The sequence below is a fragment of the Cupriavidus sp. P-10 genome (assembly GCF_003402535.2).
Taxonomy (GTDB): Bacteria; Pseudomonadota; Gammaproteobacteria; order Burkholderiales; family Burkholderiaceae; genus Cupriavidus.
In genome coordinates, this window is record NZ_AP025170.1 from 564694 (window position 1) to 677545 (window position 112852).

Here is a 112852-nt window from a genome sequence, read left to right on the forward strand (position 1 = left end):
ACCGACATGGAAATGGCGCGCCAGCTGGCCGCCGTGGCTGGCCAGCCGCATGGCCACAAGGCCCGCATGATCGCCAAGATCGAGCGCGCCGAGGCCATCCACCCGGGCGTGCTGGAAGAAATCCTGCAGGCGTCCGACGGCATCATGGTGGCGCGTGGCGACCTCGCCGTGGAAGTCGGCAACGCCGCCGTGCCCGCGCTGCAGAAGCGCATGATCAAGCTGGCGCGCGAAGCCAACAAGCTCACCATCACCGCGACGCAGATGATGGAAAGCATGATCGTCAACCCGGTGCCGACGCGCGCCGAGGTGTCGGACGTGGCCAACGCCGTGCTGGACGGTACCGACGCGGTGATGCTGTCGGCCGAGACCGCGGCCGGGCGCTACCCGGTGGAGACTGTAGAGGCCATGGCCGCGGTCTGCATCGAGGCCGAGAAGTCCGAGGTGGTGCAGCTCGACACCGACTTCCTGAATCAGACGTTCTCGCGCATTGATCAGTCGGTGGCGATGGGTGCGCTGTTCACGGCCTATCATTTGCAGGTGAAGGCGATTGCCGCGCTGACCGATTCCGGCGCCACCGCGCTGTGGATGAGCCGTCACCGCATCCATGTGCCGATCTACGCCATGACGCCCAACCTGGCCTCGCAGCGCAAGATGCAGCTGTACCGCAACGTGGTGCCGCTGCCGCTGCAGTCCAGCGCCGACCGCGACACCGCGCTGGAGCAGGCCGAAGAGCTGCTGCTGGCGCAGGGCGTGGTGCAGCGCGGCGACTTCATCGTGCTGACCATCGGCGAACCGATGGGGCAGCCGGGCGGTACCAACACCCTGAAGATCGTCAGGGTGGGGCACTGAGCGCCGACAGAAGAATACAGAGACACCCCATTTTTATTTAGGAGTTAGACATGCCACTCGTTTCGATGCGCCAGCTGCTGGACCACGCAGCCGAGAACAGCTACGGCCTGCCGGCCTTCAACGTGAACAACCTCGAGCAAGTGCAGGCCATCATGCAGGCGGCCGACGAGGTCAACGCTCCGGTGATCATGCAAGCCTCGGCCGGTGCCCGCAAATACGCCGGCGAGCATTTCCTGCGCCACCTGATCGAAGCCGCGGTCGAAGCCTACCCGCACATCCCGGTGGTGATGCACCAGGACCACGGCCAGTCGCCGGCGATCTGCCAGGGCGCGATCGACCTGGGCTTCTCGTCGGTGATGATGGACGGTTCGCTGCGCGAAGACGGCAAGACCCCGGCCGAGTACGACTACAACATCGACGTCACCCGCAAGGTGGTGGAACTGGCCCACGCCGTCGGCGTGACCGTGGAAGGCGAACTGGGCTGCCTGGGCTCGCTGGAAACCGGTGAAGCCGGCGAAGAAGACGGCATCGGCGCCGAAGGCGTGCTGGATCACTCCATGCTGCTGACCGATCCGGAGCAGGCCGCCGACTTCGTCAAGGCCACCCAGCTGGACGCGCTGGCCATCGCCATCGGCACCTCGCACGGCGCCTACAAGTTCACCCGCAAGCCCACCGGCGACATCCTGGCGATCAGCCGCATCAAGGAAATCCACGCCCGCATCCCCAACACCCACCTGGTGATGCACGGCTCGTCGGCCGTTCCGCAAGAACTGCTGGAAGAAATCCGCAAGTTCGGCGGCGACATGAAGGAAACCTACGGCGTGCCGGTCGAGGAAATCCAGGAAGCCATCAAGTACGGCGTGCGCAAGATCAACATCGATACCGACATCCGCCTGGCCATGACCGGCGCGATTCGTCGCTTCTTTGTCGAGAACCCGAGCAAGTTCGACCCGCGCGAATACCTGAAGCCGGCCCGCGAAGCCGCCAAGCAAGTGTGCAAGGCGCGCTACATTTCCTTCGGCTGCGAAGGCCAGGCCAGCAAGATCAAGCCGGTCACGCTGGTCGACGTCGCGCAGCAGTACAAGTCGGGCAAGCTGGCGCAGGTCGTGCAGTAATTGTCCCGTGTCCGCCTTCCGCGCAAGTGGAAGGCGGATCGCAGTTCCGGCCGCCGCGGCACGCATTTTGCGCCCGGCGGCTTCGCCGTTTTATCGGAACCATCATGTCCAACGCTCTCTACCAGTCCTCCATCAACTCGCTGCCGCTGCTGGGCCACGGCAAGGTGCGCGACAACTACGCCGTCGGCAATGACAAGTTGCTGATCGTCACCACCGACCGCCTGTCGGCGTTCGACGTCATCATGGGCGAGCCGATCCCCGACAAGGGCCGCGTGCTGAACCAGATGGCCGACTTCTGGTTCAGGAAGCTGGCGCACATTGTGCCGAACCATGAGACCGGCATCGCGCCCGAAACCGTGGTCGCGCCGGAGGAAGTGGAGCAGGTCAAGGGCCGCGCCGTGGTGGTCAAGCGCCTGAAGCCGATCCTGGTCGAAGCCGTGGTGCGCGGCTACCTCGCCGGCAGCGGCTGGAAGGACTACCAGGCCACCGGCAAGGTGTGCGGCATCACGCTGCCCGCCGGCCTGCAGAATGCGCAGAAGCTGCCCGAGCCGATCTTCACCCCGGCCGCCAAGGCAGAAATGGGCGAGCACGACGAGAACATCTCGTTCGCCGAGGTCGAGGCCCGCATCGGCATCGCGCTGGCGCGCCAGATGCGCGAGATCTCGATCCGCCTGTACAAGGAAGCGGCCGAGTTCGCCGCCACCCGCGGCATCATCATCGCCGACACCAAGTTCGAGTTCGGCCTGGACGACAACGGCGTGCTGACGCTGATGGACGAAGTGCTGACCGCCGACTCCTCGCGCTTCTGGCCGGCCGATTCGTACCAGGTGGGCACCAACCCGCCGTCGTTCGACAAGCAGTTCGTGCGCGACTGGCTGGAAGCCGTGCGCATCGACGGCAAGCCGTGGCCCAAGACCGCCCCGGCGCCGCAACTGCCGGATGACGTGATCGAAAAGACGGCGGCGAAGTATCGTGAGGCGCTGACGCGCCTGACGGGTGAAGAGCTGAAGTAAGCCATGGCGTCGTTCCCGCGCGTGCGGGAACGACCATCGAAGGAACAGATAAAGTGAGCAAGCAAGACAAGCCGCTGGTCGGCGTCGTGATGGGCAGCAGTTCCGACTGGGACGTGATGCAGCACGCGGTGGCCATGCTGAAGGATTTCGGCGTGCCGTTCGAAGCCCAGGTGGTGTCCGCGCACCGCATGGCCGACGACATGTTCCGCTATGCCGAGACCGCGCGCAGCCGCGGCATCCGCGCCATCATCGCCGGCGCCGGCGGTGCCGCGCACCTGCCGGGCATGATCGCGGCCAAGACCATCGTGCCGGTGTTCGGCGTGCCCGTGCCGTCGAAGTACCTGCGCGGCGAAGACTCGCTGCTGTCGATCGTGCAGATGCCCAAGGGCGTGCCGGTCGCCACCTTCGCCATCGGTGAAGCGGGCGCCGCCAATGCCGCGCTGCATGCCATCGCCACGCTGGCCACCACCGACGACGCGCTGGCCACTGCGCTGGAAGCCTTCCGCGCCAGGCAGACCGAAGCCGCGCGCGCCATGACTTTGCCGCTGTAATGCTGCCGCTGTAATCCTCCGGACCCACACGGAACCAAGCAATGCCGACCGATATCCATCCCTACCTCTCCGAAGCCCACACGCCGGAATCGCGCGCCGAGTTCGGCGTCGACCGTCCCGACGCGCCCATCCTGCCCGGCGCGTGGCTGGGCATGCTGGGCGGCGGCCAGCTCGGCCGCATGTTCACGCATGCGGCGCAGGCGATGGGCTATCGCGTGTGCGTGCTCGATCCCGACCAGGACAGCCCGGCGGGCGTGGTGGCCGACAAGCATATCTGCGCCCAGTACACCGACGAGGCCGCGCTGGCCGAGATGGCCAAGCTGTGCCAGGCGGTGAGCACCGAGTTCGAGAACGTGCCGTCGCTGTCGCTGGACCGCCTGGAGCAACTGGGTTCGTTTGTCGCGCCGCGCGGCTACTGCGTGTCGATCGCGCAGAACCGCATCGGCGAGAAGAAGTTCTTCGCCGCCTGCGCCGAGCGCACCGGCGTGCCCACGGCCCCGCACTGGGTGATCCAGCACGACGCCGACGTCGACCAGCTGCCCGACCTCGTGCTGCCCGGCATCCTCAAGACTGCGCGCATGGGCTATGACGGCAAGGGCCAGGCCCGCGTGAAGACGCGCGACGACGTGCGCGCCGCATGGAAGGCGATGCAGCACGTGCCGTGCGTGCTGGAACAGATGCTGCCGCTGGCCTATGAAGTCTCGGTGCTGGCCGCGCGCGCCGCGGACGGCTCCACCGCGACCTGGCCGCTGGCCGAGAACGTGCACCGCGACGGCATCCTGTTCTCGACGGAAATGCCGTCGACCAGCGTCTCGCCCGACATCGCCGACCGCGCCCGCGCCGCGGCTGCCGCCATCGCCACGGAAATGGGCTATGTCGGCGTGCTGTGCATCGAGTTTTTCGTGCTGACCGACGGTTCGCTGGTCGCCAACGAAATGGCGCCGCGCCCGCACAACTCGGGCCACATCACCATGGACGCGTGCGAGACCAGCCAGTTCGAGCAGCAGGTGCGCGCCATGGCCCGCCTGCCGCTGGGCAGCACGCGCCAGCATTCGGCCGGCAAGATGCTGAACCTGCTGGGCGATGTGTGGTTCGAGTTCGGGCTGGAACGTACCCCGGCCTGGGACGAGGTGGTGGCGCAGCCCGGCGCCAAGCTACATTTGTACGGCAAGAGCGATGCGCGCCCGTCGCGCAAGATGGGGCACGTCAACTGCATCGGCGAGCATGCCGAGGCGGCCGGCGCTGCCTTTGCCGCGGCCGCGCAGGCGCTGCATATCCTGCCCTGATTTCCCGCTCTGATATCCCGCTCCGATATCCCGCACTGATTCGACGCAAGGAACACGATGTCGCCGCGCACGCCAACGGCTGCTGAACTCGATGAAGCCGTCCGCCTGCTTGAGGCGGGGCAACTGGTCGCTTTCCCGACCGAGACGGTCTACGGGCTGGGTGCCGACGCCGAGAATCCCGAGGCGGTCGGCCGTATCTTCGCGCTGAAGGGACGGCCGTCCAACCATCCGGTGATCGTGCATGTGGTCGACGGCGCCGATATCAGCTACTGGACCGACGAGGTTCCGGAAGCCGCGCAGAAGCTGATCCATGCGTTCTGGCCAGGGCCGCTGACGCTGATTCTGAAGCGCGCTTCGCATATCGATGCCGCGGTGGCGGGGGGGCAGGACAGCATCGGCTTGCGTTGCCCGTCGCATCCGGTGGCGCAGGCGCTGCTGGCGCGCTTCAAGCGCGGCCGCGGCGGAGTTGCGGCGCCTTCGGCCAACAAGTTCGGGCAGGTCAGCCCTACTACCGCGCAGCATGTGCGGGATGAATTTGGCGATGCGGTTTATGTGCTGGAAGGCGATGGGGTCGAGGTCGGGATTGAATCGACCATTGTCGACCTGTCGCGCCTGGACGCTGGCGTCGGGCCGGTCTTGTTGCGTCCCGGTGCCGTCACGGTCGGGATGCTGGCCCAGGTACTGGGCGAAGCGCCCCTGCCCCCCGATGCCGCCGCGCCGCGCGCGTCAGGCACGCTGAAGGCCCATTACGCGCCGCACACGCCCTTGTTGCTGGCGGATGCGCAGGCGGCTGCCGCGCGGCTTGTCGCGCTGCCCGGCGATGCGCGCGTGGCCTGGGTAGGACGCGCGCCGCTGGCGGACCAGCGCTGCACCTGGGTGCAGGCGCCGGCGGATGCTGCTGCGTATGCGCGGGAGCTGTACCGGTTATTGCGCAAGCTCGACAAGCAGGGCTATTCGCAACTGGTGTTCGAGACGTTGCCTGAAGGGCAGGATTGGGCTGGAGTGCGGGACCGGCTGGAGCGCGCGGCGGCGGCGTTCGGGGGCTGAAGCGGATTCGGGCGAGCACTTCCAGACGCGCTAGCCCTCACCCCAACAACCGCAACGCCGTATAGACCGCCATCCCCACCGCAATCATCCCCACCATCCGCCGCGTCAGCAGGTAGAACGCGGTGGCCACCACGCCCGCTACCAGCTTGTAGTTCGACAGCGCCACGGTGAAATGCCCCTGCCACGTCATCAGGTCCGGCAGGATGATCGCCGCCAGCGCCGCTGCGGGCGCATAACGCAGCGCCCGCTGGATGCGGTCAGGCACCGAGACGTGCTCGCCAGCCATCAGGAAGAACGCGCGCGTCAGCACCGTGACCACGGCCATGCCGACCAGCGCGATCCAGATATCCGAATGGCTCATGCGCGGTCTCCCGGCGGCGCATCAGCCGCATTGCCAATCGGCGCGGACTTGCGCCGCCGACGAATGCCCCGCAGCGCAGCCCGCGCCGCCAACTCGTCACTGGCCATGCCCGCGGCAATCGCACCGACCACCGCCACCACGAGCCCAAGCCGGTACGGCAAGTCAAAGCACAACAACGCCATTACCGCCGAAATCACCACCGCCATCAGTGTCGAGCGCGAATTGATGGTGGCGATCATTACCGGGATCAGCGCCATCGTGCCCGCCAGGCCCAGCCCCCAGCTGTCCGGGAACAGGCTCGCCAGCACGATGCCCAGGATCGACGATACCTGCCACATCGCGAAGTTGGTCAGCGCCATGCCCCAGAAGTAGCCTTCCTTGCCGGGCTCATAGCCCGGCGTCGAATACTTCTGCATGAAGTAGACGAAATGCAGGTCGCCGTTGAAGAACCCCAGCACCGTGCGCCGCGCCAGCGTCAGGTAGCTGAAGTGCGGCTGCATGGCGGCGCTGAAGATGACGAAGCGCAGGTTGACCATGGCCGCGGTCAGCCAGATCGTCCACAGCGGCAGTCCGGCCGCGAACAGCGGCAGCACCGCCAGCTGCGCGGAGCCGGCATAGGCCAGCAGCGACATGCCGATGGCTTCGGGCACGGTCAGCACCGATTTGCTCATCGCCACGCCGGTCACCAGCCCCCAGGAAAATACCGCGGGAAGGGATGGGGCAAAGCGGCGCACGCCGGCCATGAAGCCGTCGCGTTCGGCGGGTGCGAAGCGATGCCAGAAGCGCAACCACACCGAGGGTTGTCGGGAAGTCATGTCAGAGGAAAGGGGCAATGCAGGTCCGGCGCCGAGGGCCGGCCCGGAAAGCTGCCGCCGCAGGACGCGGCCGGCACCCTGGCATTATAGGGTCGGAACGCGCCCTGGTAAGTGGGCACTTAACAAATTGGCGCCCGGCGTTGGCGGCAGGCCACGCACGGGTGGCCTGCCGTCAACGCCGGCGCAAATCTCAGGGCGCGCCGCGATACACCCACTGCATCAGCGCGTCGTGCGCCTCCTGCGCCTGCGAGGCGCTGGGGTGGTTGATCATGCTCACCACCACATAACGGCTGCCATCCTCGGCATCGACATAGCCTGCCAGCGCACGCACATCGGCCAGCGTGCCGGTCTTGAGGTAGCCGCTGCCGGCCGCATTGGCGCGGGTCAGCCGGTTGCGCAGCGTGCCGTCGACGCCCAGCACCGGCAGCGAATCGACCAGCACCGGGCCGACGTTGCTGGCCGCGGCCTGCTGCAGCAGGCGCGCCATGTCGTAGGCGCTGATGCGTTCCTCGCGCGACAGGCCGGAGCCGTTATCCAGCACCAGCCCGGGCATGTCCAGCCCCTGCTTTGTCAGCCAGCGCCGCACCACGCGGATCGAACGCTCGGGGCTGGCCGGGCCGCCGCGGTCCAGCTCGGCGCCGATGGTCAGGAACAGCTGGCGTGCCATCACGTTGTTGGAGAACTTGTTGATGTCGCGCACGATGTCGGACAGCGGCAGGCCATAGTGGCGCGCCAGCAGCACCGCGCCGCGCGGCACCTTGCCGCTGCGCAGCGCCGGCAGGTGGGTGAAGCGCCCGCCGGCGCGCTGCCATTCGGCGACAAAGCCGCCCCAGGTGAAATCCGCGTGTGACAGCGTGGCGATATTGAGCACGTGCTCGCCGCAGTCGCTCGAATAGTCGCCGGCGAACGATGCCAGCACGGTGCCGTCGGCCTGTGGCTGCACGCTGGGGGTGGCGCGGCTCTGCCAGTCGCCGCAGCGGCCGTTGGTCAGCGTCAGCTGGTTGTCGAGCTTGAGTTGCGCCAGCTCCGGCGTGACGCTGACCGCCACGGTCTGCGTGACGGGATCCGGCGTCAGCGTGAACGACAGCGTCTTGAAGGCATAGAGCAGGGCATCGGGGCCGACGTTGTAGGCGCGCTGCGCTTCGCCATCGATAGTGCCGTTGCCGTTGAGCCCATCGGCAAAGTAACTGCGGTCCAGCACCAGGTCGCCGTTGATCGTGGCGGCGCCGCCGGCGCGGGCGCTGGCCACCAGCTTGGCCATCTCCTCCGGCACCAGCTTGGGATCGCCGCGGCCGCGCAGGTAGACATTGCCATTGACGGTGCCGTCGAAGCCGGGCTGCGCGTCGGCGTAGAGCGCGGTCTGCCAGCGGTAGTCGGCGCCGAGCAGCTGCAGGCCGGCGAAGGTTGTGACCAGCTTCATGGTCGAGGCCGGGTTCATCGGCTGCTGCGCATTCCAGCTGGCGCGCGCACTTGGAGCGCCCAGCTTGATGACGTAGAAGCTGGCGGCCGAGGCCGGCACGCCGGCGCGGCGCAGGGCCGTGGCCACCTGCGCCGGTACGCCGGCCTGCACCAGGGTCGGATCGGCGGACGGCGTGGCTCTGGCTGCCTTGCCGGCTTTCTGGACCTTCTGGGATTTCTGTACCTTGGCTGGCGGCTTGGCCAGCGCCGGGGCGATGACCGGCCCACCGGCCATCAGCAAGGCGGCGGCAAGAAGAGGCGACAGGCGGCGCAGCAGCGCGCCGGGTCGCGATGCGGTTCGCGTGGCGGTTGTTCTTGGCATGGCGGCCATGTTAACGCATGGCTGGCGCTTGCCGGATGACAGCGGCGTGGCGCTCAGTCCGCGCGCGGCGGCGCCAGCCGGGACAGCAGCGATTTCAGCGTGGCTTGATCGCTATCGGACAGCGCGCTGCCCACATGCGCGTCATGCTCGACCACCGCGCGCGTGGCCGCGTCCAGCGTCTTGCGTCCCGACGGGGTCAGCACCAGGCTGTAGGCGCGGCGATCGCCCGGCGCCGGGCGGCGCGCGACCAGGTTCATCTCTTCCAGCGCATCGACCAGCAGCACCGCGCCCGAGCGCGCGATGCCCAGGATGCGCGCCAGCTCGGTCAGCTTCAGGTGCGGGTTGCGCGAGATGATCACCAGCGCCGAGAAGCGCGGCGGGGTGATCTGCCACTGCGACAAAGACAGTACGAAATCCTCGTAGATGCGGATCTGCGCGCGGCGGATGGCGTAGCCGATCAGGCTGTCGAGCACGCCATAGTCGACATTGGGCACATGCGGATCGAAGCCGCTGTCGGCCACCGCCGGATCCGGCGCAAGCGGTTCGCGCGGTTTGCGCCGCGCGCTGGCGGTGTGCGTGCTGCCAGTCTTGCCTGCCGCGGCGGGTGCGCCAGATGCACCGGATGCGTCGGGGATCATTGCAGTAGTTTCCAGTTGCCGTTGTCGATCGTCAGCATAACGCGGCCGCGCTGGTCAAAGCCATAGTGGTCTTGCCCACTGTAGTTGAGCACGCCGTGCGACACCACGATGTCCTTTTCGGTCTCCAGCGCCTGGCGCAGCGCCTGGCGGAAGGCCGGCGTCCCGGGTTTGGCGTTTTTCAGCGCCACCGGCACGATCCGCTCCAGCACCAGCCCGGCATCGTAGGCATGCGCGCCGAACTGCGTGCGCGACTCGGCGCCGTATTGCTTCTCGTAGCGGGTGACGTAGTCGAGTCCCGGCTTGCGTACCGGGTCGCCGGCTGGCAGCTGCTCCGGCACGATCACCGGCCCCGCCGGCAGGATCGCGCCATTGACCAGGCGTCCGCCGATGCGGATCAGGTCTTTGGTGGCGGCGCCGTGGGTCTGGTAGATGGCGCCGCCGTAGCCCCGCTCGCGCAGCGTGGTGTGCGGCAGCGCAGCACCGGTGCCGGCGCCGGCGATCAGGATGGCGTCGGGTTTGGCGGCGATCAGCTTGATGGCCTGCGCGGTCACGCTGGTATCGGCGCGGCCATAGCGCTCGGTGGCGATCAGGCGCAGGCCGTTGGCGGTGGCGGCGGCGGTGAAATCCTTCAGCCAGGTTTCACCGTACGCGTCGGCAAAGCCGATGAAGCCGATGGTCTTGACGCCCTTGGTCTTGGCGGTGGCGGCGACGGCGTTGGCCATCAGCCGCACCGGCTGCGCCAGCCGGAAGGTCCAGCCGCCGCGGCCGGGCTTGAGCTCGATCGGCGAGAAGGCGAGCTGGACGGTCTGGCTTTCCTCGGCCACCTCGGCGATGGCAATCGAAGGCGCGACCGCTGACGAGCCGAGAATGATGTCGACCTTGTCTTCGGAGACGAAGCGGCGCGCCACCCTGGCGCCCTGGGTGGGATCGGAGGCGTCATCCAGCACGATGTAGCGCACCGCCTCGCCGCCGATCTTCTGCGGCAGGTAGGGCATCGAGTTTTTCTGCGGGATGCCGAGCGAGGCGGACGGGCCGGTGGTCGACAGGCTGACGCCGACGGTGATGTCCGCCAGCGCGACGCTGGCGGTGAAGGCGAGGGCGGCGGCCAGCGCCAGGCGGGTGAGCCGGGTTGGGTCCAGGGGCGCCATGTTGTCTCCTCTTGATGGTTTTTTTTGGTTGGATCTGGCGGATCGCGGTGCTATCGCCCGCCGCCCTGCATCGACTGCCGGTCGAACCCCGCCAGTTGCTTATACCGCAGCGAAATCGCCTCCAGCTCGGCGCGCGGAATCACCTGTTCGATATCGCGGAACCCCTGCGGCGCGCGTTCCTCTGCCAGTTGCATCACCTGCTCGGGCCCGTTCATGCGGTTGCGCAGCACGATACCAGCAGTGCGCGGCAGGCGCTCCGCCTCGTATTCGCGCAGCGCGTAAGGGGTGTCCCGCGTGCCAAGCAGGCTGTCGAGCAGGTAGCGCGCATCCAGGATCGCCTGCGCGCTGCCATTCGAGCCGATCGGGTACATCGGGTGCGCGGCATCGCCGAGCAGCGTGACGCGGTCGAAGGTCCAGCGCGGCAGAGGGTCCTTGTCGACCATCGGGAATTCGTAGATCGCCCCGGCACCGTCGATCAGCGCGGGGATGTCGATCCAGTCCCATTGCCAGCCGGCAAACTGCGCCAGGAACACCGACTTGTCGACCTGCTTGTTCCAGTCGCTGCGCGGCGGTGTGTCAGACACGCTGTCGGGCACGCGCAGCTCGGCGATCCAGTTGACCAGCGAGCGGCCCTGCCGGCGCAGCGGCTCGGAGATGGGGTAGGCGACGAACTTCTGGTTCTGGTGCCCGGCCATGAACATCGAGCGCCCGTCGAGGTAGGGCGGCGCCTCGGTGACCGCGCGCCACAGCATGCGGCGCGAGAAGCGCGGCGCGTCGCCGGTGGGATAGAAGTGCTGGCGCACCGCGGAGTGGATGCCGTCGGCGCCGACCAGCACGTCGGCGCTGGCTTCCACCTCGGCACCGTCGCCGCGGCGGCGCAGGCCGAAACGCACAGGCCCGCGCGCGCCGGTATCGAGCACGGTCTCGAACGCATGTCCTGTGTGGACCGCATCGGCACCCAGCCGCTCGACCACGGTGCGATGCAGCAGCATCTGGAACTCGCCGCGATGGATCGAGAACTGCGGCCAGTCGTAGCCCGCCGCGAGCCCGCGCGGCTCATGCCAGATACGCTGGCCCAGCTTGTTGTAGTAGGAGAGCGACGAGGTCTCGATCGCGATCCCGGCCAGCGCGTCGCGCAAACCGAGCTCGGACAGGATGCGTACCGCGTGCGGCAGCAGGTTGATGCCCACGCCCAGCGGGCGCAGCGATTCGCTGGCTTCCCAGACTTCGGCGTCGATGCCGTGGCGGTGGCACAGCAGCGCCAGCGTCAGCCCGCCGATGCCGCCGCCGGCGATTGCGATCTTCATGTTGTCTCCCCGCTTGCGGCGCGCAGCGACGCGCCCGGTCGTCGAATTTTGTTATCGAGTATAACAATTCGCGTCCGCGCGGCAAGGTGGGGATACACCCCGGAGTGGCCTGTCCGGGGTCAGGTAAAACCCGGCCTCAGCCGGCCGCCGCGCCGTCGGGCCTGGCGGCATGCTTCAGCGACGGCACCGGGAAGATGATGTCGTACAGCCAGTTGTACACCAGCGCGTAGACCATGTAGAAGACGGCCACGGCGATATCCATGATCAGGGCATCGACCAGGCTGATATTCAGGTACCACGCCAGGGCCGGCAGGAACACCACCAGCAGGCCCAGTTCGAACAGGATCGCGTGCAGCACCCGCACCTTGACCGATTTGCGCACCTGCCCGGTGATGCGCAGCATGGCCTTGTCGAACAGCAGGTTGTACAGGTAGTTCCAGCCGGTCGCGATCAGCGACGCGACCGCGCCGATCAGGCCCATCTCGTGCAGCTTGTAGCCAAAGGCCCAGCTGGCCAGTGGCGCGAAGATCAGCAAGCCGACGAGCTCGAAGCCAACGGCGTGGCGGATCCGGTCCCGGGTAGTACGCATGGTTTCCTCCTGCGGAGCAACAATTCAGTCGGGCCAAGTCTATCTGCTTTGCTGGGATTGCCAAGTTGGATACTATCGTCAAATCCGATAGATCACTCGCAGGGGCGTCGTATGAGTCTCTCCTTGGACCAACTCCAGGCCTTTGTCGCCGCCGCAGAGGCCGGCTCGTTCTCCGCCGCGGCGCGCCGGCTCGGCAAGGCCCAGTCAGTGGTCAGCGCCGCCGTGTCGAATCTGGAAATCGACGTCGGCAACGCGCTGTTCGACCGCACCGGCCGCTATCCCGTGCTGACCCCGGCCGGCGAGCGGCTGCTGGCAGAGGCACGCGTGATCCTGGAGCGCTGCGAGCACTTCCGTGGCGTCGCCAAGAGCCTGGGCGAGGGCGTGGAGACACGGCTGGTGCTCGCCGTCGACGAGCTCTATCCGGAAGAAACGCTGGGACAGCTGCTCGAAGCGTTCTCCGGCCGGTTTCCGGCGGTCGAGCTGGAAGTGCTGTTCCCGCTGATGGAGGACGTCAGCCGGCTGGTGCTGGAGGGTGGCGCCGATCTCGGCATCATGTGGCGGCAGGAGGTGCTGCCGCCCGAGCTGGGCTTCCATGCACTGGGCTGGATGCCGATGCAGATCCTTTGCGCGCCCGACCATCCGCTCGCGTCGCAGCGCGTGGACTGGGAAGAGCTGAAACGCTACCGCCAGCTGATGGTCGCGACGCGTACCGACAGCGAAGAGAAGATGCGCCTGCGCGTGGCGGCGGATGTGTGGTGGGTGGAGAGCCAGTGGGTCATCGTCGAGCTGGTCAAGCGCGGGCTCGGCTGGGCTTTCGTGCCGTGGCACGTGGTGGCCAACTCGCCGGCGGCGGCGCAACTGGTGTCGCCGCCGCTGGCGTTCCAGCAGCAGGACTGGCCGGTGGCGATGGAACTGGTGTGGCACAAGCAGCGGCCGCTGGGCAAGGCCGCCACCTGGCTGCGCGAACGCATCTGCGCGCAGCCGTTGCCGAACGCGCCGCAGCGCGGCGCCTAGCGCTGGCTGACTGTCGCGCCGTTCACCGGTTGCGGATGCCAGTTGCCGCCCAGGGCCTTGATCAGCACCACTGCCGCCGTGTACTGGCGCCCGGCGATCGACAGCGCGGTGCGCTCGGCGGTGTAGGCAGCCGTCTGCGCCGTCAGCACGTCGAGCAGGCCCGCGGTGCCGGCGCGGTAGCGGTTGTTGACCAGCGCCAGCGCCTCGCGCGCGGAGCGCAGCGCGTCGTTCTGCACCACCGCTTCCTGCTCCAGCAGCCGTTGCGCGGCGAGGTTGTCCTCGACTTCCTGGAACGCCGACAGCACGGTCTGGCGGTAGTTGGCCACGGTCTGGTCATACGCGGCCACGGCCTGCGCCTTGGCCGCGCTGCGCAGGCCGCCATCGAACAGCGTGCCGGCCAGTCCGCCCCCGATCGACCAGATGCGGTCCGGCAGCGACATCCAGCGCGCCAGCGTGCTGGCGGTCAGCCCGCCGCTGGCCGACAGCGACAGCGTCGGGTAATACGCGGCCTGCGCCACGCCGATCTGCGCATTGGCGGACGCCATGCGGCGCTCGGCCGCCCCGATGTCGGGCCGGCGCTCCAGCAGTTCCGAAGGCACCGCGCCCGGCACGAGCGGCGGTGCCTTGCGGAAATCGTCCGCGGCCAGCGACAGCGCCGCGGGCGGCTTGCCGACCAGCACGGCGATGGCATGCTCCAGCTGCGCGCGCGTGATCTGGATGTCGATCTGCTGCGCCTGCGCGCTCTTGAGCTGGGTCTCTGACTGCAGCACGTCGGAGCGTTGCGCGGTGCCGGCGGCGTACTGGTTCTGCACCAGCTGCAGCGACTTCTGGTAGTCGGCGACGGTGCGGTCGAGCAACGCCTTCTGCGCATCGGCCACGCGCAGCAGGAAGAAGCTCTGCGCCAGCGTTGCCTGCGTCGACAGCAGTGTCGAGGCCAGGTCGGCCTGGCTCGCCTGCGCGCTGGCTTCGCTGCTTTCCACCTGGCGCCGCACGCGGCCCCACACATCGATCTCCCAGGTTGCGCCCAGCGTCACGCTCTGCCCGTTGAGCGTATTGCCGCTGGCGCCGCGTGCGCGCGAAGCGCCGGCCTGCGCATCGACGGTCGGGAAGAAGCCGGCACGAGCCGCCTGCAGCGCGGCCACGGCCTGGCGATACTGCGCTTCCGCCGCCTTGATGTTCTGGTTGGAAATCTGCACTTCCGACATCAGCGCATCGAGCTGCGGGTCGCCGAAGACCGTCCACCAGTCGGCACGCGCGACGGCATCCTGCGGCTCGGCGGTTTTCCAGTCGCCGCGCCAGGCATTCGCATCGGTCGTGGCATCGGCGGCTTCCTTGAAAGCTTCCGGCACCGGCGCATCGGGGCGCTTGTAGTCAGGGCCGACCGCGCAGCCGGCCAGCAGCAGCGCGCACGCCAGCGGCAGCGGCAGGGCATGGGTCAGGAATCGGCTAAACGCAGGGCGAAACACAAGGTTAAACACAGGGTTAAACACAGTCATGAGGAATCTCTGCAAATTCAGACGGCGGCCGGATGGTCAGGCGTGCCGCTATCGCCGCTATGGCCGCGGCGGCGCTGGCGCCAGGCCTTGACCTTCAGGCGCCAGCGGTCCAGCGTCAGGTAGACCACCGGCGTGGTGTACAGCGTCAGCAGCTGGCTCACCACCAGGCCGCCGACAATGGAGATGCCCAGCGGCGCGCGCAGCTCGGCACCGTCGCCGCGGCCGATCGCCAGCGGCACCGCGCCCAGCAGCGCGGCCATGGTGGTCATCAGGATCGGGCGGAAGCGCAGCAGGCAGGCGCGGTAGATGGCATCGCGCGGCGACAGCCCTTCGCGGCGCTCGGCGTCGATGGCGAAGTCGATCATCATGATCGCGTTCTTCTTCACGATGCCGATCAGCAGGATCACGCCGATCAGCGCGATGATGCTGAAGTCGGTCTTCGATGCCAGCAGCGCCAGCAGCGCGCCCACGCCGGCCGACGGCAGCGTCGACAGGATCGTCAGCGGGTGCACGTAGCTCTCGTACAGCACGCCGAGCACGATGTAGATCGTGATCAGCGCCGCCAGGATCAGGATCGGCTGGCTCTTGAGCGAATCCTGGAACGCCTTGGCGCCGCCCTGGAAGTTGGCGCGCAGCGTCTCGGGCACGCCGATGCGCGCCATCTCGCGGTTGATCGCATCCGTCGCCTGCGACAGCGAGGTACCCTCGGCGAGGTTGAACGAGATCGTCGACGCGGCAAACTGGCCCTGGTGGTTCACGCCCAGCGGCGTGCTGGTCGGCACCACGCGCGAGAACGCGGACAACGGCACACGGTTGCCATTGCCGGTGACGACGTAGATGTCCTTGAGCGCGTTCGGGCCCTGCAGGTACTCGGGGCTCAGCTCCATCACCACGCGGTACTGGTTGAGCGGATGGTAGATGGTCGACACCAGCCGCTGGCCGAACGCGTTGTTCAGCACCGCATCCACCTGCTGCGCGGTCACGCCCAGGCGTGACGCCGCATCGCGGTCGATGATCACCGAGGTCTGCAGGCCCTTGTCGTTGGTATCGGTGTCGATGTCCTCCAGCCCCTTCAGGTTGGACAGCGCCGCGCGCACCTTGGGCTCCCACGTGCGCAGCACTTCGAGGTCGTCGGACTGCAGCGTGAACTGGTACTGCGAACTGCTCTGCCGCCCGCCGATGCGGATGTCCTGCACCGGTTGCAGGAACAGGCTGGCGCCCGGCTCCTTGGCCAGCTTGCCGCGCAGCCGCGCGATGATCGCATCGGCGGATTCCTTGCGCTCGGACAGCGGCTTGAGCGTGACGAACATCTGCCCGGTATTGCGCTGCGAGCCGCCGGTAAAGCCGGTCACGTTCTCCACTGCCGGATCCGAGCGCACGATCGTGATGAAGTTGTCGAGCTTGCCGCGCATGGCCTGGAACGAGGTGGCCTGGTCGGCGCGGATAAAGCCGATCAGCCGGCCCGTGTCCTGCTGCGGGAAAAAGCCCTTCGGCACGATCACGTACAGCCACACGTTGAGCGCGATGGTGGCGATCAGCACCAGCCACACCAGCGGGCTGAAGCGCAGCGCGGTCGACAGCGAGCGCGCGTAGCCGTCATGCAGCCACTGGAACATGCGCTCGGTGGCACGGAAGAAACGCCCCTGCTGCTCCGGTTCCACAGGGCGCAGCATGCGCGCGCACATCATCGGCGTGGTGGTCAGCGACACCACCAGCGACACCAGGATCGCCACCGAGAGCGTGATCGCAAACTCCTGGAACAGCCGACCGACGATGCCGCCCATCATCAGGAGCGGGATAAATACCGCGATCAGCGACAGGCTCATCGACAGCACCGTGAAGCCCACCTCGCGCGCGCCGCGCAGCGCGGCGGCCAGCGGCTTCATGCCTTCCTCGATATGGCGCGAGATGTTTTCCAGCACCACGATGGCATCGTCGACCACGAAACCGGTGGCGATCGTCAGCGCCATCAGCGACAGGTTGTTCAACGAGAACCCGGCCAGGTACATCACCGTGAAGGTGCCGATCAGCGAGACCGGCACGGCCACGCTGGGGATCAGCGTGGCGCGCACATTGCGCAGGAACACGAACACCACCATGATCACCAGCGCCACCGCGATCATCAGCGTGTGCTCGACCTCGCGCAGCGAGGCGCGGATGGTGGGCGTGCGGTCCATCATCACGTCCATCGAGATCGCCGCCGGGATCATCTTCTGCAGGTTCGGCAGCATCTCGTTGACGCGGTCCACCGTCTCGATGATGTTGGCGCCAGGCGAGCGGTTCAGCACCAGCAGCACCGACGGCTTGCCGTTGGCCGAGCCCGCATTGCGGATGTCCTGCACCGAGTCGACCACATTGGCCACGTCGCGCAGCCGCACCGGCACCGCGAACGAATTCGGGCCGCTGGTGGCGCTGTTGCCGCCGGTGGCGCCGCTGGTGATGGTGGTGGTGCCACTGCTGGTGGTGAGCGTGGTCACGGTGACGCCGTTGACCACCTTGGTGCTGACGCCGCCGCTGGCCGTGGCATTGGCGGTGCTGGCGATCAGCGCGCCCGCCGACGCCGACGAGTACGTGCCCGGCGTGGCGTAGCGGATGATCAGCGGCATGTAGTCTTCCGCCTTCATCGCCTGGTCATTGGCGTAGACCTGCCAGTTGTTGCTGGCGTTCTCCAGCGTGCCCAGCGGGCGGTTGGCGTTGGTCGCGCTGATGGTGTTGCGCACGTCATCCAGCGAGATGCCGTAGTTGTTCAGGGCGGTGGGATTCAGTTCCACCCGCACCGCCGGCAACGACGCGCCACCGATGGTCACCTGGCCCACGCCGTCCACCTGCGACAGCTTCTGCGCCAGGATGGTCGACGCCGCGTCGTAGAGCTGGCCGCGCGTCATGGTCGGCGACGTCAGCGCGATGATCATGATCGGCGCGTCGGCCGGGTTCACCTTGCGGTAGGTCGGGTTGTTGGGCAGGCTGGTTGGCAGCGTCGCCCGCGAGGCATTGATCGCCGCCTGCACGTCGCGCGCGGCGCCGTCGATATTGCGCGACAGGTCGAACTGCAGCGTCACGCGGGTGGAGCCGAGCGAGCTGCTGGAGGTGATTTCCGTCACGCCGGCGATGGTGCCGAGCGCGCGCTCCAGCGGCGTCGCCACGGTGGCGGCCATCGTTTCCGGGCTCGCGCCCGGCAGCGACGCCGATACCGAGATGGTCGGGAAGTCCACCTGCGGCAGCGGCGACACCGGCAGCAGCCGCAGCGCCGCCAGCCCCGCCAGCAGAATGCCGAGGGTCAGCAGCGCGGTCGCGACCGGGCGATGGATAAAGGCAGCCGAGAGATTCATCGCGGGGTCGGCTCCCGTGGGGGCTCATACGGCGGCTCCTCGCCCGTACCGCCTTCCTCCGGATCACCGAAGCGGCGCTTGCGCCAGCCCTTCACGCGCCTGGCCACGCGGTCGAACGCCAGGTAGATCACCGGCGTGGTGAACAGCGTCAGCACTTGGCTGACCAGCAGGCCGCCCACCATGGTCACGCCCAGCGGCTGGCGCAGTTCGCTGCCGATGCCGGAGCCCAGCATCAGCGGCAGCGCCGCCAGCAGTGCCGCCATGGTGGTCATCAGGATCGGGCGGAAACGCAGAAGGCAGGCCTGGAAGATCGCGTCGCGCGGCGACATGCCGCCTTCGCGTTCGGCCTCGAGCGCGAAGTCGATCATCATGATCGCGTTCTTCTTGACGATGCCGATCAGCAGGATGATGCCGATGATGGCGATGATGCCCAGGTCCATCCCCGCCACCAGCAGCGCCAGCAGCGCGCCCACGCCGGCCGACGGCAGCGTCGACAGGATCGTGACCGGGTGGATGGTGCTTTCATACAGCACGCCCAGCACGATATACATCGTCACCACCGCGGCCAGGATCAGCCACAGCGTGTTCGACAGCGACGCGCGGAACGCCAGCGCCGCGCCCTGGAAGCTGGTCTGCATCGAGATCGGCAGGCCCAGCTCCTGTTCCACCTTGGTGATCTTGTCGACCGCGGCGCCGAGCGATTCGCCATGCGCCAGGTTGAAAGAGATCGTCGCCGCCGGGAACTGGCCCTGATGGTTGATCACCAGCGGCCCGGTGCGCTCCGTGATGCGCGCGAACGCGCCCAGCGGCACCTGTCCGCCGGAAGAGGAGGGCAGGCGCAGGTCGGCCAGCGACTGCGGGCTCTTGCGGAATTCCGGCATGGTCTCCAGCACCACGCGGTACTGGCTCGACTGCGTGAAGATGGTCGACACCAGCCGCTGTCCGAAGGCGCTGTACAGCGCGCTGTCGATCACCGCGGTGGTGATGCCGAAGCGCGCCGCGGCGTCGCGGTCGATATCGACATAGGCGCGCAGGCCGTTGTTCTGCTGGTCGCTGGTGACGTCGCGCAGCTCGGGCTCCTGGCGCAGGCGCTCCACCAGTTTCGGCACCCACGTGGCCAGCGTCTCGGGATCGGGGTCCTCCACCGTGAACTGGTACTGCGTGCGCGAGACCTTGTCTTCGATGGTCAGGTCCTGCACCGGCTGCGTGAACAGCGACACGCCGCCAAGGTTCTGCACCGACTGCTGCAGGCGCTGCGTGACCACGTCGATCGGGTCGCGCTCGCCCTTGGGCTTGAGGTTGATCAGCATGCGCCCGGCGTTGAGCGTGGTGTTGCTGCCATCCACGCCGATGAACGACGACAGGCTTGCGACCGCCGGATCCTGCATCACCACCTTGGCCACCGCTTCCTGCTTGCGCGCCATGGCGCTGAACGAGGTGGTCTGCGCGGCCTCGGTAATGCCCTGGATCACGCCGGTGTCCTGCACCGGGAAGAAACCCTTGGGCACCAGCAGGTACAGCAGAACGGTCAGCACCAGCGTAGCCACTGCCACGACCAGCGTTGCCTTCTGGCGATCGAGCACCCACTCCAGCCCGCGGCCGTAACGCTCGATCACGTTGTCGAAGAAGCGGCCCGTGGCACGGTGAAAGCGCGACAGCTTTTCTTCCGGCACATGGTGCAGCAGGCGCGCGCACATCATTGGCGTGAGCGTCAGCGAGACCACCGCCGAGATCAGGATCGACACCGCCAGCGTGATCGCGAATTCGCGGAACAGCCGGCCGACCACGTCGCCCATGAACAGCAGCGGGATCAGCACCGCCACCAGCGAGAAGGTCAGCGAGATGATGGTGAAGCCAATTTGCTTCGAGCCTTTGAGCGCGGCCTGCATCGGCGAATCGCCCTTCTCGATGTAACGCATGATGTTCTCGATCATCACGATCGCATCATCGACCACGAAGCCGGTGGCAATGGTCAGCGCCATCAGCGTCAGGTTGTTGATCGAGAAGCCGGCCAGGTACATCACGCCGAAGGTGCCCACCAGCGACAGCGGCACCGCAACGCCGGGGATGATGGTGGCGGGGATATTGCGCAGGAACAGGAAGATCACCAGCACCACCAGCGCGATCGCCAGCAGCAGCTCGAACTGCACGTCCTCGACCGAGGCGCGAATGGTGGTGGTACGGTCGGTCAGCAGCTGCACGTGGACCGACGCCGGCAGCGCGTTCTGCAGCTGCGGCAGCAGGGTCTTGATGCGGTCGACCACCTCGATCACGTTCGCGCCGGGCTGGCGCTGGATGTTCAGCACGATCGCGGGCTTGTCGTTGGCCCACGCGGCCAGGCGGCTGTTCTCGGGGCCGTCGACGATCTCCGCCACGTCGGTGATGCGGATCGGTGCGCCGTTCCTGTAGCCCAGGATGATCTGGCGGTATTCGTCGGCGGAGCGCAGCTGGTCGTTGGCATCGATGGTCGAGGCGCGCTGCGGGCCGTCGAAGCTGCCCTTGGCGCCGTTGACGTTGGCCGAGCCGATCGCGGTGCGCAGGTCGTCGATCGACATGCCGAGCGACGCCAGCGCGGCCGGATTGGCCTGGATGCGTACGGCGGGGCGCTGCCCGCCGCTGATGGTGACCAGGCCCACGCCCTGGATCTGCGAGATCTTCTGCGCCACGCGCGTATCCACCATGTCCTGCAGCTTGGGCAGCGGCATGGTGTCGGAGGTCATGGCGATGGTCATGATCGGCGCGTCGGCCGGGTTGACCTTGCTGTAGACCGGCGGCATCGGCAGGTCGGACGGCAGCAGGTTGCTGCCGGCGTTGATGGCGGCCTGCACCTCCTGCTCGGCCACGTCCAGCGGCAGCGTCAGCTCGAACTGCAGCGTGATCACCGAGGCGCCGCCCGACGAGGACGACGACATCTGTTTCAGGCCCGGCATCTGGCCGAACTGGCGTTCCAGCGGTGCCGTCACCGACGAGGTCATCACGTCGGGGCTCGCGCCGGGGTAGAGCGTGGTGACCTGGATGGTCGGATAGTCGACCTCCGGCAGCGCCGACAGCGGCAGCAGCCGGTAGGCCACCAGCCCTGAGAGCAGGATGGCCAGCATCAGCAGCGCCGTGGCGACCGGGCGCTCGATGAAGAGGCGTGAGGGGTTCATGCGTGGTCCTTACTGCTGCTGCTGCTGGCGGCGCGGGCCTTCCGCACTGGGCGCGCTGGCGCCGCCTTCGCGATGGCGGCGATGCTCGCCTGCCACGCCAGATGCGCCAGCCGCTGCCGCAGCGCTGGCGTCGCCATGCGCACCGCTGGCGCCACCCCCGCCGGCGCCATCGCGGTTGCGCCGGCCGCGCCCACGCGGCTGGCTCGCCGGCACCGTGGCCGCGGCGCGCGCGGCCGGGTCGACCGTCTCGACCGTCATGCCTTCCTTGAGCCGGTCGGCGCCATCCACCACCACGCGCTGGCCGGGCTCCAGGCCCTTGAGGACCGCATTGCGGCTGCCGTCGCCGGGCCCGAGGGTGACGACCTGCACCTTGACCTTGTTGGCGTCGTCCACGGTGTAGACGAACGTACCCTGCTGGCCGCGCTGGATCGCCGCCACCGGGATCACGGTGGCGTCCTTGAGCGTGTCGACGCGCGTGCGCACGTTGACGAACTGGTTCGGGAACAGCATGCCGTCTTCATTGGGGAAGACCGCCTTGAGCTTGACCGTGCCGGTGGTGGTGTCGATCTGGTTGTCGGTGGTCAGCAGCGTGCCTTCGCCCAGCTGGTTGCGCACCTGGCGGTCCCAGGCCTGCACCGGCAGCTTTTCGCCGGCATTGAGCTTCCTCAGCACCGACGGCAGGTTGTCCTCGGGGATGGTGTACATCACGGCGATCGGCTGGATCTGCGTGATCAGCGCGATGCCGTTGGTGTCGCTGGTGTTGACGATGTTGCCCGGATCGACCTGGCGCAGGCCGATGCGGCCCGACACCGGCGCCACGATCCTGGTGTAGCCCAGCTGCAGGCGCGAGTTGGCGACGTTGCCCTGATCGGTCTTGACCACGCCCTCGTACTGGCGCACCAGCGCGTCCTGGGTATCGACCTGCTGCTTGGAGATCGAATCCTGGCCCAGCAGGGTGCGGTAGCGCTGCTGGTCCAGCTTCGCGTTCTGCAGCAGCGCCTGGTCGCGCGCCAGCTGGCCCACGGCCTGGTCCAGCGCGGCCTGGAACGGGCGCGGGTCGATCTCGGCCAGCACGTCGCCGGCCTTGACCATCTGGCCTTCCTTGAACAGCACCTTCAGCAGCGGGCCGGAAACCTGCGCGCGCACGGTCACGTTCGAAACCGGGGTCACGTTGCCCAGTCCGTTCAGGACCACGTCCATGTCGCGCTGGGCCACCGTGGCGACCACCACCGGCGAGCGCGGCATGCCGGCGCGTCCGCCGGGGCCACCAGGGCCACCAGGGCCACCGGGACCGCCAGGACCTCCTGCACCAGGCCCGCTGGCGCCGCCCGGGCCGCCTGCGGTGCCTTTGGGCGCGTCGCCGCGGTGGGCATACCAGTACCAGCCGCCCCCGGCCAGCAGCAGCACCAGCAGCCCGGCATACAGCCGGCGCCGGTTCCTGCGGGGCGGGGTACCGCCGGGCGGCAGGGGCGGACGGGAAGACGGGGAGGGGTTAGGTTGGCCTTGTTCGGGGTTGGACATGTCCGCAATCCTGGGAACGGCGCGCCCGGCGCGCCGTGGTGTTCTGCTGGCAAGTGACGATGCAGCAGTATGCCGCAACGCAATGGGCACCGGCCGGCCGTGGGGGCAACGCACCCAAAGGCCGCCGGCGTGCCGGCGAGTGCCGTGCAGCGCGCATGGGACGGCGCCGACGGCAAGTCATGCGGCAAGGATAATGTGCGGGCGCGGACGCCCGTATTTCGGCGCCCGGCGCTTTTATTACAGAGGATTACCAGCGCCCCAGGTGTAACCTCCAGAAACAAAACCGCCCGGCCGATCCGGCATGTGCGCCGCCCGGGCTGACTATCATGTGCCTATGCGAACGAACCAGCCTACCCAGATCCTCGTCGTCGACGACGATCCCGAACTTCGCGACCTGCTGCGCGAGTATCTGACCCAGCAGGGCTTTGCCGTCTCGGTACTGCACGACGGCGACGGCCTGCAGGCGCGCCTGGAGCGCGAACGGCCCGCGCTGATCGTGCTCGACCTGATGATGCCCAAGGTCGACGGCCTGACCGCGCTGCGCAACCTGCGCGCCAAGAACGACGACATCCCGGTGATCCTGCTCACCGCCCGCAGCGACGAGATCGACCGCATCGTCGGCCTGGAGATCGGCGCCGACGACTATCTCGGCAAGCCCTTCTCGCCGCGCGAGCTGCTGGCGCGCATCAACGCGGTGCTGCGCCGCAAGCTGGCCCGCCCGGCCGCGGCGCCCGAGGACCGCGAATCGGTCGCCTTCGGCCCGTTCCGCGTCAATTTCCGCCAGCGCACGCTGACCCGCGCCGGCCAGACGCTGTCGATCAGCGACACCGAATTCGCGCTGCTCAAGCTGCTGCTGATGCATCCGCTCGAAGTGCTGTCGCGCGAGCGCATCGTCGAGCTGATGTACGGCAGCGCCAGCGGCATCAGCGACCGCGGCATCGACGTGCAGATCTGGCGCCTGCGCCGGCTGCTGGATGAAGACGCGCAGCGGCCACGCTATATCCAGACCGTGCGCGGCCGCGGCTACACCTTCGTGCCCGACGAAGCGGAAGAAATTCCCGCCGAGCTTTCCGACTAAAGCCCGCGGCGGCCGGCCGTTTTATCGTTTGACGTGCCGCCGCGTGCCACCCGAGCCTGCTTCCCGATGAAGTTGCGACGTATCGACACCCTGTTCGGCCGCATTGCCTTGCTGATCGCGGCCGTGCTCGTGATCAGCCACTTCTCGTGGCTGGCCATCCTGCGCATGGACCGGCGCCAGCAGCAGGTCGACTATTCCGTGGAGCAGATGCTGTTCCAGCTCGACAGCATCGAGCGCGCGCTCGATGCGCGCCCGCCGGCGAAGCTGCCCAGCCTGGTGGAGACCGCCGATACCGCCAGCGCCGACGAGCACGCCACCGCGCCCAAGGGCGGCCGCTCGCGCCGCCTGGTCGAACAGTTCATCTCGCGGTTGCCGCAGGGTACGGAGATCCGGCTGGAAGACGAGACCACGCCGCGCATCTGGATCAAGCTGCCCAGCCGCGACGACTGGATCGCCATGCCGATCCTCTGGGTCCACAATCCGCCGCCCGATAACCGCCTGGTGCCGGGCGTGATGCTGGTGGTGGGCGTGGCGATCATATTCGCGCTGCTGATCGCCTGGCAACTGCAGCGCCCTGTCCGGGACATGGCCAACGCCGCCGAGCTGCTGTCGCGGCAGCGCGAGGTGCCGCCTTTGCGCGAACGCGGGCCGCGTGAGCTAAGGCAGTTGATCGAGCGCTTCAACCGTATGGTGGCTGACCTGGCGCGCATCGATCAGGAGCGCAATACGATGCTGGCGGGCATCGCGCATGACCTGAAGACGCCGCTGGCGCGGCTGCGGCTGCGCGCGGAGATGATGTCCGACCCCAAGGCCGCGGCGGGGGTCACGCGTGATGTGGATTCGATGCAGGCGATCGTTGAGCAGTTCTTGAGCTTCGCGCAGACCAGCGAGTCGACGGCACGGCCGGTGCCGGTGGACCGGCGGGTCAACGAACTGGCGGCTTCGCTTGCCGAGCAGGAACGGCAGGTAGTGTTGTCGCTGGGTGCGGGGGACGGGTTCCGCATGATTGCCACGCAGCTGGACCGGATCATTGGCAACCTGGTTGACAATGCCTATGCCTATGGCAAGCCGCCTGTTTGCATCGCCACGACGCGTACGGCTGACGGTTACGTGCTGGTGGTCGAAGACCAGGGGGCCGGGATTCCTGAAGAGGACAAGGAGCGCGTCACATTGCCGTTCGTGCGGCTCGATCCCGCTCGGGGCGGCAATGCGCATTCCGGGTTGGGGCTGGCGATCGTGGATCGGCTGGTGCGGCAGGCTGGGGGGAAGCTCAATCTGGTCAATGCCGACGGGGGTGGGTTCAGGGTTGAGATGGTTTTTGGGGTGGTGGCTTGATGGATGTGGCTCGGTCTCGCTGCGGCTTGGCATCTGGTAGCTATTTGATATGCCCGGTTCCGCCCTGAAGGGCGGGTAACTCTTTGTCCGAGCGACAAAGAGTCACCAGAAAGCGCGTTTATTGCCCTGGGCGGGCGGCCACTTTTATCGTAGTGTGCGAGGGCTTTCGTACGGGGCTCTCCTTCCTCGCAAAGCAAGACTGCCTGCCGCAGGGGTGCACCATGGTGGCAGGGATGGACATGCTGGTTGAACGAGCCCAGAGGGTTGGTGGACCCTGCTACCGGGGGCAACGCAGGAACGCCTACGGCTGCGCTGCGCGCCGGCAGCATCTCAGGTCAGGGGCCTTGGCACGGCACGCATCGCTGCGCTCGCTTGGCGCTATCGCCGAGTGACTCGCCCCTTCAGGGGCGAAACCCGGGCATATCAAATAGCTACCAGATGCCCGCCGCAGCGATAAAGAGAACGATAGAGAGAGCGAGAGAGCGAGACCCCTCAATCCTCCGCCACGAACCCCGTAGCCTCAACAATCGGCTTCCATGCAGCCCGCTCCACCTGGATCCTGCGCTTCGCCTCCTGCCCCGGGCGTGCCACGACCTCAAGCCCCAGCGCTTCCAGCTTGGCAGCCGTAGCAGCATTGCCCGACGCGGCAATAAACATTTTCTCAACCTTGGCGACCACGTCAGGCTGCGTGCCAGCCGGCACAAACACCCCATACCAGCTGGTCGCATAGTCATACTGGCTGAACCCCTGCTCCTTCATCGTCGGCACGTCAGGCAGCGCCTTGGCCCGCCGCGTGCCGCTGACGCCCAAAAACTGCAGCTTGCCGCCCTTGTAGAGCGGCATCATGCTCGCCACCGCATCCCAGCCGATCGACACGTTGCCGCTGATCACGTCGACCAGCATCGGCGCCGCGCCACGGTAGGCGGCCGGCGTGATCGCGATGCCTGCCGCCTTGCCCAAAGCGACCGTGCCGAGGTGGCCGGCGCTGCCGATGGTCGCCAGGCCCAGGCTCGCGCCCGAAGGATTGCGCTTGGCCCACTCCAGGTATTCCTTCATGTTCCGGTAGGGCTGTTGCACCCCGGCGGCCACCACGGTCGGCACGTCGGTCAGCACCGCCGCCGGCACCAGGTCCTTGTCGGCGTCGTAACCCAGCTTCTTGTACGTCAGCGGAAAAATGGTGAACAGCGGCGATGGGCCGATAAACACGGTCTTGCCATCCGGCCTGGCGCGCTTCACATAGTCCAGCGCCAGCCGTGCCGACGCACCCGGCCGGTTCTCGACGACCACCGTGCCGTGGCCGTCCTGGCGCAATTGCTCGGCGTACAGGCGGGCCAGGCTGTCGGCCGCGCCGCCGGGGGCGTAGCCGACGATGATATGCATCGGTTCGGCATCAGCCGCAAGGGCCGGGCCCGCGACGACGAGGGCGGCCGCGGCGGCCGCGGTGGTCAGTGCGGCCAGCAGGCCGCGTGCGAAACGGGAGTCAGCAGTCATGGCAGTCAGGATCGATGGAAGTTGGCCGGGCAGGGCGGGGCTCACGGCAACGCGGGCCACCTGTTGCGAAAGTCGTGCGCGGCCTCGTACAGCGCCGCGGCACGCAGCAGGTCGGCATCGCGCCGGAACCGGCCGACCAGTTGCAGGCCGATCGGCAGGCCATCCTCGCCAAAGCCGCAAGGCAGGCTGATCGCCGGATGGCCGGTCATGTTGAACGGCATGGTCCACGGAAACCAGCACGCGCGCACATTGTCGTACTGCTGGCCGTCGATCTCGATCTGGCCGAACAGGTCCTGGTCGATCGGCAAGGCCGTGCGCGTGAGCGTGGGCATGGCCAGCAACTCGGCATCGGCCAGCAGGTCCTGCACGCGCAGGAACAGCTTCGAGCGCTCGAACATGGCCTGCTGGTATTCCATGCCGGTGAAGTGCGCGGCCGATTCAACCTGCCGCACGAAGGTGGCGCTGAGCGCATCGCGGTGTTGCGCCACGATCGGCGCGAAGCGGGTGCGCCAGACCGTATGGTTGATCGCGCGCCAGATCGGCTCGACCTCAAAGCCTTCGCCCGAGAACGGCTCCAGCACCGCGCCAAGCTCACGCAATCGCTCCAGGCTTGCCATGAACGCCGCGGCGACGTCAGCGGCCACCGTGCGGCCCGGCGGTGCCAGGCAATAGCGGATGCGCACGCCGCGCAGGTCGCCGTGCGGCTGCGCGGCGGCCACGTAGTCGGCGGCAGGCACGCCCAGCGACCAGGGATCGCACGCATGCTCTCCGGCCATCGCCTGCATCATCAGCGCGGTATCCATGACCGTGCGCGTGGTCGGCGTGACATAGGTCTGGTTGCCGAACAGGTCCTGCGCCTGGCTGTGCGGGATCACGCCCTGGCTCTGCTTGATGCCGACCACGCCGTTGCAGGCCGCCGGGATGCGCGTCGAGCCGCCGCCGTCGGTCGCCACCGCGAGCGGTGCAATGCCGCTCGCCACTGCCACCGCGGCGCCGCCGCTCGAGCCGCCGCTGGTGCGCTGCGCGTGCCAGGCATTGCGCGTGCGCCCGAACAGCGGCGAATCGGTCAGGCATTTGGAGCCGAACTCCGGCGTGGTGGTCTTGCCGACGAGGATCGCGCCATGCGCGCGCAGGCGGGCGACCGAGACCGCGTCTTCGACCGGCACGTTGTCGCGCATCGGCACTGCGCCAAAGGTCGTGCGCACGCCGCGCGTGTTGACGATGTCCTTGGCGGTGAAGGGGATGCCGTGCAGCGGACCCAGCGGCCGGCCAGCCATCACCTCCTGCTCGGCGGCGCGTGCGGCGGCCATGGCCTCGTCGGCGCATAGCGTGATGAAGCAGTTCAGCTCGGGCTGCAGCCTTGCGGCACGGGCCAGCACCGCTTCCATCAGCTCTACCGGCGAGATGTCCTTGCGGCGGATGCGGGCCTGCAGTTCAGCGGCGGAAAGAAAGCAAAGCGCTTCGCTCATCGGCGTGCGTCTCCTGGGACGGGCCGGTACGCGGCCGGCCGCGATGGGACGGGCGGGGAAGACCCGCCGGGGCAGGGCCCGGCGCGGGATCGCGCGGCGGGCGAGTGCGCTGGCAGTGTAACCCGCTCAGACCTTCTTTTTCTCGCCGATCCGGCTTTCCTTGCCGGCCAGCAGCTTGGCGATGTTCTGCCGGTGGCGCGCGATCAGCAGCACGCTGATCACGAAAATGGCGCCGGTCATCGCGTCCACGCCATTCATCAGCACGTAGAAGAACGGCGCGAAGATCGCCGCCACAAGTGCTGCCAGCGACGAGTAGCGGAAGAAGAACGCAATGATCAGCCAGGTGGCCAGCGTGCCCAGGCCCAGGATGGGATCGATCGCCAGCAGGATGCCCGCCGCGGTCGCTACGCCCTTGCCACCGGCAAAGCGGTGGTAGACCGGGAACAGGTGCCCCAGGAATACCGCCAGCGCCACCATGGCCAGGCCGGTCTCGGTCAGCCCGTAGGCCGGCCCGAAGCGCGCCGCCAGCCACACCGCCAGCCAGCCCTTGAGCGCATCGCCGATCAGCGTCAGGATCGCGGCCTTCTTGTTGCCGGTGCGCAGCACATTGGTCGCCCCCGGGTTGCCCGAGCCGTACGAATGCGGGTCCGGCAGCCCCATCAGCTTGCTGACGACAACAGCAAAGGAAATCGAGCCGATCAGGTAGGCGGCGAGGGCGAAAATCAGGTTAGGCAGGTTAGCCATGTGCAGTGGGGTGTTTTCAAGCTGGCGGGATTGTAGCGCGGCGGCGCCTTCACCACGTCCGTGACTTCCCGGATTGGCAGGTGCGGCCGCCACGCGCGTGGCGCCGGGTGGCGGCTGCTGCGCACCCGAGGCGCCCGCGCCTCAGTCAGGCAGCGCGCACTCCACCGGCTTGGCATCGACCAGACCCGGCAGCAGTTTCGGGTCCAGGCTGACGAGGTAGCCGCGCCGGCCGCCGTTGATGTAGATGCGCTCCAGCTCCAGCACGGTGGCCTCCACATACACCGGCATGCGCTTGCGCGTGCCGAACGGCGAGGTGCCGCCGACCATGTAGCCGCTGTGGCGCTGCGCCACGTCGGGCTTGCACGGCTGCACGCTCTTGCGCCCGGTCTGGCGCGCCAGGTTCTTGGTGGAGACCGAGCAGTCGCCGTGCATCAGCACCACCAGCGGCTGCGCGCGCTCGTCTTCCATGATCAGGGTCTTGACCACGTCGTGCTCGGCCACGCCGAGCTGGCGCGCCGATTCCCCGGTGCCGCCGTGCTCGACGTATTCATAGGGGTGTTCGCCGAAGGCCACGCCTTGCTTGCGCAGGAACTGGGTGGCGGGGGTTTCGGAGACGTGCTTGTTCTTGCTCATGTCTTGCTGATGGCGTGGATGCCGGTCTGGAAGGGCTCGGTATGGCTCAGCCGCGCGGATGGTGCTGCTGGTGCAGCTCGCGCAGGCGTTCGCGTGCGACGTGGGTGTAAATCTGGGTGGTGGAAATATCGGCGTGGCCGAGCAGCAGCTGCACCACGCGCAGGTCGGCGCCGTGGTTGAGCAGGTGCGTGGCGAAGGCGTGCCGCAGCGTGTGCGGCGACAGCGGCGCATGCACGCCGGCATCGCGCGCATGGCGCTTGATCAGGTGCCAGAACGCCTGGCGCGTCATGCCTTCGCCGCGCTGCGTGACGAAGAGCGCGTCGCAGGCGCGCCCGGCCAGCAGCGCGGGACGGGCGCTGGCGAGGTAGCGGCGCAGCCAGTCGGAGGCCTGCTGGCCGAACGGGACCAGCCGTTCCTTGTCGCCCTTGCCGCCGACCACGCGCGCCACGCCCTCGTTCAGGCCGATCTCGATGGTTTTCATCTGGGTCAGCTCGGACACGCGCAGGCCGCTGGCATACATCAGCTCCAGCATGGTGCGGTCGCGCAGGCCCAGCGGCGTGCCGGTGTCGGGCGCTTCCAGCAGCGCATCGACCTGCGCCTCGGTCAGTGTCTTGGGGTAGCGCGGCGGCTGCTTGGCGGGGCGCAGCAGCAGGCAGGGATCGGCCTCGACGATGTGTTCGCGCAACGCCCACTGGTAGAAGCGCCGGAACACCGCCAGCCGCCGGTTGGCCGACGACGCGCGCGTCTGTGTGTGGCGTGCGCTGAAATAGGCCGACAGCACGCTGTCGTCCACGCCCGGCAGCTCGCCGTGGCCGTCGTGGCGCAGCCAGCGGGCCAGCAAGGTCAGGTCGCGCCGGTACGCGTCGATGGTGTTCTGCGACAGGCCGTCTTCCAGCCACAGCGCGTCGCAGAAGCGGCCGACCAGCGCCGCGTCGGCATCGCTGGGAGCCGCGGCAAGATCTGGCGGTGCGGCCACCGGTGCGGCGGCACTCATATCAGCATGGCGCCTTCATGGCGCAGCAGCCAGCGTTTGACGTCGAGGTAGAAACCGTCTTCGGCATGATGGGAGAAGCCGCCGATACCGCGGGCCGAGACCACGCGATGGCAGGGGATCACGATCGGGAACGGATTCTGGCCGCAAGCCTGGCCCACCGCGCGCGGCATCGCGCCGATGGCCCCGGCAATGGTGCCGTAGGTGGTGGTGGCGCCGCGCGGCACGGCGGCGATCGCCTGCCAGACCTGCTGCTGGAAATCGCTGCCCGCCGGAGCGAGGGGCAGGTCGAAGGGGGCGTCGGGGTTGGCGTAGTACGCGTCGAGCTGGGCCTCGAGCCGGGCCACGAGCTGGCGCGTCAGCGCATCGGCCGGCGCGCGTGCCTCGACGTGCGCGGGCAGGTACACGATGGCCCGGATGCGCGTGCCGTCCGTGCGCACGCCGACCTTGCCGAACGGGGCGGAAAGGATGGCATCGTAAGTGGCAGGCATGGCGGTCGAACTGGGGCGGATGCTGGATTTTAGTGCTTTTTGCGTTGGCAAGAAAAAAGGCCGCCTGGCGGCGGCCTCAGCGGCAAGTGCTGCAGCCGGATTTATTGCTCCAGCTTGATGTTCTGCACCTTCACCAGGTTCTTCATCTTGTCGAACTCTTTCCTGATCTCGGCCGCGTGCTGCGCCGGCGTATTGCCCGATGGCTCGGCGCCGGCGGTGCGCAGGCGCTCCTGGAAGCCCTTGTCCTGCAGCGCCTTGACAGCGGCGTCGTTCAGCTTCTTGATGACGTCGTCAGGCGTGCCGGCCGGCGCTACCAGGCCGTACCAGGCCGGGTCGTTCGGCTCCTTCAGGCCCATTTCGCCGAAGGTCGGCACGTCCGGCAGCGAGTCCAGGCGCTTGTTCCAGGCCACCACCAGCGGGCGCAGCTTGCCGGCCTTGATATAGGGCATCGACGACGGCAGGTTGTCCACCATGATCGGCACCTGGCCGGCAAGCACGTCGTTCAGCGCCGGGCCCGCGCCGCGGTACGGGATATGGACCATGAAGGTCTTGGTCGATACCTTGAACTGCTCGCCCAGCATGTGGCCGAAGCCGCAGGTGCCCGACGACGCGTACGAGTACTTGCCCGGGTTGGCCTTCAGCACGGCCAGGAATTCCTTGTAGGTCTTGGCCGGGAAGTTCGGGTTCACCGCGATCACGTTGGCCACGTTGGCCAGGTTGGTGATGGGCTTGAAGTCCTTGATCGGGTCGTACGACAGCTTGGGGTTGCAGGCCGGGTTCACGGCCATGGTCGACACCGTCGAGATGCCGATGGTGTATCCGTCCGGCGCCGCCTTGGCGATCGCGTCCGCTCCGATCGAGCCGCCCCCGCCGGCGCGGTTTTCCACGACCACCGGCTGGCCCAGGATGCGGCTCATCTGGTCGGCGGCGCCGCGGCCGACGATGTCGGTGGTGCCGCCCGGTGCGAACGGAATAATCAGGCGGATCGGCTTGGTCGGAAAGCTCTGGGCGTGCGCCGTGGTGGTGGCCGCGACCAGGGCCAGGGTCAGGGCGAGTTTGCCAGCTTGCATGAGATCATGTCTCCCGTCAGAAATCCGGGCAGGGTGCTGCCCGGAAGCAAAGAAACCGTCGCGGTGCCACAGGTAAAGGCACGGCGGCGGCAGCGTAAAAGAATGCGGCCCTGTCAGCCGCCGAGCAGTCCGCGCTTGACGTCCGGGTCGACCGGGCGGTCGCCCAGGAACACCCGCAGCACGGCCTGGTAGAAGTCTTCGCCGGGGATCGGGCGGCCGCGCGGCGTGCCGTTGATGGCGACGACCGTGCCCGTCTGCGGGGTAAAGTCCAGGTTGATCACGTCGCCCTTGTGCGCGTTGCCGACCTCCCCCAGGGTGCGCTCGAACTGCACCAGCCGCGCGGACAGCCCCTGCACCTGGGATTCGCTGTGGTTGTCGCGGATGCCCTGGCGGATGGCGCGGGCAAAGGCAGGCGGTTCGGCCTCGCGCAGCATGCGCAACTGTAGCCGCTTGGCGCCGGGCGTGCCGAGTACCACGGTCGCGTTGCGGGCCTTTTCCTGCAGGTACAGCGCGGCTACGTAGCCCTTGGTCAGGAAGCGCGCGCGCAGCGCGGTGCCGTTGAGTTGCAGTTCCTTGCCGCCCACGCGCGCGGCGTCATCGAAGCGGATCCCCTCCATCTCGATCGCGCGCGCCGGCATCGCGCCGGCCGCGGTGGTGGCGCACAGCATCACCAGCAGGGCGGCCGCGCGCGAGCGCAGGCCGGTGTGAAGGCCAGCGCGTGAACGGGAGCGAAGGTGGGTGTCCGGGCCTGGCGGCGCGGAACGGGTGCGGGACAACATGGCGGCAGGACGTACAACTAGGCATGCCATGCTGACCTAAATCTGGAAAAATACCTATCCGTATCTGCCCTAGTCTGCACATTCCCGCACGTCGGCCGTATTTCCATCCCACATCCGGCCGGAATCGCGACCGGAGGCCGGGCAGCTACCACGCCGTGCCCTCGCCATTACAACAACGACAATGTCTTCTGCTCTCCTGCTGGTGCCTGACTTCAGCCTGATCCTGATCGGCTGGCTGCTGGTGCGCTATTCCCCGTTCGACCGCGCCTTCTGGGGCGGAGTGGAGCGGCTGGTCTACTTTGTGCTGTTCCCGGCGCTGCTGCTGCAGTCGACCAATGCCGCCGTCTTCGATTTCTCGTCGACCTCGGCGATGCTGGGCCTGGCGCTGCTGGCGATGGCCGTGGGCATGGCAGCCGGCTACGCCGTCAAATGGGTGCTGAAGCCCGATGCGCTGAGCTTTGCCTCGGGCCTGCAGACCGCCTTCCGCTTTAATTCCTACATCGGCCTGGCGCTGGCATCGCGCCTCGGCGGCAGCGAGGGGCTTGCGCTGATGGCGGTGATCGTCGGCTGCACCGTGCCGCTGTGCAACGTGGCGGCGGTGTGGGCGCTGGCCCGGCACGGCGAGACCGCGCTGTGGAAGGAGCTGGCGCGCAACCCGCTGATCCTGGCCACGGCCGGCGGCCTCGTGACCAACCTGCTGGGCCTGCACCCGCCCGAGGTGGTGGCGATGACGCTGAACCGGCTTGGCTCGGCCTCGACCGCGCTGGGGCTGATGACGGTGGGCGCCGGTTTGCAGATGAGCGGGGCGACCGGCACGGTCGGGCCGGTGGCATGGTGGACCGGGGTCAAGCTGCTGGCGATGCCGTGCGTGGCCTGGCTGGTGGGCCGGCACCTGCCGCTGACCGCGCTGCAGTACCAGATCGTGGTGCTCTATGCCTCGCTGCCCACCGCGTCGAGCGCCTATATCCTGGCGGTGCGGATGGGCGGCAACGGGCCGATGGTGGCGGCGACGATTTCTGTGATGACGGTGGCGGCCATCGTCACCACGCCGCTGTGGCTGGCGCTGGTCAGCTAGGTCCGGTCAGCGAGGTCCGGCCAGCCAGATTCGGTCAGCCAAATTCGGTCAGCCAGTGCGTGCCGGCTCGCCCTGCGCGAGCGCCCAGTCGATATGCTCCAGCACCAAAGGCGAAGCGGACTCGCGCGCCGCCTGCAAGGCGGCGCGGATGCGCGCGGCCAGTGCCGCGTCTTCCGCGCGCGTGCCCGACAGCGCCACGCGCAGGCTGTTACCCAGTCCCACCGCCAGGTTGCGCAGCCAGCGCTCATGGCCGATGCGCCGGATCGGGCTGCCTTCCAGGCGCTGGTTGAACTCGTCCTCGGTCCACTGGAACAGCGCCACCATGTCGGGCGCGTCCAGGCCGTTGCGCACATCGAAGTCCGGCACGCTGGCCACGTGCGCGAACTTGTTCCACGGGCAGGCCAGCTGGCAGTCGTCGCAGCCGTAGACACGGTTGCCCATCGGCGCGCGGAATTCGGCCGGGATCGGGCCCTTGTGCTCGATGGTCAGGTAGGAGATGCAGCGGCGCGCATCGAGCCGGTAGGGCGCAACGATGGCGCGCGTGGGGCAGATGTCGAGGCAGCGGTGGCAATTGCCGCAGTGGCCCGGTTCGGGCGCATCGGCCGGCAACGGGATATCTACCAGGATCTCGCCCAGGAAGAACATCGAGCCCCCGTCGCGGTCGAGCAGCAGCGTATGCTTGCCGCGCCAGCCGAGTCCGCCCTGGCTGGCCAGCGCCACTTCCATCACCGGCGCGGAATCGGTGAAGACACGGTAGCCGAATTTGCCGATTTCGGCCTCGATCCGGCTGGCCAACTGCTGGAGACGGCTGCGCAGGACCTTGTGATAGTCGCGGCCGCGCGCGTACAGCGACACCACCGCCGTGGCCGGATCGCCCAGCCGCGCCAGTTCGCGCCGGCGCCAGTCGGGCGCGCCCGGTGGGGTTTCGGCAGCAGGGACATAGGGCATGCGCGCGACGATGGCGCGTACCGTGCCCGGCACCAGTTCGGCCGGACGGGCGCGCCGCAAGCCGTGGTTCGCCATATAATCCATGTCGCCGTGATAACCCTGCTCCAGCCATGCCAGAAGCCCCGGCTCGGCGTGGCCAAGATCGACGTCGGCGATGCGCACCGACGCAAAACCCAGCGCGGCGCCCCATTCGCGGATAGATTCCGCAAGCGCCGCCAGCTCCTCGGGGTTGGCCTGGCCGGCCTGGCCGGATTGCCCTGGAGCGCTTGCGGGAACACTATGCGCGCCTGGCGCGCTGGCCGGCGGCTTGACTGCTGGGTCGATCATCCCTGAATTGTACGCAATGCCCTTGCTCGAAGAACGCACCCTGACGCTGCCCGACGAAGCCGCCACCGCGCGCCTGGGCGCCGCGCTGGCCGCCACGGTGCAGGCCATGCCGCCGCGCACGGTGCATGTGCAGTTGTCCGGCGACCTTGGCGCCGGCAAGACCACGCTGTCGCGCGCGGTGCTGCGCGCGCTCGGCCATGCGGGCAAGGTCCGCAGCCCCACCTACACGCTGTGCGAGCCCTACGAGGTGGCCCGCGCCGACGGCTCGCCGCTGACGGTCTACCACTTCGACCTGTACCGCTTCGCCGATCCGGAGGAGTGGATAGACGCAGGTTTCCGCGACTGTTTTGCCGAACCTGCCTTCAACCTGGTCGAATGGCCGGAGAAGGCGGGGCGGCTGCTCGGGGAACCCGACCTGCATGTGTTGCTCCAATCGGACATGACACCGCCGGACGACAGCGAAAACGATGCCGGGGAGCGACGAATCGCGACGTTGCGCGCCTATACTCACACTGGACTTACCTTGCTGAACGCATGCTGATCAAGCGACTTGCCACCGACCGCCCCGATGGACCCGACGGCCTGCTGCAGGCGCGCCGCAAATGGATGGCGCAGGCACTGAAGCTGGGCGCGGGCACGGCCGTGCTGACGCTCGCCGGCCCGCAGATCGCGTTCGGCGCCGGCATCGTCGCGGTGCGCGTGTGGCCGGCCGAGGACTACACCCGCGTCACCATCGAATCCGATGCGCCGCTGTCTGCGGTGCACCAGATGATTCGCGATCCGGACAGGCTGGTGGTCGACATCGATGGCCTGGACCTCTCGCCCACGCTGCGCGAGCTGGTGGCCAAGATCACCCCCAACGACCCCTATATCCAGACCGTGCGCGTCGGCCAGAACCGCCCGCGCGTGGTGCGCATGGTGTTCGACCTGAAGGAGAGCGTGGCGCCGCAGGTGTTCACGCTGTTGCCGATCGGCACCTACCGCAACCGGCTGGTGTTCGACCTGTACCCGGTCAACCCGCCCGACCCGCTGTGGAAACTGGTGCGCGACACCGAGGACAAGCAGCGCCGCTTCGCCACCTCGGACCCCGCGCCGGGTCCGGACAGCATTGCCGGTGCCCCGGCTGGCGCCGAGGAAGATGCCATCGGCGCGCTGGTGCGCAAGTTCGACGAGAAGGGCGACGTGCCGGCCACGACTGCGCCGCCACCCCCGGTGGTTGCCGCCCGGCCCAGGCCGTCGGCCCCCATGGTGCCGAAGCCGGATGCCCCCGTGGTGCCGCCGGTCGCGCGCGACAACCCGACTGCCGAGCGCCCGTTCAAGATGCGCCGCCTGCTGACGGTGGCCCTGGATCCCGGCCACGGCGGCGAAGACCCCGGCGCGATCGGCGCCGCTGGTTCGCGCGAGAAGGACGTGGTGCTGCAGATCGCGCACCGGCTGCGCGCCAAGATCGACGCCCAGCCCAATATGCGCGCGATGATGACGCGCGATGCGGATTTCTTCGTGCCATTGAACGTGCGCGTGCAGAAGGCGCGACGGGTGCAGGCCGACCTGTTCGTGTCGATCCACGCGGATGCCTTCCTGTCGCCGGAGGCCAATGGTGCGTCGGTGTTCGCATTGTCCGAGCGTGGCGCGTCCAGTTCCGCGGCGCGCTGGCTGGCCAACAAGGAAAACGCCGCTGACCTGATCGGTGGCGCCAACATGGGCAACAAGGATGCGCAGGTCGCGCGCGTGTTGCTGGACCTGTCCACCACCGCGCAGATCAATGACAGCCTGCAGGTCGGCAAGTCCGTGCTGGGCGAGATCGGCGGCATCAACCGGCTGCACAAGGGGAGTGTGGAGCAGGCCGGGTTTGCGGTGCTCAAGGCGCCGGATATCCCGTCGATCCTGATCGAGACCGCGTTTATCAGCAACCCCGCCGAGGAGCGCAAGCTCAACGACAGCGCGCACCAGGAGCAGCTGGCGAATGCCATCCTGCGTGGGATCAAGGCGTATTTTGCGAAGAATCCGCCGTTGTCGAAGAATCCGTCGGTGTGATCGGAACGGACACAAAAAAACCGGGGTTTGCCCCGGTTTTTTTACGACTGCGGCACCTTACGCCCGCGCCGCCGCGCGATCCTCCAGCAGCGCATCCCGATTGGCATAGCGCGCGGCGATCACCGAGCAGACGATCAGCTGCAACTGGTGATAAACCATCAGCGGCAGCACCAGCAGCCCCAGCGCGGGATGGCCGGCAAACAGGATCTTCGCCATCGGGATGCCGTTGGCCAGGCTCTTCTTCGAGCCGCAGAACACCGCGGTGATCTCGTCCTCGACCGAGAACCCCATCCGCCGCGCGGTCAGCGTGGTGAAGCCCAGCACCACGAACAGCAGCACCGCGGCGATCAGCATCACCGCACCGATGGTCTGCCACTGGTACTGGTGCCACAGGCCTTCGGCGGTGGCATCGCAGAACGACGAGTAGACGATCAGCACGATCACGCCACGGTCGATCTTGGTGGTGATCTGCTTCTTCTTCGCCAGCCAGTTGCCGATCAGCGGACGCAGCAGCTGGCCCAGCGCGAACGGCAGCAGCAATTGCAGCGCCACGCCGGTAAGCGCCTTGCCCAGCGGCATCGACGCGCCGCTGGCGCTGATCACCAGCCCCATCAGCAGCGGCGTGACCAGCATGCCGATCAGGCCCGAGATGGTGGCGTTGAAGATCGCGCCCGACACATTGCCACGCGCCATCGAGGTCATGGCCACCGACGACGACACCGTAGAAGGCAGCGCGCACAGGAAGAACACGCCCAGCAGCAGGTCCGGCGGCAGCGTGTTGTGCAGGGCCAGCATCAGCAGCGCGCCGACCACCGGGAACACCACGTAGGTGAACGACTGCACGAACGCATGCAGGCGCCAGTTCTTGGCGCCCGCCACCAGCTTGTCGCGCGACAGTGCCGCGCCATGCAGGAAAAAGACCAGTGCCACGCCCACGCTGGTGACCACGCCAAGGTGCAGCGGGCCCTTGCCGGTGCCGATTTCCGGGGCCGCCAGGGCGATCGCGATGGCGGTCAGCATGATGAGGACGAAGCCGTCGATCAGGTCATAGAGTTTCTTGAGCTTGGCAAAAAGACGGGACATGACTGCGGTTGGTTAGGGTTTTGCCTAGTATTGGACGCCAGCCGGGTCTAGAATGCAAATTCATTTATAGAATCTATTTATCCGGTCGTTGCATGAATTACACACTACGCCAGCTGCGCGTCTTCCTGGCGGTGGCCAGCAGCGGCGGCTTCAGCCGCGCCGCCGACCTGGTCGGCCTGACCCAGCCGGCGGTCAGCCGGGGCGTGGCAGAGCTGGAAGAGGCACTTGGCGTACGGTTGCTGGACCGGACCACGCGTGAGGTGGTGTTGACCGACGCCGGCCATGCCCTGGTGCCTGCCCTGGAGCGCCTGCTCAACCAGCTCGACGATACCCTGGAAGAGACGCGTCAGTTAGGTGAACGCTATCGGGGTCGTGTAGTCATAGCCGGAGCTCCGACCATTTCGGCGCGGTTGATGCCGATGTATGTGGCTGCCTGTGCCGCGCAATATCCCGATATCCGCCTGACGGTGCGCGACAACGTGCAGGCTGACGGCCTGGAGCAGGTGCGGGCCGGCGCGGTCGACTTCGGCGTGCTGATCGATCCGCTGGTGCGTGAAGGGCTGGTGGTGGAGCCGGTGGCGACTGACCCGTTCTGCTTTGTGTGCCGGCGCGACCACCCGCTGGCGCAGTCGCCGTCGGTGCCATGGTCGGCGCTGCACGGCATGCGGCTGGTGCTGCTGGACTTTGCCTCGGGCAGCCGGCCGCTGATCGACCGCATCTTCAGCCGCCACGGCGTGGCACCGCAGGTGGTGCAGGAGCTGGGGCACTCGGCCAGCGTATTTGGCATGGTCGAGGCCGGCATCGGCGCCTCGGTGCTGCCTTCGTTCTCGCTGCCGCTGCCGGCGGCGTCGCCCCTGGTGTGGCGGCCGCTGGTGCCGCGCGAGGAGCGCAGCATTGTCATGGTCTGCCGGGAGGACCGCTCGCTGTCGCCGGCCGCGGCGGCGGTGTGGGCGCTGGTGCGGCGCCTGACGTTGCGCGCCGAGGCGCCCGGGATGGACGCCGCAGCCTGAACGCTGGCTTCGTGGGCGGTCAGCGCGCGGTGACCATCACCGCCTCCAGTTCAAAGCTCCCGTCGGCCTGGATCCGATAGTGCTCCCGCACTTCGGCCGGCGCGACCTGCCACAGGTGGCGGATTGCCGCCACCGCCACGGGCGGCGTGCGCATGCGCTGGACCCAGCTTTCGAACTCGATGCCGATGCGCCACGGCTCGGATACGCTGACGCCCGGCGCGGCAAAGCCCGCCGCCTCGAACAGTGCGCGCCAGCCGGCCGGCGTGTAGTCGCGCACATGCGACGGATCGCGCAGCAGTTCGGCCGACTGCAGCCAGGTATCGCGCAACGGATCGTCGGACCCGGCGATATCGATCAGTACCACCTTGCCGCCCGGCTTGAGCACGCGGCGCACCTCGGCCAGCGCCGCCGGGACGTCGCGCCAGTGGTGGGCGCTCATGCGCGAGACCACAGCGCAGAAGCTGGCGTCGTCAAACGGCAGTTGCTCGGCCGCGCCCTGGCGCGTGCGAACGTTGGCCAGCCCCCGATCCCGTGCCGCGCCTTCCACCACAGCCAGCATGTCGGCCGACAGGTCGTAAGCCGTCACTTCGCCTGCAACCGCCGCCGCGGCAAAGCTGGCGTGGCCGGCGCCGCAGCCGAGGTCGAGCACGCGGCTGCGCGGCCGGTTGCCTTCGGGGATCAGCGCGGCCAGTTCGTCCTTCAGTTGCTGCAGGTCGGCGCCGCTGGCATGGACGGCGCTGGTGAGGTACGCGCTGGCGGCGGCGCCGAACTGCGCGGCGACGAGTTCCTGTTGTTGCATGGCTGGCTCCTTGGCCTTTCTTGTGGAGAGGGTTGCCCGCGAGGCGGGTTCGGCATACTGTAGGCGGCTCGTATTCCCGGTACAAGTTATCCTTTTATCCTGGTATAAGCGCCACCAGCCTGTGATGTCAGCCTCCGCTCCCATCTCCGAATTCCCCGCGCAATCTACCCGTGAAGCCGTGTTGGGTGCCTTCCTGCGCGCGCACCGCGAGCGGCTGGCGCCCGCCGACGTCGGGCTTGCGCCGGGCCGCCGCCGCCGTACGCCTGGCTTGCGGCGCGAAGAGGTGGCGCAACTGGCGGGGCTGAGCGCTACCTGGGTGACATGGCTGGAGCAGGGCCGTCCGGTTTCGCTGTCGGCGCGCGCTTTAGCCAGCCTGGCAGCGGCGCTGCGGCTGTCGCGCGCCGAACGCGCCTACCTGTTCGAACTGGCCGGACGCCGTGACCCGCAGCAGGCCGCCGACGAAACCGTGCCGGCGACCGTGCTGGCCAGCGTGGATGCGATCGCCGGCCCGGCTTACCTGCTCGACCGGCAATGGACCGCGCTGGCCTGGAACGACGCAGCGGCGCGGCTGTTCACCGGCTGGCTCGATGCCGCCAGTGGCGAGCGCAACCTGCTGCGCGCGATGTTCCTGTCGCCGGTGCTGCAGGCGCTGGTGGAAGACTGGCCGCACCGCGCCGCCCGGCTGGTGGCCGAATTCCGCGCGCACAGCATCCGCCACGCCGACGAGGCGCCGACGCGCGCATTGATCGATGGGCTGATGGGGGAGAGCGCGGCCTTCCGTGATGCCTGGCTGTCGCAGGATGTGGAAGACCGCGAGGGCGGGCGCCGGGGGTTCCGGCACCCGCAGCTGGGGGCGCTGCAGTTCGAGCAGCTGACGCTGGTGCCGGCGGCGGCGCCGGGGCTGATGCTGGTGATGCTGCTGCCGGGCTGAGCGGCCGCTGCCTGTTACTTCGGCTGCATCCGGATCGCGCCGTCGAGGCGGATCACTTCACCGTTCATCATCGTGTTCTCGATGATTGCGCGTGCCAGCTTGGCGTATTCGGCCGGGCGGCCCAGGCGCGGGGGGAACGGCACCATCCTGCCGAGGGCGTCCTGCACTTCCTGCGGCATGCCGAGCAGCATGGGCGTTTCAAAGATCCCCGGGGCAATGGTCATGCAGCGGACGCCGTCGCGGGACAGGTCGCGGGCGATGGCCAGGGTCATGGCGACTACACCGCCCTTGGAGGCCGCATAGGCGGCTTGTCCGATCTGGCCATCGAATGCGGCCACCGAGGCAGTATTGATGATCACGCCGCGCTCGCCTTCGCTGTCGGGGGTGTTCTGGACCATGGCGGCGGCGGCCAGGCGGATCATGTTGAAAGTGCCGATCAGGTTGATGCGGACGGTCTTGTCGAAGGCATCCAGCGGATGCGGGCCGTTCTTGCCGACCGTCTTGTTGGCGGTGGCGATGCCGGCGCAGTTGATGATGCCTGACAGGCGGCCCAGTGCCTGGGCGGCGGCGACCACGGCCTGGCCGTCAGCTTCGGAGGTGACGTCGCAGCGGATGAATTGGCCGTTCAGTTCGGTGGCGAGGGTTTGGCCGGCTTGCTCGTTGAGGTCGGCGATGACGACTTTGGCGCCGGCTTCGGCGAGCATGCGGGCGGTGCCGGCGCCCAGGCCGGAGGCGCCGCCGGTGATGATGAATACGTTGTCTTGGATTTGCATTGTGGGTTGTCTCCTTTGATCTTGCTGGTATTTCCGTTTACGTAAACGTCAACCATTGTACGAGGTGGGAGTTGATGTGCAAGGGTTTTGGGACTGTCGTTTGGGGGGATTTTGGGGGGGCTGGCGGTTATGGGATATGGCCGCTGCTGGCGGCATGGCGGGAATGCCTTCGGCTGCGCGGTGTGCGACCCCAGAGAAAAAGCGGCCCTTGGGCCGCTTTTTTTGTCGTGGTCTCGACTACCGATTACTTCAGCGCGTCAAACACTTGCGCGGTAATTTCGTCGACGTTGCCGACGCCGGAGATCTTCCGGTACTTCGGCGGCGCTACCTTCGCACCGGCATCGCCCTTGGCGGCCCAGTCCGAGTAGTAGTCGACCAGCGGGCGGGTTTGCTGCGAGTACACGTCCAGGCGCTTCTTGACGGTTTCTTCCTTGTCGTCGTCGCGCTGGATCAGCGCTTCGCCGGTTTCGTCGTCGATGCCGTCGGCCTTGGGCGGGTTGTACTTGACGTGGTAGGTACGGCCCGATGCCACATGGACGCGGCGGCCGCTCATGCGCTCGATGATGGCGTCGAACGGCACGTCGATTTCCAGCACGTAGTCGATCGCGACGCCGGCTTCCTTCATCGCCTCGGCTTGCGGGATGGTGCGCGGGAAGCCGTCGAACAGGTAGCCGTTCTTGCAGTCGTCCTGCTTCAGCCGGTCCTTCACCAGGCCGATGATGATGTCATCCGACACCAGCCCGCCTGCATCCATGACCTTCTTGGCTTCCACGCCCAGGGGGGTGCCCGCCTTCACCGCCGCGCGCAGCATGTCGCCGGTGGAGATTTGCGGAATGCCGAACTTCTCGCAGATGAACTTGGCTTGCGTGCCTTTGCCGGCGCCAGGCGCGCCCAACAGGATCAAACGCATTTACGGGTCCTCAGAGTTTTGAATCTGGTATGGCGGGAGATCAGAAGGAGGGTAATGCCGCAACTTGACGCAAGACTTACTGCTGTCTTGTTCGGATGATGACGGCATCTGGCGCGGGCACGGCCCACGCGGACGTCCGGCGGCGGCTGCCAGGGGGATGGCGGCGCGGCACACCAGTCGGGCTCTATCTTTATCTCCCCACCGAGCCTTGGCCGGCGGCGCGTTGGCGCACAGCCGGGGCGGCCCTGTATCGGCAAGCATTATGCCATGAGGCGGCGCGAATTCGGCCTGAAATCCGCCCCCGGGGTCAGGTTGCAGCAGATTGAACCTGAGCGGGCGGCTGGCCCCATCGGGTGGCGCCCAGGATGGCGATCAGGGTCCGTCCTGTGCCATCGACCCGGCCCAAAGGGCGCGGACGCGCTCCAGGTCGGCCGGGGTGTCGACGCCGGGCGCTGGCGCGGCGCTGGTTTCGAGCACCGCGATGCGCTCTCCATGCCACATGGCGCGCAGCTGCTCCAGCGCCTCGGTCTGCTCCAGCGGCGCGGCCGGCAGCGTCGGGAAGCGGCGCAGGAAGCCGGCGCGATAGGCGTACAGGCCGATATGGCGCAGCACCGGCATGGCCGGCAGCGGCACCTGGGCCGTGGCGGCCGGGGCGGCGGGGACGCCGGACCAGGCGTCGCGCGCCCACGGGATCGGCGCGCGCGAGAAGTACAGCGCGCGGCCGGCGGCGTCGCAGACTACCTTGACCACGTTGGGATTGAAGACCTCGGCGATCTCGTGCAGCGGGTGTGCCGCGGTGGCGATGGCGCAGTCGGCGTGGTGCGCCAGGTGCAGCGCCACCTCGTCGATCAGCGACGGCTCGATCAGCGGTTCGTCGCCCTGCACGTTGACCACGATCGCGTCGTCGGCCAGGCCAAGTTGCGCGGCGACTTCGGCCAGGCGGTCGGTGCCGGACGGGTGGTCGGCGCGGGTCAGCACGGCTTCGATACCGTGGTCGGCGCAGGCCCTGGCCACTGCCGGGGCATCGGTGGCGACCACGGTCCGCTGGGCCGACGAGGCGTGGGCGCGCTCGGCGACGCGCACGATCATCGGGCGTCCGCCGATATCGGCCAGCGGCTTGTCAGGCAGGCGGGTCGAAGCGAGCCGTGCGGGGATGACGACGGTGAAGGCCGGGACGGTCATGGTGCTGACTCAGTTGTCCTCAGTTGCCGTTCGCCGGCGTGTCCGGGTCGATGACACGCCCCGGCACCGACTGGCGCGCTTCGTCGGCCAGCATCACGGGGATGCCATCGCGGATCGGGTATGCCAGCTTGTCTGCGTGGCAGATCAGTTCCTGCGCGGCGCGGTCGTATTCCAGCTTGCCCTTGCACAGCGGGCAGACCAGGATTTCAAGCAGCCGGTTGTCCATCTCGGTGTTCCTCGTTGCGCCCGGCGCTGCCGGACGTGGCCGCCGCGGACTGCGCGGTCGGTGCCGTGTTGATATGCGCCAGCACGGCGCTGCGGATTTTGTCGATCAGGCCCGCGTCGATCACCGGCCTGGTAGGCACGACCCAGATGCGCGGGTCGTCGAAGCGCTCGCATTTTACGGCATCCTTTTCGGTGATCAGGATCACGTCCGCATCGAGCGCGTCGGCGTTGCCGGCAAAGGGGTCGTCGGCGAAGTCATAGTGGTCGGGCAGCGGCAGCGTCTTCGGCGACAGGCCCGCGCCGCGCAGGCTGGCGAAGAAGCGCTCGGGGTTGCCGATGCCCGCCGCGGCCAGCACGCGCCGGCCAGCAAAGGCGGAAACCGGCCGCGCCATGGTCGGGTCGTTCAGCTGCCACGCGTCTTCCAGCTCCAGCCGCATGCCGTACACGCCGGGGCGGTCAGGCGTGGCGCGGAAGTTGGGATCGTTGATCAGCGTGGCGTCGCGCGGGCGCGTCAGCGGCTCGCGCAGCGGGCCAGCCGGCAGCATCAGGCCGTTGCCGCCCATGCGCGTGTCGAACATCACGATTTCGAAGTCGCGCTGCAGCTTGTAGTGCTGCAGGCCGTCGTCGAGCAGCAGCACATTGACGCCGGGGTGCGACACCAGCATGGTCTGCGCGCACAGCGCGCGGTCCGGGTACACCCATACCGGCACATCGGTGGCGCGCGCGATCAGCAGCGGCTCGTCGCCGACGTCGCTGGCCTGCGAGGTCGGCTTGACCCGGCGCGGATGCTTCAGTTCGACGCCATAGCCGCGCGACACCACGCCGGGCCGCAGCCCGGCCTCGGTCAGCGCGCGCGCCAGCGCGATCACGGCCGGCGTCTTGCCGGTGCCGCCCACGGTGACGTTGCCGACCACCACCACCGGCATCGGCAGCCGCGTGGATTTGAACCAGCCGCGCTGGTAGCCGTGCCGGCGCACGCGGGCCACCAGCCCGAACAGCAGCGAGAAGGGCAGCATGACCCAGGCAAACCAGCCGCGGCGCTGCCACTGGGCGGTCACGAAGTCGGCGAGGGCATGGCGGGGAGCGGGCATGGACGCGGCGGGTCGTTCAGGACGTGGATGGGATGGGATTGTAGTGCGCCCGGGAGTTCGCGCCCGAATGGGAGGAAGAGAAGGAAGGGAGGATCGGCGAACACCGGCGGATCCGCCCATTATGGGCACTGCGCAGCGCATGGGGCAAGCCTGACCCTTGCGCTGCCCCCGAGGGAGAGCAGCGCTCAGCGCGGTTGCGAGCTCTGCGTGGCGAAAGTCAGGCGCGACAGCCCGGCCAGCCGCGCGGCCTCCATCACGTTCACGACCGCCTGGTGGCTGGCCTGCGCGTCGGCGTTGACGATCACCACCGGCGGCTGGCCGTTGCCTGCGGGCCCCGACGCGGCGCGCAGGCGGTCGGCCAGGCTGGTCACGTCCTTCTGCTCCAGCACCTGCTTGTTGACCGAGTAGACCCCGCGCGAGGACACCGACACCACGATCTCGTGCGGCCGCTGCTGGGCGCGCTCGGCGTCGGCGGTGGGCAGCTGGATCTGCAGCTCGGTAAAGCGCGAGTACGTGGTCGTGATCATCAGGAAGATCAGGATCACGAGCAGCACGTCGATCAGCGGGATCAGGTTGATCTCCGGCTCTTCGCGCCGCTGGCGGGAACGGAATCGCATGGCTTGATCCGGGATCAGCTGCGGCGTTGCGGCAGGATCGCGTCCAGGAACGCGGTGGCGCGGAATTCCAGCTCGGCCACGTAGTCGTCCACGCGGCGGCGGAAGTAGCGCCAGAAGATCAGCGCCGGGATCGCCACGATCAGGCCGAAGGCGGTGTTGTACAGCGCCACCGAGATGCCGTGCGCCAGCTGTTCCGGATTGGCGCCGGTGCCACCCTGGCTGCCGAAGATCTCGATCATGCCGATCACGGTGCCGAGCAGGCCCATCAGCGGCGCGACCGAGGCGATCGTGCCGAGCGCGTTCAGGTAGCGCTCCAGCTCGTGCGCAACCACGCGGCCGGCTTCCTCGACCACGTCCTTGGCGGCATCGCGCGAAGTGTGAGGCTGCAGCACCACATGGCGCAGGCCTGCGGCCAGCACCCGGCCGAGCGGCGAATTCTGTTCCAGCGTGTTGACCACTTCCGGCGTGGCCCGGCGCTGCTGCGCAGCGGCCAGCGCTTCTTCATAGAGCCGGGGCGGCAGCACCTTGCTGCGCTTGAGCGACAGGAAACGTTCGACGACCAGCGCCAGCGCGAGGACCGAGGCCAGCAACAGCGGCCAGATCGGCCAGCCGGCCGCTTGAATGATGGAAAACAATTGGACCCCCGGGATCGACAACCCAGTAAAGAAACCCCAACCAGCTGGTCGGCATGCCTTGAGGCGCGTCAGCAGGCAGCGCTCCGGCATTGCTCTGAAAAATCAGGCGCAACTCTACCCCGCGGCCTGCCGCGCGGCAAGCGACGGCCGGGCCGGCTGTCTCGGGCGCGCATCGGCGCTGGGTGATGTCGCCGGCGGCTTTCCACAGGGAGCAGGGACAGTGCTGTGGATCGATTGTGGAAAGCCGCCTGACAAGCGATCCAAGTCCTTGATTCGCAAGAGGAAGCCAAGCCCTGCTTAAAAATTGTGCAGGCGGGTGCGAGGATGCCCGAGGCGCATGCCGCACACCGGTGGAAAACCCAGTTTGACGCTGCCGCGTACCGCGTCCATGCGCTGCGGCGCGGATCGGTGGGGTCTTCCACACTAGTGCGGGACAGCATTGTGGAGCGGTTGTGGACAGGTATCGGAGAAGGCGCCTAAGCCTTTGATTTTTAAAGCATGGTCTGTGGTTGCTTAAAAATAAGGCAAACGCAGGCGGGCACGCCGCCGAAGTGGCCTGCGGCGCTCGGCATGGGTAAACCCCGGCTTTTCCACACAGGGCAGGGAGAGAATTGTGGATGGCCTGTGGATAAAGTCTGGAGAGGTGGGCTAACCCATTGATTTGACAGGCGGAAAAGTTTTCTGCCTGTAAATTGAGCAGGGCTGTCGATACTGCCCGTTCCACATGGTGCAGTGCCGGTTCGCAGCATGGCGCGACGGCTACGCCGCTTGGCGCGTGATGCCAGTTGCGCTTGGCGCCTTTAGCGGGCGGAAAGTCGGGTAAACACCGCGTTTTATCCAGAATTCCTGTGGATAACTTTGTGAACAAGCCCTGTCGGCGCCCGCTAAGTGGTTGATGCAAAAGAGAATTGGTTATATTGCCTAATTTTTGTTTCAATCATAAACCTCATAAAAATCAAAGGGTTGTACGAAACGATGCGGGCTGTGGGACGGGCTGGGGCCACCAACGGGACCCCCTTGACAGACCGGTTATGCTGTGGACATGTCCTATTTACGCCGCTTGCCGGACGTGATCCATGCCTGACCTGCCCACCTTTTCGCGTGACGCTTCCTCCACCGGCCAGCGCAGCGGCCGTGAGGTCATTCCTGTAGGCGAGCTAAACCACACGATCGCCCGCTTGCTGGAGCGAAGCTTTCCCCTGGCCTGGGTGCGCGGCGAAATTTCCAACTTCACCCGCGCGGCCAGCGGCCACTGGTATTTTTCGCTCAAGGATGCGCGCGCCCAGATCCGCTGCGTGATGTTCCGCGGCCGCAACCAGCATGTTGACTTCCAGCCGCGCGAGGGCGAGGCGGTCGAGGTGCGCGCCGTGGTCACGATGTACGAGGCGCGTGGCGAATTGCAGCTCGGCGTGGAGGCGATGCGCCGCGCCGGGCTGGGCAACCTGTACGAAGCTTTCCTGAGGCTGAAGGAGAAGCTGGCGCAGGCCGGCCTCTTCGACCCAGAGCGCAAGCGGCAGGTGCCGGCGCACCCGCGCACCATCGGTGTCATCACCTCGCTGCAGGCTGCCGCCTTGCGCGATGTGCTGACCACGCTGCGCCGGCGCGCGCCGCATGTGCCGGTGGTGGTCTACCCGGTACCGGTGCAGGGTGCCGGCGCGGCACAGAAGATCGCCGACATGATCGACCTGGCCGATGCGCGCGGCGAGTGCGAGGTGCTGATCCTGTGCCGCGGCGGGGGCAGCATCGAAGACCTGTGGTCGTTCAATGAAGAGGCGGTGGCGCACGCGATCGCGCGGTGCGCGCTGCCGCTGATTTCCGGCGTGGGGCACGAGACCGACTTCACCATTGCCGATTTCGTCGCCGACGTGCGCGCGCCCACGCCGACCGGCGCGGCCGAACTGGTCAGCCCCGACCGCTCGCACCTGCTGGCGCAGACCCTGCGTGGCCGCGATGCGCTGGCGCAGGCGATGCGACGCACGCTGGACTTGCGCGCCCAGCACCTGGACTGGCTGGCGCGGCGCGTGCGCAGCCCGCAGGCGCAGCTGCAGGAACGCCGCGCGCGCGTCGACAATCTGGCCCGACACTTGCGATCGGCATTGCGCGACACCGTGGTGTCGCAGCGGCATCGCCAGCAAGTGCTGGCGATGCGCTGGAGCGCCTGCCGGCCCGACACCGCCGCCGCACAGGCCGACCTGGGGCGGTTGTGGCAGCGGCTGCAGGCCGCCGCCGCGCGCCGCCACGAGCGCGCCGGCCAGCGCCTGGCGCGCGCGGCCGGTGCGCTGGAGTTGCTGGCGCCGCAGCGCACGCTCGAACGCGGCTACGCGGTGCTGCTCGACCAGCGCGGACGCGCGCTGCGCTCGCCCACTGAAATCCGCCCGGGCAGCGTGGTCGAGGCCCACCTGGCCGAGGGCGTTGCCGACCTGTCGATCGCCGGCGTGCAGCCGAAGCTGCCTGAATTCTGAGCGCGCGCATGTCCGCAACGAGTCCGATCCGCGCCCCGGGGAACGCTTGGGAAGCGCTTGGGAAGCGCTTGGGAAGCGCTTGGGGAAGGGCGCGGAAAACCCCCGGAAACCCGCGCCCGGACAAACTAACATCGAAGCAGGGGGCATAGGCCCGCGGTTTGCGTGGGTATTCCAAGTCCCCTACAATCGACAGTTCCGGACCCCACAACCCCAACCCACAGAGACAGAACAATGGAACACAAGCTCCCCCCGCTTCCGTACGCGCATGATGCCCTGGCTCCGCACATCTCCAAGGAGACGCTGGAGTTCCATCATGACAAGCACCACCAGACCTACGTCACCAACCTGAACAACCTCATCAAGGGCACCGAGTTCGAGAACGCGACCCTGGAAGAGATCGTCAAGAAGTCGTCGGGCGGCATCTTCAACAACGCTGCCCAGGTGTGGAACCACACCTTCTACTGGGATTCGCTGAAGCCCAACGGCGGCGGCCAGCCGACCGGCGCGCTGGCTGATGCCATCAACGCCAAGTGGGGCTCGTTCGACAAGTTCAAGGAAGAGTTCACCAAGACCGCCGTCGGCACCTTCGGTTCGGGCTGGGCCTGGCTGGTGAAGAAGGCCGATGGCTCGCTGGACCTGGTGTCCACTTCCAACGCCGCCACCCCGCTGACCACCGACGCCAAGCCGCTGCTGACCTGCGACGTGTGGGAACACGCTTACTACATCGACTACCGCAATGCCCGTCCGAAGTACGTCGAGGCATTCTGGAACGTCGTGAACTGGGACTTCGCCGGCTCGAATTTCGCTGGCTGATCCACGGATCACCGTCTCATGAAAAAGGGCCGCAAGGCCCTTTTTTCTTGCACGCTCGCCTCCGCTTCAATCCTGCTTCGGCTGTCCGTTCGACGCCATCAGTCCGCCATCCACCGGCAAATTGACGCCAGTGACAAAGCGCGCCCCGAGACCGTCGACACATTGACGATGCAGCTGCGCGCCTCGAGCAGCGCGGGCATGGCGGCACGGCCGGGCCACCCGCCGTGGCAGCGCGTGCGTGGCACCGGCAGCAGGCGCAATGGCGCGCTTTCTACAAGGCGTGGAGTTTCTTACAAGCGTCATGCGTGCTGTGCCTCCCGATTCGCCCCGCCCACACGGGGAGCCGTTCCTGAGGGGCTGCCTAGCCTCCACCGCGCGCCAGCCTCGCGGCGGCGCGCAGGCTGCGCACGATGCGGTCGAACGCGGCAGCGCGCGCGTCGTCGGAGCGCTGGCGCAGCGCGAACGACGGGTGGTAAGTGGCGATGACGAGCCGGCCCTCATGCTCGACCGGTGTGTCCATCATCGTGCCGAGTGTCACGCTCTTGCGACCGAGCACCGCGCGCGCGGCGGTCGCGCCCAGCGCGACGATGATCGTGGGATCCACCTGCTTCAACTCGCGCTCGAGCCACAGGTGGCAGGCCTCGATCTCCAGCTGCCCGGGCGACTTGTGCAGGCGCCGCTTGCCGCGCAATTCGAACTTGAAATGCTTGACCGCGTTGGTCATGAACAGTTTGTCGCGGTCCAGTCCGGCCTGGTCCAGCGCCTCGTCCAGCAGGTGTCCCGCGGGACCCACGAAGGGCGAGCCTTGCAGGTCTTCCTGCGATCCCGGCTGTTCGCCCACCAGCATGATGCGCGCGCGCGGCGCGCCCGCACCCGGCACCCCCTGCGTGGCGTTGCGCCATAGCGGGCAACGCCGGCATTCATTCAGTTCGGCATGGCTGACCGGGGGTTTCTTGCGCTCGGGCATGGCATCGATGGCAGGGCGGTGCGGGACGCATAGCCCGCTAGCGGGTGCGCAGCAGGTTCCGCGCCATGCAAGGCATCGTCAGCAGGCATTCAATATCGGGGAACAGAAAGGGGGGGCGGTGCTTCAGCCTTGTGTGGGGCCTGCGGCAGACAGCGACCAGTAACGCTCTGGCGCGCACAGGTCGCACAGCTGCGCTTCGCCGAACATCTGCAGCTGGCTCTGGTACGCATTGATCGCGTAGCTCTTCTGCGCGAGGTACTGTCCGACCGGCAGGTTGACCGGTGTCGCTTGCAGCCCGGCACGCAGGCATTCGGCCAGCCGCTCCTGCAATACCCCTGGCCGCCGGCGGTGGATCGCGTCCTCGTAGTAGAGCCACTGCACCTGCGGGTTGGGTGCCGCGTGCGGAGACGAAGGTTCCAGCAGCGCGCTCCAGGCACCCGCGCGTGCCTGGGCCGCCTGCATCAGCAGCCGGCAGGCGTCGTGCACCAGCACGTGGTCGGTGTGGAACAGGCCAAGCGGCGCGATCACCAGGCCTTCGGTCTGCGCAAGCAAGACGCGCTGCAGGCCGTCGGCGAGCTCGCGCGGCGTGTGGCGGCGGCCGTACTGGCCGTCCCAGAACTCAAGCCAGACCGGATGCGCGTCCAGCATGCCGAGCGCGCGGCTATCCTCGCGCCGGCGCGCGAGCACTGCCTGCTCGGCGCTGTCGAAGCCCGCGTTGCGGTCCCAGTCCGGCGCCGCCATGCCCGCGGGCGGGACGCCGGCCAGGACAGTCACCACGCGCGTGCCGCGTACCGCGGCGATCAGGCCGCCGCAGCTGAACACCGCGTCGTCCAGGTGCGGAGCGATCACCGTTACCGGGCCGGCTATGTCAGTCACCATCGAATCACCATTGCCGCCGCCACGTCGTTTCGTCGCCTTTCGTCGCCGAATGGCACAAGACGCTGCGCATGGTGGCCGGCCAGGCCGGCGGCCGCGCTCCTGGGCGAATCAGGCCTGCCCGTGACCGCCGGAGGGCGCGCCCGTATGTGCGCGCGCGCGCGTGCCGGCCGAGACGGTGCAGCAGACCAGAAAGTAGGCGCGCTTGAGCGCCATCGCGGCCTGCGCCTTCTTGCCTTCCTCGGCGAAGGCAAAGGCTTCGCGCAGGCACTGGCTGATCCCGTCGGCGGTGCCGTGCTGCTCGAACAATCCGTCGGGCCGGTTCCCCCACAGACCCAGCAGTACGGCCTGCCGTTGCGCGAGCGTTTGCGGCGGCCATGCGCGCTCGCGGCTCAGCAATTCCAGGCGGGTGGCAAGCAGCGTCTCCAGGAACAGTGTAGGACGCGCAGGATGCGGGGCGCCGGCAGCCGGTTGCAGCACAGCGGCTGGGGCCAACGGCGCGTCAGCGGCGCCGCCCGCGGCTATAGCCGTTTCGCCTTGCAGGAAAGTGGTCATGGCATTGGGGGAGACCGCGCCGTCCCTGCATGGGCAGGCATGGCGGGGCGCGATCCCCGGGTCTGGTTGCGCTCGCGCGCTCATTGAATGCGCTGCAAGTTGCGTTCCAGGCGCGGGCCAGCGCGGCAGGCCCGGCACGGCGCAGGGGCGGCACCGCGCTGGCGGGGAATATTGCAACGATGCGCGTAAATCCGCGGGGTACGGCTGGTACTTGCCGCCCGTGCCATGCCCGTGCAACGATCCCTGCCCACCGTACGGCGGCTGTGGGCCTTGTTCCGGGACCTTACACCGCGCGCAGGTCCCGGATGGCGTCAAGCAGCGCCTGGAGCGACACCGGCTTGGTCAGGTGTGCGTCAAAGCCTGCCTGCATCGACTGCCGGACATCGTCCGGGCGCCCATAGCCGCTCAGCGCGATCGCCGTCAGCGCGTTCAGGTGCGGCTGCAGGCGGATGGCGCGGATGACGTCCAGGCCCGACATGCCCGGCATGCCGATGTCGGAGAGCAGCAGATCCGCCGGATGGTGTGCCAGCCAGTCCAGCGCCTCCTGCCCGCTGGTGGCCACCGTTACGCTGGCGCCCTCCATTTCGAGCAGCAGCTTGAACGTCTCGACCGTGCCGGGATCGTCGTCGACCAGCAGGATCCCGGTGCCGCCCAGCGGCAGTGACGGTGCGGGCGCTGGTACGGCATTGGCGGCGATATCCTCGCGCAGCGGGAAGGTGACCGTGAAGACCGCACCATGTCCGAGGCCGGCGGATGCCGCACGCACCGTACCGCCCTGCATCGAGACCAGTTCGCGCACCAGCGACAGCCCGATGCCAAGGCCACCCTGGCGCGCGGTGGGAGAGGTGCCCTGGCGGAACATGTCGAAGATATGCGGCAGGCTCTGCGGCTCGATGCCCACGCCGGTATCGCGCACCGCCAGCACCGCATCACCGTCGGCACGGTCCAGCGTCACAGTGATGATGCCGCCGTCACCGGTGTACTTGAGCGCATTGCTGACCAGGTTCCACACGATCTGCTCGACGCGCGTCAGGTCTGCATCGATCACCAGCCGCTGTGGCGGCAGCGAGCGCTCCAGTTTGATGCCCTTGCGCGCGGCATCTTCCTCGATGGCGTTGCAGACCCGGTCGACCACTTCGGCCCAGTCCACCGGCGCGCGCGCGATCGACAGCTTGCCGGTGCGCAGGCGCGACATGTCGAGCAGGTCGTCGATGATATGCGCCTGGCCAATCACGGTCCGCCGGATCGTGGCGGCGGCGCGCTGGATCACGGCGTTGCCGCGCGCGTCGGGCGAGCGGCTGATCAACTCGGCGCTGGCGCTGATCAGGTTGAGCGGATGCTTCAGCTCGTGCGACACCACCGCCAGGAAGTCGTCGCGCCCGCGTTCGGCGCGCTGGCCGGCGCGGGCCTCGTCGGGATCGGTTGCGCCGGGCCGGGCAGTGAGCGAGGCCAACCGCGTCAGCGCCGCTTCCTTGCCGGCTTCCAGCTCTGCGGTGGCCGAGCGCAGCTCTTCGTTGATCGCCTGCAGCTCCTCGTTGGAAGCCTTCAATTCCTCGTTCGAGGTCTCGGCCTGCTCGATGGTGGCCTGCAGCCGCTCCTTGACGCGGCGCAGCTCGCTTTCCAGCCGCGCGATCGTCGGGTCGCGCCCGTCGCCGGTTTTGCCCACGGGCACCGTGCTCATGCTGTCATCTACCTCGTCGAACAGGATCAGCACGAAGTCGCCGTTGGACTCGGCATCGTGGACCGGCCGCGCGGTCATGTTGACAAAGAAGCTGCGCCCGTCCCGCTCCAGTTGCACGCGCCTGGCCTCGACGCTGTGATTGGTCTGCAACGCCTGGTAGATCGCGGTGCGCAGTTCCAGCCGCAGTTCCTGGCGCACGGCGGCGATGATGTTATGCGAGGGCTCGCCGCCGGCGTATTGCAGGAAGCGGCCGGTACGGTCCGACAGATGCACGATTTCGGAGTCGCGGCTGACCAGCACGCTGGGGGGCGCGTGCTGCTCGAGCAGGCGCTGGTGCAGGTCGCCGAAGGAGAACTTGCGCTTGCCTGACGGCTGCAGCACCGCCACGGGCGTGCGCCCGTTGGCGGCACCGGCCGGCAGTGGCAACGGCGCGTCTGCGCGCGCCGCGACATTGGCGCGGTACAGGCGCGACTTCTTGTCGACCACCGAGAACAGGTTGCTGGCGCTTTCGGCCGCTTCGGAACTGCCCAGGAACAGGTAGCCGCCGGGCCGCAGTGCGAAGTGGAAGGTGCGCAGGATATCGGCCTGTGCGTCGCGGTCGAGGTAGATCAGCAGGTTGCGGCAGCAGATCAGGTCAAGGCGCGCGAACGGCGGGTCGCTGAGCACGTTGTGCAGCGCGAACAGCACGCGCTCGCGCAGCTCCTTGCGCACGCGGAAATGGGCGCCATCCTTGTTGAAGAACTGCCGCACGCGCGCCGGCTCGACGTCGGCGACGATGGACTCCGGATACATCCCGTTGCGGGCGATCGCTACCGCGCGCTCGTCGATATCGGTGGCGAACACCTGGAACGGCAACGGCTGCGGCGTCTGCGAAGACGCCTCCTGCAGCAGCATGGCCAGCGAATACGCTTCTTCGCCGGTGGCGCAGCCGGGCGCCCAGACCCGGACCGGGTCGTGCCCGGCGCGGTTCTGGAACAGGGGCGTCAGGACTTCGGCGCGCAGCGCCTCGAAGGCGTCTGTGTCACGGAAGAAATTCGTCACGCTGATCAGCATGTCCTGCAGCAGCGCCGGCGTTTCATCCGGATGGAGGTGGAGGTAGTCGCGGTACTGCTGCAGGTCGGTCAGCCCGTTGACCTGCAGCCGGCGCTCGATGCGCCGCAGCACCGTGGCGCGCTTGTAATGGCGGAAATCGTGCGAGGTGCGGGAGCGCAAGGTCACCATGATCTCGCGCAGTGCGCGTTCCTGGCTTTCCGGCTGCTGCCCGGGCTTGCCTTCATCCGGCGTCTGCGGCAGGTGGATATGGCTGGCGGTGTTCCACAGGTCCAGCAACCGCTGCGGGATATCGTTGGCCGGCAGCACGAAATCCACCAGGCCGGTGCTGATGGCCGAGCGCGGCATGCTCGGATATTCGGCGTCTTCCGGATCCTGCGCGATGGCGATGCCGCCCAGCTCCTTCACGCGGGTCAGCCCGACTGAACCGTTGGCGCCGGCGCCGGACAAGACCACGCTGATTGCGCGCTGGCGATGCGCTTCGGCCAGCGAGCGAAAGAACAGGTCGATCGCCGCGCCGCGGCCTCCCTGCGCGCCAGGGCCTTCCTGCTGCGTCACGTGCAGGCAGCCGTCGACCATGGCCAGGCTGCAGTCCGGCGCGATGACGTAGACCTTGTTGGCCTCGATGCGGGCGGTGTTGCTGACCTGCTGCACGGGCATGGCGGTGCGCGCCTGGAGCAGCGGCGCCAGTTGGCTGGCGTGGTCCGGGGACAGGTGCGCGACGAGGACGAAGGCAGCCCCGGTACTGGCTGGCAGGGCTTCGAAAAACTGGTTCAAGGCAGCTATGCCGCCAGCGGATGCGCCGAGACCGACCACGGGGAAGGCAAGCGGGCTTGGCAGGGGTTCGTCACGATTTCTGGACATTACTGCATGGGTAAGTGGAATTGCGCCGGCCGGAAGTGGCGCAATCCGCGTGCAAGGCGCCCGCCGCTCGTGCGGGGAACGCAGGGCATTGGCATCGTTGTTTGCCCGGGTGCGTCATGCCACGTCCTCTCTTGAACCGGCTTGCCGACGCCACCCGGCTATTCCGCGGTGGACACTTCCGCGTCGGCTTCGGCTTCGGTGCTGTCGCCGACCGGGGGCAGCAGGATCGTTGCCGGTGCCGCCGCGCGGATGCGCAGCACCGTCTGGCGCGAGGTATTGAAACGTCGCGCGGTCTCGCTGACCGACTGGCCCTCCGCCAGCGCGCGCAGGATCGCGTCGCGTTCTTCGGGCTTGTGCTTGGGCGGGCGTCCGACCGCGCGCCCCATGGCCTTGGCCGCGGCCAGGCTGTCGCGCACGCGCGCACTGCGCGTGCTGCCCTCCAGCGCGGCAACGGTGCGCAGAACCATGACCGCCTCCGGCGGTGCGGCGCTGGCCAGGTTGGCGCGGCTGAGCTGCACGCAATGCAGTGCCACGCCGAGCAGGCGGAACTTGCGGATCGTACCCAGCACTTCCTGCACGCTCCAGCCCAGGCAGCACAACTGCATGGTCACCACGATGTCGCCGGCGCGCACCCGTTGCAGCAGCGACAGCAGCCGCGGCCGTTCGCCCGCGGGTACTGAAGCCGGCTCGCTTTCCCAGAAGGCACAGCGCAGGTCGACGGTATAGCCGGCACGGTCGGCGATGCGCAGTTCGTCTTCCATCGCGTCGAGATCACCGGCGCGGTTCGAGTAGATGAAGGTAGACGGCATGAGGATTCCTCTTTGTGATCTTTCGTCTCCGGTCGCTGGCCGGACGCACCTCCAGGCATGTCCGCAAGCGACCTGTTTCTTCTGATTAGCAAAACTCGTCCCAGCAGCAGGGGGCGGCAAGATAGTGACGGTTATCGTGCCGATGTGTGCATTTCTGTCATGTACGTAACGCGAGTCTTACGTACTCGCGCGAAGCGCTCTGCGACGCGCACGCCTCGGCTAGCATGCGGATAAGGCGCGACATCAGGCCGTGCCGGTGAACGGGCATGCCGGTGCGCGCAAGCTTTTCAATGTGAGGCGGTACCCATGACAAAGGTGATCCACGTCGTCATCACCGCAGTGTGCGGGCGCTGGTATGCCACGCCGGTCCATGACGATCACAGTGCCGGGGGGTCGACGGGTTTCGATTCGCGGCAGGCAGCGCAACGGTTCTGCGCCCGCGTTTTCCCGGGCGTGCCGATCTCGCAGGGCGGCATGCGCGCCGCTCGCCGCATCGTCGCCTGTCCTTTGGTAGCCGGGTTTGGCGTCAAGCCTCAGGGCTGAACGGCAAGCTCGCGAGATATCAATTCGGCAGCCGCAAGCGCCGGCGCGTGGCCGAGCGCATGCGTCGGGCCGCGTTGTCGGGCGGAAGGCGCCTTGGCGGGCACAAATAACAACCCTTCGCGCAGGAATTGCAACGATTGCCGTGTGCGCATGGCGGATACGGGGCTCCGTTGTCGCGGCCGCGCGGTGCGTGGGCCGGGCACAGAACCTGCCTTCACGGTGGCGAAGCCGGGCCAGACCGGTTCCCCCACTCAAGCTCCCAGGAGGCAATCGTGGACAAGTCTAAGATCCCCGCAGACCAGGCCGAAGCCATCGGCGCACTGATGGACGACCACCGCGCAGTCAAGAAACTGTTCAAGGCATTCAAGGACACCGAAGCCCGCGAGGAGAAGGAATCGATCGCGATCGAGGTCTGCCATCAGCTGACCGTGCATGCCACCATCGAGGAAGAGATCTTCTACCCGGCCCTGCGCGGCGTCAGCGAGGAAATCGACGACATGCTGGACGAAGCCCAGGTCGAGCACCAGGTGGCCAAGGACCTGATCGCGGCGATCGAGGACGACCCGGCCGGCGATATGCTCGAAGCCAGTTTCACGGTGCTGACCGAATACGTCTCCCACCATATCGAGGAAGAGGAAGGCGAGCTGTTCAAGAACGCGATCAAGGAGAAGGTCAACCTGCGCGACGTGGCTCAGGCCCTGGCGGCGCGCAAGGAAGAGCTGATGCAGGAAACCGCCTGATTTGCGAGCGGTTCTTCTGTAACCGCTCTCACCCCCCTCTCACCCCCCTCTCACCCTCTACTTCCACTGAGGCGGAACAGAAGCGGAGCGGGGCGGACGTCAGGCGATTTGAAGGAGTCGCACAAGGCGGCCCGTCCCGCGCCGCTTGCCAGGGGGCTACGATGACGCGTCTTTACCGTCGTACTGCGTTTGCCCCATGACCTTTGTCGTGACGGATGCCTGCATCCAGTGCCGCCATACCGATTGCGTCGAAGTCTGCCCGATGACGTGCTTCCACGAAGGGCCCAACTTCCTCGCCATCGACCCCGACCAGTGCATCGACTGCTCGATGTGCGTGCCGATGTGCCCCGTGGGCGCCATCTACTCCGAGCATGACCTGCCCGAAGACAAGCGCCATTTCATCGCGCTGAACGCCGAGCTGTCGCGCCGGCCGGACTGGCCGCCGCTGTTTGCGGCCAAGGGGCCGCTCGAAGGCCATGAGCAATGGGCGGATCATCCTGACCGCCTGGCGCTGCTGGTGCGCTAGCGCGTGCCGGCGTAGTCGGGGAACGCGTCTTCCAGCGTCAGCACGCTGCCGGTCAGCGCGCCGTCATAGCCCGGCAGCGCATTGACGCGCTGGCGGAACGCCTCGCTGGTCAGCGCGCCCACCGCGCCGGACAGCGCCGCGCTGCGCAGCATCGATTTTTCGATGGCGAAGAAGTAGCGCTCCTTGATCACCGGCTCGAAACCCAGGCCAAAGCGCCGCGCCGCGGTTTCCACGCCGAAGCCCACATCCGCCATGCCGCTGCCGATATATGCCGCCACCGCGGCGTGGGTGAACTCACCGTTGCTGTAGCCCTCGATCCGTGCCGGGTCGATGTTGCGCGCGGCCAGCATCAGGTCGAGCAGCAGCCGGGTGCCCGAGCCCACCTGCCGGTTGACGAAGCGCACCTCGCGCCGGGTCAGGTCTTCCAGCGTGCGGATCCCGAGCGGGTTGCCCGGCCGCACGAACAAGCCCTGGCTGCGCACCGCCAGATGCACCAGGCAGTGCGTGTCGGGCTTGAGCCACCTGGTGAAGTGGCGCCACATGCCATGCTCGAACTCGCCGACCGGCACGTGGAAGCCGGCGATATCGCACGCGCCCTCGGCCAGCGCCGCCACCGCCTCGACGCTGCCGCAGTATTTCAGGTCGTGCCGCACATGTTGCTCGTCGAGGAAGTCGCGCAGCGCGGCCACCGCAAAGCCGTGGCTGGCATGCAGCCGCACCGCCGCCTCGGACTGCTCCATCAGCTTCTTCAGTTCGATTTCCAGCTCTGATGCCAGGCTGTCCAGCGTCGGCGACAGCCGCGCGCCGATGCGCTTGCTGGCCCACACCAGCTGCTGCGCCAGCGGCGTCAGCGCGCTGCCGCGCCCGCGGGTCTTGTCGATCAGTGGACCGCCGAACAGCGCCTCGGCATCGCGCAGGATGCCCCAGGCGTAGCGGTACGACAGCGACACCGCCTGTGCCGAGTGACTGATGCTGCCCGATTCCTCGATATGGCCGAGCAGGGCAACCAGCCGGGATACGTCAAGGGCTTCGGTGCCGGGCGTGGCATCGTCGCGGATTTGCAGGTGAGGATGGATCGAGATACGGAGCATATGAAAAAAATAGCTTATTGCTGGACCGCTGTCACTCTCATATATTGCATTCCACGGCCTTAACAGCGTAGCTGGAGGGTCGGAAATAGGAAAAAAATAGCATATAAGGGGTCCGGACGGCAGCGGCTGCCAGCCCCAGCGACCCCCACAGGAGACGCCATGCCAGACATCGCTCCCAACGCCCAGGCCTCCGCCGACGCGATCGACGCCATCGTGGCCGCGCGGCAGGACATGCCGGGCGCCTTGCTGCCGATCCTGCACGAGATCCAGGACACGCAGGGCCATATCCCGGACACGGCCGTGCCCGTGATCGCCCGGGCACTGAACCTGTCGCGCGCCGAGGTGCATGGCGTGATCACCTTCTATCACCACTTCCGCCAGGAGCCGGCCGGACGCCATGTGATCCAGGTGTGCCGGGCCGAAGCCTGCCAGGCCGTCGGCGCCGAGGCGCTGGCCGACCATGCCAGGCGCGCGCTGGGCTGCGGCTTCCATGAAACCACCGCCGACGGCGCGGTCACGCTGGAGCCGGTCTACTGCCTGGGCCAGTGCGCGTGCGGCCCGGCCGTGATGGTCGGCGAGCAGTTGCACGGCTATGTCGATGCGAAGCGCTTCGATGCGCTGGTCCGGTCGCTGCGCGAAGCGCAGGCCGCCAACGAAACCGCGGAGGTCCAGGCATGAGCGCCGCCATCACGACTATCTTCGTGCCGCGCGATTCCACCGCGCTGGCGCTGGGCGCCGATGACGTGGCCCGTGCGATCGAACGCGAAGCCGCCAGCCGCGGCGAGGCGGTGCGCATCGTCCGCAACGGCTCGCGTGGCATGTTCTGGCTGGAGCCGCTGGTCGAGGTGCAGACCGAAGCGGGGCGCGTGGCCTATGGCCCGGTCAGCGCGGCAGACGTGCCGGCGCTGTTCGACGCCGGCCTGCTGCAGGGCGGCGCGCATGCGCTGGCGCACGGCCTGACCGAAGAGATCCCGTTCCTGAAGAAGCAGGAGCGCCTGACCTTTGCCCGCGTCGGTATCACCGACCCGCTGTCGCTGGATGACTACCGCGCGCATGAAGGTTTTGCCGGCCTGGAGCGCGCGCTGTCGATGGCCCCCGCCGAGATCGTGCAGGAAGTCACCGACTCCGGCCTGCGCGGCCGCGGCGGCGCGGCGTTCCCCACCGGCATCAAGTGGAAGACCGTGCTGGGCGCGCAATCGGCCATCAAGTACATCGTCTGCAATGCCGACGAAGGCGACTCGGGCACGTTCTCCGACCGCATGGTGATGGAAGACGACCCGTTCACGCTGATCGAAGGCATGACCATCGCCGGCCTCGCCGTCGGCGCCGAGCATGGCTACATCTACTGCCGCTCGGAGTACCCGCACGCGATTGCCGTGCTGGAAAGCGCGATCGGCATCGCCAACGCTGCCGGCTGGCTCGGCGACGATATCCGCGGCAGTGGCAAGCGCTTCCAGCTGGAAGTGCGCAAGGGCGCCGGCGCCTATGTCTGCGGCGAGGAAACCGCGCTGCTGGAAAGCCTGGAAGGCAAGCGCGGCGTGGTGCGCGCCAAGCCGCCGCTGCCGGCGCTGGAGGGTTTGTTCGGCAAGCCCACCGTCATCAACAACGTGATCTCGCTGGCCACCGTGCCGGTGATCCTGGCGCGCGGCGCGCAGTACTACCGTGACTACGGCATGGGCCGTTCGCGCGGCACGCTGCCGTTCCAGCTGGCCGGCAATATCAGGCAGGGCGGGCTGGTGGAAAAGGCGTTCGGCGTCACGCTGCGCGAGCTGCTGGTCGACTACGGCGGCGGCACCCGCAGCGGCCGCGCCATCCGCGCGGTGCAGGTGGGCGGGCCGCTGGGCGCCTACCTGCCGGAGTCGCGCTTCGACGTGCCGCTGGACTATGAGGCTTACGCCGCGTTTGGCGGCGTGGTCGGCCACGGCGGCATCGTGGTGTTCGACGAGACCGTCGACATGGCAAGGCAGGCGCGCTACGCAATGGAGTTCTGCGCGGTCGAATCGTGCGGCAAGTGCACGCCGTGCCGGATCGGCTCGACCCGCGGCGTCGAGGTGATGGACAAGATCATCGCCGGCGAGCAGCCAGTGAAGCACGTCAAGCTGGTGCGCGACCTGTGCGACACCATGCTGTACGGCTCGCTCTGCGCCATGGGCGGCATGACGCCGTACCCGGTGCTGTCCGCGCTGAATGAATTCCCCGAGGACTTCGGCCTCGCCCCTAATCGGACCACTGTGCCGGCCAAGGCGGCTTAAGCCGACATTGTCTGACGCCAGAACAGAACACGGGAGACAAAGATGGACTGCCGCGATGTAATTGACTTCGGTACCCCCGCCAGCGAATCGACCGAGATGGTCACCCTTGAAGTCGACGGCGTCAGCGTCACCGTGCCGGCCGGCACGTCGGTGATGCGCGCCGCGATGGAAGCCGAGATCGCCGTGCCCAAGCTGTGCGCGACCGACAGCCTCAAGGCCTTCGGCTCGTGCCGCCTGTGCCTGGTCGAGATCGAAGGGCGCCGCGGCTATCCGGCCTCGTGCACCACGCCGGTGGAAGCCGGCATGAAGGTGAAGACGCAGAGCGACAAGCTTGCCGACCTGCGCCGCGGCGTGATGGAGCTGTATATCTCCGACCACCCGCTCGACTGCCTGACCTGCCCGACCAACGGCAACTGCGAGCTGCAGGACATGGCCGGCGTGGTCGGCCTGCGTGAAGTGCGCTACAACGACGGCGGACCGGAGGCTGGTACCAGCGCCAAGCCCATCGCCACGCACACCGCGCTGAAGAAGGACGAGTCCAATCCGTACTTCACCTATGACGCCTCGAAGTGCATCGTCTGCAACCGCTGCGTGCGCGCCTGCGAAGAAACGCAAGGCACCTTCGCGCTGACCATCAGCGGCCGCGGGTTTGAGTCGCGCGTGTCGCCCGGCACCAGCCAGTCCTTCATGGACTCTGACTGCGTGTCGTGCGGCGCCTGCGTGCAGGCCTGCCCGACCGCAACGCTGACTGAGACTTCGGTCATCAAGCTGGGCCAGGCTTCGCACAGCACCGTCACCACTTGCGCCTATTGTGGCGTGGGTTGCTCGTTCAAGGCCGAGATGAAGGGCAACGAGGTGGTGCGCATGGTGCCGTACAAGGACGGCAAGGCCAACGAGGGCCACGCCTGCGTCAAGGGCCGCTTTGCCTGGGGCTACGCCACGCACAAGGACCGCATCCTCAAGCCGATGATCCGCGCGAAGATCACCGACCCATGGCGCGAAGTGTCATGGGAAGAGGCGATCGGCTACGCCGCATCGGAGTTCAAGCGCATCCAGGGCAAGCACGGCAAGGATTCGATCGGCGGCATCGTGTCGTCGCGCTGCACCAACGAAGAAGGGTACCTGGTCCAGAAGCTGGTGCGCGCCGCCTTCGGCAACAACAACGTCGACACCTGCGCCCGCGTGTGCCACTCGCCCACGGGCTATGGCCTGAAGCAGACGCTGGGCGAATCGGCCGGCACGCAGACCTTCAAGTCGGTGGAGAAGGCCGACGTGATCATGGTGATCGGCGCCAACCCGACCGACGGCCACCCGGTGTTTGCCTCGCGCATGAAGAAGCGACTGCGCGCCGGCGCCAAGCTGATCGTGGTCGACCCGCGCCGTATCGACCTGGTCGATTCGCCGCACATCCGCGCCGACTACCACCTGCAACTGCGTCCGGGCACCAACGTGGCGCTGGTGACGTCGCTGGCCCACGTGATCGTCACCGAAGGCCTGCTCAACGAAGCCTTTATCGCCGAGCGCTGCGAGGATCGTGCCTTCGGCCAATGGCGTGACTTTGTCGCGCTGCCGGAGAACTCGCCCGAGGCGATGGAATCGGTCACCGGCATCCCCGCCGACCAGCTGCGCGGCGCCGCGCGCCTGTACGCCACCGGCGGCAACGCCGCGATCTACTACGGCCTGGGCGTGACCGAGCATGCGCAGGGTTCGACCACCGTGATGGGCATCGCCAACCTGGCCATGGCCACCGGCAACATCGGCCGCGAAGGCGTGGGCGTGAACCCGCTGCGCGGGCAGAACAACGTGCAGGGCTCGTGCGACATCGGCTCCTTCCCGCATGAGCTGCCGGGCTACCGCCACGTGTCGGACTCGACCGTGCGCGGCCTGTTCGAATCCGCGTGGAATGTCGAGATCAGCCCGGAGCCGGGCCTGCGCATTCCCAACATGTTCGAAGCCGCGCTGGCGGGCAGCTTCAAGGGCCTGTACTGCCAGGGCGAGGACATCGTCCAGTCCGACCCGAACACGCAGCACGTGTCCGAGGCGCTGTCGTCGATGGAATGCATCGTGGTGCAGGACATCTTCCTGAACGAGACCGCCAAGTACGCGCACGTGTTCCTGCCGGGTTCGTCGTTCCTGGAGAAGGACGGCACCTTCACCAACGCCGAGCGCCGCATCTCGCGCGTGCGCAAGGTGATGCCGCCCAAGGCCGGCTACGCCGACTGGGAAACCACCATCCTGCTGGCCAATGCACTCGGCTACCCGATGGACTACACGCATCCGTCGCAGATCATGGACGAGATCGCGCGCCTGACGCCGACGTTCTCCGGCGTCAGCTACAAGCGGCTGGACGAGCTGGGCAGCATCCAGTGGCCGTGCAACGCCGACGCGCCGGAAGGCACGCCGACCATGCATATCGACGCCTTCGTGCGCGGCAAGGGCAAGTTCATCATCACCAAGTACGTGCCGACCACCGAGAAGATCACGCGCGCCTTCCCGCTGATCCTGACCACCGGGCGCATCCTGTCGCAGTACAACGTGGGCGCGCAGACGCGGCGCACCGACAACGTCTACTGGCACGCGGAGGACCGCCTGGAAATCCATCCGCACGATGCGGAAGAACGCGGCATCAAGGACGGCGACTGGGTCGGGGTGCAGAGCCGGGCAGGGGATACGGTGCTGCGCGCGATCGTCAGCGAGCGCATGCAGCCGGGCGTGGTCTACACCACCTTCCACTTCCCGGAATCCGGCGCCAACGTGATCACCACCGACAACTCGGACTGGGCCACCAACTGCCCGGAATACAAGGTCACCGCGGTGCAGGTGATGCCGGTGGCGCAGCCGTCGGCGTGGCAGCAGCAGTACCAGGACTTCAACACGCAACAGCTGCAGTTGCTGGAAGCCGCCAGCGCGGATCCGACACAAACCGCGGCGCAGGCCGCGAACTGAGCGGAGGGCCACATCATGATGCGCTGCATGCAGTCACCGCAGGCCGAGCCGTCGGCGCTGGACGAGATGCCTACCCACAGCACCTTCGCCGTCAGCCGCTGGCGGCAGGGCGAGATCTCGCTCAGTCCCGACGAGATCGCCGAAGAAGTGCCGGTCGCGCTGGAATACAACGGCATCTCGCACGCGGTGATGCTGGCCACGCCGGCCGACCTGGAGGACTTCGCGCTGGGCTTCAGCCTGAGCGAGGGCATCGTGTCGACGGCGCGCGATGTCTATGACATCGAGATCGACATGCGCGAGCACGGCATCGCGGTGCGGCTGGAAATCGCTTCCGAAGCATTCATGCTGCTGAAGGACCGGCGCCGCTCGCTGGCGGGGCGCACCGGCTGCGGGCTGTGTGGGACCGAGTCGCTGGAACAGGTGATGCGCACGCCGGCACCGGTGCGCAGCGAGGCCAGTTTCCATACCGACCTGATCCAGGCCGCGTTTGTGCAACTCCAGTTGCGGCAGGCACTGCAGCGCCACACCGGCGCTACACACGCCGCCGCGTGGCTGCGTGCCGATGGCCATGTCTCACTCGTGCGTGAAGACGTGGGGCGCCACAATGCGCTCGACAAGCTGGCCGGCGCGCTGGCGCGCAGCGGGGAGGACATCTCCACGGGCGCCGTGCTGGTGACCAGCCGGGCGAGTTATGAAATGGTGCTGAAGACCGCCGCCATCGGGGCCGGCGTGCTGGCGGCAGTGTCGGCGCCGACGGCGCTGGCGGTGCGGCTGGCCGAGCAGACCAATATGACGCTGGCCGGGTTCGTGCGCGCCGGCGCGCACGTGGTCTACGTCCATCCCCAACGGCTGCAACACGGCCTGCAACACGACCTGCAACACGAAGCGAGCCTCGTATGAACGTCGAGAACCTGATCACCATGGCCAACCAGATCGGCTGCTTCTTCGAGGCGATGCCTGATCGCGAGGAGGCGGTTTCCGATATCGCCGGGCATATCAAGCGCTTCTGGGAGCCGCGCATGCGCAGGGCTTTGCTGGGGCACGTCGACGGCGAATCCGGCGTCGGGCTGGATGCGATCGTGCAGGAGGCGCTGGCGCGGCACCGGAGCGTGCTGGAATAAGTTCCGCACGAACGCCGCGCTGATCTTCGCCGCTACCGCTTTCCATACTCCAGCTGCGGATACCAGTCGCCGCCGCGGCCTTCCGGCGTGGTATCCAGCAGCGTCCAGAGCGGGTCCAGGTCCGGCGCGCCGCGCGGATCCTGTCCGGGGTCGGCCGTGAGGGCATACATTTCGCCGCTCCAGAAGTGCCGGATCTTGCCGTCGCGCCGCGTGAAGACCGAGTAGCCTGGCACGTCGCCGTCTTCCGGGCTGACATAGTCGCGCGTGAATGCGCCGTCGAGGTCCGCATAGACCTTCAGCTTCGTCCAGCCCCGTTCCTGCTTCGCCTGCAGCAGGCGTTCGACCGGTGAGCGGGCGATCATGGCCAGCGCCACGCGTTGCTCGATATCCGGCACCTTGTGGTCCCACGAACCCATCAGCGAAGTGCACATCGGGCAAGGCCGTTCGCGCTGCGGCCCGAACATATAGCTGTAGATAACGAGGGTGTCCTTGTCCCCGAACAGCGCTTCCAGCGTCATGGGTCCGTGTTCGCCCTGGAAGGTGTAGCGTTTGGTGACTTCGCCGCCGGGCGGCAGCCTGCGGCGTTGCGCGGCGACGCGTTCGATGTGCCGTCGCAGTTCGATCTCTTCCGCCAGCAGCGTATTGCGCGCCTTGCGGTACTCGGCACTTTCGTTGGGGAAATGCACGGGATTGCGTTGCGCAAGTTCCATGGCTGGGGTAAGTGTTGCCTTGGCATCCATGTCAGCCCTCCTTGTCAGGCTAGCGTCCCGGAACAGCCATGCAAGGTGCGCTACCCACCACCGGGTGGGATCGCGGATAACATGGCCCGTCAAGGTTGGTACCCGCCCGGAAGGGAATCGTTCCCACGCCGCGCGTTTCCGGGCCCTCACTTCCGCATCAATACCGCATCACTTCCGCATCACTTCAGCCGCAAAGGCTCCAGCAGCGCCCCGTCATACTCGGGATGCGAAATCCTGCCCAGCTCCAGCATGCGGCGCAGGATATAGACTTGCCGCTGCCGGGCGCGGCGGGGATTGGCGACGGGGTTGTTCGCCGAGGGGGCCTTGGGCAGGCCGGCGAGCATCGCGCTCTCGGCCAGCGACAGCTGCGCCAGCGGCCTGCCGAAGTAAGTCTGCGCCGCATCGGCGAAGCCATACGCGCCCTGGCCCAGGTAGATCTTGTTCATGTACAGCTCAAGGATCTCGTCCTTGCCCAGTGCGTCTTCGATCCGGTACGACAGCAGCACCTCATACAGCTTGCGCGTATAGGTCTTGTCGCGCGACAGGTAGAAATTGCGCGCCACCTGCATGGTGATGGTCGACGCGCCCTGCGACAGGTCGTCCGACAGGTTGGCGACGCCGGCGCGGATCACGCCGACGTAGTCGATGCCGTCATGCACGTAGAAGCGCTCGTCCTCGATCGCCACCACGGCGTCGATCAGGTCGCGCGGATAGCGCGACAGCGGGACGTAGTCAGCGGTGCGGCGGAAATCCGTCAGCGCGTCGAGCGACGGCAGTTGCCGCTGGACGGCGAGGATGGCAACGGTGGCAAGCAGCGCGCCGCCGATCACGGCGAGCACCAGCAGCCTGACAAAGGCGGACCAGAGACTTTTCATGCCGCGTATTGTGCCAGCCGCGGGCGGCGGGGTGCGAGTCCCTGCTGTCCCGCTCGCCCATGGCTGGTGGCGCCGCGGCGGTCAGCCCTGCGGCACCGGTACGCCTACTGCCTGCGCCAGCTGCTCCAGGTTGCGCCAGATCGCGGGGTTGATGTCGAGGGCATCCGCGGCACGCTCGCGGTTGGCCGCTTCGAACTCGCCGGGATACTGCACGCGGTCGAAGCCGGGCGCCGTCGGGGTGTCGTGCAGGTATTTGACGAACGCCTCCACCTCGGCGCTTTCCCAGCTCAGGCCGAGGTCCAGCTCGGGATTGACCAGCACCGCGAACAGGTTGTTGGTGGCCACGCCGCCGCGCGGGTTTTCCGGCTGGATGGTGCCGCCGCCCGACAGCACCCCCGCCAGCAGTTCCGCCACCACGCCGAGCGCATAGCCCTTGTGCAGGCCGAACGGCAGCAGCGCGCCGGGTTCTTCGCCGAACATGGTCGAGGCGTCGGTGGTGGGGTTGCCTTCGGCGTCGATGATGCTGTTCTCGGGCGCGGCCTCGCCTTTCTCGGCCAGCACGCGCGCCTTGTTGATGGCGATCGCGCTGGTGGCCATGTCGACCACGATGGGCGGGCGGCCGTTCGGCATGGGGCCGGCGAAACACAGCGGGTTGGTGGTCAGGCGCGCGACGCGGCCGCCATACGGTGCCACTACCGGCGGCCGGTTGGTCACGTTGGTGAAGCTCAGCAGCACGAAACCCGCCGCCGCCACCAGCTCGCCGTAGTGCCCCATGCGGCCCAGGTGGTGCGAATGGCGCAGCGTGACGATGCAATGGCCGTGCTCGCGCACGCGCTCGATGGCGGCCTGCATCACGGTCTTGCCCACGTGCTGGCCGAAGCCGCGGTGGCCGTCGAACACCATCAGCGAGCCCCGGTCCAGCGCGCAGGTGGCGCGGCCTTCGCGGTTGACGTTGTTGGTCTCGATCGCCTTGCGGTAGTTGGGCAGGATCGAGATGCCGTGGCTGGCGTAGCCGCAGCGGTCGGCTTCGACCAGGTGCTCGGCGACGTCGTCGGCGATGTCCTCGGGTACCGACTGTGCCACCAGCAGGTCGCGGGCAAAACGGCGGGCGGAATCCAGGGAGATTTTCATCATGGCCTCCTTAACGGCTGTCTTATACCCAGCCCAGCCAGCGCCAGTAAGTCGCCGCGAACAGCAGCATCAGGCCGTAGCCGATGATGGTGACCGGGATGCCGATGCGCGCGAACTGGCGGCCGTTGAAGGTATCGGTGCCCAGGCACACCATGTTCTGCGGCGCGTTGATCGGCAGGATAAAGCCGAAGCTGACGGTAAAGCCCAGCAGCATGGTGATGCCGACGCGGTTGATGTCGCCGGGCAGGGTCTGCAGTACCGAGATCAGGATCGGCAGCAGCGCCGCGGTGAGCGCGGTGGCGCTGGCAAAGCCCAGGTGGATCAGGATCAGGAACGCCGCCAGGATGGCGAACACCATCACCGCACCCTGCGTGGCCAGGCCCGAGTGCGTGACCACGAATTCGCCCAGCCACTGGCCGGCCTTGGTCGACAACAACGCGGTGCCCAAGCTGATGCCGACGCCGAACACGATCAGCGTGCCCCACGGCGTGCGCTGCTGCATGGTCTTCCAGTCCATCACGCCGATGCGCGGCAGCATCAGGATCACCAGGCCGACAAAGGTCACCGTGGCGGTATCGAAGCTGTGCAGCTTGCCCTCGGTGGCCCAGAACAGCAGCAGGCCGATCGACACCGCGGCCAGGCGCTTCTGCGGGCCGGTCATCGGGCCCAGTTCGGACAGCTCGCGCTGCACCGCTTCCTTGCCGCCGGGGATGGCTTCGGTCTCGGGCGGCAGCAGCCAGCGCACCAGGAAGTACAGCACCACCGACATGACGATGGCCCACGGCGCGCCGGCGATCAGCCACTGCAGCCAGGTGATCCGCTCACCGAGCAGCTTGTCCATGAAGCCCACGGTCAGCAGGTTCTGCGCGGCGGCGGTCTGGATGCCGACGTTCCAGATGCTGGTGGCCTGCGCCACCGTGATCATGATGCCGGCGGCGATATTCGACTTCTTGTCGACACCGAACGCGGCGATCACGCCCATCATGATCGGCACCACGCACGCGCTGCGCGCGGTGGCGCTCGGCACCACCAGGCTCAGCGCGATGGTGACGGCGACCGTGCCGATCAGGATGCGGCGCGTGCTGGTGCCGATGGCCGACAGCGTCACCAGCGCGATGCGCCGGTCCAGCCCGGTCACGGTCATCGCCGCGGAGATGAACAGCGCGGCGGCCACCAGCGCGAGCGCCGTGTTGGAGAAGCCGGCCAGCGCCATGCCCAGCGCCCGGGAGGTGCCGTACTGCACGCTGGGGTCGCTGACCGTCGGCGCAAAGCCGATCAGCCCGGCCATCAGCGAGGTGATCATGATCGCGCTGGCCTCGTACGAGACCGCCTCGGTGATCCACACCACGATGGCGAAGGCGAGGATGGCCAGCATGCGCTGGCCGGCTATGGTCAGTCCTTCCGGCTGCGGGATCGCGAGTACGCCAAGCAGCACGGCGACGGCGAGGAACAGGCCCCAGTGCAGCGCCATCCTGGGCGCGGCGGCGCTGGCGGTTGCCGCGGTCGCGGGCGCCGTGGGGGGAGCCGGGGAGGCAGGTGAAGCCGGGGAGGCAGGTGAAGCGTGAGAGGTATCGGGCATCGCCGTCATCCTTGTGTTGATGATCCTCGTCGGATACCTCGACGCGGCGTGCTGGCGATCGGTGCGGCAGGCCGGCAACTTTGCCGGCGGGGCATTGTCGGTCGCGAGGCTGCATCCGCGTCGGGCTTGCTCTAGCGGCCCGGCTTCTGGCCTGGCCGCCGCGTTCGACATGATAGGAATTGTCCGGGCCGGCGGTGGGCGATGTCGAGGCTCCGACTCGCTTCATTGCGCCGACAATGATTCAGATCAAGTTTAGTTTCGAGCGACGGATTTTTGCGGCGGCTTCGCTATCCCATCTATAAAGGCCGGCGCTACAAGGCGTGGCGGGCGTGGCGTGGCGATGAGGGCGCACGCGCCACCGCGCCCGGCCAGCCGGGTGATGCATGCGCCGGTGTGATCTGAAATAATTGGAGCCGATGATGAAGGTTTTAGTACGCGGGCTGAAGGCAGGACTCAGCGCAGCGGCGCTGCGCAAGGCATTGGCACAATACGCCAGCATCCGCTCGGTCGAGCTGGTCGAGGCCGGCGACCCGAAGCGCCCGTGGGCCTGGGTCGATATCGACGCCGGCGCACTGGCGGTGTGGAAGCTGGTGGCGCGGCTGGACCGGCGCTATATCGCCGGCAGCCACCTGCGCTGGTATGTGCCGGCCTATCGCGGCCGCTGACGCTGCCAGGTGCGACGCCCGCATCGACAAGAACATTCAGGGAGCAACAATGAACAAGTGGTTCCGATGGGCGTTTCCGCAGGCCCAGGCAATCGTGTCGCCAGGACCGGCGGCAGTGGAGAGCATGAACGGCAACGCCGCACTGGCATTCGACACCATCAGCAATGCGCGCGACCTTGGCGGGCTGCGCGGCGCCGCCGGACGGCGCGTGCGCAACGGCCGGCTGTACCGCAGCGGCAACCCGGCGCTGGCCAGCACGGCCGACCTGGACCGGCTGCATGCGCTCGATCTCGACACGGTGGTCGACTTCCGTTCGTCCGGCGAGAAGTCGCCGGACGAAGCCGCCTTCGGCGCGCGCTTCAACTGGGTGGCGGTGCCGGTGCTCGATGGCAGCATGGCGATGGACGTGCTGATGCCGCGCCTGCGCACCAGCACGCCGGCGCAGATCGACGGCTTCATGCTTGACGTCTACCGCGATTTCCCGGTGCGCTACCGCGACGCCTTCGCCGGCTTCATGCAGACCGCGCAGCAGGGCAAGACGCTGCTGTTCCACTGCACCGCGGGCAAGGACCGCACCGGTTTTGCCTCGCTGTTGCTGCTGTCGGCGCTGGGCGTGGCGCAGGACGATATCCTCGCCAACTACCTGGAATCGAACCAGCGCAATGCCCGCTTCAACGAGACCGCGCTGGCGCGCATGGCGCAGCTGGGCGTGAGCGCCGAGGCCATGATGCCGCTGCTCGAAGTCCGCGCCAGCTATCTGGATGCCTCGCTGCAGGCGATCGAGCAGGGTTGGGGCAGCGTCGACAACTACCTGGGCGACGCGCTTGCCGTCGACGTCGCGCAGCTGCGCGCGCACTACCTGGAAGACTGACGCGCCGCCTCGCTCAAAGTCCGAATGCCCTGAAGCCCTGAAGCATTAAAGCCGCCCGCATTCGCGCAGGATGCGGGCGGTACTCAGCGCGATCATCCCTTCTTCATCGGTCGGCAGCACCAGCACCGGCACGCGGCTTCAGCCCGGATTCGCCATAGAGCATCGACTGGATCTCGGCCGGCTTATACCGAGACCTCACCGCCGGTGCCTTGCACCGCGCCACGTCGGCTGCTAGGCTTTATTTTAGTTGCAGTGCAACATGCGCCACTCCGGCCTGCGCCACCAGCGTGCACACCCGCAACAGGCGCGAACAGGCGCCAACAGGGGAAGTGGAATGACCGCTCGCATACCCGCCGGTCCGTCTCAGCGCGGCACCGGCCCCTCCACGCGCCCGTCCGCCGACGGCGCCAACCCCTACCTGGGGCAGCCGGCTCTGGAGTACTTCGCCGATGCCTGGCAACGCTCGGTGCTGTTGCTGGATATCCTGCGCCAGCGCGGCAACGAGTCCTCCGAACATGAGCGCGAAGGCATGCCTGCGGTGCTGGTGTTCGAGCACGAACTGCTGGCCGACGGACGTGAACTGTCCGAGCCCGTCAACTACGCGCTGCTGCGCATCATCCCGCCTGCCGCCAGTCCCACCGACCCAACCAAGCGCGCCTTCGTGGTGATCGACCCGCGTGCGGGCCACGGCCCGGGCATCGGCGGTTTCAAGGCTGACAGCGAGATCGGCATCGCGCTGCGCACCGGCCACCCTTGCTACTTCATCACCTTCTACCAGGAGCCGTGCCCTGGGCAGACCATTGAATCGGTCGCGCGCGCCGAGGCGCATTTCCTGCGGCTCGTCAGCGAGCGCCACCCCGACGCGCCGGGCAAGCCCTTTATCGTCGGCAACTGCCAGGCCGGCTGGGCCCTGATGATCCTGGCTGCGGTGGCGCCCGAGCGCTGCGGGCCGCTGCTGGTCGCCGGCGCGCCGCTGGCGTATTGGTCAGGCGTGCGCGGGCGCAATCCGATGCGCTACAGCGGCGGGCTGCTGGGCGGCTCGTGGCTCGCGTCGCTGACCGCCGACATGGGCAACGGGCGCTTCGACGGCGCCTGGCTGGTGCAGAACTTCGAGAAGCTCAATCCCGCCAACACGCTGTGGTCAAAGCTCTACGACGTCTACGCCAGGGCCGATACCGAAGGCCCGCGCTTCCTGGAATTCGAGCGCTGGTGGGGCGGCCACTTCCTGATGAACCGGGAAGAGATCGACTGGATCGTGCAGAACCTGTTCGTCGGAAACCGCCTGACCGCGGGGCAGGTGCGCAGCAGTGACGGCAAGACCGAGGTCGACCTGCGCAACGTGCGCTCGCCGGTGATCGTGTTCGCATCGTGGGGGGACAACATCACGCCGCCGCAGCAGGCGCTGAACTGGATCCCCGATCTCTACGCCACCGATGAAGAGCTGGTGGCCAACGACCAGGTCATTGTCTATTGCCTGCATCCGACCGTCGGCCACCTCGGCATCTTTGTCTCGGCCGGTGTCGCCAACCGCGAGCACAGCGAACTGTTCTGCGCGCTTGACCTGATCGACGTGCTGCCGCCGGGCCTGTACGAGGCCAGGATCGAGGACGTCGCGCCGGACATGCCGCACCGCGACCTGGTCGAAGGGCGCTACCTGGTGCGCTTCGAGCGCCGCAGCGTGACCGACATCCTGGCGCTGGACGACGGACGCGAGGACGAGCGCGCCTTCGAGGTGGTGCGCCGCGTCGCCGAAGTCAACCAGCACCTCTACGACACCTTTGTCTCGCCGTGGGTGCGCGGGATGTCGAGCGAACTCAGCGCGCAATGGATGCGCAATATGCATCCGGCCCGGCTGGAGCGTTCGCTGGCCACCGACATGAACCCGTGGATGGCGTGGATCGGCGCCCTCGCGCCGATGGTGCGCGCGCACCGCACGCCGGTATCGCCGGACAACCCGTTCCTGACGATGGAGAAGGCGGCGTCGGCGCAGATCGTCAGCGCGCTGGACCAGTTCCGCGACGTGCGCGACGCCTGGTACGAGCAGGCCTTCGAGGCCATCTACAACTCGCCGGCGATGGCCGCGCTGGTGGGGCTGCAGGCGCAGCCGCCGGTCAATACCGAATCGCCGGTCACGCAGGCATTGCGCAAGGAACTGGCTGAACGCCGGCTGCACGACGCCGAGGCCGCGATCGAGCAGGGCGGCAAGCTGGAGGCCTTCGTGCGCGTGCTGGCCTACGTGGCCGACCGGCCCAGTTCGATCGAGGAACGGCCCTTCAACCTGCTGCGCCGGTTCGCGCGCGAGCAGCCCGAGACCGCGGGGCAGGTAAGCCTGGCCAGGTTCAAGCAGGTGGTGCGCCAGCAGACCTTCATCGTGCAGCGCTATCCGCAGCATGCGGTGCAGGCGCTGCCGGCATTGGTGCAGGACCGCGAAATGCGACGCCGGCTGATGATCGCGGTGCACCAGGTCATGACGCTGGACCACCCGCTCGAAGGCGAGCGGCTGGCGCGCTACCGCGAAGTGAGCGAGGTGCTGGGCACGCGCCACCCGCTGCGTTCCGCCAAAGACGACGGCGAGGCCGTGGCCGGCAGCGAGGTGTCCGAAGTGCGCGAGGTGCCCGAGGTGCCCGAGGTGCCCGAGGCACCCGAAGCGGCCAGCAAGCCGCAGGCATCGCGCGCGGTGCAGCGCAAGGCGGCGCCGCGGCCGGGTAGCTGAGTGGTGCCAGGTGGAGCGCCAGGTGGTCCGCCAGGTGGTGCCCTCAGCAGTCCTGCGTGAAGTCTTCCCCCGGAGGCATCGATGGTCAACGTTTCCAACCCGCCGCTCGCCGGCGCCCGCGTGCTGGTGGCGGGCGTCGCCTGGCCGATGCTGCAGGGCGCGCGCCGCTGGGCGAGGTGGTCGACATCATGGACGTCGGCTTTGCCACTGCCTACCTGGCCACGCCGTACGCGCGGCGCATCTCGGGCAATACGGTGTACGTCGATGGCGGCGTGCACATCATGGCGTAGCGGGTCATGCAGATACTGATCCGCGGCTTGCCCCGCGACGTCACCGAAGCCATGCTGCAGGACAAGCTCTGCATCTATGCGCCGGTCAGGTCCGTGGAGATCCTGCGCGACGGCGATCCCGAGCGCCCGTGGGCATGGGTCGACCTTGACATCGACCGGATCGCTGCCTTGCGCCTGCTGCGCCAGTTCGACCGCCAGTCCTTCAAAGGCGGCGTGATGCGCTGGTATATCCCCATGCACCAGGAATGAATGCCCGGGAAAGGGATTACCATAGCCGCGTCTGCCACTCTGTCACGGCACCGGCCCACGGTGCCTCTCCTCCATGCTTGAACTCCAGGGAGCCATCTGGTTCCGCTCCGGCTCGCAAGACTGGGGCGGCAAGGACCGCATCGCGCTGCTGGCCGCCATCGGCGAGCACGGCTCGATCACCGCGGCCGCGCGCGCGGTCGGCATCAGCTACAAGGCCGCGTGGGACGCCATCGACCTGATGAACAACAGCGCCGGCGAAGCGCTGGTGGTGCGCGCCGCCGGCGGCAAGGGCGGTGGCGGCACGCGCCTGACCGCGCGCGGCGAGCAGCTGATCCGCACCTACCGCGCGCTCGAGGACGAGCACCGGCGCTTTGTCGCGCAGCTGTCGCGGCTGGGAGAGGGCGCGGCTGACGATATCCACCTGATGAGGCGAATGATGATCAAGACCAGTGCGCGCAACAAGCTGTTCGGGCGCGTGGCCAGTGTGCGCGGCGGCGCGGTCAACGACGAGGTGGTGCTGGCGCTGCCGGGCGGCCAGCAGATCGTGTCGACGATCACGCATGAAAGCGTCGAGGCGCTGGAGCTGGCCGAAGGCGTGGAGGCATTTGCGCTGATCAAGGCGTCATCGGTGCTGGTGGGCCTGCCCGATCCGGGCGTGCGGCTGTCTGCGCGCAACCAGCTGCCGGGTGTGGTGTCGCGCGTGATGCCGGGCGCGGTCAATGCGGAGGTGGTGATCGAGCTGGATGGCGGCGGCACCATCGCGGCGATCGTCACCAATGGCAGTGTCGAGACGCTGGAGCTTGCCGTGGGTGTGCCGGCGGTGGCGGTGTTCAAGGCGTCTAGCGTGATCCTGGGGGTGGTGGGGTGAGGGTGGCATGCTGACGCCGCGCCGGCGCTCAGGCCACGCGCGCCGACAGCGGCGCGTAGACCGGCGCATGGTGGCGGCTGTCGCCGCTGCCGAAGATGCGGCCTTCGCGGATCTCGAGCACGTGGTCGCCCAGCGCTTCAACGTCGGCGGGATCGTGCGAGATCACCAGCATGGGCACGTCAAGGCTCGACTGCAGCGTGCGCAGCTCTGCGCGCATGCGTGCGCGCAGCGCGGGATCGAGCGCCGAGAACGGTTCGTCGAGCAGCACGATATCGGGCTGCGCCACCAGCGCGCGCGCCAGCGCCACGCGCTGCTTCTGCCCGCCGGAAATCTCGGCAGGATAGTTGCCGACGATCTCGTTCAGCCCGAAGGCATCGATCCAGCGCCGGGCTTCCGGCGGGATCGCGCCGCGGCGCGGGTTGCGCCAGCCGCGCGCCAGCCCGAAGGCGATGTTCTGGCCGACCGTCAGGTGCGGGAACAGCGCGTATTCCTGGAACAGGTAGGCCACGCGGCGCTCTTGCGGGCGTACGTCGATGCCCGCCTCGCTGTCGAACAACGTGCGCCCGTTCAGTTCGATGCGGCCGCTGTCGGGCGCGAGCAGCCCGGCGATGGCGCGCAGCGTCAGGCTCTTGCCGGCGCCGGACGGCCCGAACAGCGCGATGCGGCGGCTGTCGGAGTCGAAATCGATATCAAGCGAAAACTGCCGGTCGGCCGACACCATCTGCTTGCGGATACTGACGTGCATGCCCATGGCGTTCCTCACCGTACCGCGCGCGGGCGCAGGCGCCGGCGTTCATACACTTCAGCGGGATTGCGCGCGGCGGCGGGCACCAGCCGACCGGCGACCACCAGCAGCAGCACGCAGGTGACCGAAGTCACCAGCACCAGCAGGTTGGCGGTGTTGTCGTCGCCGGCCTGCACGGCCTCATAAATTGCCACCGACAGGGTCTGGGTGCGCCCGGGCAGGTTGCCGGCGATCATCAGCGTGGCGCCGAATTCGCCCAGCGCGCGCGCGAATGCCAGCAGCACGCCGGCGATGATGCCGCGCGCGGCCAGCGGCAGCGTCACGCGGAAGAAGATGCCGGATTCGGAAACGCCCATCACGCGTGCGGCGTTTTCCAGCTGGTGGTCGACGCCTTCAAACGCAGCGCGGGCCGACTTGAGCACCAGCGGGAAGGCCACGATGGTCGAAGCCAGCACCGCGCCCTGCCAGGTGAAGACCAGTTCGATGCCGAGGCTGGACAGCCACTCGCCAAACACGCCACGCCGGCCCACCAGCACCAGCAGGTAGTAGCCGAGCACGGTGGGCGGCAGCACCAGCGGCAGCGTCAGCACCGCGTCGACCACGTCGCGCAGCGGCGAGCGCCAGCGCGCCAGCGCCCACGCGGCGCCGACGCCAAGCACGGCGTTCAGCGCGGTGGCCCAGCCGGCAACCTTCAGCGACAGCAGCAGCGGTACCCAGACGGCATCCATGGCGTGGCGGAAATCAGGGCTTGTGGAAGCCGTAGCGCGCCAGGATGGCCTGGCCTTCCGGCGACGCCACGAAGTCGACGAACTGCGCCGCTTCCTTCTGCTGGCGGGTCTGGCTGGTGACGGCGATGGGGTAGGTCACCGGGGTGCGGCTGGGCACGCGCACGGCGACCTTGACCTTGTCGGGCATCAGCGTGGCGTCGGTGGCAAAGACGAAGCCGGCCTCGACCTCGCCGCGCGCCACGTAGTCCAGGCTCTGGCGCACGTTCTGCGCGGGCACGCCCTTGGCGGCGACCGCGTCCCACAGCCCGGCGGCTTCCAGCGCGCCGCGGGTGTAGCGGCCGACCGGTACCGAGGCCGGGTTGCCATAGGCGATGCGCTTCACTTCCGGCCTGGTCAGGTCCTGCAGCGAGCCGATGTTCAGCTTGCTGTCCGACGGCACGATCAGCACCACCTCGTTGGCGGCGAAATTGCGGCGCGAGGCGGGCGCAATCACCTTCTCGGTCTCGGCCTTGTTCATCGCTTCCTGGTCGGCGGAGGCAAACACGTCGGCCGGCGCGCCCTTGACGATCTGCTGCATCAGCACGTCCGACGCGCCGAAGTTCAGCACCACCTTGGTCCCGGGATGGGCGCGCTCGTAGGTCTCGGCCAGCGACTTGAAGGCGTTGGTCAGGCTGGCGGCGGCGGACACCACCAGGTCGGCGCCGAAGGCCGGCGCGGCGGGCAGGGCCAGCGCCAGGGCGGCCAGCATGGCACCGGCGGCGCCGGCGAGAACGGAGCGGCGCCCGGTACGGGCGGAGCGGAACGCGGACATGGGATCCTCAGCGAAGCGGCCAGTAAAGCTGGCGCTGGTATGGGTGGACTGTCAGGCGCAATATACGTCCGTATATAGCGGTGCGTCAATGATGCACCCTGCGCGCTGTTGTGGGTATTCCGGCGGGGATAAGTGCGGTATCAGGGGCTGCGAATGTGCCCCAAGGGGGGAAGGTCGGGAGCTGGCGCCATTGCAGCGCCAGCTTGTTCCGGTTTCAGGCCGGCGGGTTGCCTTCTTTGAACAACGACTTCAACTGGGTGCGCAGTTCGGGGGTGTCCTGGTGCTGGTGCACCGCGACTGCGTGCTGGACCGCGGCTTCGAGTAGTTCGTCTTCACTGTCGGCGCTCAGCGCAACCGTGCAGCCAATGTCGCTCGGGTAATCGCGGCAATCGATAAACTTGCGTCCCATGGTGCCTCCTGTCACCGGCCGCGCGGCCGGCGTATCCAGTATAGGCAGGGGGACCGGCCACTACAGCACTGGCGTCAGCACCTTGCCGCCGGCCAGGAACGCATCCAGGTTCTGCAGCGTGAGCGCGGTCATCGCGGCGCGGGTCTCGTTCGTGCCGCTGGCCATGTGCGGCGCCAGCACGACGTTGTCTAGCGCCAGCAGCGCGGCCGGCATGTTGGGCTCGTCCCGGAACACATCGAGGCCGGCGCCGCCCAGGCGGCCTTCGGCCAGCGCCGCCACCATCGCGTCTTCGTCGATCACGCTGCCGCGCGAGACATTGACCAGGATGCCCTTGGGGCCGAGCGCGTCGATGACCTCGCGCGATACCAGCCCGGCGGTTTCCGGGCCGCCCACGCAGGTCACCACCAGGAAGTCCGACCACGCGGCCAGCGCCTTCAGGTCGGCCTCGAAGCGCCACGGCGCGCCGTCGCGCGGGCGGCGGTTGTTATAGGCGATCTCCATGTCGTAGCCCTGCGCGCGGCGCGCCACGATCTCGCCGATGCGGCCCAGCCCCAGGATGCCGAGCTTCTTGCCCGAGGCCCGTGTCGTCAGCGGAAAGCCGCCCTGCGGCCAGCGTCCGGCGCGCACGTAACGGTCGCCATGGGCGATGCCGCGTGCGGCGTCGAGCAGCAGCCCGAAGGCCAGGTCAGCGACGCAGTCGTTGAGCACATCGGGCGTATTGCTGACCTGGATGCCGCGTGCGCGGGCGGCATCCAGTGCGATCGAGTCATAGCCCACGCCGAAGCTGACGATGGCCTGCAGCGCCGGCAGCGCGTCGATCAGCGCGGCGCTGCAGCCATGGCGCGCCGAGGTCACCACCACGCGCACCTGCTGGCCGTGCTCGTGCGCCCAGGCAAGCGCATCGCCCTGTTGCCACAGCGCGATGGCGCCGTACTGTTGCTGGAGGCTGGCATTGGTCTGGGGCGCGAGCGGGCCGACCTGGAGGATCTGGGAAGCGGACATGAGGTGTAGCGGGTATCGACGGAGGGACCAAGGATGGTAGCGCAAGGCCCCGCGTCGTGCAGGCGACCGCCGCCGCCGCGGCGCCGGCGCGCAAGCAACTTTGTGCGATGTTCGTGCGGGGGCGGGTTATGCTGCGGCATCCCATTCCTTCCCTGACGAACATCGCCATGAAAACCATCTACCTGGCCGGTTTCGACGTCTTCCGCAAGGACGCCATCGCCTGGGGCGAGCACCTCAAGTCGCTGTGCGCGGCGCATGGCTTCACCGGGCTGTATCCGCTCGACAAGGCGGCACCCGGAGGCCTGTCGGGGCAAGACGCGGCGCGCTGGATCTACGACGCCAATATCGCGCTGCTGCGCCGCGCCGACATGGTGATGGCCAACCTCGACGATTTCCGCGGGCCGGGAGAGCCGGACTCCGGTACGGCCTTCGAGGTGGGGTTCGCGGTTGCGCTGCAAAAACCGGTGTGGGGCTACAGCACTGACCTCGGCACGGTGCTTGATCGTGCCACGGTGGTGACCGACGAGGACGGCCGGCCGCTGGATGCGCGGGGCTTCGTGGTGGAGGATTTCGGCTTGCCCAAGAACCTGATGCTGGCGTGCCCGGTGAAGCTGGTGCAGGGCGGGGCGGCGCAATGCCTGGCGGCGATGGCCGACGCCATCCACCGGCGCGCCGCCGAAGCGGCGGCACGGCGCGAGCGCGATGCGGCGGCCTGGGGGGATGACTGACGCGGCGCGATGGAACCTGCCTATCGCCGCAGCGCCTCCACCCCCGCCGCAATATCCCTAGCCGTGCTTGCCACGATCTCGCGGTAAGCCGCCACCACGCCATCGACTTCGCCCGGCGCGGACAACTCCGCCTGCGTCCGGCCGCTGACCACCTTCCCGTCCGGCAGCCGCCGCACCGTCCAGTTGATCGTGGCGCCGGCGCGCTGCCCGACATCCGCATCGAGTCGCAGCACTTCCGTGGTGATCCGATACAGCGGCTGCACGTCCGACAACCCCTGCTGGTAGGTATCGACCGCGCCCAGCGTAGCCTGCAGGCGCTGTGACAGCGCATCGCGCAGTTCGTCCGGCAGCGGCGACGACCAGCGCGCCAGGTCGAGCAGGCGCAGGCTGGCGTCACTGCTGCCGTCGCGCACCACCAGTTGCGGCCGGTTGAGGCGCTCCGGCACACGCACCGGCGCGACTTCCAGCCACAGCGTGTTGGTCGACGGCACCGGTGCTGCCGCCGGCGGCGTGGCAACCGCCGTGGCGCCTTGCGCCAGCGTGTAGTAGCGCGGCTCCGGCGAGGCGCAACCTGCGAGCACGGCGGCGCCCATTGCCCCGGCAATGGCGCAGCGGGCGAGTGTGGACGCAAGTGCGGAGGCAAGTGCCGAGGTAGGTGCCGAGGTAGGTGCCGAGGTAAGGGAATGGCGCTTCATCATTCTTTCTCCGCCTTGCCGCGCAGCAGCGCTTCGGGATGGCGTTCGAGGTAGTCGGTCAGCGTGCGCAGCGACGTGGCGGTGCGCGTCAGCTCCTGCAGCATGCGGCGCGTGTCCTGCTGCAGCGGCGCGTCCGACGCCAGCGTACCGTTGGCCGTGGTCAGCGTCTTGCGCGCGTCCTGCAGCGCCGCCAGCACCTGCGGCGCGACGTCGCCGTTGAGCTGCTGCACCAGCTGGTCGGCGGTGGCGAGCGTCTTGTTCAGGCTCGCCACGGTTGCGCGCAGGTCCTGGCCGATCTGGTCGAACGGGATCTTGTCGATGCGGTTGACGATTTCGCCCACCTGCGCCTGCAACTGGTCAAAGGTACCCGGCGTGGTGGCGAACTCGGGGATCGGCGCGTCCAGGTTGACCTGGGCCGGCGGCGCCTTCGGGAAGAAGTCGAGCGCCACGTACAGCTGGCCGGTGAGCAGGTTGCCGGTGCGCAGCTGCGCGCGCATGCCACGCTTGAGCAGACCCTCGATGATCTGGCGGGCACGCGCGCGGTCTTCCACGTCGCGCTCGCGGAAGCCCATGCGCGACGGGTACAGCTCGACCACCACCGGCATGCGGAAGGCCTTCTTGTCGCGCTGGTATTCGATGCCGATCGAGCGGACCTGGCCCACGATCACGCCGCGGAAGTCCACCGGCGCGCCCGGCGACAGGCCGCGCACCGACTGGTCGAAGTTGAGCACGGCCAGGGTCGGCGCCAGTTCTTCCGGCTCCTTCATGGCGTCGGACTGGTCGGCCGCCAGCAGGAACTGGGTGTTCTCGGCGGCGGCGTCGGTGGCGGCGGTGCGGTCCGGCGCCTGGAACGCAACGCCGCCCAGCAGCACCGTCACCAGCGATTGCGTCGACAGCTTGAGGCCGCCGGCATCGAGCTTGAGGTCGACGCCGCTGGCATGCCAGAAGCGCGTGTCGGCGGTGACCAGCTTGTCATAGGGTTTGTTGACGAATACGCGCAGCGAGATGTCGCGCCCGTTGGGCTCGAGCTGGTAGGCCACCACCTGGCCCACCTGCACGCGGCGGTAGTAGACCGGCGAGCCGATGTCGAGCGAGCCCAGCTCGGACGCGCGCAGCACGAACTGCTTGCCGGATGAGTCGGTGGTCACCACCGGCGGCACTTCCAGCCCCTTGAATTCGCGCGTGGACTCGGACGACTTGCCGGCATCGACGCCAATGTAGGCGCCCGACAGCAGCGTCTCCAGCCCCGACACGCCACTGGCGGCGAAGCGCGGGCGCACTACCCAGAAGCGCGTGTCGGCCACCGCGAAGTTCTCGGCGTCCTTGGTCAGGTCGATCGACGCGATCACGTGCGAGCGGTCGCGCGCGAGCCGCACCGACTTGACCAGGCCGATATCGACGTCCTTGTAGCGCACCGCGGTCTTGCCCGGTGTCAGGCCCTCCGCGGTGCGGAAGCTGACGGTGATCTCCGGCCCGCGCGACGCCAGCGTGTGCACCAGCAGCGACACGCCGACGACCGCCGCGACGATCGGGATCAGCCACACCAGCGATGGCAGCCAGCGCGCGCGGCGCCGGCGCTCGGGCCGTGGCAGGCCGGGGCCGGGAGCGCCGGACGGGTTGGGCGGATGTTGTTCAGTGTCGGGCATTGTCGTCTTCCAGCGAATCCCACAGCAGGCGCGGATCGAAGCTGAGCGAGGCCAGCATGGTCAGCACCACGACCGCGCCAAAGGCCAGCGCGCCGCCGCCCGGGATGACGGTGGCCAGCGCCCCGGCCCGCACCAGCGAGGCCAGCAGCGCCACCACGAAAATATCCAGCATCGACCAGCGGCCGATCACCTCTACCAGTCCGTACAGCCGGGTTTGCTGCCGGATGCGCCAGGTCGCGCGGAAATGCACCGACAGCAGCAGGAAGGTGAGGATCACCATCTTCAAGAGCGGCACGATGATGCTGGCGATCAGCACCAGCACAGCCAGCATGTGCGAGCCGGACAGCCACAGGTAGATCACGCCGGACAGGATGGTGTCCTGCTGCGTGCCGAGGATCGATTGCGTGACCATCACCGGCAGCATGTTGGCCGGGATGTAGAGGATAAATGCGGCCAGCAGGAAGGCCCACGTGCGCGCCAGGCTGTCCGGCTTGCGGTGGTGCAGCGTGGCGCCGCAGCGCGGGCAGGGCTCGCCTTCCAGCGTGCGCGGGCTGACCAGGTCGCAGGCGTGGCAGGAGAGCAGGCCCAGGCGGCTGGCGGTCGGCACCTGCGGCAGCGGCGTGCGCTCGTCGTCGTCGGTGAGTTCGGCCACCACCTCGCGCGCGAGCCGGCGCGGGTGCGCCAGGCGGTCGGGGCGAGATGGCCGTGGCGCTTGCCGGGGCGGCGGCCGACTCGCGTCCGTCATCGGCCTCCCTCGCTTGCACCGCCGGCATCCCCTGCGCCTCCGGCCTCATCCTCCGGGGTTTCCAGGTAGCGCCACAGGTCGCGCGGGTCGAACGACAGCATCGCCGCCAGCACGATCACCAGCGCGGCGAACGACCACAGCGCGATGCCGGGCAGCACGCGCGCCATGGTGGACAGCTTCACCAGCGTGACCAGCACGCCGATCATGAAGACCTCGATCATGCCCCACGGCCGCGTTTGCCGGATGCCGCGCACGATGCGGTCGAAGCCCGGCGGCATGCGGTGCTTCGCCATCGGCACCAGCAGGTAAATCATCATCAGCAGCTCGGACAGCGGGAACAATATGGTGGTGGCGAATACCAGCGCCGCGACCAGCGCCATGTGGTCGTCGTACAGCGCCTGCACCGCGCCCAGCAGCGTGGTCTGCGTGCGCACGCCCTTGAGGTCCATCTCGACGATGGGGTAGGCGTTGGAAACCAGGAACAGGATCAGCGCGGTGACCACCAGCGGCAGCAGGCGCCGGTAGTGGCGCCGGCTCTCGCGGTACAGCTCGCCGCCGCAGCGCAGGCACAGCGCGCGCTCGCCGGGGGAGATCGGGGTGCGCTCGTAGACGGCATCGCAGTACTCGCACGCCACCAGCCGGTGCAGGGCGGCGGGCGAGGTATCGGGCAAGGCGGGTGCGGGGGCGTTGTCGGGACCTGCCATCAGCCGTTCAGCCGGGGTGCTTGCCGGTGGTCGCCGGCGGCACGTCGGGGTTGTCGACCACGGCGGGTGCCGCTGCTGCTGCCGTTTTAGCCGTTGCTGCCGGGGCGGGCGGCGCTACCGCAGCCGCGCCGCCCGGCTTCAGGTCGTGCGCGAGGTCCTGCGCCAGCTCGGCCTGCGAGCCGATGGTCCAGTCGCGCAGCAGCGCATACGCCACCGCCAGCAGCGTCGGGCCGATGAATACACCCAGGAAGCCGAACGCCAGCGCGCCGCCCAGCACGCCCAGCATGATCCAGATCAGCGGCATGCCGGTGCCCTTGCTGATCAGCAGCGGCTTGACGATGTTGTCGGCCATGCTGACCACGCCCACGCCCCAGACCACCAGGAAGATGGCCCAGCCAGTGGATCCGGAGTGGTACAGCCACAGCGCCGCCGGCAGCCACACCAGCGGCGGGCCCACCGGCACCACCGACAGGAAGAACGTGACGAAGCCGAGGATGGCCGCGCCCGGCACGCCGGCGATCCAGAGCCCGATGGCGGCCAGCACCGCCTGGATAAAGGCCGTGCCCAGCACGCCGTAGACCACGCCCTTGACGGTGCTGCCGGCCAGTTCCAGCAGGTGGTCGGCACGCTCGCCGGCAATGCGGCGCATGCCCGCGCGCAGCCAGGCAATGGCGAACTCGCCGCCGGTATAGAAGAAGAACGCCAGGATGATCGACAGCGCCAGCTGCCCCAGCCCCGCGCCGATCGACAGGCCGGCGCCGAGCAGCACATGCCCGACCGGCGCGATCAGCTTGCGCAGGTTGGCGACCATCTCGGAGTCGGCGTTGATGATGCGGTCCCACGAGCCTTGCAGGTACGTGCCGACATAGGGCAGGCTGCTCAGCCAGTCAGGCAGCTGCGGGATGCCGTGCTCCATGTAGCGGTCGACCAGCGCCGACAGGTCGTCCAGGTGCGCCGAGAAGCTGGCGCCGGCATAGACGAACGGGCCCAGCACGATCACCGTAGCCAGCAGCACGCAGATCAGCGCGGCCAGGCCGCGGCGGTTGCCGAGCCAGCGCGACAGCACGGTGTACGGGTACCACGAGCTGTAGGCCAGGATCGCGCCCCACAGCAGCGCCGTGGTAAAGGGCGCGAGCACAAGCAGCGAGCCGCCGATCAGGACGATCAGCGCAAAGACTGCTGCAATTTTCTCGATTAACTGGCCGGAACTCATCGATGGCTCTCCCTGGGCCCGCCGGTGTGACGGAAACGGCGTAAATATAGCCTACGCCGGGGCGGGCGATGCCAAAGGGCTGCTGGAGGGTGCTGGAGGGATGCTTCAGGCACCACATCGCGATGCGCCGGCGCAGCACGCCCGGGACGCATCCACAGTGCCATAGCTTTGTGACGTTGAACAGCGCGGCGGGCGTGCCGTCAAGGCATGGAGGAAAAGGCGCCGGGCAGGGCCGGCGCCAGCGAGGGGGTCAACCTCAGGCCAACCCCGGCCAACCTCAGGCCGGCACTGCCATCACGCCGCTCTTGAGCAGCGCGGCAACCAGGTCGGACTGCGTCACCATGCCGATCACGCGGCGGTGGTCGTCGATCACCGGCGCATGGTGCAGGCCGCCATCGGAGAAGGCCTGGGCCAGTTCCACCATCGGCTGGTCGGCGCGGGCGGTGACCACGGCGTGCGTCATCAGGTTGCGCACGGTGCCGGCCAGCCGGCGCGCACCGGTATCGCGCTGCGCGGCGAAGAAATCGCTCTGGGTGATGATGCCTTCGAGGCGGTTCTGCGCATCGACCACCGGCAGTGCCTTGATGCGGTGCCGCGACAGCAGGTGGCCAGCCTCGTGCGCGGGCTGGTCCGGCCGCACCATGATGACGTCGCGCGACATGATCTCGCCGCACAGAACGTTGCCGAAGTGGCGCCGGTACGCGCGCAGCTGCGCCGCCACCAGGATGGCCTCGAGGTCGTCTTCTTCGATGTCGAGGAATTCGCCGCGCGCCTTCAGGGCCGCGTCCAGGTCGGCGCGGTTAAAGCCCACGCGCTGGGTCGGCGGCACGTCTTTGGTGCCATGCTGCACCGCGGGCTCGGGCGGGCGGTGCGGGTAGCGCCGGCGCGACAGGTTGTTGAAGGCCAGCGCCATCAGCAGCAGCAGCATCGAGTTGAACAGCACTGGCACCACCACGAAGCCGAAGCCGAGAGCGCTGACCGCCGGGCCGCCGAATACCGCGGTGATCGCCACGGCCCCGCTGGGCGGATGCACGCAGCGGAACTGGAACATGACGGCGATCGCCACGGCCACGGCTGTCGCCGCGGCCAGGCCCGGGTCAGGGATCCAGCGCGCGCAGGCCACGCCCACCAGCGCCGCAAACAGGTTGCCGCCGATGATCGACCACGGCTGCGCCAGTGGCGAAGACGGCACCGCGAACAGCAATACCGCCGACGCGCCCATTGGCGCGACGAACCAGGGATTGAATCCGCCCAGCGTCTGGTGGCTGATCCATTCGGTGCAGAACAGGCCGAGCAGCGCGCCGAAGCAGCTCTTGAGGCGCTCATGTCGGTTGGCGGAGATCGGCAGCGGGACGAAAGTGCGCAGCCATGCACGGGTGTTTTGCGCCAGGGAGGCGACAGCGGGGGCGGTTGGCATTCTTGGACGGGGGCGGCTTGGGAATGGTGCACGTAATATATCACGCGGTGATATATTTGGCCGCCTTTGGTGCAGCGCATCCCCGTGTTGGGGAGTGATGCACCGCACAAGAGCAAAAAGGAGTCGCCCTCATGTCGTTCCCTGCGTCATCCACCGCCGCGCCCGTCGAGAAGCGTGACTACGCCGTCAACCGCCGCCTGCTGATGCTGTCGGCGATCGCGCTGGGCATCGGCGCGCTCAGCACCGTGGCGGCCAGCGTGCTGGTCAACCTGATCCGCTTCTTCACCAACCTGTTCTTCTACCAGACGCTGTCGCTGGCCGAGCGCTCGCCGGCGGACCATGCGCTGGGCGCGTGGGTCATCGCCGTGCCGGTGGTCGGCGGCCTGGTGGTGGGGCTGATGGCGCGCTACGGCAGCGACAAGATCCGCGGCCACGGCATTCCCGAGGCGATCGAGGCGGTGCTGTTCGGCAAGAGCAAGATGTCGCCGCGGGTGGCGGTGCTCAAGCCGCTGTCGTCGGGCATCGTGATCGGCAGCGGCGGGCCGTTCGGCGCCGAGGGGCCGATCATCATGACCGGCGGCTCGCTGGCGTCGCTGCTGGCGCAGTACCTGCACCTGACCGCCGGCGAGCGCAAGGCGTTGCTGGTGGCGGGCGCGTGCGCGGGCATGACGGCGATCTTCGGCACGCCGGTGGCGGCGGTGCTGCTGGCGGTGGAACTGCTGCTGTTCGAGCTGCGCCCGCGCAGCCTGCTGCCGGTGGCGCTGGCATGCGCGGTGGCGGGCTTCCTGCGGCCGCTGTTGTTCGAGGCTGGCCCGCTGTTCCCGCTGCAGACCGCGGCCGCGGGCACGCCGGCCCTGGCATCGTGCGTGATCGCCGGACTGTTGTGCGGCGCGCTGGGCGCTGGGCTGACGCTGGCGCTGTACCGCACCGAGGACGCATTCTCGCGCCTGCCGCTGCACTGGATGTGGTGGCCGGCGATAGGCGGGCTGGTGGTCGGCATCGGCGGCTATTTCGAGCCGCGCGCGCTGGGCGTTGGCTATGACGTGATCGGCGACCTGCTCAACCACCGCATCGCCATTGGCATTGCGCTGGGGCTGCTGGCGGTCAAGGCGGTGATCTGGATCGCGGCACTGGGCTCCGGCACCTCGGGTGGCGTGCTGGCCCCGCTGCTGATGCTCGGGGCGGGGCTGGGCACGGTGCTGGCGCCGTGGCTGCCGGGCGGTTCGCCCGAGCTGTGGGCGCTGGTGTGCATGGCCGGCGTGCTTGGCAGCGTGCTGGGCGCGCCGCTGACCGCGATCGTGTTCGCCTTCGGGCTGACGCACGACACGCACGCGCTGCTGCCGTTGCTGCTGACGACGGCGGTCGCGTACGGTTTCTCGGTGCTGACCATGAAGCGCTCGATCATGACCGAAAAGATCGCCCGGCGCGGCCTGCATATCTACCGCGAATACGGCGTCGACCCGCTTGAGCGCGCCCATGTGGGCGAGCTGATGACGCACGAGGTGGTGACGATCGATGCCGACCTGCCGGTGGCCGACGCCTTGGCGCGCTACTTCGGCGAACACGCCGCGCACCGCGCCTATCCGGTGGTGGCGGGCGGGCGCGTGCTGGGCATGCTGGAACGCGCCGCCATCCGCGGCGCGGCCGCCGGCGAGGTGCCGCCTGGCCTGCGCTGCCGTGACTTGCTGAGTGCGCCGGCGCATGTGCTGTTGCCTGAGCAGACCGCGCGCGCGGCCGCGGGGAGCATGGCCACGCTCAGCGTGGCGCGGCTGCCGGTGGTGGAAAGCGTGGACAGCATGCGGCTGGCGGGCATTGTGTCGCTGCGCGACCTGCTGCAGGCAAGTTCGCAGGTCCATCATGAGGAAGCGCGGCGCGAGCGGCTGCGGGGGCGGTTGGCAGGCTGAGGTTCAAGCCGGCGGCGCTATTTGTAGGTCGACAGCAAAATACTCGTCTCCGTCGCGCTGATCCCCTCGATCAACCGGATCCGGTCCAGGGTCCGGTCAAACGCCTCCAGCGTATCCGCGCGCAGTTCGGCAATGATGTCCCAGCGCCCATTGGTGGTATGCAGCGCCTGCACGTTGGGCTCGCCCCGCAGCGCCTGCAGCACCGTGCGCGCCTTGTTGCCTTCCACCGCGATCGTCATCCACGCGCGGATCCGGTGCGCCTCGGCCTCGGGCCGCAGGCGCACGGTATAGCCGACGATCAGTCCTTCCTTCTCCAGTTTGTCGATCCGGTTCTGCACGGTCGCGCGCGACACGCGCAGTGCCTGCGCCAGCGCGGTGACCGGCGTGCGTGCGTTGTCGCGCAGCAGGGAAAGCAGCTGTTGATCGGTGGCGTCCATGTGGGTATCGGGGGTTCTGGCGATTTGCCAGTGAAGTCTGTCGTTTTGCTAAGTGGAAGGCGTAAATTGCGCAACTTGCTGGCTATTAGTTAACACCAGCCTGCACCAGAATGCAATCGACTGATTTGTTTCCAGAACCCCAGAAAAAAGGAGCCGCCGTGATCCACACCCCCACGATCCTGATTGTCGAGCCGACCTTCTACGACGTGTCGTACAGCATCAATCCGTGGATGGACCCCGACGCCTGGGCGCGCGACCCGCGCGGCATGCACCGCAACGCCATGCAGTCCTTCGACGCGCTGCGCGCGGCGCTGGGCCGGGCCGGCTTCGCGGTGGAAGTGGCGGCCGGCGCCCCCGACCTGCCCGACATGGTATTCCCGGCCAATGCCGCCGTGGTGCTAGACGGCCGCGCACTGCTGGCGCGCTTCCGCTACCCGCAGCGGCGCGGCGAAGAAGCGCCGTTCGCGGCAATCTTCGGCGTGCTGCGCGAGCGCGGCCTGCTCGATGAAGTGGCGCTGCTGCCCGAGGGCTGCTTCCAGGAAGGCGCGGGCGACTGCATCTGGGATGCCGGCCGCGGCCACTTCTGGGCCGGCTTCGGTCCGCGCTCGTCGCATGAGGCGGCCACCGCCGTGTCGGAATTCTTTGGCAAGGAAGTGGTGGCGCTGGAGCTGGCCACCGAGCAGAGCTACCACCTCGACGTATGCTTCTGCCCGCTGTCCGGCGGCGAGATCCTCTACTATCCGCCGGCCTTCAGTGAAGCGGCGTTGCGCGAGCTGCGCGCACGCCTGCCGGCGCGCCTGCGCATCGAGGCCAGCGCCGACGACCTGCGCCACTTCAGCGTCAACGCCGTCAACCTGGACGACCAGGTGGTGATGACCCGCACCACGCCGCACCTGCGCACCGAACTGGGCCGGCGCGGCTACCAGCTGCACGAGGTCGACCTCTCGCCCTTCATGCTGTCCGGCGGCGGCGCGTATTGCATGACGCTGCGGCTCGACCGCAGCAGCGGGCCCGGCGTCGCCGCGGCCGCGGCCTGATGCATCCGCCATCGACAGCCAAGGAAACGATCATGAAAGAGACCGCCCGGTCGCTGTTCCTCGACGCCAACGACGTGGCCCGGCTGGTGGCCGCGGTCGGCGTTCAGCCCGCCATCGTGCAGATGGCCGACCATGTCCGCCAGGACTTCCTGCGTTGGGATGCCTTCGACAAGTCCGCCCGCCTGGCCAGCCATTCCGCCCGCGGCGTGATCGAGCTGATGCCGGTGAGCGACGGCATCCAGTACGCGTTCAAGTACGTCAACGGCCATCCGCGCAACGCGCAGCATGGCATGCCGACGGTGATGGCGTGTGGCATGCTGGCAGAGGTGGAAACCGGCTTCCCGCTGATGCTCGCCGACCTGACGCTGGCCACCGCGCTGCGCACCGCCGCCACCTCGGCGCTGGCCGCGCAGGCGATGGCGCGGCCGGGTGCGCGCACCATGGCGCTGATCGGCAATGGCGCGCAGGCCGAGTTCCAGGTGCTTGCCTTCCACGCCATGCTGGGCGTGCGCGAGATCGCCGCCTACGACATCGATCCCGCCGCCACGGCACGGCTGATGCGCAACCTTGCCGGCGTGCCGGGACTGGCGATCCGCGCCGCGGCATCCGTGCAGGCCGCGCTGGACGGCGCCGACATCGTGTCCACCGTGACCGCCGACAAGACCCGCGCCACCATCCTGACACCGGCGCAGGTGCGCCCGGGCATGCACCTGAACGCGGTCGGCGGCGACTGCCCCGGCAAGACCGAGCTGCATGCCGATATCCTGCGCCGGGCGCGCATCGTGGTGGAGTACGAACCGCAGACGCGCATCGAGGGCGAGATCCAGCAACTGCCTGCCGACGCGCCCGTGACCGAGCTGTGGCAGGTGCTGGCCGGCGACGCGCCGGGCCGTGTCACGGCCGACGACGTGACGGTGTTCGATTCCGTGGGATTTGCGCTGGAAGACTACGCCGCGCTGCGCTGGCTCTATGCCGCCGCGCATGCCCGGCGGGCGGGCAGGGCGGTGGAACTGGTGGCGATGCCGCCGGATCCGCGCAATCTCTATGGCTGGATGATGGCGCAGGCTGAAGACCGCGAGGCCGGGCTGGAACTGCCGCGGCTGGCATCGCTGGCCTGACCGCGAACGCGACTCCCCTCGTTGCGAGGGGGCGCTCGACTCAGCCGGCGCGCCCCATCATCAGCTGGGCGCGCAGGAAGCCCTTGACCTCTTCCAGCGAGGGCGTCTTCAGGAACACCATGATGCCCCAGTGCTGCAGCGCGTCGGCCACGCCATCATAGGCTTGCCGGTTGGTGATCACCGCAAAGATCACGTGCTGGCTGGCAAAGAAATTCTGCAATTTCTCGATGGTGGCCGACTCGGCGTCGTTGAGTTCGTCGACGTAGTACAGCACCACGCGCGGATGCGCGCTGACCGAGGTGATGACGGTGTCAAGCACATCGTCGACCACCACGCTCTTGAGCGGCAGGCCCCACTTGCCAAGCTGGCCGTGGATGCGCTGCGCTTCCTGGTGGTTGGGATGGAACACCACCAGGTCCAGGCCATGCGGCGCCGCCGCTTCGTGCCCGATGCGCGTCGCCAGCAGGCGATGCACGGTTTCCTTGTGGATGCGCCGGTGGCCGCCGTTGGTCTTCCAGGCGCCCAGTTCGCCGCGCTCTACCATCTTCTGGACAGTGCCCAGCGAGACATTGAGCAGTTTTGCCGCTGTACGCGTGCTGTAGTAAGGCTTTTCAGCTAGTGCCGGATCCAGTTTCATCCAATCACCCGTAGTCCTGAAGGCAGTCCGCGCCGGCAAGGCGCGCGCGGCACCAGACACCTGCGCCGCGTATGTCACTGCCAATGGTTGACTGACCCTGTGTCCTGGCCCGCTCCCCCGCCGGCCGGACGATTATTTATCGTCGAATTGACGTTTTTGTTATTTCCCGCAGACTGCCTGCAGATGATTGCTTTGCATGTCCCGGTTCCGGATTTGCCGGAAGCCCATAATATGCCGCAAAGGTCAGGCAATCAGTAAGAAAAAACTACAAATCCATCGCACTTTTGTTTTTCAACGCACATTGAAAACTGTGCCGTGCCATGGGAACGCGCAGTCAGTAACGCAGACACCGTGGTGCCCGGGTGGTTCCCCGCGCCGCTGTCCGATTTGTGGCAGTTGCTGAATTCAGCGGCCGCTCCAGAGCATGCCTGTCAGGCAATGATGCAACGCATGGCATGCGAGCTGCGATGACAGACCTACCGGTCTTGCAGGCCGTGCTTGCGCACCTTGTCGAACAGCGTGGTCTTGGCCACGCCAAGCGCCTCGCTGGCGCGGCTGAGATTGCCGTCGTGCCTGCGCATGGCATCGGCGATCAGCGCGCGCTCGAACTGGTCGACCGCCTGCGCCAGCGGCAGCGCTGCCGGAGCGGCAGTGCCATGGCCCGGGTTGCAGCCCAGCCCGAGGACGTGGCGCTCGGCCAGGTTGCGCAGCTCGCGCACATTGCCCGGCCAGGGGTAGGCGACCAGCGCCGCCAGTTCGGCCGCGCTTGCGGGCACGACCTCGCGCTCGAAGCGCAGCGCCGCCTGCGCGACGAAATGCTCGAACAGTGGCGGCACGTCTTCGCGCCGCTCGCGCAGCGCCGGCAGCTCCAGCGTGATCACGTTCAGGCGGTAGTACAGGTCGGCGCGGAACTGGCCGGCATCGGACAGCGTGCGCAGGTCGGCCTTGGTCGCCGCCACCACGCGCGCGTTGACGGGCACCGGCTGGTTCGAGCCGAGCCGCTCCACCACGCGCTCCTGCAGCACGCGCAGCAGCTTGATCTGCAGCGGCATCGGCATGCTTTCGATCTCGTCGAGGAACAGCGTGCCGCCTTCGGCGTGTTCGATCTTGCCGATGCGCCGGCGCGCGGCGCCGGTGAACGAGCCTGCCTCATGGCCGAAAATCTCGCTTTCGAACAGCTGCTCGGGCAGGCCGCCGCAATTGATGGCGACGAAGTGGCGCGCATGGCGCGGGCTGGCCTCGTGCAGGCAGCGCGCCACCAGTTCCTTGCCGGTGCCGGTCTCGCCGTGGATCAGCACGTTGGCGTCGGTGCCGGCGAGGTCGGCGATCAGCCGGCGCAAGCGTTCGACCGCGGGCGAATGGCCGATCAGGCGAGTTTCGAGTTTTTCGCGTCCGGCCAGACGTTCGCGCAGTTCTGACACTTCCAGCGCGAGCCGGCGCTGCTCCAGCGCGCGGCGCGTGGCATCGACCAGCTGCTCGGGCGAGAACGGCTTTTCGAGGAAGTCATAGGCGCCTTGCTTCATCGCCTGCACCGCCAGGCCCACGTCGCCGTGGCCGGTGATCATGATCACCGGCAGCGCGGGGTCGCGTTCGCGCAGCTGCGCCAGCAGCGCCATGCCGTCAATGCCGGGCAGGCGGATGTCGCTGACCACCACGCCGGCGTAGCCGCGATCCACCTCGCGCAGCGCCGCCTCGGCGCTGCCCACGCCGCGCGTGGCCAGCCCCTCGAGGCGCAGCGCCTGTTCGCAGCCCAGGCGCACGTCGGCATCGTCCTCGACGATCAGTACGGTCAGTTCAGCCGGCATGCTTGGGATCCTGTGCCCTGGCCTCGTGCGGCGCCAGCGGCAACACCAGCGTGAAGCAGGCACCGCCGTCGGGGTGGTTGGAGGCTGACAGGCTGCCGCCGTTCTCGTTGAGGATGCCGGCCGACAGCGTCAGGCCCAGCCCCAGGCCCTGCCCGGCGGGCTTGGTGGTGAAGAACGGCTCGAACAGCCGCGCGAAGGCTTCTTCGGACAGGCCTGCGCCGTTGTCGCGCACGGTCAGGTGGACCATGCCGCCGGTCACGTGCGCATGCAGCGCGATGCGCGGCGCGGGCCGGCCGATGACCGCATCGAGGGCGTTGCCGAGCAGGTTGACCAGCACCTGTTCGAGCCGGTTGGGGTCGCAGACCACGGCCAGTTCGGGATCGATGTCGCGCTGCAGGTCGGGCTGTACCGCTTCCACGCGGGTTTGCAGCAGGAACAGCGCGTTGTCGACCGCCTCGCCCAGCCGGGCATGCCTGAGGCCATTGCCCGACTTGCGCGCGAACGACTTGAGCGCGCCGGTGATGCGGCCCATGCGCTCGACCAGCCCGATGATGGTGTCGAGGTTGGTGCGTACGGTGGCATAGTCGCCGCGCTCCAGGAACTTGCCGGTGTTGCCGGACAGCGTGCGCAGCGCCGCCAGCGGCTGGTTCAGCTCGTGTGCGATGCCGGTCGACATCTGGCCCACCGCGGCCAGCTTGCCGGCCTGCAGCAGGCCGTCCTGCGCCTGGCGCAGCACGGTCTCGGCGCGGATGCGCTCGGTCACTTCGGCCTGCAGCCGGTGGTTGACGGCGGACAGGTCGGCGGTGCGCTCGGCCACCTTGCGCTCCAGCTCGCTGTTGGCGGCTTCCAGCGCGGCGCGCGCGGCCAGCCGCTCGTTGACGATGCGCCGGCGCACGTTCCAGGCCGCGCCCAGCAGCAGCACGAAGGCGGTCAGCACGCCCGCCAGCGCGGCACTGTTGAGCGCCGCCAGGCGCGCCTGAGAAGTATTGGTCAGCAGCGTCAGCTCCCAGTCGGTGCCGGGCAGGGCGGCGTGCTGGGCCAGCATCGGCGGGCCGCGGCGCAGGCGCACCAGTTCGTCGCTGCTGCCGACGTTGCCACCGGTGGCAACGGTGCCACCAGTGCCACCAGTGCCACCAGTGTCCCCGTTTCCGTTCGCGAGCTTGCGCACCGAGACCAGCGGCAACTGCGGCAGCGGCGCGCGGTTGTACTGCAGGCTGCGCGACAGCCGCTGGCGCGCCTCGTCTGACAGCGGGCGCAGTGCGGCCAGCTTCCATGACGGGTCCGAGGCCAGGATCACGACGCCGTTCTCGTCGCTCAGCAGCATCTGGCTGTCGGCGCCCTGCCAGCGGTTTTCCAGCGGTTCCAGCCCGATCTTGACCACCGCCACGCCGGACGGGTTGTCGCGCTCGCCAAGCGGTGCCGACAGGTAGTAGCCGGATTCGCTGCGCGTGGTGCCGACACCGTAGAAGCGGCCGAGCTGGCCCTCCATCGCAGCCTGGAAGTAAGGCCGGAAGCTGAGGTCCTCGCCCACGTAGCTGTCGGGGCGCTGCCAGTTGCTGGCGGCCAGCACCTTGCCGTGCGCATCGAGCACGTAGACCACGCGCGTGCCGGCGCGGGCATTGAGCGCGGTCAGGTATTCATTGGCGCGGGCCACGCGCGCGGTGTCGTCCGGGCGCAGCAGCAGCCCGGCGATGCGCTCGTCCAGCGACAGCAGGCCTGGCACGTAGTCGTAGTGCGCCAGCTCGCTCTCCAGCGCCTGCGTGTACAGGCGCAACTGCACCTGGCCGCGCTCGGCCTGGCGCGCCAGCGCGTTGTCGTAGCTGTAACGGTAGCCGAGCGCGCCGGCCAGCCCGACCAGCACGGCCAGCGCCAGCAACGCCAGCAGCGGTGCGGCGCCGCGCAGGCCGTGGGGCAGGCGGGCGGGCATGGCGTGCGTGGCTTGCGTGGCGGTGGGCGCGTGCGGGGTATCGCCGGGAGGGTGGAGCGGGCCGGTCATCAGGAAGTCTGGTCAGGCTAGGGGCGAAGCGGACGCGCCGGCAGGACAGTGATCCATGGCAGTCTTTTCCGGGGCCAGGGCGGCGCGGGTGCCTACTTTTACCACACCGGCGCGACCATGCCCGTGTCATGGATGCAAAAAGGCCCGGTTGCCTTGTCGGCAACCGGGCCCTGGCACACCTGGCAGGCTGTGTTACTTGCCGGCCACGGCCTGGACCGATGCCAGGCTGGTGGTGGTATCCGCGACGACGGGTTCTTCCTCGTCGGACAGTACCGGCGCGCCGATGGCGCCTTCGCTTTTGGCGACGACGGCGGTGGCAATGGCATTGCCGAGCACATTGGTCACGGTGCGACCCATGTCGAGTACGTGGTCGATGCCCAGCACCAGCAGGATGCCGGCCTCCGGCAGGCCGAACATCGGCAGCACGGCGGCGACCACCACCAGCGAGGCGCGCGGCACGCCGGCGATGCCCTTGCTGGTGACAAGCAGGACCAGCAGCATGGTGATCTGCTGGCTCAGCGACAGCTCGATGCCATACACCTGGGCCACGAACAGCGCGGCGAACGAGGTGTACATGATCGAGCCGTCCAGGTTGAACGAATAGCCCAGCGGCAGCACGAAGTTGGTGATGCGCTCCTTGACGCCGAAACGGGTCAGCTGGTCGATCACCTTCGGGTAGGCCGATTCGCTGCTGGCGGTGGCGAAGCCGATCATCAGCGGCGTGCGCATGCCCTTGAGCAGGCGGAACACGTCACGGCCCAGGAAGAAGTAGCCTCCCGCGATCAGCGCCACCCACAGCAGCGCCAGCGCCAGGTACAGGCTGCCCAGCAGCTTGGCGTAGACCGCCAGCACGCCCAGGCCCTGTGCGGCGATCACCGCCGAGATGGCGCCAAACACGCCCACCGGCGCGAACGCCATCACGTAGTTGGTGACCTTCAGCATCACGTGGCCCAGGCCCTCGATGCCTTCCAGCACCGGCTTGCCCACGCCGTCCTTGACCGTGCCCAGCGCGAAGCCGAAGAACAGCGAGAACACCACGATCTGCAGGATCTCGTTGTGCGCCATCGCCTCGGCGAAGCTCTTCGGGAACATGTGGGCGATGAAGTCGCGCAGGTTCAGCGCGCCGGTCTTCAGGTTCGAGGCGGCGTCCGCGGCCGGCAGCGGCAGGTTCATGCCGTGGCCGGGCTGCAGCGCGTTGGCCATCACCAGGCCGAGCAGCAGCGAGGTGATCGAGGCGCCGATAAACCACATCATCGCCTTCGTGCCGATGCGGCCGACGGCGCGGCCGTCGCCCATGCTGGCGATGCCGGCCACCAGCGTGGCGAACACCAGCGGGCCGATGATCATCTTGATCATCCGCAGGAACACGTCAGTCAGGATGGACAGGTGGTCCGCAATCGATTTCGCGGTGGCGGCGTCCGGCGCCATGTTGTGCACGGCGGTGCCGACCAGCACGCCTAGCAGCATCGCAATGAAGATCAGGGTGGGCAGTCGATTCAGTTTCATCGTGGATCAGGCCTGTGCGTCCGTTCCCCGCGGGCAGGGCCGGACGTCGGTATTGCGGGATGGCTGGCGGGCTTTGGAGGGCACGCACCGGCCATGCGGATTTTTTTCAGCGCGGCAACAGGTGCCAGCGAGTCGCCCGGGCGGCGAGAGGGGGGATGGGCAAGGCGGGGTCAGTCATGTGTTTCCTCCTTTGTTTTTTGGCGAGGCCGGCGCGTTGGGAAGCATGCCGGCCGACCTGTCTGGGCGCTGTAGCGGCGGCCTATATTGCACACGGCGTGCCAGGCGGGAGGGGCCGTCCGCGCTGTGCAACTCGTTGAATTCAAAGGGGAAATCGAAGTGACGCCGGCGCACGGTTCGGAGATCCGGATAGGCGGCGGGGAGGGGTGTTCGGGAATCCGAATGGTGTTCTAGGTGTAAACCCGCGATTTTGGAGGGGTTCGAGGGGCTGGGAGGGTTTGAAATTGCCGCTGGTTTGCCCCCCTCTCCCGCTTGCGGGAGAGGGGTTGGGGGAGGGGGCAGGAGGGTCAACGGCTGAGGCCTGTGGGTTAAACCGAGGGCCTTGCTTGATGTGGTGCCTTGCTAACCCACCCCTCTCCCCATGAGGCCATGAGGGGAGAGGGAGAACATCTTTGCTTAGGCTAGTTCGGGCGGTTTGGGTGCACCTTGCCTTGGCTAGTTCGCGCGGCTTGGGCGCACTTTTCTCAGGCCAGTTCGCTTGTCTTTGGTGAGCTCGCTTCAGCCACCCAACAACCGATAGCACAGCCGTGCCGCCACCCGCGCCCCACACCCATCGCGGTCATACAGCGGATTGAACTCCGCGATATCCGCCACGCGCAGCTTGCCGCTATCGCGCAGCCGCGTGGCGATGGCTTCCACCACCGGCAGCGGCACGCCGTAGGCGGCCGGCGCCGACACGCCGGGCATCACCGCGGCGGGCAGCACGTCGAGGTCGATGGTCAGGTAGACGTGGTCGGCCTCGGCCACCCATTCATCCAGCGCGGCCAGGCGTGCGTCGAGGTGGCGCTCCTGCATATCCACGTCCTCGACATAGCGCACCCCCAGCGTGCTGGCGCGCGCGAACAGCGCGGCGGTATTGCCGAGCCGGCTTACGCCCAGGCAGGCGTAGTCGAAGCGCAGGCCGCGGCGCTGGCAGTCGATGGCGATCTGGTCGAAGGGCGTGCCGGAGCTGGCGGGCCGGCTGCCGCGCAGGTCGAAGTGCGCGTCCAGGTTGACGACCAGCACGCGGCCCCGGTCGCCGTGCGCGTCCAGGTGCGCGCGCAGGCCCTGCCACGTGCCCCAGGCAACCTCGTGGCCGCCGCCAAGCACCAGCGGCCAGGCGCCCACCGCCAGCTCGGCGGCGACGGCATGGCCCAGCCGCTGCTGCGCGTCTTCCAGCGCATCGCCCTCGCAATGGATGTCGCCGCCGTCGATCAGGCGGCCGATACCGTGTGCCGGCACGCCCGCCAGCGCGCGGCGGATTTCGCGCGGGCCGTTGGCCGCGCCGGGGCGGCCCTGGTTGCGCAGCACGCCGGCATCGCAGCAGAAGCCCAGCAGCACCGGCACGCCGGGGGTGCGCGGCGCATCCGGAGTGCGGTGGCCGGCGACGATATCGAACAGGCGGCGGGTATCGCCCGCCTCGCCGGCATCGCGCCGGCCGCGCCAGACCGTGTCGCTGGACTGGGCGAGTTCGGCGAGGTCGCTCATTTCAGCCGGCGTCCCAGGGTTTCGGGCACCATCGCCAGGCCGATCAGCGAGACCAGGCCGCAGCCGATCACGTACAGCGCCGGGGCGTTGGCGTCACCGGTGATCTGGATCAGCCGGGTCGAGAAGTACTGCGCAAAGCCGCCGAAGATCGCGATCGCCACGCAATAGGCGATGGACAGGCCGGTGGCGCGCAGGCGCTGCGGCAGCACCTCGCTGACCAGCACCATCGACGCCGGCGCGGTCATCGACATCGGCACCGACAGGCAGCCCACCACCAGCAGCAGGCGTGCCAGCGACGGCTCGGCATTGATCAGCACGAACGCCGGGTAGATCATCACCAGCAGCGCCACGCGCGACCACAGCACCACGGTCTTGCGGCCGATGCGGTCGGCGAGCCAGCCGGCGAACGGCGACAGCACCACTTGCACCAGCGCTGCGACGCACGCGGCCCAGATGCTCAGCGACAGCGGCATCTTCAGCACGCTCACGGCGTAGTTGCTGATGTAGTAGACGACGATATAGGTGGACGAAGCCAGGCCGATCATCAGCAGGATGCTGGCCAGCACCTGGCGTGCGTGCGCACGCAGCAGCGGCCACTGCGCGGCGTGCTCGCCGTGGCGCGCGGGCGCGGCGGTTTCTTCGAGCCGGCGGCGGATCAGCAGGCCCACGGGGATCACCAGGATGCCGATCAGGAAGGCCAGGCGCCAGCCCCACGCTTCCAGGTCGGCCGGCGCCAGCACGTTGCTCAGCACCAGGCCGGTGATCGCGCCCAGCAGCGCCGCCAGGCCCTGGCTGAACGGCTGCCAGGCGGTATAGAAGCCGCGCGTGCGGTCATCGGCGTATTCGAGCAGCAGCGCGGTGGAGGCGCCCATCTCGCCGCCGATGGCAAAGCCCTGCACCAGTCGCGCCACCACCACCATGATCGGCGCGAGGATGCCGATCTGCGCGTACGGCGGCGTGACCACGAAGATCAGCGAGCTCAGGCCCATCAGCCACAGCGTCAGCGCCACCGCCGGCTTGCGTCCGGCGCGGTCGGCGTACATGCCGATCAGCAGGCCACCGAGCGGGCGCATCAGGAAGCCGACGCCAAAGGTGGCGAACGACATCAGCAGCTGGCCGGTGGGGTTGTCGACGGGGAAGTAGAGGCGGCCGATCAGCGTGGCAAAGAAGCTGTAGACCACGAAATCGTAGAACTCCAGGCCATTGCCGATGGTGATGGCGGCAATGGCGCGCGTGCGCGACAGCGGCGGCTGTGGCGCCGCGACCGCCACGCCGGCGGTGGTGTCGATGGACATGGGTGTCTCCGTGAAGGGTATGGCGACGGCCGGGCGCGCGCGTGGCGGCCCGGCCGGCAAGGCGGCTCTAGGTGGCCCGTGGTGGCCTGTAGCGGCCGAGATCAGCCGCGCAGCATCGGCAGGTCCAGGCCCTGCTCGCGCGCGCAGTCGACGGCGATCTGGTAGCCGGCGTCGGCATGGCGCATCACGCCGGTGGCGGGGTCGTTGTGCAGCACGCGGGCGATGCGCGCGGCGGCTTCATCGGTGCCGTCGCACACGATCACCACGCCGGAATGCTGCGAGAAGCCCATGCCCACGCCGCCGCCGTGGTGCAGCGAGACCCAGGTCGCACCGCTGGCGGTGTTCAGCAGCGCGTTCAGCAGCGGCCAGTCGGACACGGCATCCGAGCCGTCCTGCATGGCTTCGGTCTCGCGGTTGGGGCTGGCGACCGAGCCCGAGTCCAGGTGGTCGCGGCCGATCACGACCGGCGCCGACAGCTCGCCGCTGCGGACCATCTCGTTGAACGCCAGGCCCAGCTTGGCGCGCAGGCCCAGTCCCACCCAGCAGATCCGTGCCGGCAGGCCCTGGAAGCTGATGCGCTCGCGCGCCATGTCGAGCCAGCGGTGCAGGTGCTCGTCATCGGGGATCAGTTCCTTGACCTTGGCGTCGGTCTTGTAGATGTCCTGCGGATCGCCCGACAGCGCGGCCCAGCGGAACGGGCCGACGCCGCGGCAGAACAGCGGGCGGATATAGGCGGGCACGAAGCCGGGGAAGTCAAAGGCGTTGGCCACGCCTTCTTCCTTGGCCATCTGGCGGATGTTGTTGCCGTAGTCGAAGGTCGGCACGCCCAGCTTCTGGAAGTCCAGCATGGCTTGCACATGTGCGGCCATCGAGGCCTTGGCGGCCTTCACCACCACGGCCGGCTCGCGCTGCGCGCGCTCGCGGTATTCGTCCCAGCTCCAGCCGGCGGGCAGGTAGCCGTTGAGCGGGTCATGGGCGCTGGTCTGGTCGGTGACCATGTCGGGGCGCACGCCGCGGCGGACCAGTTCGGGCAGCACTTCGGCGGCGTTGGCGCACAGCGCGATCGAGATTGCCTTGCCTTGCGAGGTGTAGCGGTCAATGCGGGCCAGCGCGTCGTCGAGGTCGGTGGCCTGCTCGTCGACATAGCGGGTCTTCAGGCGGAAATCGATGCGGCTCTGCTGGCATTCGATGTTCAGCGAGCAGGCACCGGCCAGCGTCGCGGCCAGCGGCTGCGCGCCGCCCATGCCGCCCAGGCCCGCGGTCAGCACCCAGCGGCCCTTCAGGTTGCCGTTGTAGTGCTGCCGGCCGGCTTCGACGAAGGTTTCATACGTGCCTTGCACGATGCCCTGGCTGCCGATGTAGATCCAGCTGCCGGCGGTCATCTGGCCATACATGGCCAGGCCCTTGGCGTCGAGTTCGTTGAAGTGTTCCCAGTTGGCCCAGTGGGGGACCAGGTTGGAGTTGGCGATCAGCACGCGCGGGGCGTCGCGATGGGTCTGGAACACGCCGACCGGCTTGCCGGACTGGACCAGCAGGGTCTGGTTGTCTTCCAGGCGGGTCAGGGCTTCGACGATGCGGTCATAGCATTCCCAGTTGCGCGCGGCGCGGCCGATGCCGCCGTAGACCACCAGTTCCTTCGGGTTCTCCGCGACCTCGGGGTCGAGGTTGTTCATCAGCATGCGCAGCGGGGCTTCGGTCAGCCAGCTTTTGGCGGTGAGCTTGGTGCCGCGGGGGGCGCGGATTTCGGTGTCGCGGAAGCGGGTGGTCATTTGGGTTGCTCCTTTGTGTGCTGGGCTGGCTTGGTCGGTCGCCTGGTTTTTGGCGACTGCATAGGCATGTATAATCTTGTATATACAAGTACGTATGAATCGGGGTTATCCCCTAGTCGGCTATCTTTTAGGTTCGTTTGTGGAACTACGAGCGCTTGGCGTTGCTTGGCGCGGGTTTTGTTCTGCGGTTTTTAGCCGTCTTCGCGATTGGTGACATGCTGTCGCCTGTTGAACCGCCTGGTTCCGCCCTCCTGGGCGGGTCACTTTTTGGCCGAGCGCCAAAAAGTAACCAAAAAGCGCGTCGCCTGAGCGGCTGGCTATCAATTTGGCGGCGTGGGTGGGTCGGGCGGCGGTGATTTCCGTTTTGGCTCAGTGCCCGTTCGAGCCTGCTAACGCTATGTGAGTCAGGGATAGTGCCTGGCGCTAACCGGCTCTTGAACGATCCCCATGCCGGCCGTAGGCCGCCTGCTACCCGGGATATTGGTGGGACGCCTTCGGCTGCGCTACGCGCGGGCCCAAGGTGGCAGAGCGGCCGATTTCGAACCGTTCACCGACAGCGCACTGCGAGCGCAGCGATGCAGATCCGTGCCCGAGCATGTCATCCGCGAGACTGAGCCGCGCGCAGCGCAGCCGTAGGCGATGACGCGATACCGCTCTCAGCAGGTGGCCTACACCCGTCCTGGGGATTGTTCAAAAGTCGGTTTTCGCCAGGCACCCACACTCACTCACCTGGCGTAGCAGGGTGGAATCGCGACCACGCCTCACTGAGACCAAAACCGCCCATATGACCAGAAGCGCCAAATTGGCTCAGCCAGCCGCAGGCGACGCGTTTTTGGTTACTTTTGCCGCTCGGGCAAAAGTGACTCGCCCCTTCAGGGGCGAAACCGGGGCACATCAACATCCACCAGATGTAAAGCCGCAGCCAGCGATCAGCAATCGATCAGCAAAAGCCTATGATGCAAACCGCCCTTCAAGCCGATGCAACGACCCCGGATGCACCAGCCTGACCGACGTCACAACCCGCCCCGCCGACCATGTCCGTCTACGGATCAGCAAACACGGCTCACCCTTGTCGATGTCGAGCAACCCGCATTCCTCCGGATGCGCCAGCACGGCTTCCACAACGTGCTCCCCTTCGGTCAGCGGCGCGACGCGCGTCAGGTACTGGTAGGGCGTTTCGCGCGTGAAGTCCTGCTCGAGGTAATCCGGCGCGACGGCGGCATTGACGTAGCGGTCTTCCAGCTGGATCGCAACATCGTCTTCATAGTGGACGATGACCGAGTGGAACACGCGCTGCTCCAGCGGTACATCCAGCGCGGTGGCCTGCGCCGGGCCGGCGCGTTCCTCCCGCACGCTGATGACGCGCGCATGATGCCGATGACCCCGCGCGGCAATGTCGTCCGCAATATTGTTGACCGCATACAGCGCCGTGCGCAGCTTGGGCTCGGCGACAAAGGTCCCGACCCCCTGCAGCCGCACCAGCATCCCCTCCGCCGTCAGCTCGCGCAGCGCCCGATGCACCGTCATGCGGCTGACGCCCAGCGCTTCGACCAGCTCGGCCTCCGAGGGCACGCGATGGTGGGGCGGCCAGCTGCCGTCAGCAATCCTGCTGCTGATGTGTTGCTTGACGCGCGCATAGAGCGGCGCCGGCGTGGATGCGAGCGGCAACGGTTTCCCCCGGGTGGCGACAGCCGCCGAATGTATCACGCCCCCTGGTGTTGTTCGACGCCGCGCGGCCCGCACGCTTCCAGGAACGCTTCGAGCGGCGTCGGCCGCCCGATCGCATAGCCCTGCGCATAGTCGACGCCGATTGCGCGCAGCGCGTCGAGCGTGCGTTCGTCCTCGACCCACTCTGCCACGGTCTTCACCCCCAGCCGGTGGCCGATATCGTTGATCGAGCTGACGATCTCGCGGTCGACCGCGTTGTCGGCGAGCTGGCGGATAAAGCTGCCGTCGATCTTCAGGTAGTCGACCGGGAACTGCTTCAGGTACGCGAACGAAGACAGCCCCGACCCGAAGTCATCGAGCGAGACGGTGCAGCCCGCGCGGCGCATCTCGGACACCAGCCGGTTGGCCGCCGACATGTTGTTGATCAGCGCCGTCTCGGTGATTTCCAGCCGGATGCGGTCGGCGGGCAGCGCGCTGGTATCCAGCTCGGCATGCAGGAAGGGCAGCAGGAACGGCTCGCCCAGCGAGTTGGCCGACAGGTTGATCGACACCGACAGCCCCGGCACCGCCCGCAGCCGCTCGCCGTAGCCGTGCAGCACGTTGTGGATGACCCAGCGGTCGACATGGCCCATCAGGTCGTAACGCTCGGCGGCAGGAATGAAGGCGCCGGGCAGGATCATTTCCCCGCTCTCGTCGACCATGCGCACCAGGATCTCGATGTGGCGGTGTTCGCCACGGCCTTTGCCGGCCGGCTGCAGCGCGCGGATTTCCTGCGCGAACAGGCGGAAGCGGTTGGCTTCCAGCGCCGAGTGGATGCCCGCGGCGACCTCCAGCTCGCGGTGGTGGCGGCGCGCGTCGCTCTCGTCGCGGCGGTAGACCGAGACCCGGCTGCGGCCGGCGGCCTTGGCGGCGTAGCAGGCCACGTCGGCGCGGCTCATCAGTTCGCTGACGGGCGGCACGTCGAGGTCGATCGCGGCGATGCCGATGCTGGCGCCGACGTCATAGACCCGGCCTTCCCACGGGAAGCGGCGGCCGCGGATGGCGTCGATCACGCCCTGGCAGACCTGCTCGGCCTGGTCCACGGTGCAATCCTTGAGCAGCAGCGCGAATTCGTCGCCACCGAGGCGCGCCAGCAAGTCGTCCGGGCGCACGTGGTTGCGGATCATGTAGCCGAGCTCGCGCAGCAGCACGTCGCCGGCGCCGTGGCCGGCGGTGTCGTTGACGATCTTGAAGCGGTCCAGGTCGATGAAGCAGAGCGCGGCGCGGTGGCCCTGCAGCCGCGCGTCGTCGCAGGCCTCGCGCAGGCGCTTCTCGAACCAGGTGCGGTTGGGCAGGCCGGTGAGCGCGTCGTGCATGGCCGAGCGCGCCAGCTCGCGCTGCAGCGCGCGCGCGGTGGTGATGTCCTGGAACACCAGCACCGCGCCCAGCACCTCGCCGCCGGCGGTCAGCACCGGCGCGGCGGAGTCCTGCACGTCGTGGCGCTCGCCGGTCAGGCTCTGCAGCACCGCGCCGTCCTGCAGGTAGGCGGGCGTGAGCGTGCGCAGGCAGGCCTCGACCGGGCTGGGGATCGAAGCGCCGGTGGCTTCGTCGACGATGCGGAAGACCTGCTCCAGCGGCAGGCCGCTGGCGCTGGCCATGGTCCAGCCGGTCAGCTGCTCGGCGATCGGGTTCATGAAGGTGACGTGCATGTTGGCGTCGGTGCAGATCACCGCATCGCCGATCGAGCGCAGCGTGATATGCAGCCGCTCTTTCTCTTCGAACAACGCCTCGGTCAGGCGGCGCTGCTCGGTGATGTCCCAGTTGGTGCCGACCAGCGCATGCGCCATGCCATCGGCGCCGCGCGAGACCATGGCCATGGCGCGCACATGGCGCACCGCGCCGCCGGGGCGCAGGATGCGGTATTCGGTATCGAACGGCGCGGCGCCGCGGATGGCCTGGCGCAACTCCGTGCTGACGCGGCTGACGTCTTCCGGGTGCAGCATGGCGATCCACTGCTCCGCCTGCGGCGTGCCCTGCGCGGGATCGGTGCCGTGCAAGGCATGCATGCGCGCATCCCAGGTGATGACGGCGCCAGCGAAGTCCCATTCCCAGATGCCGACGCCGCCGGCCTCCACCGCCAGCTGGATGCGCCGCGACAGCCGTTCCAGCTCTTCCTGCACCAGCCTGCGCGCATGGATGTCTTCCACCTGGGCGATGTAGTGCAGCGGCGCGCCGGTATCTTCGTCGCGCACCAGCGAGACCGCCAGCAGCGCCCAGCGGTACTGGCCGTCCTTGTGGCGGTAGCGCTTTTCCATGCGGTAGGACTCGATCTTGCCGTCCACCAGCAGCGCGGCCTGGCGCAGGTCGTCGGCCAGATCCTCGGGGTGGGTCAGCTGCTGGAAGGTGATCGCGCGCAGTTCCGCGTCGCTGTAGCCAAGCAGCTCGGTCATGGCGCGGTTGACGGTCTCCCAGCGGCCGTCCATGGCCACCAGCGCCATGCCGATGGCCGAGTGCTCCATGGCCTGGCGGAAGCGCTTTTCGCTGCCGCGCAGGCTGGCGCGGCCGTGGCGGTTCTGCTCGGTCAGGTAGGCGATGCAGACCGGGAACACCATGATCACCGCGGCCGACAGCGGCACCGCTTCATGGCCGTGCCCGACCAGCATCAGCGCCTGCAGCGACAGCGTTGCCACCAGCGTCAGCAGCGCGGTGGCGAACGGGTTGCCGGACAGCGCCACCAGCACCAGCGGCAGTGACATCGCGGCAAAGGGGTCGTGGCCCTGCCATTGCGCGAACGCGCCGATCGCCAGGCACAGCGCCAGCAGGCCGGCCTGCGGCGCCAGCGCCGGCCGTGCCAGCGCGGCGCGCACGCGCCCGGGCGTCATCGACAGCATCATTGGCAGCAGCAGCGCCATGCCCAGCGCGCTGGCCTGCCACCAGGTCCACCACACCGACGCGAACGCGGTGCCATGCAGGCTGGAGATGGCCGCGGCTCCGGCGGTGGCGCCCAGCGCCGGAGCGACGATGCCGGCGACCGCCAGCATGACCGCGAACGACGCCAGCGGCCCGTGGCGGACCAGCCCGGCGTGCCGGTCCAGCAGGCGCAGCAGGCCGGTGGCGCACAAGATCTCGGCCAGGTTGGCGCCGGCCAGCATCAGCGCGCTGGCGGTGCTGTCGCCGGCGGCATGGTTGGCCAGCAGGTTGGCGCCCAGCATGCCGGCCAGCAGCCACGGTGTTTCGCGTCGGGGCCGGTGCAGCAGCAGACCCAGCGCGAAGGCGTTGGGCAGCCATACCGCGGCCACGTTGCCCGGCAGCCGCGCCAGCCAGAGGCCAACCGCCGCCAGCACGAAATAGCCGGCACCGGCCAGCAGCAAGGGCTGCCAGCGGCGCGGCGCGGCGGAAAGGGCGGTGGCGGCCTGGTGGCTCGGCGGGGCCGTATCGGGCGTCATGGACGAGTGCGGTGCAAAGGGCGATGCGAATCGGTCGGAGCCGGGCGGCAGTTCCGGCGCGCCAGCGCGCCGGGGGTATGGGCCCGGCAAGGCGCGCGGACGGACTGCCGCCCAGCGTAGCGGCAACTGTAACGGGGATGGGCACCCGGGCAAAAGCCGGACAGCGGGGTGCCGGGGGCGTTGTTGCCACTGGTGTTCGGCCCGTTTTTTTGGTAGGGGGGGTGACGCGGCGGGCGCGATCGGGTATGGCCGGCGATGACCTCGCGGGTAATCGCGGCACTGCGCCGGGGCATCCATCATGCATCCATGGCCTGCCAGACGGGCCGAACGGATTCCCAACCCGCACAGGAGCACACCATGTCCGCCGCCGTCCAGTCTTTCCAGTCTGCCGCCCCCGCCGCTTCCGCCGCCCCCGCCGCTTCCGTTGATCACGCCACGCTCGCCGATCGCTACCTCGCCGCCTGGAACGAGACCGACCCCGCGCGCCGCCGCGAGCTGATCGCGCTGGCGTGGACCGAATCGGCCAGCTACGTCGACCCGCTGACGCGCGGCGACGGCCATGCCGGCATCGACGCCATGATCGCGGCGGTACAGGGCAAGTTTCCCGGTTTCCGCTTTACCCGCGTCAGCCCCGTCGACGCGCACGGCGAGCACCTGCGCTTTACCTGGGAGCTCGGGCCCGCGGGCGAGCCGGCGCTGGTGGTCGGCACCGATTTCGCCACCGTTGCCGCCGACGGCCGGCTGGCGCGCATGACCGGCTTTATCGACCGCGCCCCCGCCGGCCTGGCCTGAACGCGGCAGGCGCGCGCGCCTGTGTGGCCTGCCCCACCGACAGCCCCCCGCCCGCTGGCTGCAAGCTGTTGCATCCAGTGCGGCGGACAGGGGAGCGAAGATGGCGCGTGTTCTGCGGGTGGCGGCGTGGGGGCTGGCCGGCGTGGCCGCTGCCGTGGCCGTGGCGGCCTATGCCGCGGTCTGGGTTGGCGAGCGCAAAGCGTCGCGGACCGTGGCGGTGCAGGTCGCGCCGCTGGCCTTGCGCGACGACGCCGCCGCCATCGCCCACGGCAAGTACCTCTATGAATCGCGCGGCTGCATGGAATGCCACGGCGCCGGCGCCGGCGGCAAGCAGGTATTCGACGATCCCAAGGGCCTGCGCGTGCGCGCGCCGGACCTGACCCGCGGCAACCCGGCCATCGCCACTTACCGCGCCGAGGACTGGGTGCGCAGTGTGCGCCATGGCGTGGCGCCGTCGGGCCGGCCGCTGCTGATCATGCCGAGCGAGGACTACAACCGCCTCAGCGACGAAGACCTGGGCGCGATGGTCGCCTACCTGCGCAGCCTGCCGCCGGGCATGGGCGCGCCCGCCGAGATCACCCTGCCATGGATGGTGCGCGCGCTGTACGGCGTGGGCGTGGTGCGGGACGCTGCGTCCAAGATCGACCACAGCCTGCCGGTGCAGCCGGCGCAGGTGCCGGCGGCCACGGCGCAGTACGGCGGCTATGTCGCCAATGCCTGCCTGGGCTGCCATGGCCATGACTTCAGCGGCGGCAAGATTCCCGGCGCGCCCCCCGACTGGCCGCCGGCGGCGGACCTGCGCCCGGTCTCGGGCGGCGCCATGTCGCGCTATGGCCAGGCCAGGGGCTTTATCGAGATGATGCGCAGCGGCAAGCGGCCCGACGGCTCGCAGATCAGCCGCGTGATGCCGTTCGACTCGTTCGGGCGCATGAACGATACCGAGCTGACCGCGCTCTACCTGTACCTGGCGGACATGCCGCGGCGCTGACGTCGGGCTGCCAGCGCGCGCCTCGCATCATTGCCTTGCCAGCCGGCGTCCCGCGGCGATGCCCGGCAGCTCCACCCAGCGGTGCAGCAGCAGCGCCAGGACCAGCGCCAGGCCGGCGTCGATGGCAAAGCGCAGCAGCTGCAGGCCGGTCTGGTCGGGCGTCAGTTCCGGCATCAGCCGCTTGACGGCTTCGATCACGGTCGGGTGCACCAGGTAGAGCGCGTACGACAGCTCGCCCAGCCACACCAGCGCGCGCGGCACGCGCAGCATGCCGGTATGCTCGGCCGCGACCGCGCCCGCCAGCAGCAGTGCCGCCGGCACGCCGCGCCCGGCCAGGCTGAAGTCCGTGCCGACCAGCGGCAGCGACAGCGCGAACGCCGCGCAGCCGACGGCCAGCATCCCCAGCGCGATCGACTGCGTCAGCAGGTGGCGCCAGCGCGAGTAAGCCCACGCCAGCAGGCAGCCGAGCAGGAACTCCAGCACCAGCGGGTTGCTCGCCATCGCCAGCCATGGCGACGCGAAGGGGTAGCCTTGCGCGGGATCGGCGACCAGCGTGCCGAAGCGCCACCACGGCAGCACCAGCGTCGCCAGCGCGAACAGTGCCAGCACCACCCAGAGCGCGCGCCGCCCGGCCAGCAGCAGCCCGAGCGCGAACGCGGCGTAGAACGCGATCTCATAGTTGAGCGACCAGCCCACGTAGAGCGCCGGATAGCCGTAGTAGGGCGCATGCGCGGTCGTGGTGGGCAGGAACGCCAGCGACGCGGCGAACAGCGCGGGCGTCACCGGGTTGAGCAGCAGCGCGTGGATCACCGACATGGCCCAGTACGGCGGCGCCAGCCGGAACGCGCGGCGGACCAGGAAGCTGAGCGGGCGCTCCGGGCGTGGCCGCGCCAGCACCGCGACCCAAGCGATGATGAAACCGCTGATGACGAAGAACACATCGACGCCGACATGGCCGCGCTTGATCACGTTGGCGGTCAGCCAGCCCAGCACGGGCGCGTCGGGCCCGCCCAGCGCGAGGCCGGAATGGTAGACCACCACGAAGGCCGCGGCCAGGCCGCGCAGCGCCTGGATGCTGTCGAGCCGGGCAATGGCGGGGGAGGTGCGGGAGGTGGCGGGCGCGGCGGGCGCGTCGGCGCCGCGCGGGCGCGCCGCGGGCTGCACGGCGCGTGGCGGTGCTGGCGTACCCGTCAACGGATGGTGGCGTTCTGGAATAGTCGACGGCACTGTTTCAGCGGCAGGAATCCGCAAGCGGTGAATCCATGAGGGACAGCGGCCGGATGCACAAAGTTCGTGCAAACGCCGTCAAAACGCGCGTTTGCGCCGCGCGCGGCGCACGGCCTCCGGCAAGGTGACCGGAATTGCACTATCCTCCCTTGTCCCGTACGCCATGCTGCGTGCGCGGGCAGTGCCCCCGCATCCCCACGCCTTCGCCATGCGCCGGTTCCCGCTGGCGCGGACCGCGTGCGGGCCCGGGCACACGCCATGACCAGTGGGCAACGTACCCAAGGAGTGTCCCCCAATGACCACCTTCAACATCAACGTCAACGGCAAGACCCGCGCGGTCGACGTGGATCCGTCCACGCCGCTGCTGTGGGCGCTGCGTGACAACCTCGACATGACCGGCACCAAGTTCGGCTGCGGCATGGCCGCGTGCGGTGCCTGCACCGTGCATATCAACGGCCAGGCCACGCGCAGCTGCGTCACGCCGGTTTCCGCCGCCGCCGGCGCCAGCATCACCACCATCGAAGGCGTGGACACCGACAAGGTGGGCCGCGCCGTGCTCGACGCGTGGGTCAGGCACGACGTCGCGCAATGCGGCTACTGCCAGAACGGCCAGGTGATGAGCGCGATCGGCTTGCTGCGCAGCAAGCCGCGTCCCACCGATGCCGATATCGACCAGGCCATGGCCGGCAACCTGTGCCGCTGCGGCACGTACCAGCGTATCCGCGCGGCGATCAAGGACGCCGCGCGCGCGCTGGCCTCGGTGGCCTCGGTGGCCTCGGCGGCCTGAACCGGAGGAACCGATCATGCGAATCCGAGGCATCGAAGCACTGGCCGGCGGCCAGGGCGGCAACGACGGCGCGGCGCAGGGCGGTGGCATTGCCACGCTCAGCCGCCGCGGTTTCCTGAAACTCACCGGCCTGGCCGGCGGCGGGCTGGCGCTGGGCGTGGCCCCGCTGGCGCAGGCACAGGAGGCGGGCAGGCTCAAGGCACCGCCGCCGCAGGCGTTCCTGATCATCGCGCCGGACAACACCGTCACGGTGGCGGTGAACCGGCTCGAGTTCGGCCAGGGCGTGCATACCGCGCTGCCGATGGCGCTGGCGGAAGAACTGGATGCCGACTGGCGCAACGTGCGCGCGACGCTGGCACCGGCGGGCGACGCGTACAAGGATCCCGCCTTCGGCATGCAGATGACTGGCGGCTCCACCGCGCTCAACCACTCGTTCGAGCAGTACCGCGAGCTGGGCGCGCGCGCCCGCGCCATGCTGGTAACCGCCGCCGCGCAGAAGTGGCAGGTCGATCCGGCCAGCATCAAGGTCGAGCAGGGCGTGCTGGCGTCGGGCAGCCACCGCGCCACCTTCGGCGAACTGGCACAGGCGGCGATGGAACTCCCGGTGCCGCAGCGGATCACGCTGAAGGACCCGTCGCAGTTCCGCATCGTCGGCAAGCCGACGCAGCGGCTGGACGCGCGCGGCAAGATGGCGGCGACCACGCCGTTCGGCATCGACACGAAGCTCGACAAGATGGTGGTGGCCGTGGTCGCGCGCCCGCCGCGCTTCGGCGGCAAGGTGAAGTCGTTCAATGCCGACAAGGCGCGCGCGGTACAGGGCGTGCATGGCGTGATGCAAGTGCCGGTGGATCGCGGCGGCACCGGCGTGGCCGTGGTCGGCAGCGGCTACTGGCCGGCCAGGATGGGGCGCGAAGCGCTGGAGATCCAGTGGGAAGACGCGGGTTCCAAAGTCTCGTCGCAGGCGCTGTTCGACGAGTACGCGAAGCTGGCTGCGCAACCGGGTACGGTGGCACGGCCAGGAGAAGGAGACATCGGCGCCTCCATCAACGGTGCCGCGCGCAAGATCGATGCCGAGTTTCGCTTCCCGTACCTCGCGCACGCGCCGATGGAACCGCTCAACTGCACGCTGCAGCCCGAGGTGTCGGGCGGCAGGCTGCAGGCGGTCAAGGTATGGGTGGGGTCGCAGTTCCAGACCGTCGACCAGGCCGCGATCGCGCGCACGCTGGCCCTGGCACCCGACAAGGTGGTGCTCAATACCATGATGGCCGGCGGCGGCTTCGGCCGGCGCGCGGTGCCGACCTCCGACTACCTGGTGGAAGCGGCCAACGTGCTCAAGGCCTGGGTGGCCGCCGGGCATACCGAGCCGCTCAAGGTGGTGTGGAGCCGCGAGGACGATATCCGCGGCGGCTACTACCGTCCGCTGCACCTGCACCGCGCGCGCATCGGGTTCGATGCGCAGGGCAAGGTGGTGGGCTGGCAGCACACCGTGGTCGGGCAGTCGATCCTGAAGGGCACGCCGTTCGAGCCCTTCATGGTCAAGAACGGCGTCGACGCGACCATGACCGAGGGCATCGTCGAGAACGACTACGACCTGCCGCTGCAGATGTCGGTGCATCACCCGCAGGTGGATGTTCCGGTGCTTTGGTGGCGCTCGGTCGGCAACACGCATACCGCCTACGTCAAGGAAACGCTGGCCGACGAAATGGCCGCCGCCGCGAAGCAGGACCCGGTGGCGTTCCGGCTGGCGCGCCTCGACGAAAAGAAGCACGCGCGCCACCGTGCCGCGCTGCAACTGGCGGTGGACAAGTCCGGCTATGGCAAGCGCAAGCTGCCCAAGGGGCATGCGTGGGGCGTGGCGGTGCACGAGTCGTTCAGCACCGTGGTGGCCTACGTGGTCGACGTGTCGCT

Annotated in this window: 98 protein-coding genes and 1 pseudogene (2 of these 99 running past the window's edge); 38 read left to right on the forward strand and 61 right to left on the reverse strand. The window is 68.2% G+C overall.

Going from position 1 to position 112852, the window contains the following annotated elements:
• From pyk to CTP10_RS02660, 6 genes are all read left to right on the forward strand, one after another.
• Positions 1-849 carry the 3' portion of a pyruvate kinase gene (gene pyk, locus CTP10_RS02635; protein ID WP_116317198.1) on the forward strand. 588 nt of this gene lie to the left of the window's left edge, so 849 of the gene's 1437 nt are visible here — the last part of the coding sequence; its start codon lies off the left edge, out of view; its stop codon occupies positions 847-849.
• Positions 850-899: 50 nt separating this feature from the next.
• Positions 900-1964, forward strand: a complete 1065-nt coding sequence (gene fba, locus CTP10_RS02640; RefSeq protein WP_116317199.1) for a class II fructose-bisphosphate aldolase — start codon at positions 900-902, stop codon at positions 1962-1964.
• A gap of 104 nt (positions 1965-2068) precedes the next feature.
• Positions 2069-2977 (forward strand): phosphoribosylaminoimidazolesuccinocarboxamide synthase, encoded by a 909-nt coding sequence (locus tag CTP10_RS02645; protein WP_116317200.1) that lies wholly within the window; start codon positions 2069-2071, stop codon positions 2975-2977.
• 53 nt (positions 2978-3030) lie between these two features.
• Positions 3031-3528, forward strand: coding sequence for a 5-(carboxyamino)imidazole ribonucleotide mutase (gene purE, locus CTP10_RS02650; protein WP_116317201.1), 498 nt, complete (start codon positions 3031-3033; stop codon positions 3526-3528).
• A 41-nt stretch (positions 3529-3569) separates the two neighbouring features.
• Positions 3570-4814, forward strand: a complete 1245-nt coding sequence (locus tag CTP10_RS02655) for a 5-(carboxyamino)imidazole ribonucleotide synthase (protein ID WP_116317202.1) — start codon at positions 3570-3572, stop codon at positions 4812-4814.
• 57 nt (positions 4815-4871) lie between these two features.
• Positions 4872-5861 carry an L-threonylcarbamoyladenylate synthase gene (locus CTP10_RS02660; RefSeq protein WP_116317203.1) on the forward strand — a complete coding sequence of 330 codons (990 nt, stop codon included), beginning with the start codon at positions 4872-4874 and terminating at the stop codon, positions 5859-5861.
• Positions 5862-5898: 37 nt separating this feature from the next.
• Here the strand turns inward: CTP10_RS02660 and CTP10_RS02665 are convergent, their stop codons facing one another.
• The 7 genes from CTP10_RS02665 to CTP10_RS02695 all read right to left on the reverse strand — a co-directional run bounded on the left by CTP10_RS02665 (position 5899) and on the right by CTP10_RS02695 (position 12499).
• Positions 5899-6222, reverse strand: coding sequence for an AzlD domain-containing protein (locus CTP10_RS02665; protein ID WP_116317204.1), 324 nt, complete (start codon positions 6220-6222; stop codon positions 5899-5901).
• Positions 6219-7037 carry an AzlC family ABC transporter permease gene (locus tag CTP10_RS02670; RefSeq protein WP_116317205.1) on the reverse strand — a complete coding sequence of 273 codons (819 nt, stop codon included), beginning with the start codon at positions 7035-7037 and terminating at the stop codon, positions 6219-6221. Before CTP10_RS02670 ends, CTP10_RS02665 begins: the two co-directional genes overlap by 4 nt.
• Positions 7038-7227: 190 nt before the next feature.
• Complete coding sequence (dacB, locus tag CTP10_RS02675; RefSeq protein WP_116317206.1) at positions 7228-8826, reverse strand: D-alanyl-D-alanine carboxypeptidase/D-alanyl-D-alanine endopeptidase; 1599 nt, start codon at positions 8824-8826, stop codon at positions 7228-7230.
• 44 nt (positions 8827-8870) lie between these two features.
• Positions 8871-9455 (reverse strand): MarR family winged helix-turn-helix transcriptional regulator, encoded by a 585-nt coding sequence (locus CTP10_RS02680; protein WP_116317207.1) that lies wholly within the window; start codon positions 9453-9455, stop codon positions 8871-8873.
• Positions 9452-10603, reverse strand: coding sequence for an ABC transporter substrate-binding protein (locus CTP10_RS02685; protein ID WP_116317208.1), 1152 nt, complete (start codon positions 10601-10603; stop codon positions 9452-9454). The genes CTP10_RS02680 and CTP10_RS02685 overlap by 4 nt, the downstream gene beginning before the upstream one ends.
• Positions 10604-10653: 50 nt before the next feature.
• On the reverse strand, positions 10654-11910 hold the full coding sequence (locus CTP10_RS02690) for a flavin-dependent oxidoreductase (protein WP_116317209.1): 1257 nt from the start codon (positions 11908-11910) through the stop codon (positions 10654-10656).
• Between the two features lie 136 nt (positions 11911-12046).
• Positions 12047-12499 carry a PACE efflux transporter gene (locus tag CTP10_RS02695; protein WP_116317210.1) on the reverse strand — a complete coding sequence of 151 codons (453 nt, stop codon included), beginning with the start codon at positions 12497-12499 and terminating at the stop codon, positions 12047-12049.
• A gap of 111 nt (positions 12500-12610) precedes the next feature.
• Between CTP10_RS02695 and CTP10_RS02700 the strand changes: the two genes are divergently transcribed.
• Positions 12611-13513 carry a LysR family transcriptional regulator gene (locus CTP10_RS02700; RefSeq protein ID WP_029048134.1) on the forward strand — a complete coding sequence of 301 codons (903 nt, stop codon included), beginning with the start codon at positions 12611-12613 and terminating at the stop codon, positions 13511-13513.
• Here CTP10_RS02700 and CTP10_RS02705 read toward each other — a convergent pair.
• From CTP10_RS02705 to CTP10_RS02720, 4 genes are read right to left on the reverse strand one after another with little or no spacing between them, the layout of a single operon-like run.
• Positions 13510-15009, reverse strand: a complete 1500-nt coding sequence (locus CTP10_RS02705) for an efflux transporter outer membrane subunit (RefSeq protein ID WP_199414496.1) — start codon at positions 15007-15009, stop codon at positions 13510-13512. The two genes, CTP10_RS02700 and CTP10_RS02705, sit on opposite strands and share 4 nt — an antisense overlap.
• A 17-nt stretch (positions 15010-15026) precedes the next feature.
• Positions 15027-18338, reverse strand: coding sequence for an efflux RND transporter permease subunit (locus tag CTP10_RS02710; RefSeq protein ID WP_116317211.1), 3312 nt, complete (start codon positions 18336-18338; stop codon positions 15027-15029).
• Entirely contained in the window at positions 18335-21487 is a 3153-nt protein-coding gene (locus CTP10_RS02715; RefSeq protein ID WP_116317212.1) for an MdtB/MuxB family multidrug efflux RND transporter permease subunit, read from the reverse strand. The genes CTP10_RS02710 and CTP10_RS02715 overlap by 4 nt, the downstream gene beginning before the upstream one ends.
• 9 nt (positions 21488-21496) lie before the next feature.
• Positions 21497-23008, reverse strand: coding sequence for an MdtA/MuxA family multidrug efflux RND transporter periplasmic adaptor subunit (locus CTP10_RS02720; RefSeq protein ID WP_116317213.1), 1512 nt, complete (start codon positions 23006-23008; stop codon positions 21497-21499).
• 334 nt (positions 23009-23342) lie between these two features.
• On the opposite strand from CTP10_RS02720, the gene CTP10_RS02725 reads away from it, so the two are divergent.
• Both CTP10_RS02725 and CTP10_RS02730 read left to right on the forward strand, forming a co-directional pair.
• Positions 23343-24086, forward strand: coding sequence for a response regulator (locus tag CTP10_RS02725; protein ID WP_116317214.1), 744 nt, complete (start codon positions 23343-23345; stop codon positions 24084-24086).
• Positions 24087-24152: 66 nt separating this feature from the next.
• Positions 24153-25421, forward strand: coding sequence for an ATP-binding protein (locus tag CTP10_RS02730; protein WP_116317215.1), 1269 nt, complete (start codon positions 24153-24155; stop codon positions 25419-25421).
• Positions 25422-25913: 492 nt separating this feature from the next.
• On the opposite strand, the gene CTP10_RS02735 is transcribed toward CTP10_RS02730, so the two are convergent.
• From CTP10_RS02735 to CTP10_RS02770, 8 genes are all read right to left on the reverse strand, one after another.
• The gene (locus CTP10_RS02735) at positions 25914-26912 is read right to left on the reverse strand and encodes a Bug family tripartite tricarboxylate transporter substrate binding protein (protein WP_233527944.1); all 999 of its coding nucleotides are present in this window, start codon (positions 26910-26912) and stop codon (positions 25914-25916) included.
• A gap of 41 nt (positions 26913-26953) precedes the next feature.
• On the reverse strand, positions 26954-28381 hold the full coding sequence (locus CTP10_RS02740) for an amidase (RefSeq protein WP_116317216.1): 1428 nt from the start codon (positions 28379-28381) through the stop codon (positions 26954-26956).
• Between the two features lie 126 nt (positions 28382-28507).
• On the reverse strand, positions 28508-29116 hold the full coding sequence (gene plsY / locus CTP10_RS02745) for a glycerol-3-phosphate 1-O-acyltransferase PlsY (protein ID WP_116317824.1): 609 nt from the start codon (positions 29114-29116) through the stop codon (positions 28508-28510).
• A 150-nt stretch (positions 29117-29266) separates the two neighbouring features.
• Entirely contained in the window at positions 29267-29758 is a 492-nt protein-coding gene (locus CTP10_RS02750) for an aminoacyl-tRNA deacylase (RefSeq protein ID WP_116317217.1), read from the reverse strand.
• 46 nt (positions 29759-29804) lie between these two features.
• Complete coding sequence (gene xerD, locus CTP10_RS02755; protein WP_116317218.1) at positions 29805-30752, reverse strand: site-specific tyrosine recombinase XerD; 948 nt, start codon at positions 30750-30752, stop codon at positions 29805-29807.
• Positions 30749-31240, reverse strand: a complete 492-nt coding sequence (locus CTP10_RS02760; RefSeq protein ID WP_116317219.1) for a methylated-DNA--[protein]-cysteine S-methyltransferase — start codon at positions 31238-31240, stop codon at positions 30749-30751. Before CTP10_RS02760 ends, xerD begins: the two co-directional genes overlap by 4 nt.
• Before the next feature lie 101 nt (positions 31241-31341).
• The gene (locus CTP10_RS02765) at positions 31342-32310 is read right to left on the reverse strand and encodes a tripartite tricarboxylate transporter substrate binding protein BugE (RefSeq protein WP_116317220.1); all 969 of its coding nucleotides are present in this window, start codon (positions 32308-32310) and stop codon (positions 31342-31344) included.
• A gap of 113 nt (positions 32311-32423) precedes the next feature.
• On the reverse strand, positions 32424-33089 hold the full coding sequence (locus tag CTP10_RS02770; protein WP_116317221.1) for a chalcone isomerase family protein: 666 nt from the start codon (positions 33087-33089) through the stop codon (positions 32424-32426).
• Between the two features lie 181 nt (positions 33090-33270).
• Here CTP10_RS02770 and CTP10_RS02775 point away from each other — a divergent pair, with 181 nt between their 5' ends.
• A complete protein-coding gene (locus tag CTP10_RS02775; protein WP_116317222.1) occupies positions 33271-34164 on the forward strand; it encodes an AEC family transporter in 894 nt (297 codons plus the stop codon).
• 48 nt (positions 34165-34212) lie between these two features.
• Here CTP10_RS02775 and queG read toward each other — a convergent pair whose 3' ends face one another.
• On the reverse strand, positions 34213-35439 hold the full coding sequence (queG, locus tag CTP10_RS02780; RefSeq protein WP_233527945.1) for a tRNA epoxyqueuosine(34) reductase QueG: 1227 nt from the start codon (positions 35437-35439) through the stop codon (positions 34213-34215).
• A gap of 16 nt (positions 35440-35455) precedes the next feature.
• On the opposite strand from queG, the gene tsaE reads away from it, so the two are divergent.
• On the forward strand, positions 35456-35980 hold the full coding sequence (gene tsaE, locus CTP10_RS02785) for a tRNA (adenosine(37)-N6)-threonylcarbamoyltransferase complex ATPase subunit type 1 TsaE (protein ID WP_116317224.1): 525 nt from the start codon (positions 35456-35458) through the stop codon (positions 35978-35980).
• Positions 35974-37473: an N-acetylmuramoyl-L-alanine amidase gene (locus CTP10_RS02790; RefSeq protein WP_116317225.1), complete on the forward strand. Its 1500-nt coding sequence runs from the start codon at positions 35974-35976 to the stop codon at positions 37471-37473. The genes tsaE and CTP10_RS02790 overlap by 7 nt, the downstream gene beginning before the upstream one ends.
• Positions 37474-37530: 57 nt before the next feature.
• Here the strand turns inward: CTP10_RS02790 and CTP10_RS02795 are convergent, their stop codons facing one another.
• Complete coding sequence (locus tag CTP10_RS02795; protein ID WP_116317226.1) at positions 37531-38556, reverse strand: bile acid:sodium symporter family protein; 1026 nt, start codon at positions 38554-38556, stop codon at positions 37531-37533.
• A 92-nt stretch (positions 38557-38648) separates the two neighbouring features.
• On the opposite strand from CTP10_RS02795, the gene CTP10_RS02800 reads away from it, so the two are divergent.
• Entirely contained in the window at positions 38649-39566 is a 918-nt protein-coding gene (locus CTP10_RS02800) for a LysR family transcriptional regulator (protein WP_116317227.1), read from the forward strand.
• A 19-nt stretch (positions 39567-39585) separates the two neighbouring features.
• On the opposite strand, the gene CTP10_RS02805 is transcribed toward CTP10_RS02800, so the two are convergent.
• Entirely contained in the window at positions 39586-40365 is a 780-nt protein-coding gene (locus tag CTP10_RS02805; RefSeq protein ID WP_116317228.1) for a class I SAM-dependent methyltransferase, read from the reverse strand.
• Positions 40366-40489: 124 nt separating this feature from the next.
• Between CTP10_RS02805 and CTP10_RS02810 the strand changes: the two genes are divergently transcribed.
• Positions 40490-41296, forward strand: coding sequence for an MmyB family transcriptional regulator (locus tag CTP10_RS02810; protein WP_116317229.1), 807 nt, complete (start codon positions 40490-40492; stop codon positions 41294-41296).
• A gap of 14 nt (positions 41297-41310) precedes the next feature.
• Here CTP10_RS02810 and CTP10_RS02815 read toward each other — a convergent pair whose 3' ends face one another.
• From CTP10_RS02815 to CTP10_RS02845, 7 genes are all read right to left on the reverse strand, one after another.
• Positions 41311-42069 (reverse strand): 3-hydroxyacyl-CoA dehydrogenase, encoded by a 759-nt coding sequence (locus tag CTP10_RS02815; protein WP_116317230.1) that lies wholly within the window; start codon positions 42067-42069, stop codon positions 41311-41313.
• 244 nt (positions 42070-42313) lie between these two features.
• The gene (gene adk, locus CTP10_RS02820) at positions 42314-42979 is read right to left on the reverse strand and encodes an adenylate kinase (RefSeq protein WP_116317231.1); all 666 of its coding nucleotides are present in this window, start codon (positions 42977-42979) and stop codon (positions 42314-42316) included.
• Between the two features lie 372 nt (positions 42980-43351).
• On the reverse strand, positions 43352-44161 hold the full coding sequence (gene kdsB, locus CTP10_RS02825; RefSeq protein ID WP_116317232.1) for a 3-deoxy-manno-octulosonate cytidylyltransferase: 810 nt from the start codon (positions 44159-44161) through the stop codon (positions 43352-43354).
• A 19-nt stretch (positions 44162-44180) separates the two neighbouring features.
• Complete coding sequence (locus CTP10_RS02830; protein ID WP_116317233.1) at positions 44181-44387, reverse strand: Trm112 family protein; 207 nt, start codon at positions 44385-44387, stop codon at positions 44181-44183.
• Positions 44368-45477, reverse strand: coding sequence for a tetraacyldisaccharide 4'-kinase (gene lpxK, locus CTP10_RS02835; protein ID WP_116317234.1), 1110 nt, complete (start codon positions 45475-45477; stop codon positions 44368-44370). Before lpxK ends, CTP10_RS02830 begins: the two co-directional genes overlap by 20 nt.
• A 185-nt stretch (positions 45478-45662) precedes the next feature.
• Positions 45663-46094: an ExbD/TolR family protein gene (locus CTP10_RS02840; protein WP_116317235.1), complete on the reverse strand. Its 432-nt coding sequence runs from the start codon at positions 46092-46094 to the stop codon at positions 45663-45665.
• 14 nt (positions 46095-46108) lie between these two features.
• Positions 46109-46729, reverse strand: coding sequence for a MotA/TolQ/ExbB proton channel family protein (locus CTP10_RS02845; protein ID WP_116317825.1), 621 nt, complete (start codon positions 46727-46729; stop codon positions 46109-46111).
• 1076 nt (positions 46730-47805) lie between these two features.
• Here CTP10_RS02845 and xseA point away from each other — a divergent pair.
• Both xseA and sodB read left to right on the forward strand, forming a co-directional pair.
• Positions 47806-49191, forward strand: a complete 1386-nt coding sequence (gene xseA / locus CTP10_RS02850) for an exodeoxyribonuclease VII large subunit (RefSeq protein ID WP_116317236.1) — start codon at positions 47806-47808, stop codon at positions 49189-49191.
• A gap of 231 nt (positions 49192-49422) precedes the next feature.
• Positions 49423-50004 carry a superoxide dismutase [Fe] gene (sodB, locus tag CTP10_RS02855; RefSeq protein WP_116317237.1) on the forward strand — a complete coding sequence of 194 codons (582 nt, stop codon included), beginning with the start codon at positions 49423-49425 and terminating at the stop codon, positions 50002-50004.
• A gap of 361 nt (positions 50005-50365) precedes the next feature.
• Here the strand turns inward: sodB and CTP10_RS02860 are convergent, their stop codons facing one another.
• From CTP10_RS02860 to CTP10_RS02880, 5 genes are all read right to left on the reverse strand, one after another.
• On the reverse strand, positions 50366-50971 hold the full coding sequence (locus CTP10_RS02860) for a UdgX family uracil-DNA binding protein (RefSeq protein ID WP_116317239.1): 606 nt from the start codon (positions 50969-50971) through the stop codon (positions 50366-50368).
• Between the two features lie 123 nt (positions 50972-51094).
• Positions 51095-51850 carry a PIG-L deacetylase family protein gene (locus tag CTP10_RS02865; protein ID WP_116317240.1) on the reverse strand — a complete coding sequence of 252 codons (756 nt, stop codon included), beginning with the start codon at positions 51848-51850 and terminating at the stop codon, positions 51095-51097.
• 108 nt (positions 51851-51958) lie between these two features.
• Positions 51959-52402, reverse strand: coding sequence for a hypothetical protein (locus tag CTP10_RS02870; protein ID WP_116317241.1), 444 nt, complete (start codon positions 52400-52402; stop codon positions 51959-51961).
• Positions 52403-52685: 283 nt separating this feature from the next.
• A complete protein-coding gene (locus tag CTP10_RS02875; protein WP_116317242.1) occupies positions 52686-55997 on the reverse strand; it encodes a CheR family methyltransferase in 3312 nt (1103 codons plus the stop codon).
• 158 nt (positions 55998-56155) lie between these two features.
• Positions 56156-56806, reverse strand: coding sequence for a recombinase family protein (locus CTP10_RS02880; RefSeq protein ID WP_116317243.1), 651 nt, complete (start codon positions 56804-56806; stop codon positions 56156-56158).
• A 306-nt stretch (positions 56807-57112) separates the two neighbouring features.
• Between CTP10_RS02880 and CTP10_RS02885 the strand changes: the two genes are divergently transcribed.
• The 3 genes from CTP10_RS02885 (at position 57113) to fdxA (ending at position 58615) form a co-directional block, all read left to right on the forward strand.
• The gene (locus CTP10_RS02885) at positions 57113-57349 is read left to right on the forward strand and encodes a hypothetical protein (protein ID WP_116317244.1); all 237 of its coding nucleotides are present in this window, start codon (positions 57113-57115) and stop codon (positions 57347-57349) included.
• A gap of 272 nt (positions 57350-57621) precedes the next feature.
• Positions 57622-58089 (forward strand): hemerythrin domain-containing protein, encoded by a 468-nt coding sequence (locus CTP10_RS02890; RefSeq protein WP_116317245.1) that lies wholly within the window; start codon positions 57622-57624, stop codon positions 58087-58089.
• 196 nt (positions 58090-58285) lie between these two features.
• The gene (gene fdxA / locus CTP10_RS02895) at positions 58286-58615 is read left to right on the forward strand and encodes a ferredoxin FdxA (protein ID WP_116317246.1); all 330 of its coding nucleotides are present in this window, start codon (positions 58286-58288) and stop codon (positions 58613-58615) included.
• Here the strand turns inward: fdxA and CTP10_RS02900 are convergent.
• Entirely contained in the window at positions 58612-59706 is a 1095-nt protein-coding gene (locus CTP10_RS02900) for a substrate-binding domain-containing protein (protein WP_116317247.1), read from the reverse strand. The genes fdxA and CTP10_RS02900 overlap by 4 nt on opposite strands.
• A gap of 159 nt (positions 59707-59865) precedes the next feature.
• Here CTP10_RS02900 and CTP10_RS02905 point away from each other — a divergent pair, with 159 nt between their 5' ends.
• From CTP10_RS02905 to CTP10_RS02925, 5 genes are read left to right on the forward strand one after another with little or no spacing between them, the layout of a single operon-like run.
• Positions 59866-60384 carry a formate dehydrogenase subunit gamma gene (locus CTP10_RS02905; RefSeq protein ID WP_116317248.1) on the forward strand — a complete coding sequence of 173 codons (519 nt, stop codon included), beginning with the start codon at positions 59866-59868 and terminating at the stop codon, positions 60382-60384.
• Entirely contained in the window at positions 60381-61958 is a 1578-nt protein-coding gene (locus CTP10_RS02910) for a formate dehydrogenase beta subunit (RefSeq protein ID WP_116317249.1), read from the forward strand. The genes CTP10_RS02905 and CTP10_RS02910 overlap by 4 nt, the downstream gene beginning before the upstream one ends.
• A gap of 42 nt (positions 61959-62000) precedes the next feature.
• Entirely contained in the window at positions 62001-64904 is a 2904-nt protein-coding gene (gene fdhF, locus CTP10_RS02915; protein ID WP_116317250.1) for a formate dehydrogenase subunit alpha, read from the forward strand.
• A gap of 15 nt (positions 64905-64919) precedes the next feature.
• The gene (fdhD, locus tag CTP10_RS02920) at positions 64920-65804 is read left to right on the forward strand and encodes a formate dehydrogenase accessory sulfurtransferase FdhD (protein WP_116317251.1); all 885 of its coding nucleotides are present in this window, start codon (positions 64920-64922) and stop codon (positions 65802-65804) included.
• Positions 65801-66025 carry a formate dehydrogenase subunit delta gene (locus CTP10_RS02925; RefSeq protein ID WP_116317252.1) on the forward strand — a complete coding sequence of 75 codons (225 nt, stop codon included), beginning with the start codon at positions 65801-65803 and terminating at the stop codon, positions 66023-66025. Before fdhD ends, CTP10_RS02925 begins: the two co-directional genes overlap by 4 nt.
• 32 nt (positions 66026-66057) lie before the next feature.
• On the opposite strand, the gene CTP10_RS02930 is transcribed toward CTP10_RS02925, so the two are convergent.
• The 4 genes from CTP10_RS02930 to CTP10_RS02945 all read right to left on the reverse strand — a co-directional run bounded on the left by CTP10_RS02930 (position 66058) and on the right by CTP10_RS02945 (position 70350).
• Positions 66058-66765, reverse strand: coding sequence for a DUF899 family protein (locus CTP10_RS02930; RefSeq protein ID WP_116317253.1), 708 nt, complete (start codon positions 66763-66765; stop codon positions 66058-66060).
• 179 nt (positions 66766-66944) lie between these two features.
• Positions 66945-67640 (reverse strand): transglycosylase domain-containing protein, encoded by a 696-nt coding sequence (locus tag CTP10_RS02935; protein WP_116317254.1) that lies wholly within the window; start codon positions 67638-67640, stop codon positions 66945-66947.
• 81 nt (positions 67641-67721) lie between these two features.
• Positions 67722-68771 carry an Ldh family oxidoreductase gene (locus CTP10_RS02940; RefSeq protein WP_116317255.1) on the reverse strand — a complete coding sequence of 350 codons (1050 nt, stop codon included), beginning with the start codon at positions 68769-68771 and terminating at the stop codon, positions 67722-67724.
• Positions 68772-68793: 22 nt separating this feature from the next.
• On the reverse strand, positions 68794-70350 hold the full coding sequence (locus CTP10_RS02945) for a DASS family sodium-coupled anion symporter (protein WP_116317826.1): 1557 nt from the start codon (positions 70348-70350) through the stop codon (positions 68794-68796).
• 419 nt (positions 70351-70769) lie between these two features.
• Between CTP10_RS02945 and CTP10_RS02950 the strand changes: the two genes are divergently transcribed.
• The 6 genes and pseudogenes from CTP10_RS02950 to CTP10_RS02975 all read left to right on the forward strand — a co-directional run bounded on the left by CTP10_RS02950 (position 70770) and on the right by CTP10_RS02975 (position 76006).
• Positions 70770-71015, forward strand: coding sequence for an RNA-binding protein (locus CTP10_RS02950; protein ID WP_116317256.1), 246 nt, complete (start codon positions 70770-70772; stop codon positions 71013-71015).
• Between the two features lie 49 nt (positions 71016-71064).
• The gene (locus CTP10_RS02955) at positions 71065-71886 is read left to right on the forward strand and encodes a tyrosine-protein phosphatase (RefSeq protein ID WP_116317257.1); all 822 of its coding nucleotides are present in this window, start codon (positions 71065-71067) and stop codon (positions 71884-71886) included.
• 334 nt (positions 71887-72220) lie between these two features.
• Positions 72221-74599, forward strand: coding sequence for a DUF3141 domain-containing protein (locus CTP10_RS02960; protein WP_116317258.1), 2379 nt, complete (start codon positions 72221-72223; stop codon positions 74597-74599).
• A gap of 140 nt (positions 74600-74739) precedes the next feature.
• Positions 74740-74889 (forward strand): annotated as a pseudogene (locus tag CTP10_RS02965) (SDR family oxidoreductase); the annotation flags it as partial.
• Between the two features lie 6 nt (positions 74890-74895).
• Complete coding sequence (locus CTP10_RS02970) at positions 74896-75138, forward strand: RNA recognition motif domain-containing protein (RefSeq protein ID WP_116317259.1); 243 nt, start codon at positions 74896-74898, stop codon at positions 75136-75138.
• Positions 75139-75211: 73 nt separating this feature from the next.
• Positions 75212-76006 (forward strand): TOBE domain-containing protein, encoded by a 795-nt coding sequence (locus CTP10_RS02975; RefSeq protein WP_116317260.1) that lies wholly within the window; start codon positions 75212-75214, stop codon positions 76004-76006.
• Between the two features lie 28 nt (positions 76007-76034).
• On the opposite strand, the gene CTP10_RS02980 is transcribed toward CTP10_RS02975, so the two are convergent.
• From CTP10_RS02980 to CTP10_RS03000, 5 genes are all read right to left on the reverse strand, one after another.
• Positions 76035-76757 (reverse strand): ATP-binding cassette domain-containing protein, encoded by a 723-nt coding sequence (locus CTP10_RS02980; protein WP_116317261.1) that lies wholly within the window; start codon positions 76755-76757, stop codon positions 76035-76037.
• Positions 76758-76765: 8 nt separating this feature from the next.
• Entirely contained in the window at positions 76766-77479 is a 714-nt protein-coding gene (modB, locus tag CTP10_RS02985) for a molybdate ABC transporter permease subunit (RefSeq protein WP_116317262.1), read from the reverse strand.
• Between the two features lie 13 nt (positions 77480-77492).
• Entirely contained in the window at positions 77493-78290 is a 798-nt protein-coding gene (modA, locus tag CTP10_RS02990) for a molybdate ABC transporter substrate-binding protein (protein ID WP_116317263.1), read from the reverse strand.
• Between the two features lie 214 nt (positions 78291-78504).
• On the reverse strand, positions 78505-78699 hold the full coding sequence (locus tag CTP10_RS02995) for a DUF1059 domain-containing protein (protein ID WP_116317264.1): 195 nt from the start codon (positions 78697-78699) through the stop codon (positions 78505-78507).
• A 60-nt stretch (positions 78700-78759) separates the two neighbouring features.
• Positions 78760-79701 (reverse strand): 2-hydroxyacid dehydrogenase, encoded by a 942-nt coding sequence (locus CTP10_RS03000; protein ID WP_116317265.1) that lies wholly within the window; start codon positions 79699-79701, stop codon positions 78760-78762.
• 167 nt (positions 79702-79868) lie between these two features.
• Between CTP10_RS03000 and CTP10_RS03005 the strand changes: the two genes are divergently transcribed.
• A complete protein-coding gene (locus CTP10_RS03005) occupies positions 79869-80429 on the forward strand; it encodes a nucleoside 2-deoxyribosyltransferase (protein WP_116317827.1) in 561 nt (186 codons plus the stop codon).
• Positions 80430-80449: 20 nt separating this feature from the next.
• Here CTP10_RS03005 and CTP10_RS03010 read toward each other — a convergent pair whose 3' ends face one another.
• The 6 genes from CTP10_RS03010 to CTP10_RS03035 form a co-directional block, all read right to left on the reverse strand.
• Positions 80450-81022: a PqiC family protein gene (locus CTP10_RS03010; RefSeq protein WP_233527974.1), complete on the reverse strand. Its 573-nt coding sequence runs from the start codon at positions 81020-81022 to the stop codon at positions 80450-80452.
• Positions 81023-81123: 101 nt separating this feature from the next.
• Complete coding sequence (locus CTP10_RS03015) at positions 81124-82770, reverse strand: PqiB family protein (protein ID WP_116317267.1); 1647 nt, start codon at positions 82768-82770, stop codon at positions 81124-81126.
• On the reverse strand, positions 82757-83515 hold the full coding sequence (locus CTP10_RS03020) for a paraquat-inducible protein A (RefSeq protein WP_116317268.1): 759 nt from the start codon (positions 83513-83515) through the stop codon (positions 82757-82759). The genes CTP10_RS03015 and CTP10_RS03020 overlap by 14 nt, the downstream gene beginning before the upstream one ends.
• On the reverse strand, positions 83512-84219 hold the full coding sequence (locus CTP10_RS03025) for a paraquat-inducible protein A (protein ID WP_116317269.1): 708 nt from the start codon (positions 84217-84219) through the stop codon (positions 83512-83514). Before CTP10_RS03025 ends, CTP10_RS03020 begins: the two co-directional genes overlap by 4 nt.
• A 7-nt stretch (positions 84220-84226) precedes the next feature.
• Positions 84227-85432, reverse strand: a complete 1206-nt coding sequence (locus CTP10_RS03030) for an AI-2E family transporter (protein WP_116317270.1) — start codon at positions 85430-85432, stop codon at positions 84227-84229.
• Positions 85433-85709: 277 nt separating this feature from the next.
• Positions 85710-86849 carry an HPP family protein gene (locus CTP10_RS03035; protein ID WP_116317271.1) on the reverse strand — a complete coding sequence of 380 codons (1140 nt, stop codon included), beginning with the start codon at positions 86847-86849 and terminating at the stop codon, positions 85710-85712.
• Positions 86850-86980: 131 nt separating this feature from the next.
• Between CTP10_RS03035 and CTP10_RS03040 the strand changes: the two genes are divergently transcribed.
• Positions 86981-88753: a chloride channel protein gene (locus CTP10_RS03040; RefSeq protein WP_116317272.1), complete on the forward strand. Its 1773-nt coding sequence runs from the start codon at positions 86981-86983 to the stop codon at positions 88751-88753.
• A 17-nt stretch (positions 88754-88770) separates the two neighbouring features.
• On the opposite strand, the gene CTP10_RS03045 is transcribed toward CTP10_RS03040, so the two are convergent.
• A complete protein-coding gene (locus CTP10_RS03045; RefSeq protein WP_116317273.1) occupies positions 88771-89190 on the reverse strand; it encodes an Lrp/AsnC family transcriptional regulator in 420 nt (139 codons plus the stop codon).
• Positions 89191-89348: 158 nt separating this feature from the next.
• Between CTP10_RS03045 and CTP10_RS03050 the strand changes: the two genes are divergently transcribed.
• Positions 89349-90227, forward strand: coding sequence for a dimethylarginine dimethylaminohydrolase family protein (locus CTP10_RS03050; protein ID WP_116317274.1), 879 nt, complete (start codon positions 89349-89351; stop codon positions 90225-90227).
• A 32-nt stretch (positions 90228-90259) separates the two neighbouring features.
• The gene (locus CTP10_RS03055; RefSeq protein WP_116317275.1) at positions 90260-91345 is read left to right on the forward strand and encodes an ornithine cyclodeaminase; all 1086 of its coding nucleotides are present in this window, start codon (positions 90260-90262) and stop codon (positions 91343-91345) included.
• A 40-nt stretch (positions 91346-91385) separates the two neighbouring features.
• On the opposite strand, the gene CTP10_RS03060 is transcribed toward CTP10_RS03055, so the two are convergent.
• The 9 genes from CTP10_RS03060 to CTP10_RS03100 form a co-directional block, all read right to left on the reverse strand.
• Positions 91386-91982, reverse strand: a complete 597-nt coding sequence (locus CTP10_RS03060) for a helix-turn-helix domain-containing protein (protein WP_116317276.1) — start codon at positions 91980-91982, stop codon at positions 91386-91388.
• Positions 91983-92458: 476 nt separating this feature from the next.
• Complete coding sequence (locus CTP10_RS03065) at positions 92459-93787, reverse strand: sigma-54-dependent transcriptional regulator (protein WP_116317277.1); 1329 nt, start codon at positions 93785-93787, stop codon at positions 92459-92461.
• A complete protein-coding gene (locus CTP10_RS03070; RefSeq protein WP_116317278.1) occupies positions 93777-95783 on the reverse strand; it encodes a sensor histidine kinase in 2007 nt (668 codons plus the stop codon). Before CTP10_RS03070 ends, CTP10_RS03065 begins: the two co-directional genes overlap by 11 nt.
• 192 nt (positions 95784-95975) lie before the next feature.
• Positions 95976-97289, reverse strand: a complete 1314-nt coding sequence (locus CTP10_RS03075; RefSeq protein WP_116317279.1) for a dicarboxylate/amino acid:cation symporter — start codon at positions 97287-97289, stop codon at positions 95976-95978.
• A gap of 735 nt (positions 97290-98024) precedes the next feature.
• Positions 98025-98993, reverse strand: a complete 969-nt coding sequence (hutG, locus tag CTP10_RS03080; RefSeq protein ID WP_116317280.1) for a formimidoylglutamase — start codon at positions 98991-98993, stop codon at positions 98025-98027.
• Positions 98990-100288 carry an MFS transporter gene (locus CTP10_RS03085; RefSeq protein ID WP_116317281.1) on the reverse strand — a complete coding sequence of 433 codons (1299 nt, stop codon included), beginning with the start codon at positions 100286-100288 and terminating at the stop codon, positions 98990-98992. Before CTP10_RS03085 ends, hutG begins: the two co-directional genes overlap by 4 nt.
• 101 nt (positions 100289-100389) lie before the next feature.
• Positions 100390-102057 (reverse strand): urocanate hydratase, encoded by a 1668-nt coding sequence (gene hutU, locus CTP10_RS03090; protein ID WP_116317282.1) that lies wholly within the window; start codon positions 102055-102057, stop codon positions 100390-100392.
• A 951-nt stretch (positions 102058-103008) separates the two neighbouring features.
• On the reverse strand, positions 103009-103725 hold the full coding sequence (gene hutC, locus CTP10_RS03095; protein ID WP_116317283.1) for a histidine utilization repressor: 717 nt from the start codon (positions 103723-103725) through the stop codon (positions 103009-103011).
• A 35-nt stretch (positions 103726-103760) separates the two neighbouring features.
• Complete coding sequence (locus CTP10_RS03100; protein ID WP_116317284.1) at positions 103761-107150, reverse strand: diguanylate cyclase; 3390 nt, start codon at positions 107148-107150, stop codon at positions 103761-103763.
• A gap of 357 nt (positions 107151-107507) precedes the next feature.
• On the opposite strand from CTP10_RS03100, the gene CTP10_RS03105 reads away from it, so the two are divergent.
• Both CTP10_RS03105 and CTP10_RS03110 read left to right on the forward strand, forming a co-directional pair.
• Positions 107508-107942, forward strand: coding sequence for a nuclear transport factor 2 family protein (locus CTP10_RS03105; protein ID WP_116317285.1), 435 nt, complete (start codon positions 107508-107510; stop codon positions 107940-107942).
• 100 nt (positions 107943-108042) lie between these two features.
• Entirely contained in the window at positions 108043-108930 is an 888-nt protein-coding gene (locus CTP10_RS03110; protein ID WP_116317286.1) for a c-type cytochrome, read from the forward strand.
• A gap of 27 nt (positions 108931-108957) precedes the next feature.
• Here CTP10_RS03110 and CTP10_RS03115 read toward each other — a convergent pair whose 3' ends face one another.
• The gene (locus tag CTP10_RS03115) at positions 108958-110022 is read right to left on the reverse strand and encodes an acyltransferase family protein (RefSeq protein WP_199414512.1); all 1065 of its coding nucleotides are present in this window, start codon (positions 110020-110022) and stop codon (positions 108958-108960) included.
• Between the two features lie 430 nt (positions 110023-110452).
• Here CTP10_RS03115 and CTP10_RS03120 point away from each other — a divergent pair, with 430 nt between their 5' ends.
• Together CTP10_RS03120 and CTP10_RS03125 are read left to right on the forward strand one after the other, a co-directional pair.
• Positions 110453-110944, forward strand: a complete 492-nt coding sequence (locus CTP10_RS03120) for a (2Fe-2S)-binding protein (protein WP_116317288.1) — start codon at positions 110453-110455, stop codon at positions 110942-110944.
• A 16-nt stretch (positions 110945-110960) separates the two neighbouring features.
• Positions 110961-112852, forward strand: partial view of a xanthine dehydrogenase family protein molybdopterin-binding subunit gene (locus tag CTP10_RS03125; RefSeq protein WP_116317289.1) — the 5' portion only. The gene runs 358 nt beyond the window's last position; the window shows 1892 of its 2250 coding nt (coding positions 1-1892); the start codon lies at positions 110961-110963; the stop codon falls past the right edge of the window.

What these genes read in the sequence shown, in the direction of transcription:
- fba (WP_116317199.1), top strand. Translation starts at nt 900, where the DNA reads ATGCCACTCGTTTCGATGCGCCAGCTGCTGGACCACGCAGCCGAGAAC.
- CTP10_RS02645 (WP_116317200.1), top strand. Translation starts at nt 2,069, where the DNA reads ATGTCCAACGCTCTCTACCAGTCCTCCATCAACTCGCTGCCGCTGCTG.
- CTP10_RS02655 (WP_116317202.1), top strand. Translation starts at nt 3,570, where the DNA reads ATGCCGACCGATATCCATCCCTACCTCTCCGAAGCCCACACGCCGGAA.
- CTP10_RS02660 (WP_116317203.1), top strand. Translation starts at nt 4,872, where the DNA reads ATGTCGCCGCGCACGCCAACGGCTGCTGAACTCGATGAAGCCGTCCGC.
- CTP10_RS02665 (WP_116317204.1), bottom strand. Translation starts at nt 6,222, where the DNA reads ATGAGCCATTCGGATATCTGGATCGCGCTGGTCGGCATGGCCGTGGTC.
- CTP10_RS02670 (WP_116317205.1), bottom strand. Translation starts at nt 7,037, where the DNA reads ATGACTTCCCGACAACCCTCGGTGTGGTTGCGCTTCTGGCATCGCTTC.
- dacB (WP_116317206.1), bottom strand. Translation starts at nt 8,826, where the DNA reads ATGGCCGCCATGCCAAGAACAACCGCCACGCGAACCGCATCGCGACCC.
- CTP10_RS02680 (WP_116317207.1), bottom strand. Translation starts at nt 9,455, where the DNA reads ATGATCCCCGACGCATCCGGTGCATCTGGCGCACCCGCCGCGGCAGGC.
- CTP10_RS02685 (WP_116317208.1), bottom strand. Translation starts at nt 10,603, where the DNA reads ATGGCGCCCCTGGACCCAACCCGGCTCACCCGCCTGGCGCTGGCCGCC.
- CTP10_RS02690 (WP_116317209.1), bottom strand. Translation starts at nt 11,910, where the DNA reads ATGAAGATCGCAATCGCCGGCGGCGGCATCGGCGGGCTGACGCTGGCG.
- CTP10_RS02695 (WP_116317210.1), bottom strand. Translation starts at nt 12,499, where the DNA reads ATGCGTACTACCCGGGACCGGATCCGCCACGCCGTTGGCTTCGAGCTC.
- CTP10_RS02700 (WP_029048134.1), top strand. Translation starts at nt 12,611, where the DNA reads ATGAGTCTCTCCTTGGACCAACTCCAGGCCTTTGTCGCCGCCGCAGAG.
- CTP10_RS02705 (WP_199414496.1), bottom strand. Translation starts at nt 15,009, where the DNA reads ATGACTGTGTTTAACCCTGTGTTTAACCTTGTGTTTCGCCCTGCGTTT.
- CTP10_RS02710 (WP_116317211.1), bottom strand. Translation starts at nt 18,338, where the DNA reads ATGAATCTCTCGGCTGCCTTTATCCATCGCCCGGTCGCGACCGCGCTG.
- CTP10_RS02715 (WP_116317212.1), bottom strand. Translation starts at nt 21,487, where the DNA reads ATGAACCCCTCACGCCTCTTCATCGAGCGCCCGGTCGCCACGGCGCTG.
- CTP10_RS02720 (WP_116317213.1), bottom strand. Translation starts at nt 23,008, where the DNA reads ATGTCCAACCCCGAACAAGGCCAACCTAACCCCTCCCCGTCTTCCCGT.
- CTP10_RS02725 (WP_116317214.1), top strand. Translation starts at nt 23,343, where the DNA reads ATGCGAACGAACCAGCCTACCCAGATCCTCGTCGTCGACGACGATCCC.
- CTP10_RS02730 (WP_116317215.1), top strand. Translation starts at nt 24,153, where the DNA reads ATGAAGTTGCGACGTATCGACACCCTGTTCGGCCGCATTGCCTTGCTG.
- CTP10_RS02735 (WP_233527944.1), bottom strand. Translation starts at nt 26,912, where the DNA reads ATGACTGCTGACTCCCGTTTCGCACGCGGCCTGCTGGCCGCACTGACC.
- CTP10_RS02740 (WP_116317216.1), bottom strand. Translation starts at nt 28,381, where the DNA reads ATGAGCGAAGCGCTTTGCTTTCTTTCCGCCGCTGAACTGCAGGCCCGC.
- CTP10_RS02750 (WP_116317217.1), bottom strand. Translation starts at nt 29,758, where the DNA reads ATGAGCAAGAACAAGCACGTCTCCGAAACCCCCGCCACCCAGTTCCTG.
- xerD (WP_116317218.1), bottom strand. Translation starts at nt 30,752, where the DNA reads ATGAGTGCCGCCGCACCGGTGGCCGCACCGCCAGATCTTGCCGCGGCT.
- CTP10_RS02760 (WP_116317219.1), bottom strand. Translation starts at nt 31,240, where the DNA reads ATGCCTGCCACTTACGATGCCATCCTTTCCGCCCCGTTCGGCAAGGTC.
- CTP10_RS02765 (WP_116317220.1), bottom strand. Translation starts at nt 32,310, where the DNA reads ATGCAAGCTGGCAAACTCGCCCTGACCCTGGCCCTGGTCGCGGCCACC.
- CTP10_RS02770 (WP_116317221.1), bottom strand. Translation starts at nt 33,089, where the DNA reads ATGTTGTCCCGCACCCGTTCCGCGCCGCCAGGCCCGGACACCCACCTT.
- CTP10_RS02775 (WP_116317222.1), top strand. Translation starts at nt 33,271, where the DNA reads ATGTCTTCTGCTCTCCTGCTGGTGCCTGACTTCAGCCTGATCCTGATC.
- queG (WP_233527945.1), bottom strand. Translation starts at nt 35,439, where the DNA reads ATGATCGACCCAGCAGTCAAGCCGCCGGCCAGCGCGCCAGGCGCGCAT.
- tsaE (WP_116317224.1), top strand. Translation starts at nt 35,456, where the DNA reads ATGCCCTTGCTCGAAGAACGCACCCTGACGCTGCCCGACGAAGCCGCC.
- CTP10_RS02790 (WP_116317225.1), top strand. Translation starts at nt 35,974, where the DNA reads ATGCTGATCAAGCGACTTGCCACCGACCGCCCCGATGGACCCGACGGC.
- CTP10_RS02795 (WP_116317226.1), bottom strand. Translation starts at nt 38,556, where the DNA reads ATGTCCCGTCTTTTTGCCAAGCTCAAGAAACTCTATGACCTGATCGAC.
- CTP10_RS02800 (WP_116317227.1), top strand. Translation starts at nt 38,649, where the DNA reads ATGAATTACACACTACGCCAGCTGCGCGTCTTCCTGGCGGTGGCCAGC.
- CTP10_RS02805 (WP_116317228.1), bottom strand. Translation starts at nt 40,365, where the DNA reads ATGCAACAACAGGAACTCGTCGCCGCGCAGTTCGGCGCCGCCGCCAGC.
- CTP10_RS02810 (WP_116317229.1), top strand. Translation starts at nt 40,490, where the DNA reads ATGTCAGCCTCCGCTCCCATCTCCGAATTCCCCGCGCAATCTACCCGT.
- CTP10_RS02815 (WP_116317230.1), bottom strand. Translation starts at nt 42,069, where the DNA reads ATGCAAATCCAAGACAACGTATTCATCATCACCGGCGGCGCCTCCGGC.
- adk (WP_116317231.1), bottom strand. Translation starts at nt 42,979, where the DNA reads ATGCGTTTGATCCTGTTGGGCGCGCCTGGCGCCGGCAAAGGCACGCAA.
- kdsB (WP_116317232.1), bottom strand. Translation starts at nt 44,161, where the DNA reads ATGACCGTCCCGGCCTTCACCGTCGTCATCCCCGCACGGCTCGCTTCG.
- CTP10_RS02830 (WP_116317233.1), bottom strand. Translation starts at nt 44,387, where the DNA reads ATGGACAACCGGCTGCTTGAAATCCTGGTCTGCCCGCTGTGCAAGGGC.
- lpxK (WP_116317234.1), bottom strand. Translation starts at nt 45,477, where the DNA reads ATGCCCGCTCCCCGCCATGCCCTCGCCGACTTCGTGACCGCCCAGTGG.
- CTP10_RS02840 (WP_116317235.1), bottom strand. Translation starts at nt 46,094, where the DNA reads ATGCGATTCCGTTCCCGCCAGCGGCGCGAAGAGCCGGAGATCAACCTG.
- xseA (WP_116317236.1), top strand. Translation starts at nt 47,806, where the DNA reads ATGCCTGACCTGCCCACCTTTTCGCGTGACGCTTCCTCCACCGGCCAG.
- sodB (WP_116317237.1), top strand. Translation starts at nt 49,423, where the DNA reads ATGGAACACAAGCTCCCCCCGCTTCCGTACGCGCATGATGCCCTGGCT.
- CTP10_RS02860 (WP_116317239.1), bottom strand. Translation starts at nt 50,971, where the DNA reads ATGCCCGAGCGCAAGAAACCCCCGGTCAGCCATGCCGAACTGAATGAA.
- CTP10_RS02865 (WP_116317240.1), bottom strand. Translation starts at nt 51,850, where the DNA reads ATGGTGACTGACATAGCCGGCCCGGTAACGGTGATCGCTCCGCACCTG.
- CTP10_RS02870 (WP_116317241.1), bottom strand. Translation starts at nt 52,402, where the DNA reads ATGACCACTTTCCTGCAAGGCGAAACGGCTATAGCCGCGGGCGGCGCC.
- CTP10_RS02875 (WP_116317242.1), bottom strand. Translation starts at nt 55,997, where the DNA reads ATGTCCAGAAATCGTGACGAACCCCTGCCAAGCCCGCTTGCCTTCCCC.
- CTP10_RS02880 (WP_116317243.1), bottom strand. Translation starts at nt 56,806, where the DNA reads ATGCCGTCTACCTTCATCTACTCGAACCGCGCCGGTGATCTCGACGCG.
- CTP10_RS02885 (WP_116317244.1), top strand. Translation starts at nt 57,113, where the DNA reads ATGACAAAGGTGATCCACGTCGTCATCACCGCAGTGTGCGGGCGCTGG.
- fdxA (WP_116317246.1), top strand. Translation starts at nt 58,286, where the DNA reads ATGACCTTTGTCGTGACGGATGCCTGCATCCAGTGCCGCCATACCGAT.
- CTP10_RS02900 (WP_116317247.1), bottom strand. Translation starts at nt 59,706, where the DNA reads ATGCTCCGTATCTCGATCCATCCTCACCTGCAAATCCGCGACGATGCC.
- CTP10_RS02905 (WP_116317248.1), top strand. Translation starts at nt 59,866, where the DNA reads ATGCCAGACATCGCTCCCAACGCCCAGGCCTCCGCCGACGCGATCGAC.
- CTP10_RS02910 (WP_116317249.1), top strand. Translation starts at nt 60,381, where the DNA reads ATGAGCGCCGCCATCACGACTATCTTCGTGCCGCGCGATTCCACCGCG.
- fdhF (WP_116317250.1), top strand. Translation starts at nt 62,001, where the DNA reads ATGGACTGCCGCGATGTAATTGACTTCGGTACCCCCGCCAGCGAATCG.
- fdhD (WP_116317251.1), top strand. Translation starts at nt 64,920, where the DNA reads ATGATGCGCTGCATGCAGTCACCGCAGGCCGAGCCGTCGGCGCTGGAC.
- CTP10_RS02925 (WP_116317252.1), top strand. Translation starts at nt 65,801, where the DNA reads ATGAACGTCGAGAACCTGATCACCATGGCCAACCAGATCGGCTGCTTC.
- CTP10_RS02930 (WP_116317253.1), bottom strand. Translation starts at nt 66,765, where the DNA reads ATGGATGCCAAGGCAACACTTACCCCAGCCATGGAACTTGCGCAACGC.
- CTP10_RS02935 (WP_116317254.1), bottom strand. Translation starts at nt 67,640, where the DNA reads ATGAAAAGTCTCTGGTCCGCCTTTGTCAGGCTGCTGGTGCTCGCCGTG.
- CTP10_RS02940 (WP_116317255.1), bottom strand. Translation starts at nt 68,771, where the DNA reads ATGAAAATCTCCCTGGATTCCGCCCGCCGTTTTGCCCGCGACCTGCTG.
- CTP10_RS02945 (WP_116317826.1), bottom strand. Translation starts at nt 70,350, where the DNA reads ATGCCCGATACCTCTCACGCTTCACCTGCCTCCCCGGCTTCACCTGCC.
- CTP10_RS02950 (WP_116317256.1), top strand. Translation starts at nt 70,770, where the DNA reads ATGAAGGTTTTAGTACGCGGGCTGAAGGCAGGACTCAGCGCAGCGGCG.
- CTP10_RS02955 (WP_116317257.1), top strand. Translation starts at nt 71,065, where the DNA reads ATGAACAAGTGGTTCCGATGGGCGTTTCCGCAGGCCCAGGCAATCGTG.
- CTP10_RS02960 (WP_116317258.1), top strand. Translation starts at nt 72,221, where the DNA reads ATGACCGCTCGCATACCCGCCGGTCCGTCTCAGCGCGGCACCGGCCCC.
- CTP10_RS02970 (WP_116317259.1), top strand. Translation starts at nt 74,896, where the DNA reads ATGCAGATACTGATCCGCGGCTTGCCCCGCGACGTCACCGAAGCCATG.
- CTP10_RS02975 (WP_116317260.1), top strand. Translation starts at nt 75,212, where the DNA reads ATGCTTGAACTCCAGGGAGCCATCTGGTTCCGCTCCGGCTCGCAAGAC.
- CTP10_RS02980 (WP_116317261.1), bottom strand. Translation starts at nt 76,757, where the DNA reads ATGGGCATGCACGTCAGTATCCGCAAGCAGATGGTGTCGGCCGACCGG.
- modB (WP_116317262.1), bottom strand. Translation starts at nt 77,479, where the DNA reads ATGGATGCCGTCTGGGTACCGCTGCTGCTGTCGCTGAAGGTTGCCGGC.
- modA (WP_116317263.1), bottom strand. Translation starts at nt 78,290, where the DNA reads ATGTCCGCGTTCCGCTCCGCCCGTACCGGGCGCCGCTCCGTTCTCGCC.
- CTP10_RS02995 (WP_116317264.1), bottom strand. Translation starts at nt 78,699, where the DNA reads ATGGGACGCAAGTTTATCGATTGCCGCGATTACCCGAGCGACATTGGC.
- CTP10_RS03000 (WP_116317265.1), bottom strand. Translation starts at nt 79,701, where the DNA reads ATGTCCGCTTCCCAGATCCTCCAGGTCGGCCCGCTCGCGCCCCAGACC.
- CTP10_RS03005 (WP_116317827.1), top strand. Translation starts at nt 79,869, where the DNA reads ATGAAAACCATCTACCTGGCCGGTTTCGACGTCTTCCGCAAGGACGCC.
- CTP10_RS03010 (WP_233527974.1), bottom strand. Translation starts at nt 81,022, where the DNA reads ATGGGCGCCGCCGTGCTCGCAGGTTGCGCCTCGCCGGAGCCGCGCTAC.
- CTP10_RS03015 (WP_116317267.1), bottom strand. Translation starts at nt 82,770, where the DNA reads ATGCCCGACACTGAACAACATCCGCCCAACCCGTCCGGCGCTCCCGGC.
- CTP10_RS03020 (WP_116317268.1), bottom strand. Translation starts at nt 83,515, where the DNA reads ATGACGGACGCGAGTCGGCCGCCGCCCCGGCAAGCGCCACGGCCATCT.
- CTP10_RS03025 (WP_116317269.1), bottom strand. Translation starts at nt 84,219, where the DNA reads ATGGCAGGTCCCGACAACGCCCCCGCACCCGCCTTGCCCGATACCTCG.
- CTP10_RS03030 (WP_116317270.1), bottom strand. Translation starts at nt 85,432, where the DNA reads ATGAGTTCCGGCCAGTTAATCGAGAAAATTGCAGCAGTCTTTGCGCTG.
- CTP10_RS03035 (WP_116317271.1), bottom strand. Translation starts at nt 86,849, where the DNA reads ATGCCAACCGCCCCCGCTGTCGCCTCCCTGGCGCAAAACACCCGTGCA.
- CTP10_RS03040 (WP_116317272.1), top strand. Translation starts at nt 86,981, where the DNA reads ATGTCGTTCCCTGCGTCATCCACCGCCGCGCCCGTCGAGAAGCGTGAC.
- CTP10_RS03045 (WP_116317273.1), bottom strand. Translation starts at nt 89,190, where the DNA reads ATGGACGCCACCGATCAACAGCTGCTTTCCCTGCTGCGCGACAACGCA.
- CTP10_RS03055 (WP_116317275.1), top strand. Translation starts at nt 90,260, where the DNA reads ATGAAAGAGACCGCCCGGTCGCTGTTCCTCGACGCCAACGACGTGGCC.
- CTP10_RS03060 (WP_116317276.1), bottom strand. Translation starts at nt 91,982, where the DNA reads ATGAAACTGGATCCGGCACTAGCTGAAAAGCCTTACTACAGCACGCGT.
- CTP10_RS03065 (WP_116317277.1), bottom strand. Translation starts at nt 93,787, where the DNA reads ATGCCGGCTGAACTGACCGTACTGATCGTCGAGGACGATGCCGACGTG.
- CTP10_RS03070 (WP_116317278.1), bottom strand. Translation starts at nt 95,783, where the DNA reads ATGACCGGCCCGCTCCACCCTCCCGGCGATACCCCGCACGCGCCCACC.
- CTP10_RS03075 (WP_116317279.1), bottom strand. Translation starts at nt 97,289, where the DNA reads ATGAAACTGAATCGACTGCCCACCCTGATCTTCATTGCGATGCTGCTA.
- hutG (WP_116317280.1), bottom strand. Translation starts at nt 98,993, where the DNA reads ATGAGCGACCTCGCCGAACTCGCCCAGTCCAGCGACACGGTCTGGCGC.
- CTP10_RS03085 (WP_116317281.1), bottom strand. Translation starts at nt 100,288, where the DNA reads ATGTCCATCGACACCACCGCCGGCGTGGCGGTCGCGGCGCCACAGCCG.
- hutU (WP_116317282.1), bottom strand. Translation starts at nt 102,057, where the DNA reads ATGACCACCCGCTTCCGCGACACCGAAATCCGCGCCCCCCGCGGCACC.
- CTP10_RS03100 (WP_116317284.1), bottom strand. Translation starts at nt 107,150, where the DNA reads ATGACGCCCGATACGGCCCCGCCGAGCCACCAGGCCGCCACCGCCCTT.
- CTP10_RS03105 (WP_116317285.1), top strand. Translation starts at nt 107,508, where the DNA reads ATGTCCGCCGCCGTCCAGTCTTTCCAGTCTGCCGCCCCCGCCGCTTCC.
- CTP10_RS03110 (WP_116317286.1), top strand. Translation starts at nt 108,043, where the DNA reads ATGGCGCGTGTTCTGCGGGTGGCGGCGTGGGGGCTGGCCGGCGTGGCC.
- CTP10_RS03120 (WP_116317288.1), top strand. Translation starts at nt 110,453, where the DNA reads ATGACCACCTTCAACATCAACGTCAACGGCAAGACCCGCGCGGTCGAC.